This window comes from Streptomyces sp. NPDC059169, from assembly GCF_042755225.1.
GTDB lineage: Bacteria > Actinomycetota > Actinomycetes > Streptomycetales > Streptomycetaceae > Streptomyces.
The window spans coordinates 1-115,343 of sequence record NZ_JBHZCF010000019.1 but is presented as its reverse complement, the minus strand read 5'-3'; the positions used below and the strand labels follow the sequence as shown (position 1 = coordinate 115,343).

The following is a 115,343-nucleotide window of genomic DNA, read 5'->3' as shown; positions in this document are numbered from 1 at the left end:
CCCTGGTCGAGCTCAACCTGGCCCTGGTCAAGTTCGCCGCTTCCCGGTTCCGCTCCCGCAGTGAGCCGATGGAGGACATCATCCAGGTGGGCACGATCGGCCTCATCAAGGCCATCGACCGTTTCGAGCTCAGCAGGGGCGTCGAGTTCCCCACCTTCGCGATGCCGACCATCATCGGCGAGATCAAGCGCTTCTTCCGCGACACCTCCTGGTCCGTCCGCGTCCCGCGCCGTCTCCAGGAACTGCGCCTGGACCTCGCGAAGGCCGGCGACGAACTCGCACAGAAGCTCGACCGCGCCCCCACGGTCGGCGAGCTGGCCGAGCGCCTCGGGATCAGCAACGACCAGGTCGTCGAGGGCATGGCGGCGAGCAACGCCTACACCGCGAGCTCGCTGGACGCCCAGCCCGAGGAGGACGAGACCGAGGGCGCCCTCGCGGACCGCATCGGCTACGAGGACCACGGCCTCGAAGGCATCGAGTACATCGAGTCGCTGAAGCCCCTCATCGCCTCCCTGGCACCGCGCGACCGCCAGATCCTGTCCCTGCGCTTCGTCGCGGGAATGACCCAGTCGGAGATCGGGGAGGAGCTCGGCATCTCGCAGATGCACGTGTCGAGGCTGCTCGCGCGGACCCTGAACAGGCTCAGAAAGGGCCTCACGGTCGAGGAGTGACCGCCCCCGCCGAAAGGCACCGCCCGAAGGGCCCGTTCCGTCAAGGGATGGGCCCTTCCGCCGTATTGACGGTGCGGTCCGGAATGGTCCACATTGAGCCCGGGCTCAGGGGGGACGTATGGCTATTGGGGAGGGCCGCCCGGCGGCCTGGACCGCACTGGAAACGCACATGCGGGACCGCGTCGGCAGGGAGTGCCTCTACATGCCGTCCTGCCGCCTCGGGCTCTACGTGGCCCTGCGCCACTGGTGCAGGCCCGGCGGCCGGGTGCTGATGTCCCCCGTCAACGACGACGTCATCTTCTTCGTGGTGCTGGCCGCGGGACTGCGTCCCGTCCAGGCCCCCCTCGACCCGCGGGACGGATCCCTCGACACGGCCGCCGTCCCCGCCGCGCTCTGGCCCCGGTTGTCCGCGGTCATCACGACGAACCTCTACGGGAACCCCGACCCGGCACCCGAACTGCGCACCCGCTGCGACGCCCTGGGCATTCCCCTGCTGGAGGACGCGGCGCACGCCATCGGGTCGCACGTCGGCGGACGGCCCGTCGGGACGTACGGGGACGCGTCCGTGTTCAGCCTCTCCAAGCACACCGCCGCCAAGACCGGCGGCTTCCTCACCGTCGCCGACCCGGGCCAGCGACCAGCCCTGCAGGAAGCCAGGGACGACCTCCTGGCCCCGGCCCGACTGTCCGCGGAACTCGCCTACGCCCTAAGGCCGTACGCGGAGGCGGGGGTGCGGGGGCTGCGCCTCGTTCGGGCAGCGCACGCCGTGGTGCGCCTGCTCGGCAAGGAGGAGCGGAAGGGAATCCGGATGCCGCTGCGGGCAGGGGATCTGGAGCGTGCACTGACCCAGGCCCCCGCGCTCGCACCGTTGCACTCCTGGGTGCGGGTCGACATGCACGACTACCGCACCGCACCGGGACCGATGCGGCTCAGACGGACGGCGCGGCTGCTGGACCGCCTCGACACCCGCCTCGACGCCCATCTCGCCGGCACCCGGCGGTTGCTGGACAGCCCCTGGGGCTCCCCGGCCGGCGGTCCCGTGCAGCCGTTGTTCCGCGTCCCGCTGCTCGTAGCCGACCGCGACGCCGCGATCGCCGCCCTCGCCGCGCACCGCATCACGACGGGGTACCTCTACGACCCGCCCTTGGACGACTACGCTTCCCAACCGTTCACCGACCCGTCCCCGTCCCCCGAACCGGCGCGCTGGTTCGCTCGCCACGCCCTTCCGGCGGACCCGCTCAAGGCGGACCGGATCCTCGGCGTGCTGCGGGACGCCCGGGTGCGGCCGGCCGGTGTTCCAGCCGACCTCGGTACGGGGCGTCCCCGTGGCGGACGTACCGGAAGCGCGGGCGACGGCGTTGACCATGCCGCCGACCACCCGGCCGTGGACCGAGCGGGTGAGCCGCCCCGGGGCGGGAGCGGTGGCTGACACCGCCCGGCTGCGCGGAGCCGACACGGCCGGCGCCGACGGGGGCGGCGCGGCCGGACGGCGCGGGACCGGCCGGCCCCCGGCCCCCCGGCAGCCGCCCGGCGGGGACTCCCTGTTCCGCAACGCCTACGCCCTGATGTTGTCCACCGGTGTGTCCGCTGCCCTGGGGCTCGGGTTCTGGCTGGTCGCCGCGCGCTACTACACGGAGGAGGCTGTCGGGCAGGGTTCCGCGGCCATCGCCGCGATGCGGCTGCTGGCATCCGTCACCGCGACGACCATGATCGGGGCGGTGGTGCGCTACGTGCCCCGGGCCGGCAGGACCACCGGGCCCCTGGTGTGGCGTGCGTACGCGGTCAGTTCGCTCGTGGTGTGCGTCGCATGCGCCGCTTTCCTGCTCACCCTGGACTTCTGGGGCCCTTCCTACGCGCCGCTCCGCGGCCTCACCGCGGGGCTGGTCTTCACCGCGTCCTGCGTCGCATGGGCCCTGCTCACCCTCCAGGACGGCGTGCTGACCGGTCTGCGCAAGGCGGTCTGGGTACCCGTCGGCAACGCCGTGTTCTCCGTGGGCAAGCTGCTGCTGCTCGTCGGGTGCGCCACCGCCCTGCCCGTCCTGGGCGTCTTCGTCTCCTGGGCGGCGGCCACCGCCCTGTCCGTACTGCCGCTCGGCTGGCTGGTCTTCCGGAAACTGATTCCCCGTCAGGCTGCCTTGGACCGCGACCGCGTCCCACCGAGGATGCGCGAGATCGGACGGTTCCTCGCCGGCGACTCCGTGGGGGCGCTGTTCTCCCTGGCGATGATCAACCTGCTCCCGGTGATGGTCGCCGTACGCTTCGACGCCGCACACAACGGGTTCTTCTACATCGCCTACACCGTCGGCGGAACCATGGAGTTCATGGCCATCAACATGGCCTCCTCGCTCACCGCGCACGCCTCGCACAGCCCGGAGAGCCTCGCCGGCGGGGTGCGCGGCGCGCTGCGCAGGATGGCCGTGCTGCTCGTCCCGGTCGTCGGCGTCCTCGTCGTCTTCGCCCCGCAGATCCTCGCACCCTTCGGCCCCGACTACGCCGAGCACGGGACGACCGTGCTGCGGCTGCTGGCCGCCGCAGCACTGCCCCGGGTGGCAGTCGAGCTCTACATCGGGGTGCTCCGGGTTCAAGGGCGCACCGGTGTCCTGGCGGTGCTGCAGGGCTCGATGTGCGTCCTCGTGCTGGGCGGTGCCGCCGTGCTGCTCGGTCCCACCGGGATCTCCGGGGCCGGCCTCGCCGTGCTGCTGTCCATGTCGCTGGTGGCCGTCGTCTCGGTGCCGGGCCTGCGGGCGGCGCTGGCGGGACGGGACCCGCGACCGGGTCGACCCTCCCCGCTGCCGGGCCGCCGCCGGGCCTCCGAGGAGGACTACGGCACGAGCTGGGCCCGCCGGGCGGCGGAACGGCGGGCCGCCGCGGCCGAGGAGCACGACGCGGACTGGACGCGGCAGACCGTGTATCTCCGGGGCGTCCACGAGGCGGCGACGCCCGCCTTCGGGATGCCGGTGTACGCACCCCCGCAGGACGGGAACGCGCAGGACGGCGGACCCTGGCCGTCCGGCTGGCTGTGGCCGGTGCTCGGCGTCACCGCCGCGTCGTTCTGGATCCCGCTCGCCCGCGCCCGGGACGTCCCCGCCGACCGGCTGTCCGGCGTCGAGCTGGTGCGTGCGCTGCCCCCGCTCACGCTGACCGCGGGCATCCTGCTGATCGTCGTGTGCAGTGCCGCGGTGTCGCTGGAACGGCTGCGACCGGTGCTGCTCGCCACCTCACTGCTGACGACAGTCGCGGCCCTGCACACGGCGCCGCTGTTGCTGGGGGTACGGCCCGTTCCGGCATCCGGCCCCGGTCACCGGGCGCTCGCCACGTTCCTGGCAGAGGCCGCCGGCCCGGACGGCACGACAGCCGTACTGGCCGCGCTGCCCGCCGCACTGCAAGTGCTCTGCCTGGCCCTGGCGGCCGTGGCGCTGCGCGCGTTCGGTGCTCCGGTGCGCGCCACCGCGGTCGTCGTGTGGGTTCTCGCGGTGGTGGGCTGGGCCGCGCAGGACCTCTTCGCTGCGGCGGCGCTCGTGGTGTTCGCCGCCTTCCTCGCCATCGCGGTCGCGGCCCTCGCCCACCGCCGTGTCAGCGTGGCGGGAGCTGCTGGTTGACGTAGGGGTCCTGGCCGGCTCGTCGGTAACCATCGAGGCCCGGGCCGTCGTTGACCGTCAGATCGCACCCCTTGCCCGGCACGGCCCGGTTCCAGTGCACCATCGCCTTCACCTTGGGTAGGGTCCTGGCCACCTCGGGGATCGCGGTGTACCAGGCGCGTTGCCGGTCGGGATCCGTCGGGTCGGGAACCGTCGAGAACTCCGCGAGCATCAGCGGCTTCTTCGCGGAGATGTTCGCCACCAGCCAGTCGTAACTCGGCCGTTGGCTCTCGTCGAAGTCCTTCCAGTCGGTGGTGCCGTGGCAGAGGAAGTAGTTGTACTGGTCCATGGCCAGCCAGTCGACGTAGGCGTCACCCGGGTACAGCTGCTTCATCAGGTCGGAGCTGCCGAGGTAGCCGGAGACCGTCCACACCCACACCACGTTGTCCGCTCCCAGCTTCCGGAAGCGGTCCCGCAGGTGGCGGTAGGCCGCGACGTACTCGGCCGGAGTGCCCGCTCCCTCCTTGATCCGGGCGTCCGTCTCCTGGTCGAAGGAGAGGAAGACCCGCTTGCCGTAAGCCTTGATCCGTCGGATCTGCGGGTCGATGGTCGTGCCGTCGTACTTCCCCGAGGCGATGTTCTTCCAGCCCAGTTGGGTCTCGGTGTAGTCGGCGTGGTGCGGCTTGCTCCACACCGTGGACTCCCAGGCGAGCATCAGCAGCCGGTCCCGCCCGAGCTCCTGCTCGTCCGGGGTGAGCAGTTGGCCGTCCGACGCGCTCCCCGACATGTCGTGGTACGTGTACACCAGGTCGAGCTTGCGGCCGATCTTCTTCTCGAACGCGTGGACCGGTGCGGTGAGCGAGCCCTTCCCGTCGTACGGGACGTACGCCCCCCACCAGGCTCCGCACCTCGGCACCAGCTTGGCGTCCGGAGCACACGGGCCGGTGGGCAGCTCCCCTGACGCGGCGTTGTCCGGTAGGCCCGCACCGGTGGGGCCGACGTCCGCGACGGCCCAGATCCCGAGGCCGGCGGCAACGGCGGCGAACACGGCGACGACGGCCGCGGAGAAGGCCCCGCGCCGGGACCCTGCCCAGGGGCGGCTCATCGGCCGCCGCCGGGTTTGGCACGTCCGACCGCACCGCGGGTGGCCGCGGGCAGCGGTAGTCCCGGCAGGGCGGAGACGAACGTGGTGAACGCGGCGAGCGACACCAGGAAAGCGGTCACGGAGAAACCCTCCACCAGGAACAGCGACGTCGCCGTGAGGACGCCGAGAGCGAGGCTGATCGGTGCGGCCAGCGCGAACGCCTCCAGACGGGCAGCGGGCCGCAGTCCGTCCGGGAGTGGATGGAGCAGCGCGAGTCCGGGACCGAAGGAGACGAACAGGAGGACCGGTATCCAACGCAGCGGGGAGCCGCCGGGCAGGAGGGTCGCGGCGAGCGCCAGCCAGCCGGAGGCCGCGGCACCTGCTCTCAGGTGGCCCCGCCTAGGGAACGCGGTCGTGCTCATCGGGATTCGCCTCGCGATCGGTACTCGAGTACGACGCCGTAGCGATGCTCCTCGACGACCTTGAACAGCGGTGAAGCGGACAGCCGGGCGCGCAGGACCGCGAAGCCCCCTGGAGGCAGGAGACCCTCACCCGCCGTGTAGACGTCCTGGGTGCGGGTGAGGACGACGTACGCCGTGGCGCCCGGTGGAATGCCGTCCGCCAGGTAGCCGGCCGGGTCGGCCAGCATCTTCTCGTTCTCCGGGAGCTCCTGCTCGGCGAAGAACCAGTGTTCCAGCTCGTCGTAGCGGTGCAGCGCCTGAGGGAACGAGCCGGTGGCCGCCAGGACGAGCGCCCCGGCGGGGGCACGGTCGAGGGTCCTGGTGACCATGGCCGTCTCCGCGGGAGGGGTGTAGTACATCTTCTCCTTGCCGTAGTACGACGGCAGGAACCCGGCGACCAGTGCGAGCAGGGCCACGGGCAGTGCGACCGCTGCGACGCCCTTCCGCACGGCTCTGGCCCGGGCGGACGATCCACGGGCGCCGCCGGCCGCCGGTACGAGCGCGGCGGCCGCGAAGAAGGCCGCGCCCGGCAGCCCGAACAAGTAGACGCGGAACAGCATCTCGCCGCCGTAGTCGTTGACGGCGAACAGCGGCAGCGGCGCGGCCGACACCAGCAGCAGCGGCAGCGCGCTCCGGGTGAGCCGGCGGCGCACGACCACGGCGCCCCCGGCCAGCACGGCGATCACGAGCACCATCAGCACGTTGGCCCGGCCCGCGAGCTCGGGTCCGGGTCCGGTGAGCTGCCCCGCGTAGCCGGCCCTGGAGTTGCGGGTCAGCTCACCGATCGAGTCGGACAGGGTGCCGAGCGTCTCGACGAAAAGCGGCCGCCCCATCGTCACGTCCCATGCCAGCATCAGCAGCCCCGTCACGGCGAGGAGACCGTAGTTGCGGTAGCGACGGGTCAGTGCCAGGGCGAGCAGACAGACGCACAGCATGACGGGGGTGAGCTGGTGCGAGGCGTTGATGGCGGCGATCAGCGGGGCGAGGATCAGGATGCAGACGGCGCGCTGGCGGGTACTGGTGGACGGCGGCGGCGTGGTCGCGGCCGGGTCGAGCCGGGTGCGGTCGCGCAGCGTTCCCGCCGAGCCGGGGCGGACGAAGTGGCGGAGCACCACGGCCAGTACGGTCAGGTGCAGGACGTAGGCGAAGCCCTGCGGCGCCAGGTAGTCCTGACCGACCCAGTTGGCGAGTTGGAAGACCCAGACGGCGCTCCACACCAGCCGCCAGTCGTCGGTGAACGTGCGGTAGACGAGCACCAGCACCGGCATCAGCAGCAGGCCGAGTGCGATCGGGGCCCAGTTGAGGTACGCGGCGGCGCTCTCCACCCCGAAGGCCCTGACCAGTGCGGCGTTGAGGCTGAAGAAGCCGGGCCACTGGTCGTAGGCCGACATGTTGCCCGACAGTGCGGCTCCCGGCCGCAGCTCCCCGTGGGTGAGGAACATGGTGATCACGGCATCGTGCTTGGAGGCCCAGGGGTAGCGCACGGAGTCGTACAGCACGGCCGGCGGGGCCTTGAGGGCGAACAGCATCGCGACGCAGTGGGCGGCGGGCCACCAGGGGGCGGTGCCGGCACGCCGCAGGCTCAGCAGGAAACCCCCGGTCAGCAGCAGCAGGGAACACCAGAAGGCGACGGGCAGCCGATCGAGCAGGCCGTAGTCCCCCATGGTCCGGAAGCCGATGCGCGGCAGGGCGTACCCCCACACGCCCAGGCCGAGGACCAACGGCAGCCAGGTGAGGTCGGGCGGAGTGCGCCCCACCCGGGGGGTGCGCCTCGCGGGCGGTTCGGGCGCCGGGGCGTCCTCGGGCGGCAGCACGCTGCTCCCGGTGACCGGTGTGGGCACGCGTTGCTGCACGGTGCGACTCCCCCCACGGATGTGGTCGCGGCCGTCACGCCGCTGTCCCCTTCAGCGAAGTATAGGAACCTGGGTCGGTTTTGGGTGGCTCTCGTACATCTTCGCCCTCGGGTTCCCGGGCTGCCCGGGGTCGCCGCAGGGTTCACTCCCACGAGGTCCGCCTGCCGGGTGCGGGTCCCGCTCCGTGCCACTGACGCGGTTCGCCCCGCCGCACCCCAAGGACGCGGTTCGCCCCGCCGCCCCGGCTCACCCGGCGAACTCCGGCCCCTTCACGGCAGCCCGCGCCCTGCGGTACAGCCGCCACCCCACCGTCGGGAGCGAGTCCGGGTACGGCGCGACGCGGGCCCCCGTACCCTCCATCCACGCCTCGACGTCGGCGACCGTGTGGCTGCGGCGCAGGATGAGCCGGGCGATGCGGTACGCCTCGTCCGCCCGGGAGCTGAGCGCGTGGCGCACGGCAACGGCCGACTCGTACCCGGCGGCGTGGGCGGCGCGGCGCACGGCACGACTGTTGTAGCCGTGCGGATAGGCGAGGTGCCGCACCTCGTGGCCGAGTACGTCCTCCAGGACGGCCTTGGAGTGGCGCAGTTCGTACCGCAGCCTCGGGGCACTGACCGTGTCCAGCTGCGGATGCGTCACGGTGTGCCCGCCGACCTCCACACCGCGCTGCTCCAGCAGCGGGACCTGCGCGAGGGTCATCATCGGGGCGGGCGGCAGCAGACTGCGCAGCCCGGGGGTGATGGCCCCGGTGGTGAGGTACGCGGTGGCCGGCAGCCCGCGGGAGGCGAGTGCGTCGGCGGTCGGGCCCGGCAGATCGGCGAACCCGTCGTCGAAGGTGAGGACGACGGGCCGGGGCGGCAGTCCGCCACGTCCCGCAAGGTGGTCGGAGAGGGCGCTGATGCGCACGGGGGTGCGACCGCTCGCGACGATGGCGTCGAGATGGGCTGTGAACTCCCTTGGCTTGACGGTGAATTCGGCGATCCAGTCCGGCGGGTCGTCCATGACTGCGTGGTAGAGCAGTACGGGAATCCGGGGCACCGTCCCACCGCCTCTCATCGCTCCTCCCGGCTCTCCCAGGGCAGCGGCAGTCCGCGTACCCGGTGCCGAGCCCTGGCATAGCCGAGGGGACCGGCCAGCATTCCGCGGCGCTCCAGCCGGGAGAGGGCACGCGGCCAGGGATGACCACCGCCGCCGTGCTCACCGGGCAGCCCGTCGCCCCCGTCCCGGTGGGCCGTCATCGCGCGGGCGTGGGCGAGTCCCCGCGGAACGCAGGCGAGCAGCACCGGCAGCAGGGCGGGCCGCCGGACGACGAGCGCGGTCAGATACGCGGTCAGCCCGGCGCCGTATCCGTACGCCTGGTTGCGCAGGTCCTGCAGGCCCTCCCGGTGGTGGTGCCACACGAGGGCGTCCGGCGTGTACCGCAGCCGGTGCCCGTCGGCGAGGACCGCCGCGAACGCATAGAGGTCGTCGCCGCCGCGTGCCGGCGTCCCGGTACCCGTCGCCGGGTCGAATCCGCCGGCCGCCCTGAGCGTGTCGGCACGGAAGGCCATGTTGGCGCCGGAGCCGAAGCGGCCCGCGGTGAAGGGGAACAGCGGCTCGTCCTCGGGCGGGCGGGCCGGGTCGTAGGTGCGCGGCGAGAAGCCCTTGGCGAAGCCGCCGTGGCTCTCCAGCAGCACCTGCGCGGGTGTGGTGAGCCGGGCGGGCAGGATGAGGCCGGTGACGCAGCCGATCCGGGGGTCCTCGACGAACGGCGTGCTGAGGGCGGTGAGCCACTGCGGGTCCGCGATCACGTCGTCGTCGGTGAACGCCAGCACCTCGCCCCGGGCCGCGGCCACCCCGCGGTTGTGGGCGATGGCCAGTCCGGGCACCGGCTCGCGGACGTAGCGGACGCGGTCCGGGTACGTGAGCGCGAGCAGGTCCCGGGTGGCGTCGGTGACGGGCGCGTTGTCGACGACGACGACCTCGAAATCCGGATGGTCCTGGGCGAGCAGCGAGTCGAGGGTGCGGGCGAGCCGGTCGGCGCCCTCGCGGGTGCCGACGACCACGCTGGTGCGGGGCGGTGGAGCCGCGGCGGGCTGGGCACTCGGGGCCGACCGCGGGGTGCAACGGGCACGGGCGTGGGCGGCGAGGGCTTCGGCAGGGTCGGCTCCTTCGGGAACCGTGGCCGTCATGGTGCCGACGGGCCGCCCTCGGACACGGACCAGGACGAACACCTCGCCCGCGGTGACGGCCGGTCCGCCGGGCCCCGGCCGAAGCGCGAGGACACCGGGGCCGGGCGTCGCGTCGTCATCGAGGTCGTCGAGATCGAGCTCGGCGACCTGCATGCTGCGGATTCCGTGCGGGTCGTAGGGGCTGTGCGATGCGTGCGGGCCGTGCGGCATGGGGTCCCCCGATGCTGTGGTGGACGGGCGCCGAAGCGAATGCGGCCGCATCCGTCAGTCGCCCCTCAGCCGGCCGATCCGCTTGAGCGTCCGCTGCGCGCGGCCGGCGAGGCGCGGCCGGTTGCGCACGAAGCTGTGCGCGCGCCGGGCGGGCTCCCGGCTGACCCGGTACAGCGCCGCCCGCACCCCCGGCTGCGTCGACGAACCCTCGTGGACCTCGATCTCACCGGTCTTCAGCGAGTCCTTGTACTCGGCGTCCCCACGGCCGAGGTCGAGCATGCCGATGCCCTCGGCCGCGGCGGCCTCGGCCATCCGGAGATGGAGGACCAGTCCCGGCGAGTACTTGGCGAACCCGGTGTCGTACGAAGGGAACCAACACGACAGCACGGTGCGCGAGCGCAGGCCGAAGTGCGCAGCGACGGGACGGTCCGCGGCGTACAGCACGGACAGCACCCCCGAGCACCCGGGCGCGCGGACGCCGTGCAGGTGGTGCACCAGCGCAGTGATCCACTGGCGGGCGAAGCGGTCGCGCCGGCCGGTCCTGCGGTACTGCGCGGACTTCCAGCCCATGAGCGTGCGAAGCGCTGCCGGGTCCCGCTCGTCGAAGACGAACCGCACGTCGCCGACCTGGCGGCCCAACCTGCGCTCCTTCGCCTTCGTGGTCCTGAGGAACTTGGGCGACCATAGGCGCAAGCGCTCCTCGTACGCCGCGTAGCCCTCGCCGACGTCGATCACCGGCGAGCCGAACTCCTCCGCGCTGTCCGGGACGAACAGGCTCTGCCCCGCCTCCAGGTTGTCGAACTCCCAGGCGGACAGGGAACAGGCACCGAGCAACGCGCGCGAGCCCAGCGGCAGCCCGGGACGCAGCACCGCGCCCTGGCAGTCCGACACCCCGAGCCCGATGGCCCGCCCGTGACCGAGGGGGCCTTTCTCGTACGGGAAGAATCCGGCCGGGACGCCGTCCTCCTCGATGACCGCGACCCTGGCGCCCGGCCGCACCCCGGCGACGGCGAGCGTGAACTCCGGCTCCATGAAGGGATTGGCGGGCGCGGTGGACTTGGCGCGCAGCTCGCGCCAGGAGTCAGCCGCCGCCTCGTCCAGCTCCCCGGGCTTCACGACGCGAATGTGCAGACCGCTCAACTCGACCCCCCGGTGCTCCCCTCGAGCTTGCCGGGACAGGACGGTACCGGCCGAAATCACCCCGGGACAGGGTGGGGAGGTCAAGGTGTGACAAACCCGTGGAGGAACGGAAAGCCCGAGTGAAATGCGGGGCAGGTGGTGCGAATGGGAGATCAAGCCGGGGTTTCCGCAACGGATCACCACGAGCGGGGGCCGGGCACGCCGGGGACGGGGACGACCCACCACGGCAACGGGCGGTGACCTTGCCACGGCCTCGGCCGCCACCGGCGGCGGACATCGGCGCGGACGCGGCGGCACGTCGCCATCGCCGGCCGCCGGCAGCGGATCAGAGCCGGAAGGCGGCCCGCACCGCTGCCTCCGCATGCAGCCGGGTCGTCGCGAAGACCGGCACGGGACTGTCTTCCGACCCGATCAGCAGCTCGATCTCGGTACAGCCGAGGACGACACCTTCAGCGCCCCGCCCCACGAGCTCCCGGATGACCCGCTGATAGCCCTGGCGCGACTCCTCCCGTACGACGCCGAGGCACAACTCCTCGTAGATCACCCGGTGCACTTCGGCCCGTCCGGCGGCATCGGGGACGAGCACGTCCAGCCCGTGCCCCGCGAGTCGGTCGCGGTAGAAGTCCTGCTCCATCGTGAACGCGGTACCGAGCAGACCGACCCGGCCGATCCCGGCGGCCCGCACGGCCTCGGCCGTGGCGTCACCGAGGTGCAGCAGGGGCACGTCCACGGCGTCCGCAACCTGATCGGCGACCTTGTGCATGGTGTTGGTACAGATGAGCAGGAAGTCCGCACCGGCGGCGGCCAGCCCGCGGGCGGCACCGGCGAGGATCTCGCCGGCCCGCTCCCACTCACCCGCGACCTGGAACTCCTCGATCTCGGCGAAGTCGACGGAGTGCAGGATCCAGCGCGCGGAGTGCAGCCCCCCGGCACGCTCGCGTACCAGCTCGTTGAGCAACCGGTAGTACTGAGCACTGGACTCCCAGCTCATTCCGCCGATCAACCCGATGGTCCTCATCCCGGCACGCTCTCACGACGAGGACCTGACGTGCTCCTGGTTTTCCCTCCGGGGATGTCGGCGCGAACGGTTTCCGGGCGGTCGTAGCAGCTCGCGTGAGGACGTCATCGGGGGAAACGGGACGAAAGTTCGTCGGCTCCGTCATACATGGATCGTCCTGTTGGCGGAGTGAGATCCACAGGGACGGAACGTCCTACTTCACGCCCTTAGCCGGTGATCCCCAGGAACTCCGCGAGCGTGCGCAACCCCGGCGGGTGCGACGGCCCGTTCCACAGGTCGGTGACGATCGCCACGGCCAAAGTGTGGTGACGCATCCACCCCGGGGCCACCTGCCGCAGTCTCTCCAACGCCCGCACAGCCCCGGCAGCGTCCCCCACGTCGGTATGGGCACGGGCCACGTCCAGGAGCAGCCACGTACGCCAGGAAGGGGGGGGGTGTCCTTGCTAGACAGCCCCTCCTGCGTCAGGTCAGCCAGTCGGCGGAGTCTGGCCATGCGGTCGCCCAAGTGCTCGGTAGCCATGACTCAGAAGCTACGCCGGAGCAACGGTTTCGTTTGACCGACGCCAACTCCCGTGCAGGGAGCGGCCTGCCACGACGTTGCGGTCCCCGAACAGGGTTGCGTCCAGGCACGTGGTGTACGGGTTCGACCTGGTCAAGGCGTTCTCCGGCATCGGGTTGGTGCCCGCATGGACGAACGCGCGTAAATGTCCGTCCGGGCCGCGCCGAACAGAAGACCGAGACCTGGAAGGCCAAGTACGCCCTGCGCGCAGGGGTGGAGGGCGCCATCAACCAGGCCCTGGACCTCACCGGCATGCGTCGGGCCCGCTACCGCGGACTGCCGAAAGTCCGCCTCCAGCACGCCTTCTCCGGCGCCGCACTCAACGTGATCCGACTCGACGCGTACTGGACCGGACACGACCGGCACCACACCCGCAGCAGCCGCCTCGAACACCTCGCCTACCGACTCACGGCCTGACCCAGGAATTGCGCAGCAGAGTCTCGGGGGTCTTCAAAGGCGGCGATCACTCACGCGTTGCACTTCCCGACATCCCTCGCTTCGAGGTCGGTCACATGTGCATCGTGCCCTCATTCGCTACCGGTTGAGGAGGAATGCGACAAGCACGAATACGGCCACGACCACGGCTATGCATACAGCAGCGGACAGGCTCACCGCCACGAGCACGATCTTCCACGCGTTCCGGTTGCGCCATGCGATGGCCTCGGGGTTGTAGCCCATGGCCCGGACCGCTGCCAGCACATCCTGTTGGGCTCTGTCGGAGCTCCCTCTGTCATCACCCGGGGCCCGGTCTTCGTCTCCCACCGTGGTACCTCCATAGCACTTCGCCCGGCAAGCGCGGGAACAATTGCCGCAGGGCGCAGCCACGAGGATCACGGCAAGACGCCCACTCTGTAACAGTCCGTTGACCGACGCCACGTCCCCATGGAACGTGCCCGCCTCCAGCCTCTGACCGTAGGCGGTAGCCCGTGTCTCCGCAGGGGGGCACGTTACGTTTCTCCGGCGCACAGGGACAAGCCCCACAGCTGGGTGAACACGACCAGCACCAAACCCGCAGCAGCACCGAGAACACCTCGCCTCCCGACTCACGGCCTGACCCAGGAATTGCGCAGCAGAGTCCCGACGTGGTTCACAGTCGCCGGTGGCACTGACGGCAGGTCAGCCGTGCCGGACCCGGGAACCGTCCCGCCCCGGGTGGCCGACGCGCGCCGGAACGCATCGAGCAAGACCGCTTGCACCACGGGGCGGGACAGGACATCGAGGCGCGGCCATCGGTCAGCTCGGGGCGCCGAACGCCTGTACCCACCAGGGGCCGTTGGAGCTGAGGTTCACGCCGACACCGAGGTCCTTGAAGCCGCAGTCGAGGATGTTGTCGCGGTGCCCGGGGCTGTCCATCCAGTCCTGCATCGCGGTCCTGGCACTCTTTGGCCCCTTGTGGATGTTCTCGCCCCATTTCCGCCAGTCGTAGCCCGCTGCTTCGATCCGGTCACCGGCGTCCCTCCCCTCCGGGCTGTCGTGCTCGTAGTAGTTGCGGGCCGCCATGTCATCGGCGTGGCCCTGGGCGGCGGCTTGGAGACGGCTGTTGGTACGCAGCGGAGCACAGCCTGCCTTGGCGCGCTCCTCGTTGGCGAGTCGCACCACTTCCCGGGCGAGGTCGGCGGCCGCGCCGGAGACCGGTTCCCCGGGACGGACGGTGCCGGCGGTGCGCCCGGGGCGCGGCGTCGTGGTCCGCTGCGCCGGTCGGGACCGGCTCGTAGGCGCGGATTGGGCGGTGCCGGCGCCGGAACCGGGACGGACTGAGGGCCTCCCGCTCCCGGACGGTTTCGCCGTGGCCGCGGTGGACGCAGACGCCGAAGCCGTACGGGAAGGTGATATTTGGGGATCAGATATCACGGAAGACTCAGGATGAGGCCTTTCAGGTTCGTACTCCAGGACTTCCTCCCGGTTCGAAGCCTTGGTGCGCGCACCCTCCCCGTGACCGCTCAGGACGTAGCCCGCACCCACGGTGACCGCGAAGCCGGCCACAGCGGCGACGACGAGCGTTCGGGCCCGCGCGCGGTGGCGCTGCCCCCTTCTGGATGCGCGTGACCCCGGGCCGCCCTCAGGGCGGGGATCACCTGGCATCTCCGTCAGGCCGTACGTCTCCGTGAGGAATTGCCGGCTCTCGCCCGTCTCGCCCGTCCTGCTCGCGTGACGAGGGTCACGGTGGTGCATGGTGGCTCCGCTCTGTCGACTCCCAGGCCGGTCGTTCCGGCGCACAGGAGAGCGGTCCGCGCAGCCCGTGTAACAGGTTTTGCGAAAGAGAATCCGGGAGGCCGGCGCCGGTCGCGTGAGCGACCCGAGCGAGCCTCCTTCCCGCTCGGGCCCGGCACCCGACGCACCGGAGGGCCCTCGGGCGGTCCGGCAGGCGCCGCCACACCTCCGGAGCGGGGACGCGCCGGGGCGAGGTGCGCGGATGCCCGGCGGCCCCCGCGTAGGGGCCGACCGGACCGGCAGGCCCCTGAACGTGTGTGCGGTACTGTCCCTGACCCGGGCCGCAGGGCGTGCGCGCGGACATCTCAGCTGGTTGCTGCGGCGCGCCCCGACAACCGGCTTCGAGGATGGGGGGAAAGGGGAGAGAAACGAATGAAGAGGGAAAATCTGCACGGAATCGACGTCGTCACCGCGGCGCGGGACGGGGACCAACATGCTCGGGAACAGCTGGTTGCGGACTACCTGCCGCTGATCTACAACATCGTGGGACGCGCGCTGGACGGCCACGCCGACGTGGACGACGTCGTCCAGGACACGATGCTCCGGGTGCTCCACGGCATCGGCGGACTGCGGGAGCCGTCGCGCTTCCGCTCCTGGATGGTCGCCATAGCCGTGAACGAGATACGTCACCGCTGGCACAACAGGCAGCGTGTCGCTGCGACCTCGCTCGAGTCCGTCCCCGAGGGCGTCGACCGCGGACCCGACTTCGTCGACTTGACCATTCTTCAGCTCGAGCTCTCGGGACAGCGCCGGGAGGTAGCCGAAGCGACCCGATGGCTCGACGGGAACGACCGGGAGGTCCTTGCCCTGTGGTGGGAGGAAGCCGCTGGTCGACTCACCCGGGACGAGCTGGCAACGGCTCTGGACGTGACTCCCCAACACGCCGGCGTGCGCGTGCAGCGGATGAAGGAGCGGCTGGAGGTGAGCCGGGTCGTCGTTCGCGCCGTCGGCTCCCGTCCCCGCTGCGTGGAACTGGGAGAGATCACCGCGGGCTGGGACGGTACGCCGTCGTCCGTATGGCGCAAGAGGATCGCCAGGCACGCACGTACCTGCCCCGCGTGCTCCACGCACTGGGCGGACCTCGTGCCGCCGCAGGGACTGCTGGCGGGTACCGCCATGGTGGTACCCCTGTACGGCTACCCCGCCGTTCCGCCCTCTTCGTACGGCCCGGACGGCCATCCCGATCCCGTCGGCAGCACCACCGACCCCTCGGGCGCCGCAAGCGGGGTGAACGACCCACCGGGCACGGTGCCGGGAGGAGAGGCGACAGGAGGGGCCGGAGGGGGATGGCCCGTCGTCGGCGCCGCGGGCGGCGGAGCGGTGGCCGGTGCGCTGCTGCTCGCTCTGCTGTGGCCCGGCTCGGAACAGGCGCCCGAGCCCAGGGCCGTCCGCACGACGATCATGTCCCCGACTCCGTCAGCATCCCCGTCCACACCCACGCGGACGCCCACTCCAACGCCCACGCCGCCTCCCACGCTCAAACCCAGCCCCACCCCCGCAGCGGTGGAACCCGAACAACGGCTCACCGAACTCGTCAACGTCCGCCGGGCTCGGGCCGGCTGCGCACCCCTGAGGATCGACCCGCGGCTCAGTGAGGCTGCCCGCAAGCACGCCCAGGACATGGTGGCCCGCGGCTACTTCGATCACGCGAACCCGGAGGGGCTGCACGCAGACGAGCGGATCAGCGCCGCCGGGTACGACTGGGGTTCATGGGGCGAGAACCTGGACCAGGGCACTTCGGACCCGTCGGTCGTGGTGGAGGACTGGATGGACGGTTCGATCCATCAGGAGAACATGCTCGACTGCGAGTACCGCGACGTGGGCGTGGGAACGGCGAAGGGTCCCGACGGGACCGTATGGGTGCAGAATCTCGCGCGCCCCGCCTGACCCGGTCGGTGGCACGCGGCCCCTCCTCCCCGGCACGGAAGTCGTACCCGGCCTGCCGCCCCCCTGGATCGCTGACCGTGAGGGGCCATGCGGGTGGACGGCCGCCGTCGAAGGCCATCAGCACGTGACATGTACCACTCCCGCAGGGGGCCGCTTTCCGTTACAGGAGCCTCCCGCGACTCTCTCCTGTGCCGGCGCGTGAGTCACACGCGCCCGCACGATCTTCGCGCGCGGACGGGCCGACCAGATCCCGTCGCCAAGTGCAGCCCTGCCGGCGCGGATCGAGCGAGGCACGAGCAGATAGGCACGGGATTCATCGTGGTGTCCGAGCAGGAGCCGGCGGAGGTCGCGTTCGTCTTCGACCAGCGGGAATACGCAGAGCAGACCGATACACAACTCGCCGAGCACATGCGCGAGAGAGCGCCGGCCTCACTCCCGGCCGCAGAGGAGTTCCGGCGGCGTCACCTGCCCGCGGTGCTGTCGTACGCCTGGCTGTTCGCCCGGAACAGGGATGCCAGGGACCGGCTCGCCGCTACGGCGTTCGACCTCGCCGTCGAGGAGGCGAGCCGCGGAGTCGATCCGCCGGGAACATGGCGCCACCACCTGTTGACGCTCGTGCAGCGGACCGCGGAGGAATGGGCAGGCGGGGAACGGCGGCGCCTGCTCGACGTGGACTTCCTCCGGTGGTGGGACGACGAGCGGCGGCGGGACGACGAGGTCCCGACTCTGTTCAGGGCCTTCTGCCGACTGCCGGAACGCACCCGCGTCACCCTGTGGTACTGCGTCGTCGAGCAGGAGTCGGAAGCCTCGACGTCCGTGTACGCGGGAATCGATCGGGACCACATGGAGGATGCGAGGGAAAAAGCGCTCGCCTCCCTCCGGCAGGCCTTCGTCGAGGCCCACTTCGAGCGCGGGAGTCCCGCCTGCGAGGCCTACGGGCGCCTCGTCGACGCTGCGGCGCAGCCCCGTGCAGCGCGCCGCAGCCGCGACCTCGGCCGGCATCTCGACACATGCCCTTCCTGCGCCCAGGCGCTCGCGGAACTGACCCGCTTCTCCGAGCGTCCCCGGACCGCCCTGGCACAGGGGCTGCTCCGCTGGGGCGGTGCCGCCTATGTGGCCGCGGGTCCGGTGCCCGTCGCCACCGAGTCCCCAACGGGCTCAGGAGAACCGCAGGCTGCCGCGTCGGGCGCCGGACCGGCGCCGGACCCCCCGGTCTCCTCCACCGACACGGACGCCGACGCCCCGGGGGGAAAGGCAGGACGATGGAGGGTGCCACCCGGCTACGTGGTGCCGGCGGTGATCGCGTTTACGGTCCTGGGGATCGTCGCCCTCATCCTGAGCGCGCTGACCACCGGCTCCGCGGACTCGGAGCAAGCCGGCCACGCCACTGCAACCCCACCGACCCTGCCGCTCCCGCAGCCTACGCACCCGCAGTCGACGGTCACCGCCACCGTCACCGCGTCGTCGCCGTCCACCCACCCACCGAGACCGGCGATGTCCCCCAAACGGCAACACCCCATGCCCCCAACGACGACCGGACCACGGCCAAGCCCGACGCACACCGCCGAGGCTCCGCCCAGACCGCCCGCGCCGAAGCTCCCCGGTGCAGATCCCGCACCCGTCGTCAATGTGTCCTCGGGGCTGTGCCTGGACATCGACGGGTTTGGCTTCGACGTCCAGATGGCTCGCTGCTCGGGTTCCAGGACCCAGCTCTGGTACGTGGACCGGCTGGGACAGCTACGCAACGGCGGCGACCCCTCGGACTGCCTGGATGCCCAGGGCGGCGTGAACTTCGCGCTCGGCACCTGGCCTTGCGCCGACGCGGGTGGTCTGACCAGGTCCGACCTACTCTTCGACATCGACGGGAACGGAGCCATCCGTCCCGTGAATGCACCGGATCTCGCCGTCACGCCGGACCACGGCCGGCCGGGCAGCGAGCTGCATCTTCAGCGCCTCCAGGGCAGAGCCGAACAGCGCTGGACCGCGGGGCCGGCGCAGTAGCTCCGCCCTCCGCCCGCCACCTGCCGCTCCGGCAACCCGGGCATCCGGTGCCGGGCGGCCGCCCAGGGGGCGGACGTTCCTGAACGCCTGGCGGGCCCCGGCGGGGGCGAACCAGCCCGAACTGCCGGATCCCGGCCACGGGTGTCGCCCACAGCAGGTCCCGCGTCCCCGCCGGCCGTCCACACGGCCATCAGCCGCTCGCGCAGGCCCCGGCCGAGGCGGGGGACACATCTCGTGCGGCGACGTCCGGCCGCTACCGCCGTCACCTGCCGGCGGCGCACGAATCCAGGTTCTCAGGACGGGTCCTGGCGCGCCCTCAGCCGGCTGGAATCCAACCGCCGGCATCGTTCCGGTTCAGACAGCGGTCCCGCTGGAGCACTGGCCGGGTCACACCCGGCCCCAGACCACGTGGACATTCCCATGATGCGCCACCGGCTTCCATTCGGAGGAGCATCGTTTGCGTGGTCAGATCCGGCTGACCAGACTTCTCACCGGAGATGACGAGCCGCCCCTCACAGTCAAGGAGCACCCCATGCACGGGTCCGTTTTCTGGAAGAAATACAGGTCCCGGCAGGGGCTGCTGACTGCGAGTGTGCTCACATCGCTCGCCTTGGTCCTGCCTGCCGCGGGCGTCGCCCATGCGACCGGAGCGGACCAGGAAATCACCAGTCGCATGAAGCTCTCAGAGCAAACCGCACGGCCGGATCGCGGATGCGATCGCGACAAGCACAAAGACTGCCAGCAGATTCTCGACGTCGGCGCAAGCATCTACGCCGACGACAACCAGCAGATTCCCTCCACAAGCACCACGCAGATCAACTTCTCCGAGGCCGTCTACGACACGGACTCGATGTTCGATTCGGCGAACTCGACTCTCGTCGTTCGGACGCCCGGACGATATCTCCTGAAATCGCGAGTCCGCTGGATGCAAGTCACCCCCACGGCCGGCACGTCCCTGAATCTCTCTATCCTCGTCAACGGTAATGCCTACGCCACAGACGTGAAGCCCGCGTCCACCGGAGATCAGACACAAGAGGTGTCGACCATCGTTCCACTGAACGCCGGTGATGTGATTTCCCTCAACGTGTTCCAAACCACCGGAAGCACCGCCACCTCCGTCGCAGCCTCAGGTAGCTCGGGCGTTCGCACGGCCCCGCAGCTGCAAGCGGAACTTCTGGTGCCTGCGTGTTCCGACCCATGGCGCGGATGCAATCCTTGATGACGCTTGCGTCCGTCATGAGACGTGCCGCCGTCGTATCCGCGGCTGTCCTCGCCGACGGTTTCGCAGGCGCCCACCGACTGACCGTCGATGACCCCCGCACTGGGCTCGGCGTTGGCCTCTGAGCGTTCCTCGCCGTGCGGCGCAGGGCGTTCGTGCAGTTCACACACGTAGTCACCGGCCCGCCAGCGGCGGAAGAAGTCCCCCGCCAGTACGGGAAGTCGACCGGCATGGCCATCCACTTCACGCCGTTGTCGACGAGGTAGCGCACAGCGTCGGGACAGCGAGGAGACCACCACCGCGTCCACAGGCCCCGCCGCGTACGGCAGCCATCATCTCTTCGGACCCCGGACGGTGGATGCCTGGGTCCCATCCGGGCCTTGCCGACGTCTTCGAAGTGGCCCGCGTCGTTCCACCTTTGGAGCCGATGAGTGACGCGCGCCTGTCGCGCTGCGCCACGGGTGACGCCTGCGCATCGTCCTCACGACGCTTTGACTGACGGATGTAGGAGACTGCTCGCACGTGGTCAAGGCTAGGTACAGTGCCCGGCCTGTGATTTCTGAGAGGTGTCATGTGCCTAGCGTGGTAAAAATCAACGTACTCACGGTCCCCGAAGAGCAGCGCGAGGTGTTGGAGAAGCGGTTCGCCTCCCGTGCGGGCGTCGTGGAGAGCTCGGACGGCTTCGAGTGGTTCGAGCTCCTGCGCCCGGTCGAAGGCACCGACAACTACCTCGTCTACACCCGCTGGCGCGACGAGGCGTCCTTCAACGCGTGGATGGAGGGCCCGATGAAGGCCGCGCACCAGGGTGGCGGGCAAGGAGGCGGCCAGGCCGGCGAACACCCGAAGCCCGCGGCCAGCGGCTCCACCGTGTGGTCCTTCGAGGTCGTCCAGCAGGCGGCCCCCAAGCAGGGCTGACGCCCACGGTCTCACGCGTCTCCGGCCGGACGCCGGGGACGCGTTTCCGTGCGCCTCGCGGGTGGGGACGGAACCGCACGGGGGCGCGGGACCTCCCCCGTTCCGCATGCCCGATGCACCCCCGTCGCGCCCTCCGTGCACCAAGTGGCCACGTCTCAGGCGACCTTGACCCCCTGCCGCCACACTCCCGAGACCAGGGGCACGCCCGGCCGGTACGCCAGGTGGACGTGTGACGGAGCGTCCAGGAGGGCCAGGTCGGCGCGGGAACCGGGACCGAGACGGCCGACGTCGGTGCGGCGCAGGGCCGCCGCGCCGCCCGCCGTGGCGGACCACAGCGCCTCGTCCGGTGTCATCCCCATGTCCCGTACCGCCAGCGCGATGCAGAACGGCACGGAGGAGGTGAACGACGAGCCCGGGTTGCAGTCCGTGGAGAGTGCCACGGTCACGCCCGCGTCCAGCAGCCGCCGGGCGTCGGGCCACTGGGCACGCGTGGAGAACTCGGCACCGGGCAGCAGCGTGGCGACCGTGTTGCCGCTCGCGAGGGCGTCGACGTCCTCCTGGGTCAGATGGGTGCAGTGGTCGGCGCTGGCCGCGTCCAACTCGACGGCCAGCTGCACGCCGGGGCCGTAGGTCAGCTGGTTGGCGTGCACGCGCGGGAGGAGCCCCTTGGCCATGCCCGCGGTGAGGACCGCGCGGGCCTGGTCCCCGTCGAAGGCGCCCTTCTCGCAGAAGACGTCGACCCAGCGGGCGTGCGGGGCGCAGGCGTCGAGCATCTCGCCGGTGACGAGCTCGACGTAGGCCGCCGGATCGTCGGCGTAGTCCGGGGAGACGACGTGAGCTCCGAGGTAGGTCACCTCGTCGGTGTGCTGCGCGGCGATCCGCAGGGCACGGGCCTCGTCATCGACGGTCAGACCGTACCCGGACTTGGTCTCGAAGGTCGTCGTGCCCTGCCGGAGGGCCTCGTCGAGGTAGCGGGTGAGGTTCGCCTCGAGTGCGGCGTCACTCGCTGCGCGGGTCGCGGCGACGGTGGTGCGGATGCCGCCGGCGGAGTAGGCACGGCCGGACATGCGTGCGTTGAACTCCGCGGTGCGGTCACCGGCGAAGACGAGGTGTGAGTGGGAGTCCACGAACCCGGGGATCACGGCGCGGCCACCAGCGTCATGGGCCTCGTCGGCCGCGGGTGCCTCTGCCGCCCGGCCGACCCAGACGACGTTCGAGCCGTCGAGGACCAGCGCGGCGTCCTCGATCAGTCCCAGCGGGGTCGCGTCCCCGAGAGCGGGGTCGTTGGTGACGAGTGCGCCGATGTTGGTGATCAGAGTGCTGCTCATGGTTCTTCTCCGTGGGGATCCATCGGGTTCCGTCCCCCTACGGCCAGGGGCAGACCTTGACGCCCCCATGCTTCCACAGGCCGCTCCCGCCACTGCCGCCCAGGCCCTGGTGACCCCGCCGGTAGGGTCGGACCCATGTCGGGGACTCGATCACCAGTGCGTCCGTCGTCGGTGCGATCACGCCGGGCGGTACGAGGGGCGTTCCGACTGTTCGCCGCGCTCGTCGGTCTCTGTGCGCTCACGGGCATGGCGCGCCTGGTCGTACCCGCCACCGCCGGGACGAACAGTGCACCGCCCGGAGTGCAGCGGCAGTTGGCGTTCCTGCGCGCCGCCCTGGACGACGGTGCGGGTGACGAGGCGCAGCGGCTGTTCCCGGAGGGCTACTTCTTCCTGCACGCGCTGTACGGCCTGAGCTGGGTCGAGATCGGCATGCGCGAAGAGCGGGGCGCACGGTCCGAGGCCTTGCGGGAGGCGCGGTGGGCGCTGGAACGGCTGGACTCCCCGTCGGGCCGTGCGCCGTTCAGCGCGGGCCTCGTCCCCTCGTACGGCGTCTTCTACCGCGGCTGGAGCAACTGGCTGCGCGGCGGGGTGCTGGGACTGCAACCCGCGGCGGACCGTGGTCCGGAGGAGCTGCGCCGGTTCGCGGACGACTCCGAAGCGCTCGGCGCCGCGTTCGACGCGGCGAAGACACCGTTCCTGTCGGCCTACCCCGGCCAGGCCTGGCCGGTGGACTCCACGGTGGCCATGGCGTCGCTACGGCTGCACGACAAGCTGCTCGCCCCGCACTTCGCCGGGACCGTCGACCGCTGGGTCCGTGCGGTGCGCGACCGTCTCGATCCGCGCACCGGGCTGCTCCCGCACCGCGTGGACCCGGCGACCGGAGCTCCGACCGAGGTCGCCAGGGCCACTTCGCAGAGCGTGATCCAGCGCTTCCTCGTCGATGTCGACCCGGCCTTCGCCGGCGAGCAGTACCTGCGCTTCCGCGACCGTTACGTCGCCTTCCCGCTCGGTCTCGGCCCGGCGGTGCGGGAGTACCCGGACGGCACGGACGGCCCGGCTGACGTGGACTCCGGCCCGCTGCCCCTGGGGGTCAGCGCGTCGGCGTCGGTGGTCACCGCGGGCGCGGCCCAGGTCCACGGCGACACGGCGCTCGCCGAGGGACTGACGAACCACAGCGAGCTGCTGGGGCTGCCGCTCGACACGCCGTGGACCAAGCGCTACGCCTTCGGTCTGCTCCCGATCGGAGACGCCTTCCTGGCGTGGTCGAAGACCGCGCGGCCGTGGGTGTCGCAGCCGGCGGCGGCACCGCCGGCGAGCCTGACGTGGTGGTGGCGGCTGCCGTGGCTCTGCCTGCTGGCCTTCCTCGGCGCGGCACCGTGGATACCGGCTCTGGTACGGCGCAGCCGGGGCTGGCGCGCTTCGAAGGCCCCGGAGGCGTGCGACGACGCGAAGCGGGATCGCTCCGCCCGGCGTCAACGCCGGTGAGCGGCCCGGAGCATCGGCCCCGAGCCGCCCCCGCGCCTCAACCGCGCAGCGCCCCGATCGTCTCCGCCAGCGCCGACGCCACGTCGGGCACCAGGGTGTGGACACCGTCCCGGACCACCTGGCGGCCCGCCACCACGGTGTGGCGTACGTCCGCGGACGTCGCTGCGAAGACGGCCGTCTCCGCGCCGAGTCGGGGCACCGGCCCCGCGGTCCGCACCGTGTCCAGTGCGATGGTCGTGAAGTCGGCGAGTGCGCCCGCCTCCAGACGTCCCGCCCCGTCCCAGCCGAGGGCCGCGTGGCCGTCCTCCGACGCGGCCCGCAGCAGCGCCGCAGCCGTGAAGTGGCCGCGTGTGCGGGCGCGGAGGCGCTCGTTCAGCTCCATCGCCCGGGCCTCCTCCAGGAGGTCGATCACCGCGTGGCTGTCGCTGCCGAGCGAGAGCGGGGAGCCCGCGTCCTGGAGGGCGGGCGCCGGCCCGATGCCGTCGGCCAGATCACGCTCGGTCGTCGGGCACATGCAGGTGCCGGTGCCCGTGCCGCCGAGCAGGGCGATGTCCTCGTCCGTCAGATGGGTGTTGTGGACGCCCGTGGTGCGGCGGCCGAGCACGCCGTGGTCGGCGAGCAGCCGGGTGGGCGTGCAGCCGTGCGCCGCGAGGCAGGCCTCGTTCTCCGCGGTCTGCTCCGAGAGGTGCACGTGCAGGGGCGCGTCGCGCTCCTGCGCCCAGGCGGCCACCGTCGAGAGTTGTGCGGCCGGAACGGCACGGACGGAGTGGATCGCCGCGCCGATGCGCACCGTGTCCCCGTCCTTGAGTTGCGCGACGCGCGCGGCCCACGCGTCGGCGGTGCCGTCGGAGAAGCGGAGCTGGTGCTCGTTCGGTGGCTCTCCGAAACCGGCGGACAGGTAGGCCGTGTCGAGCAGCGTGATCCGGATGCCGGCCTCCGACGCGGCGGCGATCAGCGCCTCCCCCATCGCGTTGGGGTCGGCGTAGGGCGTCCCGTCCGGCGCGTGGTGCACGTAGTGGAACTCACCGACGGAGGTGATCCCGGCCAGCGCCATCTCCGCGTACACGGCTCGCGCCAGCGCGTGGTAGGACTCCGGCGTCAGCCGCGTCGCGATCCGGTACATGTATTCGCGCCAGGTCCAGAAGGTTCCCGACCCGACCTGAACGAGCCCGCGCAGCGCACGGTGGAAGGCGTGCGAATGGGCGTTCGCGAGGCCGGGCAGGGTGAGGCCGCGCAGCACCACCGCACCCGGCTCCGGCGCCTCCGCCGTGGTTCGTGCGGCGGTGATCCGGCCGTCGGCCACGTCCAGGGCGACGCCCGGCTCGACACGGGTGCCGAGCCAGGCGTGCTCCAGCCAGTACGTCACCTGCACGCGAGGCCCTCCAGTACGTCGGCGAGTGCGAGGACCCCGGCGACGCAGTCGTCCTCGGCCGCCGATTCGGCCGGGGAGTGCGAGACTCCCGTCGGGTTCCGTACGAACAGCATGGCGGTCGGGATGGAGCCGGAGAGGATGCCCGCGTCGTGTCCCGCCCCCGTGCCGAGCAGGGGCACCCGCCCGCCCAGCAGGTCGCGGATCTCGTCGCGCAGCGCGTGGCCGAACTCGACGACGGGCGTGAACGACTCCCGTGCCACGGCGAGGTCGACGCCGTCCGCCTGGGCGCGGTCCTTGGCGGCCTGCTCGATCGCGGCGACGACGGTGTCCAGGGTGGCCTGGTCGGCGGCGCGCGAGTCCAGCCAGCCGCGGACCAGCGACGGGATGGCGTTGACGCCGTTCGGCTCGACCGAGATCTTGCCGAAGGTGGCGACGGCGCCGGCGAGTTCCGCCTCGCGCCGGGCCGCGAGGACGGTCTCGGCGTACGTCAGCATCGGGTCGCGGCGGTCCACCAGGCGGGTGGTGCCCGCGTGGTTGGCCTCCCCGCGGAAGTCGAACCGCCAGCGGCCGTGCGGCCAGATGGCGGACGCGATGCCGACGGCATCGCCCGTCAGGTCCAGGGCGCGACCCTGCTCGACGTGCAGTTCGACGAAGGCGCCGATGCCGGCGAGCCGTGCGGGGTCCGGGCCGATGACGGCCGGATCGTAGCCGGCCGCCTCCATGGCGGCGGGCAGCGACACCCCGTTGCCGTCCCGCAGCTCGTACGCCTGTTCCTTGGTCAGCTGCCCGGCGGCGAGCCGGGAGCCGACACAGGCGAGGCCGAACCGGGCACCTTCCTCATCACCGAAATTGGCGATGGCGAACGGCTTGGTGAAGGTCGCTCCCCTGCGGCGGAGTTCGTCGAGCGCCGCGAAGGCGGACACCACGCCCAGCGGGCCGTCGAAGGCGCCGCCGTCGGGCACGGAGTCGAGGTGCGACCCGGTGACGACGGCGTCCCCGGCGGCGGGGTCGCCGAGCCAGGCCCACTGGTTGCCGTTGCGGTCGGTCTCGTGGCGCAGACCGCGCGCCTCGGCCTGCTCCTGGAACCAGGTCCGGCAGTCGGCGTCGGCGCCGGTCCAGGCGTAGCGGCGGTAGCCGCCGGTGCCGCCGTCGCGACCGACGGGTGCGAGCTGGGCCCACATCTCCCGGAAGGAGGGCGTACCCGCTGCCCTGTCCGCCGGACGGTCCGCACCGGGGGGCTGGGCCACGGGGCCCTGGCGGGGGTTGGTCACTGACCCTCCCGCATCGGGACGCGGACGTCCTTGGCGTCGGCCACCGACTCGGCGATGTCGTAGCCCGCGTCCACGTGGCGGATGACGCCCATGCCCGGGTCGTTCGTCAGGACGCGGCGGATCTTCTCCCCGGCGAGCTTCGTACCGTCCGCGACCGTCACCTGTCCGGCGTGGATGGAGCGGCCCATGCCGACGCCGCCGCCATGGTGGATGGACACCCAGGAGGCGCCGGAGGCCACGTTGACCATGGCGTTGAGCAGCGGCCAGTCGGCGATGGCGTCGGAGCCGTCGAGCATCGCCTCGGTCTCCCGGTACGGGGAGGCCACGGATCCGCAGTCGAGGTGGTCGCGGCCGATGGCCAGCGGGGCCTGCAGCTCACCGCTCGCGACCATGTCGTTGAAGCGCTCGCCCGCGCGGTCACGCTCGCCGTAGCCGAGCCAGCAGATGCGTGCCGGGAGGCCCTGGAAGTGGACGCGCTCGCCGGCCATCTTGATCCAGCGGGCCAGGGACTCGTTCTCCGGGAAGAGATCGAGCATCGCCCGGTCGGTCTTGGCGATGTCGGAGGCCTCGCCGGACAGTGCGGCCCAGCGGAACGGGCCCTTGCCCTCGCAGAACAGCGGGCGGATGTAGGCGGGCACGAAGCCGGGGAACGCGAAGGCCCGGTCGTACCCGGCGAGCTGTGCCTCGCCGCGGATCGAGTTGCCGTAGTCGAAGACCTCGGCGCCCGCGTCCATGAAGCCGACCATGGCTTGGACGTGCTTGGCCATCGCCTCGCGCGCCCGCTGGGTGAAGTCCGCGGGCTTCTCGGCCGCGTACGACGCCATGTCGTCGAAGTCGACGCCGATCGGCAGGTAGGACAGCGGGTCGTGGGCCGACGTCTGGTCGGTGACGATGTCGATCGGCGCGTTCCTCGCCAGCAGCTGCGGCACCAGCTCGGCGGCGTTGCCCAGGACGCCGATGGAGAGCGGCCGGCGGGCGTCGCGGGCTTCGACGGCGAGCTGCAGGGCGTGGTCGAGCGAGTCGGCGCGCACGTCCAGGTAGCGGTGTTCGATGCGCCGATCGATCGCGCGGGGGTCACAGTCGATGCAGATCGCGACACCGTCGTTCATGGTGACGGCGAGCGGCTGGGCGCCGCCCATCCCACCGAGGCCGGCGGTCAGGGTGATGGTGCCGGCGAGGGTGCCGTTGAACTTCTTCGCGGCCACCGCGGCGAAGGTCTCGTAGGTGCCCTGGAGGATGCCCTGGGTGCCGATGTAGATCCAGGAGCCGGCGGTCATCTGGCCGTACATGGTGAGGCCGAGGGCCTCCAGGCGGCGGAACTCCTCCCAGTTCGCCCAGTCGCCGACCAGGTTGGAATTGGCGATCAGCACGCGCGGGGCCCACTCGTGGGTCTGCATGACGCCGACGGGTCGGCCGGACTGGACGAGCATCGTCTCGTCCTGCTTCAGCGTCCGCAGGGTGCGCACCATCGCGTCGAAGGAGCGCCAGTCACGGGCGGCCTTGCCGGTGCCGCCGTAGACCACGAGCTTGTCGGGGTGCTCGGCGACCTCCGGGTCGAGGTTGTTCTGGAGCATGCGCAGCGCGGCTTCCTGCTGCCACCCAAGGGCGCTCAGTTCCGTACCACGCGGTGCCCGTACGGGGCGGGGTCCAGACATGCCGATGCCTCCTCGCGACGTTGACTGTTCTATTCACATCCTGACGTCCTGAATAATTTCAGTCAACAGGGTGGGCGGGAGGCCACCGGTGATTGACTGGCGGACATGGCTTCACACCGTCGCGACCACGCCGTACGCGCTGCCGTGGAACAGGGCCTGATCACCGCGGACGAACCCGTCACCGCCCTGTACGACATCGCCGGAATCCGCGCCTCCGCCGCCGCACTCACGACAGCGTTCCAGCAGGTCACCAAGGGGTCCGTCCTACACGCCTTCGCCGTGAAGGCCGCGCCACTGGTACCGGTGCTGCGACTGCTGCACACCGAGGGCGTCGGAGCCGAGGTCGCCAGTCCCGGGGAACTGGCGCTGGCCCGCGCTGCCGGAGTACGGCCGGAACGGATCGTCCTCGACTCCCCCGCCAAGACCGCGGCCGAACTGCGCGAGGCACTCGCCCTCGGCATCGCCATCAACGCCGACAACCCTCAGGAGCTGGCCCGGATCGACGCCCTGGCCGGCGCAGGTCCCCTGCGTTCGCCGGTAGGGATCCGGGTGAACGCGCAGATCGGCGCGGGCGCGATCGGCGCGCTCTCGACGGCCACGCCGACCTCGAAGTTCGGTGTGGCACTGCGTGACGACGGCGCCCGCGCCTGGGTGGTGCGGGCCTACCTCGACCGCCCCTGGCTGACCCGACTGCACACGCACTCCGGATCTCAGGGCCTCACCCTCCGGCAGATGGCCGAGGGCGTGCGGACCGCGTACGACCTCGCCGAGGAGATCAACGCCGCCGCGGGACGACGGCAGGTCGACGCACTGGACATCGGCGGCGGACTGCCGGTCAACTTCTCCACGGACGAGGAGACCCCCACGTTCGCGGAGTACGCCCGTCTGTTGCGCGACGAGATCCCCGGACTCTTCGACGGGCGCTACGGCCTGGTCACCGAGTTCGGCCGGTCCCTGCTGGCGAAACACGGCACCGTCCTCGCCCGCGTCGAGTACACCAAGACGGCGGGCGCCCGACCCATCGCGGTCACCCACGCGGGCGTGCAGCTCGCCACCCGCACGGTCTACGACCCCGCCTCGTGGCCGCTGCGGATCGTCGCGTACGACGCGAAGGGGCTGCCCAGGAACGGTGCGAGCGTGGAGCAGGACGTGGCGGGCCCCGCCTGCTTCGCCGGCGACCTGCTGGCCGAGGCCCGGCAGCTGCCGCTGCTGGAGCCCGGCGACCTGGTCGCGGTCCTGGACACCGGCGCGTACTACTTCACCAACCACTACGCCTACAACAGCCTCGTCCGGCCCGCCGTGCACGGCTTCCACACGGGCCCCGACGGGGTGCGCTTCGTGACCGCCCGGCCCGCGCAGACCCTGGACGAGATGGTGGCCGAGTCCGGCGGCGGGTCGGTGGACGCACTGCTCTGACGAGCCCCTCCCCTATATCTCCCTCGCCTCCTTCCCCGCGCCTGTGCGTCGGGCCGCGCCAACGCGCTCCGACGGACGTGGCGGACCGACGGTGGCGGGCATCACGCACCGGTGCTTCCGTGGAGGCATGACCAGCAGCAGCGTCGTCGTGGAACGCCGGATCGCCGCGCCTTCGGCGCGGGTGTGGGAGGCCCTGACCGATCTCCGCGGCACGGAGCGAGTGCTCAGCGGGGTGCAGAAGATCGAGGTGCTCACCGAGGGAGCCTTCGGGGTCGGCACCCGGTGGCGCGAGACCCGCCGCATGTTCGGCAAGGAGGCCACCGAGGAGCTGTACGTGACGGCGTGCGAACCACCAGAACGCTTCGTGGTCGAGGCGGACGGCCACGGCACGCACTACGTGTCGCAGTTCGCCCTGCGAGCGGACGGACCGGAGACGACGACCGTGCGCATGACGTTCTCCGCCGTGCCGCCCGGCGGGATGCAGGGTCTGCTCGCCAGGGTGTTCGGCCGCCTCGGCAAGAAGGCCGTGGTCAAGGCGATCGAGCGGGACCTCGCCGACGTGGCGTCCGCCGTGGAGGACCGCGGCTGACCCGTTACGGTCGAAGTGCCCGCTCGGCAGGAATCACCCGTCGAGGCGCGAGCAGGGACCTCTCGGTGTCCCGTCAACGAGGAGTTGGTCTCCTCGTCATCGTGCGCTTGCTGCGGGTCCTTCCATCGGGTGGTCCCGGGTCCGTCTCGGCCGCTCCTGCCGGGGATTTCCGGCCGGGACGGAGGTAGTGATCCCGCCCACTGCCCAAGCCGCCGCAATGGCAGCAGGCGGGAGTGTTAATGGCCGCGCGGCTTGCCGGGGCAAACGACGTGTACGTGCACGACGCAGCCGGGACCGGACGCGGAGTGGATGTCGCGCGTCTCGTAGCGCTGGCCCGGGCGGATAACCTGGTCGCACTTCGCGCAGATCACGGGCGGCCGCCCTTCGGGCAGTCGCGGCAGCGGCGCGGGAACCAGCGGGTGCGCGTATCGAGGCGACAAATGTAGTGCTCGCCGTCGATGTCGACCGCGATGGCGGGTGTGAGGACGACACAGCAGAACACGCAGTCCATGCCGCGCTGTTGTCTGGCGGTGAGGCTGCCGATCGCCGGTAGGACCGGCGCCGGACTCTGCACATTGGCATTCACGATGTAAGTCCCTCGACTACGCTGAGTTGCTCGCTGTCACTGACTACGACGGTAGAAGGACGAGTTCTCTGGAAGTAGTGACTGCGGGTACGGGTATCCCTCCGCTACTCCCGGCCAAGGGGACAGCCATGGGCAGCAGTAAGCGATCCACCCCGACCACCAGTCAGGGAACCGGTGTGCGCCACCGCAGCGGCATCGTGTCCGGCTACGTATTACGCCTGGCCCGCGAGCAACTCGGTTTCACTCAGGAAACGCTCGCTGAGCGTATGCGCGTCGTCGCCGACACGCTCGCCGGGTGGGAATCCGGCCGACGGCCCCTCACCGCTGTTCCCGTAGGGCAGATGCTCGTACACCGCCACCGGCTGCTCCAGCTCGGCGCCGCACCCCCGCTCCTCCTCGCCCTCGAGCGGGCAATGGAAGCCGACGTGCTGCTGTCGAGCGCACTGGGTGAGGAGACACCAGCCGATCAGGATCCGCTCGGCGCGTGGGTGATGCAGCGCGATCTCGTCGAAGTACTCACCTGGCCCCTCAACGGTGTGGCCCCCACTCCGCTGCGGGACCTGCCGGAGCCACCCCGCCCACGCCGGGGCCCCGTGCCCAAGGGGCCCGAGCTCGCCGCGGACGACCGGAGACGGTTCTTCTCCCGCATGCGGCGGACCGCCGAGACCGCCCGAGGCGCCCACCACTTCCTGCTCCGCCGCCAAGCCCTCTACCTGGCCGGCTACGACTCGACCCCGGACACCGGCGAGGGGCTCGCCCACCAGCAGAGTGCGGGCCGGCCCGACGACTGGCTGACCCGGTGGCTCAACGAACGTTCCGTGGCCGCCGTCGCAGCGCGGCAGGGCGACCGCGACCGCATGACCCACTTCATCACCGCCCTGGACGGTGACACCACTAACGAGGCGGCGAACCTCAACTACTGGGCGTACTGGATCGGCGAGGCGCCTCACGCTCAGCTCTCGGATGAGTTCATCGCGACCGAGGACCCGCGCAACTGGCCGGGAGACAAACTGCTGCAGCACCTGGTGCGCGGGCTCAACCCCGCCCACGGATTCTTTGACCTCAACGTCCACACGCTGTGGACTCTTCTCGCGGCTCGGCCGAACCTTCTCCGTTCGAGCGGAGCAGGGCGCGCCTTACGTGATCGACTCCCCGTGATGTTGGATAACGGCGAACTGTCGGCGAGGGCTCGCCGCGAGCTCGAGAACATCCGGTACGCGATCCGCCTCTCCGAGGCGTGAGAGGAGACCAGCTGTGGCTGACGACCTATCCGCGGTGGCGCACTTCCTGTACGAGGCAGGCACTCTCAAGCACACGCGCCGCACGGGCTGGTGGATGGCCGGAGTACGTGACCCCGAGAGCGTCGCCGAGCATGCCTGGCGGACGTCCCTGATCGCTTCGATCATCGCCAAGCTGGAAGGCGCCGATCCCGCTCAAGCCGCCTTCCTTGCCGTGTGGCATGACACCCAGGAGACGCGCACGGGCGACGTGAACTACCTGGGCAAGAAGTACTCGACCGAGGCGGACCCCGAAGCCGTTACCGCGGACCAGGTGGCTGGCATGCCGGAGCAGCTGGCTGAGACGGTGCTGGAGCTGATCGCGGAGTACGAGGCCAAGGAGTCTCCAGAAGCCGTCTGCGCCCGGGACGCGGACAAGCTGGAGTGCATGCTGCAGGGCATCGAGTACAAAGCACAGGGCTACGAGAACGCCCAGCGCTGGATCGACAATAGCCGAGGCCGTCTCGTCACAAAGACGGGTCAGCGGCTCGCGGACGAGTTGCTGAGCCAGGGGTCATTGGACTGGCTGCGTTCAACCCTTGGCGAAAGGGCTAACGAGAAAACGCGCAAGCGCCCCTTGCCCAACCCGTGAGGATCAGGAAAGAGGCGCGTCGATCTCAGCGGGCGAACAGGCTTACGGCGCCGGTTGCTACGCCTGCTACACCGGCGAGAACGCCGATAGTGGGCAGAGGCCACCGGCCCTTCTCCAGTGTTCGGATCCGTGGTTCGTGGTCGGGGACGGGGAGATCGGTGCACATGTCGTCACCTCGGCCGCCGTGCTGGTCGAGGTGATCCACCCAAGGATCAATAGGGCCGCGCTGAAGTGGACGCTGTCGCGACATCAGGTGGAACCCGTCGCCCGGGCTCTGACAGAGTCCACCACCGCTCTGCTGCCGGGTGCGAGCCTGCACAGCTCACCGGAGTCCTGACGCAGGATGTTACACCTCCACCGAGCAGGCAACTCCTCTTCTTCGTAGGCGAGTTGCCAGCAGGCAGAGTAGGCGCGCCTCGCCGCAGAGCTCAACTGGCCTGCTCAGGAACGGGACTCCAAGATTCGACACTCGAAGAACTCGGCGACCGTCTGATGCTTGCGGCTTGCGTCGCTCCTGCAGTCGCGCACGAAACCTTCCCCTGGCTTGAAGTTTCCCTACTTCAGCCCAGATGCGAAGCATCGCCTCGCTCTCATTGCGGAGTGCTGGCAGGACCTTGTTGCCGGCCTCAAGATTTTGCCCAGGTTCCAGCCCTGGTGAGCCCACTGGCGGACCGGGCCGGGGCGGGCCGGGGCGCTGGTACTGCTCGGCATCGCGCTCCGGGCCGTCAACAGGATGGGGATGAGGGTCCGGCACGTGGGCCCTCCGACCTCTCGGCCGGCACGAGGGCGGCGGACTTTATCGAACCGCGAGCACGTTCCGTTGGGAATTGCCGGAACTCCCACCAGGAGCCTGCACGGTGCGTAACCTCCCGGCTACGGACTTACGTCCGAGCCGATCGCACACGTGCTGGAGGGGGAATTCCGCGTGCCCGGAATTGACGAGTGTCTGCTGCACGCCATGCGGCTACCCGGAGTGCGCGGCGCCGCCCTCGTCGACTGGACGAGCGGCCTAGCCCTGGGGACGGTCGGCGACGCGGCCGGTGAGGGCCACGAGACGGCGGCGGCCGAGACTGCCGAGCTCGCCCGCATGGCGGCGGAGCACCCCACCTTCTCCCCGGTGCGGACCGCCGACGACCTCGGCGCGGACCCCGAGAAGTATCCACCGGTCGAGGACGTCGTCGTCACCACCCGCACGTGTTACCACGTCCTGCGCTTCGTCGAGACGAGTTTCGACAGCAGCGTCCTGCTGCACTTATGGCTCGACCGCGGCGAGGGGAACCTCGCCCTGGCCCGCCTGAGAATGCGGGACCTGACCGAGCGGCTGGTGCTGGAGTGACCCTCTCGCCGATGCTCCTCAGGCTCGCCGCCGAGCGGGCCACCGGCGCACTGTTGCGCGACCGCGGAACGCTCTACCTCGTCGACGGCCAAGTGGTGCATGCCGAAAGTCCCGCGGCTCCTGGCATCGACGTCCTGCTGACCGCCGCCGGCCGACTGCGCGCCGACGGCTGGACGGAGGCCCTGCGCGAGGCCGGGGCCCTCGGCAAGGTCGCCCGGTACCTCGTCGACAGTGGCCGCGTCTCCGGCGGAGAACTGGAAATCTGCCACCTCGGTGCGCTGTTCGACGCCGCGTTCTTCGCGCTCGCACCCAACGGCGGTCCGTCCAGGTTCCGGTACGGGGTGGCCCACTGGCTCGGCTCGGTGCGGCCCGTCCCCGCCGAAACCATCGAGCGGGAGACCGTGCGCCGCCGGGCCCTGCTCGACCGTCTCTGGGCGTACCCGGAGACCGACACCGCGCCGGTGGTGCGCGCCGCACAACCCGGCTGCGTCCACGCCGCCCCGCGCCAGCGAGCCGTGCTCGACCTGGCAGACGGCGTGCGGACCCCGGGCGACATCGCCCGAGCCCTGGGCCGTCCCGCCTTCCACACGCTGATCGACGTGCGACGACTGGCCGCGGCGGGGCTCGTGGAGACCCCCCGTCCCGTCGCCGCGCCCTTACCGCCCCCCGATGTCGCCCGGGTCATGGAGACCTCCGTCGATCCGGACGTCGCCCTGCTCCGCCGACTCCGTGACGCCCTGGAGGCAACGCTGTGATGCGCGCGATGAGGCAGCGCGCCGAGAGGAGACAGCTGATGACTGCGAGCACCGGAGTCCTCGACGAACTCCACCGTCTGAGGACCCGGTTACCGCAGCTCACGGGTGCCCTCGCGGCCAGTGTGGACGGGCTGGTGCTGGCCCGTGACACACCCGACGCGCATGCCGAGACCGTCGCCGCGTTGACCGCAGCCGCCCTCGGCGTGGCGGTGCGGCTCACCGAGGCGACCGGTCAGGGCGGCTTCCGGGAACTACTGGTCCGCGGTGAGAACGGCTATGTGGCGACGTACGCGGCGGGTGCGGCTGCCGTCCTCACGGTCACGGCCGAGCCGCGAGTCAATGTCGGTCGGTTGCACCTGGAAGCCCGCAGGACCGGTGCGCGCATAGGCGACCTCGTCAACGGCGCCCTCGACCGACTCGACCCGAACGCCCCATCCCCCAGATGAGTTCAACCACAAGGAAAGGCATCACCATGACGAACACCGAGACCTGCCTCAAGGAAGCGATGACCGCGATCGAGGGCGCCGTGGGCGTCGCCCTTGTCGACTACACCAGCGGGATGGCGCTCGGCACCATCGGCGGCGGGAAGCACCTGGACCTGAACGTGGCGGCCGCGGGCAACACCGACGTGGTCCGCGCGAAGTTGCGCGCGATGGAGATGCTCGGCCTGCAGGACGAGATCGAGGACATCCTGATCTCGCTCGGCACGCAGTACCACCTGATCAGGCTGCTCAAGACCCGGGGCAGCAACGGCCTCTTCCTCTACCTGGCGCTGGACGTCAAGCGAGCCAACCTGGCCATGGCCCGCCACCAGTTGCGGAAGATCGAGGCACAACTGGAGGTCTGACCCCCCGGGCAGCGCTGCACTACACACCGACGGCGGACCGGAGCGCCGGAGCGGGGCTACTCGGCGAAGAGACCCCGCTCCGCCGCCCGGGCATCGAATTCCTCGAGCCGCATCTGCGCGTCCGGAAGGTCGTCGCACATCGCTTCCAGCAGCACCCGGCCCAGCAGCATCGGCGCGCAGGCGGTGTCGAACGCCAGGCCCGTACCGACCGCCGCCGGGATCAGCAGATCGCTGTGGGCCGCGACGGGGGCGAAGGCCGAGTCGGCCACCGTCACGACGGACAACCCGGTGGTGCGGGCGTAGGCGAGTGCATCCACGACCTCTTTGGGATGGCGCGGCAGCGCGAAGCAGAGCAGTGCGCTCGCGCCCGCACGCCGCGCCGCGTCGATGCGGTCGGCCAGCATCGTCCCGCCCTCGTCGAGCAGGCGCACGTCCGGATGGACCTTGGCCGCGAAGTACGCGAATCCGCGAGCCTGCGACGAGGCGGCGCGCAGGCCGAGGACGGGAAGCGGGCGGGAAGCGGCGAGCAGTCGGCCGGCGCGTTCCACCGGGGCGGGGTCGGCGAGCATGTCGGCGAGGTGGCGCAAGTTCTCGATCTCGGCGTGCACCGCCTGCTGGTACTCGGTGTACGGCTCCTTCTCGACCGCCGGCTCGGCCGGTGCGACCTCCCGCAGGTGCTTGCGCAGCGCGGGATAGCCGTCGAAGCCGAGCGCCACGGCGAAGCGCGTCACGGAGGGCTGGCTGACCCCGGCGAGCTCGGCGAGCTCGACGCTGGAGAGGAACGGCACGTCGGCGGCGCGACGCACCATGCAGTGGGCGATGCGGCGCTGGGTGGGCGTGAGCCGGTGCCCTTCGAACAGCTGCTGCAGTCGCGCGGCAGGGCTGTTGTCGCTCATGCCGTCCCCCTTGTCGTCTCACCGATCAACGAATGCGCCGGACAACCTATTCAGCCCCGATCAACTCTGCATGACCATATACAGGACGGGCAAGACGGCAATACGGGGGACAGCCCCACTGACGCAACGCTCGCCGCTTCCTACGCTGACGGCATGGAGTCCCGTGACCCCGAGCTCGCCAAGGAGCTCGACGCCACCCTCCGGGCCCGCCGCGAGCTGGGCACGGAGTACGAGCAGGCGCTCATCGAGTCGTTCCTGGAGAAGGCCGGGCAGCGCATGGACGCCGCCGTCGACACCCAGGTCCGGCGTCGGCTGGCCGAGCAGCAGGTCCGCGCGGTCCGCGGGACGCACGGCTCCGGCCGGCCCGCGGGGAACGTCGGTGAACGCTTCGGGCTCGCGATCGCCACCCTTGTCCTGGCGATACCACTGTCGGCGATCGGTGCGGCGCACGCCGGACTCGAGGGGCTGCTCGTGTCCTGGGCGGGCATCGTCGGCGTCAACGCCGTGCACGTCCTGCGTGACAGCAGGTGGCCCCGGCGCGGGCCGACGGCGGACCGGGAGGGGTGAGGGCCCCGAGGGCACCGGGGCGCGGCGTCCCGTCCCCGGCCTGCCGGGACCCCGGACCCGGGGGCGTACCCCCGTGCCGCGGCGCCCCGGGCTGCCGCAACGGCCGGGCGAGAGCTTCGCAAAAGTGGTACGAGGGCGACACGTTGGCGCAGCACGCGCTTAACACGGGGGCGGCACAGTGAACTTGTCGGCGTCAAGGACTTCCGGAGCGGCTCCCGGACCTCCACGGACGCCCGGACGCGGAGCCGGACCTGACCCGGACCGCGTCCCCGCGGGGACCGCCGTCGTCCCGCCCCCCGGCAGCCGGGGGTGCGGCGGTCCCCGCGCACCGCTCCGTTACCTGCCCTCGCCCCGCGCCAGGAACGACAGCAGGTCCTGCCTGCTCACCACACCGGTGGGCTTGCCCTCCACGAGCACGATCGCGGCGTCCGCGGCACCGAGCACGGCCATCAGGTCGCCCACCGGCTCACCGGAGCCGACCTGCGGCAGCGGAGCGCTCATGTGCTTCTCCAGCGGGTCGTTGAGCGAGGCCCGCTGGGCGAACAGCGCGTCGAGGAGCTCGCGTTCCACGACCGATCCGATGACCTCGGCGGCCATGACGTCCGGGTGCCCGGCGCCCGGCTTGACGATCGGCATCTGGGAGACGCCGTACTCGCGGAGAACCTCGATGGCCTGGCCGACGGTCTCCTCGGGGTGCATGTGCACCAGAGACGGCAGACCGCCCTCCTTGTGCTGCAGGACGTCGCCGACCCGGGGCTCGTCGCCGGCCTGGTCGAGGAAACCGTAGTCGTTCATCCACTCGTCGTTGAAGATCTTCGAGAGGTAGCCCCTGCCGCTGTCGGGCAGCAGCACGACCACGACGTCGTCCGGGCCGAGGCTCTCGGCCACGCGCAGCGCCGCCACGACGGCCATGCCGCAGGACCCGCCGACCAGCAGGCCCTCCTCCTTGGCGAGGCGGCGGGTCATCTGGAAGGCGTCCTTGTCGGACACCGCGACGATCTCGTCGGTGACGTCGGGGTCGTAGGCGGTCGGCCAGAAGTCCTCACCGACGCCCTCGATGAGGTACGGACGGCCGGAGCCCCCGGAGTAGACGGAGCCCTCCGGGTCCGCGCCCACGATCCGCACGGCGCCGCCACTGACTTCCTTCAGGTAGCGGCCGGTGCCGGAGATGGTGCCGCCGGTGCCGACGCCCGCGACGAAGTGAGTGATTTTCCCCTCGGTCTGTTCCCACAGTTCGGGACCGGTCGTCTCGTAGTGCGAGCGGGGGTTGTTCGGGTTGGAATACTGGTCGGGCTTCCAGGCACCCGGGGTCTCCCGTACGAGGCGGTCCGAGACGTTGTAGTACGAGTCGGGGTGCTCGGGGTCGACCGCCGTCGGGCAGACGACGACCTCCGCGCCGTAGGCCCGCAGCACGTTGATCTTGTCCGTGGACACCTTGTCAGGGCAGACGAAGATGCACTTGTAACCCTTCTGCTGGGCCACGATGGCCAGGCCGACACCGGTATTTCCGCTGGTCGGCTCGACGATCGTGCCGCCCGACTTGAGCTCGCCGCTCTGCTCGGCGGCTTCGATCATGCGCAGCGCGATGCGGTCCTTCACCGAACCGCCGGGGTTGAAGTACTCGACCTTGGCGAGGACCGTCGCCTGAATGCCCGCGGTCACGCTGTTGAGCTTCACCAGCGGGGTATTGCCAACCAGACTGATCATCGAGTCGTGGAATTGCACCGTAAGTCTCCGGGATCTCCGTAGTAGTCCCGCCAGCGTATGCGTACGGGACCGAGATTGGGCGACAGTCGTTACGGGGCAGTTAGCTCTTGTACGGGGGCACGGCTACGGAAGGTGGCTGGGACTGTGTCGAGGGCGAGAGTTGCACGCCGGATCGCTGCAGGCGCGGCCTACGGCGGCGGCGGGATCGGGCTGCTCGGCGCCGCGGCGGTGACGGTGCTGCTGGCCGAGGTGCAGCTGGCGAAAAGATCGGTGGGGGGCGGCACCGCGCCGTTCCCCCCAGGCGCCGACGGACTGTACGGGACGGCCTACGGGTTGTCGGACCCGCTGCGCCTGGTCCTGCTGGGCGACTCGACGGCTGCGGGCCAAGGAGTGCGCAGGGCGGGACAGACTCCGGGCGCGCTGTTGGCCTCAGGGCTGGCCGCCGTGGCGGAGCGTCCCGTGGAGCTGCAGAACGTGGCCGTCCCCGGAGCCAGGTCGGACGACCTGGAGCGGCAGGTCACCCTGACGCTCCGGGATCCGGCCCGGTTGCCGGACGTCTGCGTGATCATGATCGGGGCGAACGACGTGACGCGTCGGATGCCCCCGACCGAGTCCGTGCGGTACCTGTCGGCCGCGGTGCGCCGACTGCGTACGGCTGGCGCGGAGGTGGTGGTGGGCACCTGCCCGGACCTCGGCACCATCGAGCCGGTGTACCAGCCGCTGCGCTGGCTGGCCCGTCGCGTCTCGCGCCAGCTCGCAGCCGCGCAGACGATCGTGGTGGTCGAGCAGGGCGGCCGTACGGTCTCGCTGGGCGATCTCCTGGGTCCCGAGTTCGCGGCGAACCCGCGGGAGCTGTTCGGCCCCGACAACTACCACCCGTCGGCGGAGGGGTACGCGACCGCGGCCATGGCAGTGCTCCCCACGCTGTGCGCCGTCCTGGGGCTGTGGCCGGGGTCGGACCGGCTGGACGCCGACCGCCACGAGGACATGTTGCCGGTCGCCAAGGCGGCCGCAGAGGCGGCGAGCGAGGCCGGTACGGAGGTCACCGGGGCCCGGGCCCCGTGGGCGCTGCTCAAGCACCGCAGGCGGCGGCGCCTGCCGGTCCCGTCGGATCCCGCGCGTTCGGACACCCGCCCGGCACAGGTGCACGGACAGGAGTGAGCGCGGTCGAACCGGCCGGGGGCGTCCGGCTGCGGTTCCCCCACGGGGCCGGCCGCGCCGCCGCACGCGCGGCTCACCGCGGGCTCCGGCGCCCCGCCCGGCCGCCGCCGTCACCGCCACCGCCGCACCTGGGGATGCGGCCCACCGCACTGCTGCTCGGGACGTCCGTAGGCCCCCGGCCGCCGCCGTCGCCGGGACAGAGCGAGACCCCCGCCGCGTAAGCGACCGCTTAGAAAAGAGGCCCTCATCACATGCTCCGCACGGTGACCCGAGGGATACGTGAGGGTAACTTCCCCATCAGACTTCCGTGACTGCCGTACATCCCTCTGGAGCCGTGATGCCCGAAGCCGTGATCGTCTCTGCCGCCCGCTCGCCGATCGGCCGCGCCTTCAAGGGGTCGCTGAAGGACCTGCGCCCCGACGACCTGACGGCGACCATCATCCAGGCCGCACTGGCCAAGGTCCCCGAGCTGGACCCGAGGGACATCGACGACCTGATGCTCGGCTGCGGCCTCCCCGGCGGCGAGCAGGGCCACAATCTGGGTCGCATCGTCGCCGTCCAGATGGGGATGGACCACCTCCCGGGCTGCACGATCACCCGCTACTGCTCCTCGTCGCTGCAGACGTCCCGGATGGCACTGCACGCCATCAAGGCGGGCGAGGGCGACGTCTTCGTCTCGGCCGGTGTCGAGATGGTCTCCCGCTCGGTCAAGGGCACCTCCGACGGCCTGCCCGACACCCACAACCCGCTGTTCGCCGATGCCGAGGCCCGCACCGCCGCCGTCGCCGCGAGCGAGGGCGCGGACTGGCACGACCCGCGCGAGGACGGCCTGCTCCCGGACGCCTACATCGCGATGGGTCAGACCGCGGAGAACCTCGCCCGCCTCAAGGGCGTGACCCGCGAGGACATGGACGAGTTCGGCGTCCGCTCCCAGAACCTCGCCGAGGAAGCCATCAAGAAGGGCTTCTGGGAGCGCGAGATCACCCCCGTCACCCTTCCCGACGGCACCGTGGTCAGCAAGGACGACGGCCCCCGCGCCGGCGTCACGCTGGAGGGCGTCCAGGGCCTGAAGCCGGTCTTCCGACCCGACGGCCTGGTCACCGCCGGCAACTGCTGCCCGCTGAACGACGGCGCCGCAGCCCTCGTGATCATGTCCGACACCAAGGCGCGCGAGCTGGGCCTGACCCCGCTGGCCCGGATCGTCTCCACCGGCGTCTCCGGGCTCTCCCCCGAGATCATGGGCTACGGCCCGGTCGAGGCCTCGAAGCAGGCCCTGGTGCGCGCCGGGCTGACCATCGGCGACATCGACCTGGTCGAGATCAACGAGGCGTTCGCCGCACAGGTCATCCCGTCCTACCGGGACCTGGACATCCCGCTGGACAAACTGAACGTGAACGGCGGCGCGATCGCCGTGGGCCACCCCTTCGGCATGACCGGTGCCCGGATCACCGGCACCCTGATCAACTCCCTGCAGTTCCACGACAAGCAGTTCGGCCTCGAGACCATGTGCGTCGGCGGCGGCCAGGGCATGGCCATGGTGATCGAGCGCCTCAGCTAGGACCCGGACCGGGCCCCGGCGCGTCTCCGCAGGGCCGCCGGGGCCGTGGAAGGGCCCTTGAACAGGGCTTTTCCGGGTGGATGGGAACCTGCGCCCCTCCCGCAGAAAGGGCTTTCCCAACCGCAGCGCATCCCAGCCGTGACCGAATCTCCCCCAGGATGTGACCTTTCCCCTAAGGGAGGAACGTTTCTGCAGCTCAGCGGGGTCCGTGCGTTAAACATCCACCCCAAAGTCCTGTCCATTTCGTGACGTAATGCACTGACACCGGGCGTCGCCCCACGCCAAGCTGATGTAGTAAGTCGGGAAAGCCAGCGAAACCGGGAGTACGTCAGTGAGCGCCATGTCCCTCGCCCTGCTGCTGACCACGACCGCCGCGACGGTCGTGGGGGCCGCTGCCCTGCACACGACACGCGGGCTGCGCAAGCAGGTCACCGCCCTGCGTGCGGAGCTGTCCGAAACGAGCCGCCAGGACAGCGGCCCCTTCGGTTCCGTCCCGCACGCCCGCACCGCACCGGCCAGTGAGATACGCGCCGCCGTGGCCGAGGCCCTGGCGGAGGAGCGCGAGCGCGAGCTGGCCGAAGCTCGCGCCTTCTGGGCGGCGCAGGAGGCACGCGACGCTGCCGACGCCCCACACTTGGCCGCGGACCCGTCGATCTCGCTGCTGGGCGGCCTGGCGGGCCCGATCGAGGACCACCCGCTCTACTTTCCCCGCCAAGCCGACTTCGCCGGCCTGGAGGCGCTGAACCTGGAGGCGGCCGAGGCTGCCGAGGCGCTCGACGAGCTGGCGGAGCTCGCCGATCCCCCCACCGAGTTCGCCGAAGACTCCCCCGAGCTGGCCGCGGCGCGCCGCCGCCACCCCTCGCACCCCGACTTCGTCCCGGTCCAGACGCCGGTCGTCACCGACCACGAGCGCACCGTGTCCCGTCTGGAGGAGCTCGCGGAGAACGCCGTCGCCCTGACCGACGTACGTCCGGGCCCGCTCGGCACTCTCGACGTGTACGTCTTCGCGGACGGCACGACGCTCTGCATGACGCCCGGCCACCGGGAGACCGCCGAGCGGCTCGCCGAGTCGCTGCGCGGCGGTGAGGCACCCGTCCTGATGGGCGGCTCGGGAGTCTCCGGGGCGTACGCCCTGACGTTCTCCTGCGGCAGCGAGAACGTCTACATCCTCGCGGACCGCGTCATCGCATCCCTCTGAGGTCACAAGCGGGCGCGTCGCGCCGCGCCCTCGACGAGTGCCACGGCCTCGCCCAGCAGCTCGGGCGGGGCCGATTCCGCGCGCCGCAGGGCTTCGGCCAAGTCCCTGCCCGCGACCCCCAATTGGTCCGCGACCGCGAACACGCCCGCGTCCGGCATGATCCTCGGCTCCTCGCCAGGGGCCTCGATCCGCTGGGCGCGTACCGCCAACTCCCTGGCCAGCGCGAGTCCTTCGGCCGCCGCTCCGCGCTGGAGCCGGCTCTGCGGGGCGGCCCGCAGCCGGTCGGCGAAGCGTTCGACGGCCACCGTCAGAGGTGTCGTATCAAGCACACCGCGACCCTATGCGCCGGTACGGGACTGTTGCCAATACGCGAACACTCAGGCACCGTGACGTGAAGGACCACACGCGCAATGCGTCCGGAGGCGCCGATGTCCCACGTCTTCTCCGAAGAGACCCACCGCAATCTGCTCTCCCGCATCCCTCACTGCACCGGTCGCGAAGTGGCCGACTGGCTGCGCACCGTAGATGAAGGCCCCTCCCTCTTCCGCTTCGAGGAGAAGGTCAGCTGGCTCCGCAGCGAGCACAACCTCGCGTACGGACACGCGAAGGCGATCATTCATGAGTACGACCTGAGGCGGGCTGCGCGGAAGCTCCTCTGACACGTCGTGCACGTCGAGAACCAACGGCGAAGGGCCCGTCCGGCGAAGCCGGACGGGCCCTTCGTGCGTTCTGCACCGCTACTGCGGTCAGTCGTCGCCCTGCAGGATCGACAGCAGACGCAGCATCTCCAGGTAGATCCACACCAGGGTCATGGTGAGGCCGAAGGCCGCCAGCCAGGACTCCTCACGCGGAGCACCGTAGGTGATGCCGTCCTCGACCTGCTTGAAGTCCAAGGCGAGGAAGCAGGCACCCAGGATGATGCCGATGATGCCGAAGACGATGCCGAGCCCGCCACTGCGGAAGCCGAGGCCGTCACCGCCGCCGAAGACCATGAACAGCAGGTTCACGGCCATCAGCAGCATGAAGCCGATCGCGGCCGCCATCACGAAGCCGTAGAAGCGACGCGTGACGCGGATCCAGCCCATCTTGTACGCGAACAGCACGCCGGCGAACACCGCCATCGTGCCGAGCACGGCTTGGGCCACCACGCCGTCCGCGATGTACGTGGAGACGACGCTGGAGATGACGCCGAGGAAGACACCCTCGAACGCGGCGTAGGCGAGGATCAGCGCGGGGGACGGCTTGCGCTTGAACGACTGGACGAGTCCGAGCACCATCGCCACCAGGGCAGCGCCGATGCCGATGCCGTACGACTTGCCGAGGTTGGCCGGGTCGACGGGCAGCAGGACCCACGACAGGATCGCGGTGAACACGACCGTGCCGAGCGTCATGGCGGTGCGCGCCACGACGTCGTCCATCGTCATCACGTTGCCGCGTGCCGGGGCCTGCGGCGGGGCGCCCAGGGAGCCGTCCGCGGGGGCGTAGGGGTTGGTCGCGTAGGGGTTGCCGGTGCCTTGGGCGTACGGGTTGGTTCCGACCCCCGGGCCCCCGGCCTGCTGCGCCGCGTTGAAGCCCGCGTAGCCGTTGTCGCGGCTGAACCCCCGTCGCGAGAAGACCGGGTTACTGCTCCTCATCTCACTCCTCCATGGCCGCCCTGCGCAGCCTTGGGGTTAAGAGTAATGCGAGGGCAAAGAGAACCGCCTAGTGCTGAGGGAGGATCTTTCCTGGATCGTGACAGGGAACACGCCCGCTCGGGCGGGCCGATGCCCACCGGGAACCGACCCCGTCCCGCGGACGGGGCGTGAGCCACCCGGGCGGGTCGGGCACCGGACGCCCGGCTGCGGAGGCAGGCGCCGCCGAACGACCGCCGAACGACCGAGCAGCGCGTGACCGCAGTCACAGCGCACCGGCCCGCCGCCGGTGCGCGTTCGGCCCGGCGGGGTCGATGGCCTCGACCCGGACGACAGGGAGGTCAGCGCGGCGCATGTGTGAGCCCGCCGGCCTCGGGAGTTGCGACGCACTGCGGCGGGGACGGCGTCGCGCCGGCCTCCTCGTCCCCTACGGGTGAGCGCCCCGGCCCCGGCGTGCGGTACGGCGGCTCCCGTGCGGTCGAGGTCGAGCAGCCGTACGGAGGAGTCGGCGCTGCGGGCCACGCGGGCCGCAGGATGTCCGCGGGTCCGGCCCGGCGCCCGGGAGGGAGCACGCAGTCCGGCGTCGTCGGGCCCGTCGGCGGTGGTGAACCGGGTGCCCCAACGGAATATCTCGACGATGACGGCGGGGAGGTCCGGACCGCGGAGAGGAGACATGTCGGCCAAGTCCGTTCCGCGAGAGTGCATTCCGGTGCTTCTCTGAAATCAATCACCGCCGAACCCAGAGAAAATATGAGGGGAACAGGCGTTCAAGCATTCAACGATTTGCGCCGGTGTCGGGATCCGTACGTGTGCCCGGAGCCGGACTCGAACCGGCACGGCCCGAAGGCCAGCGAGGTTTAAGCTCGCCGTGTCTGCATTCCACCATCCGGGCTGGGTACGCGGCTCCGCGTTTCGCCCATGAGCCTATCGGTGCAGCTCCCCCGAACAGCCGAACGGCAGCGCGATGTTGTCTTATTTTATTGACATCTGAGGGTGCATCAGCACGCCTAAAGGGCAGTTTGCACAAGTCCTGACTCGCCCCACGGCCACCCCGACCCGCGCTCCGGAATGACGGAAAGTCGCCGTCCGTGTACGCGACGGCCCCCCGGGGGAGGACTGAGCTCCCCGCGAGGAACGGCGAGGGACGGCCTGCCGCTGATCCCCCGGGGACGGCGTCATACCAGAGGAGGACGGCCGGGCCCGCCCGTCAGACCAAAGAGGGCCTCAGGAACGGGCACCGGGACGGACGATCGGGCACGGGAACGAGCGACACGATGGTGTGGTCCCCGAACGAACGCTGCGACAGGAGAGTCGTCACCGTGACCACCATGCCCACCGCCACCCGGACCACCGCGGTGGCCGCCCGCGCCACGGACCTGTCGAAGGTCTACGGAGTGGGTGAGACCCAGGTGGTCGCCCTCGACCGCGTCTCCGTCAACTTCCAGCAGGGCGAATTCACCGCCATCATGGGTCCCTCCGGCTCCGGCAAGTCGACGCTCATGCATTGCGTCGCCGGCCTGGACAGCTTCAGCAGCGGCTCCGTGCAGATCGGGGACACCGAGCTCGGCTCGCTCAAGGACAAGCAGCTCACACAGCTGCGCAGGGACAAGATCGGCTTCATCTTCCAGGCGTTCAACCTGCTGCCGACGCTCACGGCGCTGGAAAACATCACCCTCCCGATGGACATCGCCGGACGCAGGCCCGACAAGCAGTGGCTGCAGCAGGTCATCGACATGGTGGGGCTGTCCGGTCGGCTCGGCCACCGGCCGGCCCAGCTGTCCGGCGGTCAGCAGCAGCGCGTGGCCGTCGCCCGCGCGCTCGCCTCACAGCCCGCGATCATCTTCGGTGACGAACCGACCGGGAACCTCGACTCGCGCTCGGGCGCCGAGGTCCTCGGTTTCCTGCGCAACTCGGTGCGGGAACTGGGCCAGACGGTGGTCATGGTGACCCACGACCCGGTGGCGGCGTCGTACGCGGACCGCGTCATCTTCCTCGCCGACGGCCGGATCGTCGACGAGATGCTCAGCCCGACCGCCGACGGCGTGCTGGACCGCATGAAGGCCTTCGACGCCAAGGGCCGCACCAGCTGACCGCATCGGGCAGCTGACCCCGCCCCGAGGCCGGACACCCGAAGCCCGGCCCCGACCGCCCTCCCGGCCCCACTCCACAGGACTGACACCCACCATGTTCCGAACCGCCTTGCGCAACGTGCTCGCGCACAAGGCCAGGCTGCTGATGACCGTGCTCGCCGTGATGCTCGGCGTGGCGTTCGTCTCCGGCACCCTGGTCTTCTCCGACACCCTTTCGAACGCCTTCCGCAACCAGACCGCCAAGGGCTACGACAAGATCGCCGTCGCCGTCACGACGTACGGCGCGATGGACGGCAGCAGCAAGCAGGACCCCGGCATCTCGGCCCAGACGGTCGAGAGGATCGGCAAGCTCGACGGGGTCGCTTCCGTCGGCGCCCGCGTGGACGGCTTCGCGGGGGTCGCCGACCCGAACGGCAAGCTCATCGGCAACGGCTGGTCCAACAAGGGCTCCAACTACTACCCGGGCGAGAACGGCAAGGACGACCGCTACACCCTCGTCACCGGTTCGGGCCCGACAGAGAACGACGAGATCGCGCTCGACAAGGACACGGCGGCCAAGGGCAAGTACGAGGTCGGTGACACCGTGCGCGTCGCCACCAACGGCCCGGTGAAGAAGTACACCCTCTCCGGCGTCTTCACCACCGACGACGGCTCTGTCAGCGCGGGCGGCAGCCTCGTCCTGTTCGACACCGAGGTCGCCCAGAAGCTCTACCTCAAGCCGGGCTTCTTCACCGACGTCACCATCGCCGCCAAGCCGGGCGCCTCCGCCGAGAAGATCCTCGACCAGGTCAAGCCGCTCGTCCCCAAGGACGCCGAGGCCAAGACCGGCGCGGTCCTCGCTGAGGAAGAGGCCAAGCAGATCGACGCAGGTCTCAGCGGACTCAAGCAGTTGCTGCTCTACGCCGCCGGGGTCGCGCTCTTCGTCGGGGTCTTCCTGATTTCCAACACCTTCTCGATGCTGGTCGCGCAGCGCACCAAGGAGCTCGCGCTCATGCGCGCCGTCGGTGCCTCGCGCCGCCAGATCACCCGCTCGGTGCTGCTCGAGGCCCTGGTGGTCGGCGCCATCGCCTCAGCGATCGGCCTCGCGCTGGGCCTCGGCCTCGCCGTCGGGCTGCGCTCGGGCATGAACGCCTTCGACCTGAAGATCCCCGGCGGGCCGCTGGTCGTCTCCCCGACCGCGATCCTCTCGGGCCTGGTCGTGGGCGTGGTGGTCACCGTGGTCGCCGCTTACTTGCCGGGCCGTCGTGCGGCGAAGATCCCGCCGGTCGCCGCGATGAGCAGCGTGCACGCGGTGGCGACGACCAAGTCACTGGTCGTGCGCAACACCGTCGGTGCGGCCATCGCCCTCGCCGGCTCGGCGGGGATCCTCTGGGGCGCTGCCGTCGGCAAGGACGGCAAGATGATCATCGCGGGCGGTGCCTTCCTCGCGCTGGTCGGCCTGATCGTCCTGATCCCGCTGCTGTCCCGGCCGGTCATCGCCCTCGTACGGCCGCTGCTCGTCGGAGGGTTCGGGGTGGCGGGCAAGCTCGCCGGCCAGAACGCCGTCCGCAACCCGCGCCGCACCGGTGCCACCGCCTCGGCACTCGCCATCGGCCTGACCCTGGTCACCGGGATGTCGGTGCTCGGCATCTCGGTCGGCCAGGCACTCGACCGGACGATCACGGACAACGTCAAGGCCGACTACATGGTCCAGATGGCGGCCCAGGGCATGAGCCTGGACCAGTCCGCGCTGGCAGCGGTGAAGAAGGCCAAGGGAGCCACCGCCGTCTCGCCGCAGCAGTCGTCGTACTTCGAGCTGGGCGGCGTGGACCGGTCGGTCTCCGGTGTGGTTCCCGGTGACGTCGAGCGCGTGCTGAACCTCAAGGTGCTCGACGGTTCGCTGTCCACGCTCGGCCAGGGCCGGATCGCCGTCGACCAGGACACGGCCAAGGACAAGGGGTGGAAGACCGGCGACACCCTGCCGGTGAAGTTCAGCGACGGCAAGACGGGCAAGCTCACCATCGGTGCGACGTACGAACCGAACGATGTGGTCTCCACCGTCGTGGCTCCCGTCTCACTGCTGAACGCCCACGAGACCCGCGCCTACATCCCACAGATCTACGTCAAGATGGACGGCGGTGAGAGCACCGCCAACGAGCAGGCCCTGGTCGACGCCCTCGGCCAGAACCCGGCCATTCGAGTGATGGACAAGAAGGACATCCAGGACGAGTTCGGCGGGATGATCAATGTGCTGCTGAACATCGCGTACGGCCTGCTGGCCATGGCTCTGATCATCGCGGTGCTCGGCGTGGTCAACACGCTCGCCATGTCGGTCTTCGAGCGCCAGCAGGAGATCGGGATGCTGCGAGCAATCGGTCTGGACCGCCGCCGCGTCAAGCGCATGATCCGCCTGGAGGCCGTGGTCATCTCGGTCTTCGGCGCCGTGGTCGGCGCGGCCATGGGCACGTTCCTCGGGTGGGCGGTCAGCCAGACGGTGAAGGACTCGATCCCCGGCTACTCGATGGTCGTCCCGTGGGACCGGATCGGCCTCTTCCTGCTGCTCGCCGGCATCGTCGGTGTGCTGGCCGCCCTCTGGCCGGCCCGCAGCGCGGCCAAGCTGAACATGCTCAACGCCATCAAGGCCGAGTGACCGCCCCCAGGACGCACTGACGACGAGAGGGCAGGGCCCCCGCTCCCGGGGCCCTGCCCTCTCGCCTGCGTCCGCGCGCGGCGCTGGCGCCGCGTCAGCTACCCGCGCAGTAGCTCATCAGCGTCACGTGGTTGGCCTTGAACTGGTCGTAGACGGCCGCGTTGTCGATCTTCAGCAGCGTCTCGTCGTTGGCACGCAGCGCCTGCCACGAGTAGTTGTGGCTGCCGGTCCAGACGATCTTCTTGCCCGCGGCGCCGTTGTACGTGCCGTTCACGAGCAGGTACTTGGAGTGGAGCCCGATCTTCGCCGTACGACCGGCGGGAGGGTTCTCCCAGCACTCCACCCGCTGGGTGAGCTTGCCGGAGACGATGCCTTCCACGGTCTTGCCCATCGACGGAGTACCGGTGCCCCCGCCGTTCGGATTGCCGTCCGCCGCCAGGATGACGGAGCAGCCCGCGTTCACCATCGAAACCAGCTTGCTCGCGATCTGGTCACGGTAGAAGAGGTTGGCTGCCATCCGCACCTCGGAGTGCGCCTTGCAGTCGACCTTGTCGAGGATCAGCTTGACCGTGTCCGTCGCCGGGTCGGTCTTGTAGGTGGTGCCGGCGGTCTCCCTGCGGGGGAAGAAGTACGCCTTGTACGCCGGGTCGGTCGCGCTGATCGGGGTCTTGTAGTAGTGGTCCAGGCCCGAGGCGGAGGCGCCGTACTTCACGAGATCGGCGAAGTACGCCTGGTAGTTGTCGTACAGTCCGGCGTCGGGGATCGTCACGGCGTTGTTGAACAGGTCGGTGCGCTGGAGGTTCGTCATGTTGGCCGAGGCCTGGACGACGACGTCGTCCGTCCCGCCGGTCGACGAGAACAGGAAGAACTTGTTGTGGTTGATCGCGCCGTCGTCGCCCGGCAGCACCCGCGTGCCGAGGCAGCCGCGGCCCGCCGGGCAGAGCAGGACCCAGGACGACTGGGTGCGGTCGGTGCCGAGCCCGGCGGCCAGCCGGGTGTACTCGCCTCCCGTCATCGTCGAGGAGGTGTGGTCGATGACGACCCTGACGTGGACGCCACGGCTCTTGGCTGCCACCAGGGCGTCGGTGACCGGGTTCTCGGTGAACGAGTACATCGACACCGAGATGGTGCTGCCGGGGGCCGCGCCGTCGATGAGGCCGATGATGTGGTCGCGGATCCGACTCTGGGCGGCGGTGTCACCGGCCGGGTCGTTGAACGTGGCGGTCGGCCCCGCGACGGGCGCCGACTGTGCCTGCGAGGCGGTGCCGGCAACGGCTCCGGTGGGCAGCAGCGCGGTCAGCAGACCGGCTGCGGCGGTGGCGCCGAGCAGCCACGAGGTACGGCGGTGCACGTGTGGGTCCCCCCTTGGACTGGCAGATCCATGACAATCGAAAACATCGGAGGGGGCGGAATGCGCAGGTGCACATTCCGCCCGCCCGGGTTCCGTCCGAAGGTATCAACGCCGTGGCTGCTCACTCCACTTGCGGGCCCGCAGGGGCATCCCCGAGTCGCCCGACTGACGGGGCTTCACGGCGAGGACCTGGTTGACACCGATCCGGTTGCGCTCGAAGGCCAGGGCAGACGCAGCCATGTAGAGCCGCCACACACGGGCACGACCAGGTGAGGTGCGCCGCACCGCCTCCCCCCAGTCCGCCTCCAGGTTCGCCACCCAGGCACGCAGGGTGCGCGCGTAGTGCTCGCGGATGGACTCGACGTCCCTGACCTCGAATCCCGCCTCCTCCAGGATCGACACCGTCCTGCCGAGCGGCGCCAGCTCCCCGTCCGGGAACACGTAGGCGTCGATGAAGTCGTCCACGTGGTAGGCCGCTTCGTCCTCCTCGGGGCGGCGGGCGATCTGGTGGTTCAGCAGCCGGCCGCCCGGCACCAGCAGGGCGTGCAGGTCATCGGCGTACTCCCGGTAGCGGACGGAGCCGACGTGCTCGGCCATGCCGATGGACGAAATCGCGTCGAACGGGCCGTCCCTGACGTCCCGGTAGTCCTGGACGCGGATCTCGATGCGGTCGGTCAGCCCCTCCTCGGCGATCCGCTTGCGGGCGTACGCGGCCTGCTCGCGGGACAGGGTGATGCCGGTGACCTGGGCGCCGAACTCCCGGGCCGCGTGCATCGCCATGGAACCCCAGCCGCATCCCACGTCCAGCAGCCGGTCGCCCTCCCCCAGTGCGAGCTTGCGGCACACCAGATCGAGCTTGTCCCGCTGGGCGTCCTCCAGGGTTCCGCCGTCCGTCCAGTAAGCGCACGAGTAGACCATGGACGGACCGAGCACCTGCGCGTAGAAGTCGTTGCCCACGTCGTAGTGGTGGCTGATGGCCTGCCGGTCCCGCTGCCTGGTGTGCAGCGGGCCACGGCGCCTGCGGACCTCCTCGACCGGCGGGGGCGGCGGCAGCCAGACCCTGGGGCCGGCGAGCTCCAGCAGCGCACGGGCTGCGGCGCGCAGTCCCGGGTCGAGCAGCGAACGCCCACCGGTACCGGCCGCCGGCTTCTCCCAGATCAACCCGGCGAGCCGGTCGAGGGCCTCGTAGAGATCGCCGTCGACGTCGATCTCCCCGGCCACCCAGCTCCGGGCCAGGCCGAGTTCACCCGGCTTCCAGAGCACCCTGCGCAGGGCGCGCCGGTGCCGGACGACGAGGACCGGGGCGTCGGCAGGTCCCGACTCGCTACCGTCCCAGGCTCGGATGCGGATGGGGGGCGGCGCCCCCAGCAGTTCTTCGGCGAGAGTGGTGAGCCGCGAAGCGGCATCGGCCATGGCGCACACCTCCGTGATGTCCGTTTCCGGAAATGCCCAACACCACGTAAACACCCTCGGCGTCCCGAAGCAGTCCCCTGAGCGTGCAAATGGACGGCAATTTAGATGTTCTGACCACCTTTCGGCTCGATCAGCCACACCGGCCCGACCGGGCACGCCGAAGGGGCCGCCCGCACCACGGATGGCGGGCGACCCCTTCGGGTCTCACGGCTGAGGGCTAGGAAGCCTTGGCCTTCTCCGGCGCGGCGGCGGCGGCCGGAGCGGGGGCCGGCTTGGCGGCCTCGTAGAACTCCTCGCGGGGCGACTCGATCGCACCGAGGGACACGACCTCGCGCTTGAGGAACATGGCCAGGGTCCAGTCGGCGAAGACGCGGATCTTGCGGTTCCAGGTCGGCATGGCCAGACCGTGGTAGCTACGGTGCATGTACCAGGCCAGCCGGCCCTTGAGCTTGATCTTCATCTTGCCCATGACGATCATCGCAACGCCCTTGTGCAGGCCGAGACCGGCGACCGCACCCTTGTTGGCGTGGCTGTACTCCTTCTGCGGGAAGCCCCGCAGGCTGGAGATGACGTTGTCGCCGAGGACCCGGGACTGGCGCAGCGCGTGCTGGGCGTTCGGCGGGCACCAGGCGTTCTCGACACCGGCCTTGCGCGAGGCGATGTCCGGCACCTGGGCGTTGTCGCCGGCGGCCCAGATGTAGTCGGTGCCCTGGACCTGGAGGGTCGGCTGGGTGTCCACGTGACCGCGCGGGCCGAGCGGCAGGCCGAAACGGGCAAGCGCCGGGTTCGGCTTCACGCCCGCGGTCCACACGATGGTGTTGGAGTCGACCTCGAGGCCGTTCTTCAGCACCACGTGGCCGTCGACGCAGGAGTCCATCGAGGTGTTGAGGTAGATCTCGATGCCCCGACCCTCGAGGTGCTCCTTGCCGTACTGGCCGAGCTTCGGTCCGACCTCGGGGAGGATCTTGTCCGCGGCGTCGACGAGGACGAAGCGCATGTCCTCGCGCTTGACGCTCTTGTAGTACTTGGCCGCGTCGCGCGCCAGGTCCTCGACCTCGCCGATGGTCTCCGCACCGGCGAATCCGCCGCCCACGAAGACGAAGGTCAGCGCCTTCCGGCGGACCTCCTCGTCCGTCGTCGAGTCGGCCTTGTCCAACTGCTCGAGGACGTGGTTGCGCAGACCTATGGCCTCCTCGATGCCCTTCATGCCGATGCCCTGCTCGGCGAGGCCGGGGATCGGGAAGGTGCGCGAGACGGCGCCGAGCGCGATGACCAGGTAGTCGAACGGCAGCTCGTAGGCCTCGCCGACGAGCGGCGCGATCGTGGCGACCTTGCGGTCCTGGTCGATGGTGGTGACACGGCCGGTGAGCACCTCGGCCTTGGGCAGCACGCGTCGCAGTGGGACGACGACGTGCCGCGGCGAGATGCTGCCGGCAGCTGCTTCGGGAAGGAAGGGCTGGTAGGTCATGTACGACCGCGGGTCGACGACCGTGACGGTCGCCTCGCCGTACCGCATCTTCTTGAGGATGCGACGAGCTGCGTACAGGCCTACGTACCCACCGCCTACTACGAGGATCCTGGGACGCTCCGTGGTGCTCATGCCATCGAGTATCCACCCCCCTAGTTGGGGTCGCTCGTGAGCCCCTTCACAAGCACGTGGGAACCCTCTGCTACACTCCGCCGCCCACGTGACCGAGGTCATGGCGCACGCCGGGAACCGCCATGTAACGGAGAACGTTGTCAAGGCCTCCTGAGCAGGCCCCACGGCCCTATCCGGAACGGTGGAGGGCGGTCGCCTTCACGCCCCGGAAACACGCCGGATACCTGGCAGTGTGGGGGTGCGGAAGCCATCCCGGGCAGAAAATGAGGCCTCAAGGGGCCCCAGGGGGCACTTTCGACGGCCGACCGGACCTTTTTCCTTGTGAAGAACTTCACGAAGTTTCCTCCGCGGGGCCGCTCCGAACGGCTGGAAACGGCCCCCGGAGCGCGTCAGACGATGGACCACGCGATCCCGTCGAGGATGTCGTGCTCCGATACGACCACCTCGGGAATCCCCGTGCGGTCCATGATCTCCAGCAGCACCAGCGCGCCAGCGCCGATGACGTCCACCCGGCCCGGGTGGATCACCGGGATCGCGGCCCGCCCGTCGTGCGTCGAGCGGAGCAGCCGCTCGGTGACCTGCGCGACCTGGTCGCGGGAGATCCGGCACTGGTGGATGGCATCGGAATCGTACGCATCGAGCCCCAGCGCGATAGCGGCCACCGTGGTCACCGATCCGGCCAGCCCCACGAGGGTGTTCGCCTCCCGGATCGGCACGGTCTGCTCGGCGAGGTCCAGTGCCGCCGCGACGTCGGCCCGTATCGCGGCCACCTCCTGCGGAGCCGGCGGATCGCTGCGGACGTGGCGCTCCGTCAGCCGGACGCAGCCGATGTCCACGGACCGGGCCGACTCCACGTGCGCACGTCCGATGACGAACTCGGTCGAACCGCCCCCGATGTCCACGACGAGGCGCTCCTCGTACCCGGGCAGTTCCTTGGTGGCACCGGTGAAGGAGAACTCGGCCTCCTGGTCCCCGCTGATCACCTCCGGCTCCACACCGAGGATGTCGACGACGCCGCGCACGAAGTCGTCGCGGTTCTCCGCGTCGCGCGAGGCGGACGTGGCCACGAAGCGGATCTTCTCGGCACCGTGCGCCGCGATGACCTCCGCGTAGCGGCGACACGCGGCGAAGGTCCGCTCCAGCGCCTCGGGGGCGAGCCGGCCCGTGCGGTCGACCCCCTGACCGAGCCGCACGATGGTCATCAGCCGGTCCAGCTCGGTCAGTTTGCCGGTCGCCGGGTCGACGTCCGCGACGAGCAGACGGATCGAGTTCGTGCCGCAGTCGACGGCGGCGACGCGCGTCATCCGGCGGCCTCCGTACCGCGGTCCGTGCAGGGCTCCGGGCTCACGCAGGGTCCCTTCGCCCACCACTCGGGGAGCATCGCGATCGCTTCGTCGCCGAGGGGGTTCACGCCGGGGCCCGCCGCCAGCGAGTGGCCGACCAGGACGTGCAGGCACTTCACCCGGTCCGGCATGCCGCCCGCGCTGGGGAAGCCCTTCAGCTCCTCGACGGCATCCCTCCGGGCGATGTAGTCCTCGTGCGCGGCGCGGTAGGCAGCGGCCAGCTCGGGATCGGCCGCCAGTCGCTCGCTCATCTCCTTCATGACGCCGTTCGCCTCCAGCGTGCCGATGGCCGAGGCGGCACGGGGGCAGGTCAGGTAGTACAGCGTCGGGAAGGGCGTACCGTCGTCCAGCCGGGGGGCCGTCTCGACCACGTCCGGCTGTCCGCACGGGCACCGGTGGGCGATCGCCCGCAGACCGCGCGGCGGGCGGCCGAGCTGCTGCTGGAACGCGGCGACGTCCGCCTCGGTGGGCGGAGTGTGCTCGGTGGTCGGAGGGGGCGTGTCCATGTATGCGTACGTCTCTTCGTCTGTCTCGTCGTTGGTTCGTGGGCTGGTGCGGCCGGCTCAGCGGCGTGCGTCGGCGTGATCCACGCCGTACCAGACGTTCGTGTACCAGGGGCGGCCCTTGATGCTGTCGTCGACGTGGCGTTCCCCGGCCGTGCGGGGGCCGACCACGGTGTAGCCGGTCTCGCCCGGCATGACCATGTGCAGGTGCTCGCGGGCCAACCGCATGACGTACGCGTCGTCCTGGAGCCGCGCCTTCTCGTCGCGCAGCCGCTCCACGCGCTCGCGGGCCGCCGCCGCGAGCCGCTGCTGCTCGGCGATCTCGTTGCGCTGCGACACGTACTGCCGCATCGGGTACGCGAGTGCGACGATCATCGAGCAGACCACCAGGGCGAGGAAGGCCGCCCGCCCGGTGAGCCGGGAGCGGCGGACCTGCCGGCGTGCCTGCGAGCGGTAGACGCGGGCGGCGGTCTGTTCGCCGAGCAGCCGCAGCCTGGTCGCGGTGGAGAACCGGTCGCGGTCCTTGCCGGCCATGGTCCGCCTCCCCTCTTCCTACGCTTCCTACGCGCGGACGTCCCCGGACACGGTACGGGACCGCGGCCGGGGACGTCCGCAACTGCGGCGCAGCGCCCGATCAGCTACCGGGTGGCGGCTCAGCCCTCGAAGCGGAACCGCGGGAACGCGGAGCGGCCCGCGTACACCGCGGCGTCGTCGAGGATCTCCTCGATGCGCAGCAGCTGGTTGTACTTGGCGACGCGCTCGGAGCGGGCCGGGGCGCCGGTCTTGATCTGGCCGCAGTTGGTGGCGACGGCCAGGTCGGCGATGGTGACGTCCTCCGTCTCACCGGAACGGTGGGACATCATGCACTTGAAGCCGTTGCGCTGGGCCAGCTCGACGGCGTCCAGGGTCTCGGTCAGCGAACCGATCTGGTTGACCTTGACGAGCAGTGCGTTGGCCGCACCGTCGTCGATGCCCCGGGCGAGGCGCTCCGGGTTGGTGACGAACAGGTCGTCGCCGACCAGCTGCACCTTGGTGCCCAGCTTCTCGGTGATGGTCTTCCAACCGTCCCAGTCGTCCTCGAAGAGCGGGTCCTCGATGGAGACGAGCGGGTAGGCGGCGACCAGCTCCTCGTAGTACTCGGTCATCTCGGTGGCCGAGCGGGACTTGCCCTCGAACTCGTAGGAGCCGTCCTTGTAGAACTCCGAGGCGGCGACGTCGAGCGCCAGGGCGATGTCCTTGCCCGGCGCGTAGCCGGCCTGCTTGACGGCTTCGAGGATGAGGTCGAGGGCCTCGCGGTTGGAGCCCAGGTTCGGGGCGAAGCCGCCCTCGTCGCCGAGGCCCGTCGACAGGCCCTTGTCCTTCAGGACCTTCTTCAGGGTGTGGTAGACCTCGGTGCCCCAGCGCAGCGCCTCGGAGAAGGACTCCGCGCCGATGGGAGCGATCATGAACTCCTGGATGTCCACGTTGGAGTCGGCGTGCGAGCCGCCGTTCAGGATGTTCATCATCGGAACGGGCAGGAGGTGCGCGTTCGGGCCGCCCAAGTAGCGGAAGAGCGGGAGGTCGGAGGCCTCGGAGGCGGCGTGCGCGACGGCCAGGGAGACGCCGAGGATCGCGTTGGCGCCGAGGGAGGACTTGTCCGGGGTCGCGTCCAGGTCGAACATCGCCTGGTCGATCAGGCGCTGCTCGGTGGCGTCGTACCCGACGAGCTCCGGGCCGATCTGCTCGATGACGGCGAGGACGGCCTTCTCGACACCCTTGCCCTGGTAGCGGTTCTGGTCACCGTCGCGGAGCTCGAGGGCTTCGAACGCGCCGGTGGACGCACCGGACGGAACGGCAGCACGGCCGGTGCTGCCGTCGTCGAGGCCAACCTCGACCTCGACCGTGGGGTTGCCTCGGGAGTCCAGGATTTCCCGGGCTACGACGACGTCGATGGACGGCACGAGCATCTCCTTCTGGGATGTGTCGCTGATGGTGACGCCAGCGGGGCGGCGTCAGCGCAGGGTCGCTTGGGCCTTGCGACATGAGCCTATCCGGACCGGCCGCGTCAGCCAGCCGGTGCCCGCCCCCTGGGACGAAAAAGCGGACGGAACAGGAAGAAGCCCCGGCCCGGCGTGTACGGGGGAAAACACGCCGGGCCGGGGCGATCGGGGGACCGGGCCGGGGCCGGGCGGCCCGGCTCGGTCGGCGCGGGTCAGCTCAGGTGCAGCAGCTGGCCCGGGAAGATGATGTTCGCGTCGTCCAGGATGTTCTTGTTCAGGTCGAAGAGCTTCTTCCAGCCGCCCTCGACCTTCTCCGCCTTAGCGATCTTGCTCAGGGTGTCGCCGGCCTTGACCTCGTACTCACCGTCGCCCTTCTTCACGACCTTGGTCGGGGCGGCGGGCTTGGCCGCCTTCACCGGGGCGGCGGGACGCACGGAGCGGGTCGTGGGGGCCTCGGCACGCTTCGGGGCCGGGGCGGCGGCCGCGTACGGGGCGCTGGACAGGCCCACGCCGCAGTTCGGCCAGGCCCCCTTGCCCTGCCCGGCCAGCACCTTCTCGGCGACCGCGATCTGCTGCGCCTTCGACGCCTTGTCGGCGGTCGGGGCGTAGGCCGTACCGCCGTACGCGGCCCAGGTGGAGGCGGAGAACTGCAGGCCCCCGTAGAAACCGTTGCCGGTGTTGATCGACCAGTTGCCGCCGGACTCGCACTGGGCGACGGCGTCCCACTCGGAGGCGGTGGCGGCGCTGGCGGTGCCGGCCACCACGAGCGGCGCGGCGATGGCGGCACCGGTGACACCGGCCATCGCGGCGATTCGGGCGGTGGTCCGGTGGATGGCGGACGGGCGGCGGTGCGTGCCCTTGCCGGAAAGCAGCATGGAACTTCTCCTCACCGACGCCTGCGAGGTGAGCTGTCGGGTTCGGGCGTGGGAGCTGCCCGGCCTCGCGTCCCCGGACGCGCGGCTTCACCCCGAGCCGTCCCCGACCTCCGACGGCGGAGCCCCCTGGACTCCCGTCAACGGCCGGGCCCGGCACTTACCTTGGGTCCCCCGCTCCTGCCTACGGCGCTTGCGCGACGACTGTTCCCGGCGGCCGCCGGCAGGATTCGGCGTGCGGTCGTCGGGGCCCGCAGTGGCGAGCGGTTCAGACCGTAGACACAGCTCTCCCCGATGTTCAAAGAAGAACATCGGGGAGAAATCACCCATATCTGACGGAGTGAGATGTCCGTTTTCGCAGGTGAGAGGGCTGTTGGCCGGACTTGACTGCTTAGAGGCGCCAGTTGACCGGAAGAGACTCTTGTCTCACTTGCACAGAACGGACATAACCCCGCGAACTACTTCGCCAACTGGTCGTCGCCCGTGGCCAGATCGAGACTCTGGCCAGGCAGGATGAGATCGGGGTCAGCCCCGACGACCTCTTCGTTGGCGCTGTACAGGGCCGACCAGCCGCCGGGCACGTGGTGCGCGTCCGCAATGTTCGAGAGGCTGTCACCGGGACGGACGGTGTACTCACCTTCGGTCGTGACGGCGTCCCGTGTCGGTACGTCATCCCGTGAGGCATGACGACCGGAATCTCGCTCATTGCCCGAATTGACCGCCTCGTCTTCCTCGGCGGGAGTACCTCGATGCTTGCCGGCACCACCCTCGGCGGCAGCCCCCGCACCGGAGTCCACACCGGGGCCGCCCTCGTCGTCCGCGTCCGACACCCCGTCGGAGTCGCTCGCGGAACCTCCCGCGGCGGATGGTGCGGAGGAAGGGCTCGCCGGCTTCTGTGACGACTCGGCCGAGGCACCCGACCCGGACGGGGCGGAGGACGGCGACGAGGCGTCGGCACCCGTCTCCGGGGCCTCGTCCGCACCGTCACCGAACGACGGACTCTCTGCAGCGCCCTGCGCGGCGGAGGCGGAACCGCTCCCCGCCATGGAGGCGGAGGACCCGAGTCCGGTGATCACCGCACAGTTCGACCAGGCCGAGGGCCCCTGCGCCGCGAGCACCATCTCGGCGACCGCGATCTGCTGCGCCCGGCTGGCGAGGTCGGGACGCGGGGCGTACGCCGTACCGCCGTAGACCTCCCACGTCTCCTGCGTGAGCTGCAGGCCGCCGTAGTAGCCGTTGCCGAAGTCGGCGCTCCACTCCCCGCCGCTCTCGCAGTCGGCCACACGGTCCCAGGTGGCGGAGTCGGCGGCGGAGGCCGCACCCGCACCCAGCAACGGGATGGCGATGGCCGATCCGGTCACCCCTGCCGCGACGACGAGAGCGGGAGCCTGACGGGGGCGGCGGTGTCGACCGTTCCCGGAGAGCATGCGGTGCGCCTTCCGTGTGACAACAGAGAACCCGCAGCCCCTCAGATTCGATCGGATCTACGAGGGCCGCGAGTGGGGGTGAACGTAGCCGCATTCGCCGTTCAGTCACAAGTCGGTGCAGTAAAGATCACGTCAAAGTCACGATCTTGATGGTGCGTCAGCTGTCGACGGGGGTGAACTCAACGGGCAGAGTGCGCAATCCACGCATGATGAGCCCCCCACGCCACCGCAATTCGGAAGGATCGACCGCAAGCCGCAAGTCGGGCATACGTGCCAGTAGGGTCGCCAACGCCGTCTGCCCCTCCAGTCGTGCGAGGGGCGCGCCGAGGCAGTAGTGGATGCCGTGCCCGTAGCCCAGGTGCTGGTTGTCCCGACGGGAGAGGTCGAGCACGTCGGGATCAGGGAAGCGCTCCGGATCGCGGTCGGCGGCGGCGAGGACGACGAGCACCGGGTCACCGGGGGCGATCTCCTGCCCGCCGAGGGTGAGCGGCTCGGTCGCGAAGCGCCAGGTGGCGAGCTCGACCGGTCCGTCGTAGCGGAGCAGCTCCTCGACGCCCGTGGCGAGCAGCCCGGTCTCGCCGGCCGCGACCGACGCCTGCAACCGCGCCCGCTGCTCCGGGTTGCGCAGCAGCGCGTACGTACCGTTCCCGATCAGATTGACCGTCGTCTCGAACCCGGCGAAGAGGAGGATGAAGGCCATGGCCGCGGCCTCGTTCTCGGTGAGGTGCTCGCCGTGGTCGGACGCCTTGATGAGACCCGAGATGAGGTCGTCCCCCGGGGCCTCGCGCTTACGGTGGATCAACTCCGCCAGATAGCCGCGCATCTTCTTCACCGACCGGGCCACCCCGCCCCGCGGCCCCCCACCGTGACGGATCATCATCCCCGCCCAGTCACGGAAGTCGTCCTGGTCCTCGCGCGGTACGCCGAGCATGTCGCAGATGGCGTAGATGGGGAGCGGGAAGGCGAACTCGTGGATGAGGTCCGCGCTCCCCTTCTTTGCGAAGCCGTCGATGAGACGATCCGTCAGCTGCTGTACGCGCGGCGCGAATTCGGCAACCCGGCGGGGAGTGAACGCCTTGGACACGAGACGGCGCAGCCGCGTGTGGTCGGGCGGGTCGATGTTCAACAGGTGCGTCATCAACTCGGCCTTGCGCTCACCCGGGATCCCCGTCTTGCCCTTCGCGTGCGCGGGCTCGTCGTGGTGCGCCGGGTTCTTGCTCAGCCGCTGGTCCGCGAGCGCCTGCCGCGCATCCGCGTACCGCGTCACGAGCCACGCCTCGACGCCGCTGGGGAGCTTCGTCCGGTGCACCGGGGAGTGCTCGCGGAGCCAGGCGTACGCGGGGTACGGGTCGGTGGCGAACTCCCAGGTGAAGAGTTCGGGAGCCTCGGGGACGGCGGGCGGCTGGGCGTGCATGGGTCGACGGTATCCCGCGGACCGGAGGCTCACCCGATGGGCGGACGTCGGAGCGTTCCTGCTGGGTACGCTGACGGTACGCGCCGGACTCCGTCGCATGGGAGCGCTGATGAGTGCCGCAGCCGAAGACCGGTGGGGGAACCAGGACGAGCGGGGAGAGCAGTACGTCTTTCCGGTGCCGCCGGCCGGTGGGTGGACGGCGGACGACCTCGACCGGATTCCGGGACTCCCGCCGCACACCGAGCTGATCGACGGAGGACTGTTCTTCGTGAGTCCGCAGACCTTCTTCCATATGGCCGCGCTGCGCCTGCTGGAGAACGCACTGGTGCAGCAGGCGCCGGACCATGTCTTCGTCATCCGGGAGATGACGACCAAGCTCGGCGAGCGTGACCGGCCGGAGCCCGATCTCATGATCGTTCGTGAAGATGCCCTCAACGGCGCGGAGCAGACCTGGTACGACCCGGGCGACGTCCTGCTCGCCGTCGAGATCATTTCCGACGAATCCCTGCAGCGCGTCCGCGAGGTCAAGCCCCGCAAGTACGCCGCGGCCGGCATCCGCCATTTCTGGCGGGTGGAGAAGAGCGACCATCTGCCCGTCGTGTACGTCTCCGAGCTCGACCCCGCCACCGGCAGCTACGCCGTCACGGGCATCCACCACCACCGGCTGAAGGTGGACGTCCCCTTCCCCGTCGAAATCGACCTGACCGCGGTCGACCGGCGGCGGGACGCCCGGGACTGACGTACCCCGCCTGTCAGCCGGCGGCCTCCGCGTCGCGGATCGCATCGCGGTAGGCGCGGGCAGCGGCCCGCAGGGCGGCTTCCGGGTCATGCCCCTCGGCCTCCGCCCGCACGGCCAGGGCGAGCAGCTCCTCACCGATGCCGCCGCCTTCGGGCACCGCCACCTCCAACCCCGCCGTGCGCACCCGGCTCGCCAGCTTGGCGGCGAGTGCCAGACCGGGCTGCCCCAGCGGAACGCCGTCCGTCACCGAATCACGCTGTTTCTCCACCGCCTTGGTGCGCAGCCAGTGGGCCCTGACGTCCTCCGGGGTCTCGGCGTGCTCGTCGCCGAAGACGTGCGGATGGCGGTGGATGAGCTTGTCGACGATCGTGCCGGCGACGTCGTCGATCGAGAACGGCTCCTCACCGTCCTCCGCACGGCCCTCCTGCGCGATGCGCGCGTGGAAGACCACTTGAAGCAGCACGTCCCCGAGCTCCTCGCGCAGCTCGTCCCGGTCTCCGTCCTCGATGGCCTCGACGAGTTCGTACGCCTCCTCGATGCCGTACTTGGCGAGGCCCTTGTGGGTCTGCCGGGAGGACCAGGGGCACTCCCGGCGGATCCGGTCCATGACCTGCACGAGGTCGAGCAGGCGCGCACCGGGCAGGTCGTACGCGCCGGGGAGCAGCTCCAGGTCGGGCATCTGCACCCGGCCGGAGCCGGCCATGCGGGCCAGCCCGTCGGTGAGCGCCCGGTCGCCCTCACCGCCCGCCAGGACCACCACGGTCCTCGCCCCGGCGGTCGCGTCGACGAGTTCCTGCGCGGTGGGGGACGCGATCTCGACGCCCACGCCCGCCTCGCGCAGGTAGGGCAGCTGCGGATGGGTGCCGTCGGCGCACAGCACCCGGTCCGCGGCGTGCAACGTCTGCCACGCGGGCCAGGACAGCAGGCCCGGCGCCACGCGGTGGCTCGCGGTGAGCAGGACGATGCGGCCGGGCTCGACGGGTGCTTCAGCGTTCACGCCTCGACCTTACGTCCCCCGGCGCGACGGTCAGGCTCCGCCCTGGACGGCCCCGGGCTCCTCGGTGACCTGGGTGATCCACGGCGCCTGGTAGGCGCCGAGCTGGATCTTCTTGTCGTCCCAGGTGCCGTAGCGCGGGTTCACGTCGATGTGGAGGTCCTTCGCCGCGGCCCTCAGCGCGGCGCCGACCTTCTCCTGGCCCTGCGGCGTGCCGAGGTCCGCGCCGAGCGACGTCGACAGCTTCGTCAGCAGGACGTCCGCGTGGACCGCCTGGTCGATCTGGTCCGGGGCGATGCCCCGCTGCTGGAGGAGCATCGCGGCGAGCTGCTCCTCTCCTCCCGCCTGCTGTACGGCGGCCTTGCGGGCGTCCTGGACCTCCGCCCGGGACGCGCTGACACCGGCGTCCTCCGCGGCCCGCTCCAGAATCCGGTCGAAGATCATTCCGTGCAGCTTGGCCCGGGTCAGCTGGCCGGTGTTCTTGATCAGCTGGGCGGACTCGGGGGACGCCGCTTGGGCCGCGCGGACGTCCTTCACCTGGGACTGGACCGAGGACACCTCGATCCGCTCGCCGCCGACGACGGCCGCCGCGCCCGGGTGGGCGTCGCTGCCGCAGGCGGCAAGCAGGGGGGCCGCGGCGACGAGCGCGGCGGAGAGGACGAGCGCGGTACGACGGCGGCGGTGCAAAGGGGCCTCCCGGCGTGCGGTGGTGAGATCAGTTGTGCGGCACGCACCGCCTCGACCGGGGCTGGCGGTCGGGTGACGGGCGGGCGCACACAGACCTTGCGGTGATCGATGGTAGGCAGTCGGTGCGGCCGGGGCCACTCCTTCCGTGCCACTGATTCGGTCAACGATCGGGGGCACCTGAGGTGCTGCCCTTCTGCGCCGATGCAGCGAGGGATGCTCACGGACGGACGGTGACCGGGTCGGCCCGCTCGCGTTCCGGCCGCAGCGGCTCCGGGCGCAGCATGATCGTGCGGGAGAGCGCGAAGGTGATCGGGACGGCCGCCGCGGCCGCCACGAGCGGCGCGTACCGGCTGCCGAAGCGAAGGACGTCCACCAGCACGTAGACACCGCAGGTGGTGATCACGAAGTTCGCGGCGTTGGTGAGCGGGAAGAGCAGGAACTTCCGCCAGGTCGGGCGGGTCCGGTAGGTGAAGTACGAGTTGAGGAAGAACGACCCGGTCATGCTGAGCAGGAACGCGACGACGTGCGCCGCGACATACGGCATCCGGGGCAGGAGCAGCAGGTAACAGCCGTAGTACGTCGCGGTGTTCACCACGCCGACCAGAGCGAAGCGCGCCATCTGCACCCGAACGGTCATCCTCGGACGAGCTCCCCCCTGGCCTCCTCCCCCGCGCCGTCGTCGCCGGCCCGGTCCGTGCGGCGGCAGTCGACCACCGGGTACGTACGGGCGGCCCCATCTCGCCGCGGCGGCGACCTTGTGCCCGTCGCCGTGCCCGGCCCCGTCCGCGTCCCGGCGAAGGCGACCGCCGTCACGAGGAGTGTGGCACAGCCCGGAGTTGCCACTCCGTGAACCGGGTGGCTCCGGGCCGGGTTGCGCGTTCCATCACGGGGAGCGAACGGTGACGGGGGCGAACCGTGATGGGAGCCAACCGTGATGGGAGCGAACGGTGAATCGGAGGCGAACGACGCCGCCGCAGGGCGTCGCGGGTGGCAGGCGAGAAGCCTCTTCGCGGTCGTCGCCGCACCGGGCGGACGGGCAGTCGCGACCGCGCGACACGGCGCAACCCGGCACGTCAACGGAAGGACACCCAGACTTCACCCCGGCAGCACCTCTCCGTAGTCCCGCGACCACGCTCCGCGGCGTAGTCTCCGGACATGCCTTCCCTCCTGAGCAACCGGCTGGCGAAGCGGGTGCTGCGCCCGGCGTTCACCCTGGTGGAGCAGCGTCTGGAGCGCGCCACGAACGCCCTCCAGGCCGATCTGGACGCCCTGCACCACGAAGTGGCCGATCTGCGGCGGCAGAGCTACGGGCTCGGACTGCTGCTCGACCACGCGGGGCGGGACGGCCACCGGATGCCCACCGCGACCCAGCTGGACACACTGGTGCGCGAGGTGAGCGCCGTGACGGGCGACGACGAGGGGACGGCGCGGCGGGACCTCACCGTCGCGTACCGGACGGTGGTCGCCCTGGAGGCCCTCGGCGTCGGCCGGATCGCGGGTTCCACGTCGGACGTGTGCGGCAAGCTCGCCGCGATCCCGCAGCTCGCCGGGCCGGTCGAGGACGTCCTGGAGATCGGCACGGTGCACGGGCTGTTCGCGGCCGCTCTGCTGCGCATACTGCACCGTGTCGGTACCCAGGCGCGGTTGACGGTCGTCGACCCGCTGACGGGCGCGCCGCTGCGGCCCGCGCCGGCAGGCGCCGAAACCGCGGCGGAAACTCCGGTGCGCGAGGACGTCGTACGGGCCAACCTGGTGCTGGCGGGCGGCCGTACGGGCACCGAGGCCCGGATCCAGCACGGCGCGTCCACCGACCTCGAGGTGCGGTCGGCGGTCTCCGACCGTCGCTACGGGGTCGTCGTCGTGTCAGGGGACCCTTCCCCAGCGGCAGTGCTCGCGGATCTGGAATGGGCGGAGGAACTCCTCGCGCCCGGCGGTGTGGTCGTCCTCGACGACTACGGCGACGAGGGCAGGCCGGGCGTGAAGGAGGCACTGGGCACACGCCTCGCGGGCGGGTCCCGTCTGACGCTCGTGGGCCAGGTGGCCCGCACGGCGTTCCTGCGCGCGGGCTGAGCCCTTCTCCGGTCGCGGGCCGGGCCGCTGTGGCCTCCGGCCGGCCCGGCCCTGCCGCGAACCAGGGGGTCCTCCACGATCGCCAGGTCCGCACCGGTCCTCCCTATTCGACCGGAGTGCCATCAAATTCGCATGTGTAGGAGTAGTCAGGATCACCCGACTCCCAGAGCAGCTTGCGGCTCTCTTTGTTCCCACCGAGCGTCAACTCATAGATTCTTCCCCGCAGACGGAGTTCCAGCACCTGCGGCCGGACGTCCCTGACGGCGCGGATGAGCACCCATTCACCCGATCCCGTGACCGGATTCGGCTTGGCGCCTACCCCCTTGAAGTCGACGGGAAAATCCTTGACTGCGAACGTGTGATCCTCACTCAGATCAATCGTCGCCCCGCAATTGCCATGCCAACGGCCGACCGGTTGTGCCTCACTGACTTCAGGCGGTGGGGTGTACCCGCCGCAAGCCGCCGTGGCCAGCAGAGTCACCGTTGCGCCGACAGCACCGAACCATCGCCTGCTGATGTTCACGATCAAACCTCGATGTTCCACTACTTCGCGAAATGGGCGGCTTCGCATCCGGCCGGGGCGGCAGGAAGGGCCGAACAACTCGGGATGATCCTTGCGCAGCTTGGGCCCACTCACGACGACCACATCGCCAAGGCTGTCTAAGGCCGTGTGGACACCCATGGTCCAAGGTTTGGCGGCCAGGTCGCCTGCGACCTCCTTCACCGTCGAGCCCGCTTTTCCGTCTTCAGCCGCCCGGGGACCGAGACGCGCATCCTGCGGGGCACCTGCGCCGACCCGACGATCCGCGATGAGGTCGCCGGTCGCAGCTGCGGGGTGGTCTTGCTCGCCGGTGATCCGTCCGTCCGGGCGGTCCTCGCGGATCTGGAGTGGGCCGAGGACGGCGCTGCGGACGGTGCGGTCGTCGGCCTCGACGGACACGGCGACGAGACCCGGCCCGGGGTGAGCGAGGCCCTGACCGAGCGCTTCGCGAACGGGTCGCGGCTGAGGCTCATGGGGCAGGTCGGCACGGCGGCCTGCCTGCGGGCGTCGGCGACCTGATCGCACCAGGTTCGCCGTCCTGCCGAAAGGACCACGGGCGGGGCCTTGGCCGCCTCCGGTCCCCGTTCATCTCGGCCGTCCGGTCCGCCGTGGGGCTTGGGCTCCGCCCGGTGTAATGCCCGCCGCCACCTACCCGCCCTCCGTGACCCCGGCCATGCTCAGCCGCTGGCGGACCACGAACGGTCCTTGCGGAACAGGGAGAACCCCCGCCGTGCGGCGGGGGTTCTCCTTTGTTGCAGCAGACACGACCTTCAGAGGGGTTACCAGGCCGTCACGGACTTTACGGGGTCGGCGATGAATCCAGGCCCTTCGATAACCGAGCCATCCTGGCTGCGGACATCGACGAGCACACGGTCGACGCCCGCGCTTCTCAGGAGATCCGCGACCTCGCCCTCATCACCACCCCAGACGTACAGGAAGGCAGGGTGGTCGAAGTACGTCCGGTTCCCGTCGTCCATACGCCCCGGATAGATGGAGCTGTCGAACCTTGCCTTGCGGCCAGCCGCCCCCCATCGCTCGATGAGCGGCTCGAAACTGCCTTTGGACCCGTCATCGAGGATCAGGACGAAGTCGGCCGTTGCCGCGTCCGACAAGGCGCACGAGAGTGCGTCAGTGTACTCACCCGCGACTTCACGGGAGAAGGCGGCAAGTGCCTCGTACACCGCGTCCTCTGCCCCCGAGAGCCGAGTATGGCGCCGCCATAGATCCTTCTCCCGGTTCTGGAACCAGTCGACCGTCTCGGTGGGGATGCGACTATTCGTCAACTGCCAGTCAACATGCCTCGCATATCGCTGTGCATCCTCCCAAAGGCGGCTGAGGAATTTCGCATGACCGCGCCCTTCCCCGAGCCCCCAGCAGGAATGGCTGATCACCGCAGCAGCCTGGTACGGGTAGTACAGCCCACCCGTGGGCGTCTCATCCATCAGCTCCAAGGCTTCATCGACAAGACTTTCCAGCCGAACGACAGCCCGGGTTGACGGTGCGACCTGGTCCCACTGGGTCGCATCCTCCACGGCCTCATGGAAGCCATGAGGCAAAGCCTCTGCCCACCAGGAGGTACCGGGGAGGAGAGCCAACCGAGCGTACCGGGAGATCGCCAGTCGAGCCACGAGGTCGGATTCCGACTCACTCAGCGAAGCGAGAGCCTCAATCACCACAGCCACATCCCCCTTCCCTGAAGGTGAACAATCGATGCCCCTTCGGATATCTCTGACGTATTGCACCGTTCAAGAGGAAGACTATCCTCTGTCGGTTCAATGTGGGCCCAGTCAACCTACCGCCGACATCCCTGATGGCGTTCTCGCAGAACGGACAGACATTCCGGCTAACGCCGCCGTCGACCTTGGTCCAGCCGTTCTTCTTGATGTGCTCCATCGCGTTGACCTCTGCGTGAGCATCCGGGATGTTATCGGCCGCGATCTCGGGGATGTCACCGTCCGCTTTCAGCTTGGCCATCTGAGAAGCCTGGAGACCGTCCCCGTTCGCCGCAACGACATCGACGTAGTCGGGGTTCTTCTTCGTCCCGCGGTTGGCTCGAACGATCGCCACGGTTCCGTTCTTCGCAGCGATCTTGCCACTCTTCGACCCGTCGTCCAGGGCGTTGTTGATCTCGATGGCCCTGTCGCGGAGTCGAGGGTTGCAGTTGTGCACCAGTAGCGCGACATCCCCGGCCGACACGAAGTATGTGTGAAGGCCGTCAACAGTCAGATCATAGGTGATCTCGTTGTCCTCGTAACCACGCGTGCCCACGACCTTCGCAGAGTTTCCGTCAGCGGTCTGGAGACGGTCACCGGACTTGAGGTCCATGGCTCGCGTCCACGACTGCGTCGTGGAGTTGTAGATCTGGTGCAGAGCAGTGGTCTCGATCTTCTTTGGACCGTCCTTCGTCGCGACGGTCACGGTCACATAGTCACGGTCATGCGTGGTTACGTGAACCTTGGTGACCTTGTGGGCCTCCTTCGTCTTCTTGCCGGGCTCGGCGGTGAGGACATAGTCCCCGGGCTTCACCTTGGCGATCGCCTTGGTGGCACCACTGGCCAGAACAACGGAGGTGGAACCGGTGAAACTGTGACAGCCCTTGCTGAGCTTGCCGGCTGCCGCGCCGAACACACCTCCGGTGCCGGCTCCGATGGCAGCCGCCTTGGCCGCTCCGCTAGCGCTGCACCCTTCTTCGCTGGTGGCACATGTAACGCCGTAGCTGACGGCTCCCTCTGCGGCGCCGCCAACGGCACCCTGGATGCCGCCGCGTACGGCGTTGCTCGCCAAGCCGCTCAGGAGTCGACCTGCGGCGCCGGCGGCGAGGCCGCCAGCAGCTCCGCCCACGACGCCGGTGACCGCGCCGAGGACGCCCGCTCCGATGAATCCTCCGAGGGTCTTGGGGCCGTCGCTCAGCGCATAGCCGACCATATTGCCTGCCGCACCGGCGAGGGCCGCGCAGCCGATCGCGCCCGCACCCGCTGTGGCTGCAGTACAGCCGGCGAAGACCGCGACACCCACGGCCACTGAGGCAATGGTCGAGGCGTGTTGCTTTACGAAGTTGGCTGTGGCCTTAGCTGCCTTCTTGACGGCTCTACCGACCTTCTTGGCTGCCTTGACCACCTTCTTAGCCACGTGCTTGACGGCCTTGGCGACCTTTCGCACGGTCTTCTTGACATGCCTGACGACCTTGTGGGCGTAGCGCTTGACCCGTTTGTACGTGCGCTTGACGTATCTCTTGACTTTTCTGACACTGTCGCGCACGTAGTGCACGGTCTTGCGGACCGCCCGATAGGCCTTGCGAGCCACCTTCTTGACCGCATGCTTGATCTTTTTCGCCGCCTTGCGGACGGTCTTGGCAACCTTCTTGACCGCACGCTTGGTCTTCTTATAGGCCGACTTTGCGACCTTCTTGACCTTCTTGGCGACCTTTTTGACGGCCTTCTTGATGAAGCCGAACCAGTGGCCAGTCGGGTCCATCCCCGTCATCGGGTTCTGGTTCGCGTACGCGTACTGATTCCCGTTTACCGACTCCGGCAACGGGTCGTTGCTCACCGTGTCACGGCTGTTGAACTGGCCCGTCTGCGGCGAGTACCAGCGTGCGGCCATGTTGACCTTGGCTGTCTGCGGGTCGGTCCAGCCCGACTGGTAACCCAGCTGTCCCGTCATTCCCTGCGAAGCGGTGACCTTGCCGAACGGCGAGTAGGTCGTCGAGCCCGTCAGTGCCTCACCGGAGGCAGTGAACTGCCCGATCACGTCCGTGTGCAGGTCCGTTAGAGCAAGCACCGCAGAACTCGCGGTCTTCACACCCAGCAGAGAACCGTCCGCATCACGACTGTATGTCGAGAGTCCGTCCGAGGCCACGTCGTTCCCCGCGCCGCTGTAGTTGAAGACGTACAGCTCCGCACCGGTCTCGTCCTTGGCGTTCAGAACCCGATCCAGACCGTCGTACGTATACGTACGATCGCCTTCGTTGATCACACGGTTGAAGGCGTCGGCCTTAACCGCAACGGCGGCCCCAGCCTCGTCCGTAGTCTGGCTCATCGTGCCACGAGACGTGTACATGTACGTGCTGTGCCCATCGGACGTGAGCCGGTTACGGGCGTCGTAGGTGTAGGTGTCACCGCCCACGCGAGTCCTATTACCGGACGCATCGTAGGCGTATGCCTCGGTGGTGGTGCCGTTGTTCCAGGACGTCAGACGGTTTGCCCAGTCGTACGTGTACGTGTTCGTGGACGCACCTGCGACGCCGGTGGTCGCCTTCGACGTCTCGTTGCCATTGACATCCCAGGCATAGTCGATCTTGGCGAGTATCGAGCCAGACGGCGAGGTGAGCTTGTCCTCGGTCAGCTGCTCCAGCGCGTCGTACTGGAACGTCCGCTTGGACTTCCCGGCGCCGTAGTCGATCGACGTGACCTTGCTGTTGACGTCGTAGCCGTAGGTCAGCGAGGAACCGGTGGCTCCGTCGTCGACCGTCTTCAGTCGGCCTGCAGTGTCGTACCCGTAGGTCGACGTGCCGGAGGCGTCGGTCCGCGAGGTCATCGCCCCGTCACCGTTCCAGGCGAAGGACGAGGAACCCGAGGGGCCGGACGTGGACAGCAGCATGCCGCGGTCGTCGTAGGTGAAGGTGTCCTTGTCCTCACCCGCACCGGCCACTGCCGTGATCCGGTCGTCCGAGTCGTAGTCGTAGGTGTGGTCGTTCGTGGCGACCTCGCCGCCCGTACCCGACTGACGGATCAGGCGGCCCCTGACGTCGTACTCGTTGGTGACGACCACACCACCCGGGGAGCGCTGCTCCTTCACCTGGCCGTTGGCGTCGTACACCGTGGTGAAGGTGCGGTCGGCCACGTTCGGATGGGCTGGTGTCGACGGCTCGATCAGTGACTCGGGCAACCCCCAGGTGTTGTAGGTGGTGATGAACGGATTGCCGCGGCCGTCGGTGAAACGCGTCCGGTTGCCCGCCGCGTCGTAGCCGAAGGTCGTGGTGATCGACTCGGTCGCCGAGACAGGCTGCACCGCCTTGGTGACCAGGCCCGTCGGGTCCACGGTGAACGTCGTGGTGTGGCCGCGGTAGTCGGTCACCGACACCGGGTTGCCCCCACGGTCGTACCTGGCACTCATGGTGCGCAGCGTCGCGCCGTTCGCGTCCAGATCACTGGTGGAGACCAGTTGGCCGAAGCCGTCGTATCCGTTCTTTGTCATGGTGCCGTCCGGATCCGTCGAGGTGAGGACCTGGCCGTCCATGTCGTAGGTGACTGTGGACTTCTGACCGGCGCTGTCGGTGACCTCGATGGTCTCCCCGATCGCGTTGTACTTGTACGACTCCGAGACGCCCGTCGGGCTCACGGTCCGGGACAGCTCGCCGCCCGGGCCGTTGTACTCGTTGATCGCCGTGTACGCCCGCTGCGTCGGCTGCCGGACGATGTCCGTGCTGGTGAGCTGGTTGCCCAGGTAGTCCCAGGTGCTCTCCTGACGCGCCCCGTTGGGCCGCGTCGCCGACAGCTGGTCGCCGTTGGTGTCGTACGTGTACGTCGTGGTGCCGCCGCCCGGATCCGTGACCGAAGCCAGGTCGCCGAGTTGCGTGTACGTATAGGTGGTGCGGTTTCCGAGCGGATCGACCTCCGCCGTCACCTGGCCGAGCTTGTTGTACTCGTTCCAGGCCTTGGCCGTGATCGGCGTCGAGGACCCCGGCGCGGTGTAGTTCGGCATCGTCGTCGAGGACTCCTGGCCCTCGCCGTCGTACGCCGTGACCGTGACGTTGCCCAGCGGGTCGGACGTCTCGGTCTGCTCGCCGAAAGTGTTGTAGCCGACCATGGACACCGGCCGGACGGAGACCGGAGTCCCGCCACTCTGCTCGGCGCTGACCGCGGGGGCAGTGGAGGTGGTCTGCTGGGCAGCCTCGTCGTAGCCGTAGTCGGTGGTGTTGCCGTTGGCGTCGGTCATCGACTGCGGCAGTCCGCGCTGGTCCAGCTTCCACGTGGCACTGCGGACGGAGCTGCCCGCCGCCGGAAGCGTGCCGCCGTACACGGCGGACACCTGGGAAGCGCTCAGCGCCTCCCCGTAGACCTGGACGTCGGCGATCGAACCGTTGGTGTTCTCGCCGTAGGTGCCGTTGGCGAGCCTGCGGCCGATCTGTAGCGGTCCGGTGGCCGCCCACGGGGAGGTGAATGCGGCCGGGGTGCCGGACGCGGCGCCGTTGACGTACAGCCTCACCTGTCCGGCGTCCTTGTCGTACACACCCGTGAGGTGCGTCCAGGTGCCGGTGGTGACCGCGGCGGTGCCGGAATTCGCCCGGGCGATGACCGGGTTCATGGTGTCCGTGGCGTGCCGGTTGAAGGTCCAGCCGTACCCCGTGGAGTAGTACAGCTGGAAGCCACTGCCGATCTCGCCGTCCTGGGCGACGAAAGTGCTGTTGGCTGCCGTCGAGCCGAGCTTGACCCACGCGGAGACGGTGAAGCTGCCCGCGGTGTTGACCACGGAGCCGTCCGTCGCGCCGTAGGCGTTCGCCGTGCCGTTGAAGACCGCCGAACCCCCCTTCTCGACGGAGCGGGTGACCGCGCTGCCGAGGGTGGCCTTGCGGGTGCCGCCGGAGGAGTCGTCGGCCGTCAGGCCGCTGGTCTCCGAGAGCTTCCAGCGGCCCACCGGGGCGGTGGTGCCGTCGTGGATCGTGTTGCCGGTGACGTTGCCGAGGTTGTCGTACGTCGTCTCCGTGGTGCTGACGTCACCGGTCGCCGGGTCCGTCTCCGTCTCCGAGACCACGTTGTCGTCCGGGTCGTAGGAGACCTTCGTGGTGCGGTTGACACCGGTCGGGTCGAGCACGGACGACGTGATGTGGTCGGCCGCGTCCACCGCGAAGGTGGTCGTGGTCTGGCCGTCGTTGGTCACCTGCTCGATCAGGTTCCCGGCCAGGTCGTACGTGTTGGCCTGTTCGACGAACTGCTTGCCGTTCGCCGGGTCCTTGCGCACGACCGAGGCGGACAGACCGTCGTCGGTGTAGGTGTACGCGATCACCCAACCCATCGCGTCGGTGATCGACGCGAGCCGGCCCGCCGGGTCGTACGCCCGGGACTCCTGGACCAGCGTCGTCGGCGCCGACGGGTTGTTCGGGTCGCCGGTGTAGTTCAGCAGGTTGGTGGTGAGCGGACGGCCCTCGCCGTCGAAGGTGTAGGTGTTGACGTTCCCCGCGGGGTCGGTCTCCTTCACCTTGTTCCCGTAGACGTCGTACTCGAACGACGTGGTGTCGCCGCCCGGGTCCGTCCTCGTCGCCACGCGGTTGTACGCGTCGTACGTCAACGACGTGACGCGCGGGGCGTCACCGCCGGTGAGGTCGGCGACGGTCTGCGAGGTGACGTTGCCGTCCGGGTCGAACGTCGTCGTCGCCTTCGCCTGGTGCACCGCACCCGTCACGCGGTTGGTGACCGCGGGGCTGGTCTCGGTGGCGACCTGGTCGTTCTTGTCGTACGTGAAGGTGGTCGTCAGCCCGCTGGGCTGGGAGTCCGATACCTCCGTCTCGGTGATCTTCCGGCCGAGCTTGTCGTACGTGTACTTCACCTTGGCACCGTTGGCGTCGGTGATCTCGGCGAGGTCACCGCCTGTGAAGTAGACGTACCTCGTGGTCTTGCCGCCCGGTGTGGTCACCGTGTCCACCAGACCGGCCGGCGCCTTGGCAGTGCCGCCCTCCGCCGCCGCGGTGGCGGTGGTGGTGTAGGTGGTGGTGGCGGTCCTGCCGTTGGGGTGACCAGCCACCGGCGGGGTGGTCACCGACAGCAGTTTGCCGCCGGTGTCATAGCTGTAGCTGGTCAGGTACGTGTTGTCCGTCGGGCCGGAGGAACGGGCGTCCCGCTCGGTGAGGAGCAGGTCGTTCCTGGGGTCCATGGCCGGGAACGCCGTGGTGGCGTCCGGGTAGTACGTGTAGTAGTCGGTGGCGCACTTGCCGGCTGCGGTGTCCTGGCAGTCGGTCTGGGAGACCGTGTTGCCCCGGATGTCGTGGCCGGTGGTGCTTCGGTTGCCGTTGGCGTCGGTCACGGTGTGCAGGAAGCCCGCCGTGTCGTAGCCGTAGGTCGTCCGCTTCCCGTTGGTGTCGATCGTGGCGAGCAGGCGGTTGCCCATCTCCGCGTCGTACACGTACTTCAGCGTCTTGTCGGTCGGGTCGGTGAGCGTGACCGTGCGCACCGGGGCGACACCGGAGGACGCCTTGTAGGCGGACCAGTGCTGCTCGACCTGGTCCTGGCTGAGCGGGTGGTCGTAGGCCGCGACCTCGGCGATGGAGCCCTTGAAGAAGCTCACGTCACCGGGCGAGCTGTACCAGTACTTGCCGAAGCCCGCGCCGACGAAGGTACGGGTGTTGGACTGGTCCTTGGCCGCGCCGCTGTAGTCGGCCTGCTTGACGCCGTCGACGTAGAGGGTCTGGGTGCTGCCCGACGCCGACAGGACCGCGTGGTGCCACGTGTTGTCGTTGACCGTCGCCGTGGAACCGAAGTTGGTACTGCCGGAGCCCGAAACGCTCCACCAGTGACCGTGGAGCTTTCCGTCGGCACCCACGTACAGCACGGGGTTCCAGGAAACGGTCGGTGTCGCCTCGGTCGGCAGCTTCGCCTGGTCGGAGAGGATCACACCCGGGGTGGCGGTCTTGAACCACAGCTCGACGGCGCGCTCGCCCGAGGCGTGCCAGGGGGAGAACGGGACCTCGGCGTACGAGGACGTGCCGTTGAAGGATGCGGCGGTCACGTCGCCCGTCCCGAACGGTCCCGCCACACCCTGCGTCACGGTGTTGTACGTGCCGAAGCCGGTGTGCAGTTCGTTGGCCGCCTCCGGGGCGCCCAGGGTGTCGTCCAGGCGCCAGTATCCGCTCGGTGCGGAGCCCATGACGGCTGATCGGTAGACCTGCGAGGAGCCGGTGACGGTCGGCGGGTTGAGCTTCCAGGTGCCGCCGTCGCCGTCCGTGGCCTGCAGGACCAGGTCGTCGGTGGTGCCGTAGACGACGGAGGACTGCGTCTTGCCGCCCGGCGTGGTGATCTTGTTGAGCAGGCCCGCGGCGCGCTTGGCGGCCTGGTACTGCGCGGTGATCACCGAGGGATCGAGCGGCTCGGCGTAGACGGCCACCTCGGCCATCTGGCCCGTGTAGTGCCCGAGCTTGTCGTTCGGGTTCATCGAGGGCCAGCCGTCGATGTTCACACCGGCGCCGAGCGTGAGGTACGGCTGTTCCCAGTCGTTGATGGTGCCCGCGAGGGTGCCCTGCTTGACGCCGTCCAGGTACAGGGTCTGGCTGTTGGCCACACCCGTGAGGGTGGCGTTGTGCCACTGGCCGTCGATGACGGTCGCCGTGGACGTGATCGTCGTCATGCAGCCGGGCGACATGGCCAGGCAGCCGCGCAGCTTTCCGTCCGTGCCGACGTACACCGCGGGGGTGTTCTTCGTCGTGTGGGCGACGGGGTCGGAGTCACTGAGCGGCTTGTCCCCGTAGTAGAAGAGCACACCGCCGGCCGTGGTTGTCTTGAACCACAGAGACACCGACATGTACGAGGGCGTGGCGCCGGGGGCGCTCGGCATCTCGACGTAGGAGGTGGTGCCGTTGAAGGTGGCCGTCTTCTGCGTGGAGCCCGCGAGGACGGACGAGCTGCCCAGGGTCACGTTGCGGTACGTGCCGTTGTACTTGCCCTGGTTGGTGTCGACCGCGTCCTTGGCGAGCGTCCCGGAGGTCTCGCCGAGGCGCCAGTAGGCGAACGGGTCGGCGTCCAGGACCGTGGTGCGGTAGTGGTTGCCGGTGGCGTACGCGTACGTGGTGCACTTGGTCGGGTCGCCCGGCGGACAGACCGAGGTGAGCTGGTCGCTCGAGTAGCCGTACTGCCAGGTCTGGACCGTGGAGGCATCACCCGTGGTGGCCGCGTCGGTGGCGACCGTCGCGACGTGCCAGGCAGTTGCTCCCGACGGCTGCGACCAGGTCAGGGACAGCGAGCGCTTGGACGTGTCGTTCGTGATCTTCGTCAGCCGCTTGTTCGCGTCGTAGGCGAACGTCTCCGTGCGGCCCGCGTAGTCCTTGATGCTCGATATCGCATAGGTCCCGGTCTTCGCGGTGGCCTGCTTGAAGGCGTATTCCGTGAAGTCCTTGTCCGTCAGGGTGTAGCCGCCGGACACGGCCTGGAGCCTGGCGTAGCGGCCCAGCGGCGGCTGGAACGTTCCGTCACTGTTGCGGCCGAACGCGACCTGCTCACCGCCCGGGTACGTGATCTCCACACTGGCGATGGCGCCGGCGCCGTCCTTGACCTCGGCCGCCTTCATGTCGACGATCGTCGACCAGCCGGCGCCGAAGGCGTTGTCGATCCGCGGGTCGAGGCTGTTGTAGGAGCGGTCGATCTCCAGCGAGGGGCCGACCACCTCCACGTCGGCGTCGGTGTCCTCGGTGGTGTAGTTGCCGTCGCTGGGGTCGAACTCGTGGCCGTCGTTGTTCATGGCCAGGCCCGAGGTGATCGGCGGCTGCGGCACGGCGGTGGTGAAGCGGCTGGAGTAGGTCACTTCCTCGTACCCGTCGCTGACACCGACGTACCAGAGGTAGTTCTTGCTCCACTTGAGCTTGCCCGTGGGTATCTTCCAGTTCCCCTTGCTGAGGGCCCCGGAGGTGGCGACGGGCGTGGTGGACCCGCTGTCGGCGTCGTATACCTCGTAGGTGTACGTCAGGGTCGCCTGTGGCCACTTGTCGGCGTCGCTGGCGTAGACGAGCAGTTCCGGCTGGAGGGTGTTGGCCTGGAAGTTCTCCGGCGGGTACTGGGCGTTGACCTGCGGCTTGGTGTTGGGCGCGTAGGTCAGGTCCAGCGACGGGCGCCAGGCGGCGGTCGCGGAGTTGTCCGAGTGGAACTTCTTCCAGTGCAGTGCGTCCGAGGTCGGCGCGGTGAGCGCGAGGCCGTAGTTGGCCCCGCCGGTGGCGACCTGGGTGAACCAGCTGGTGCTGAGGGTCACCGGCATCTTCACACCGACGTCGGTGCTGCCGCCGGTGTTGGTGCAGGAGGCGCCGGGCGACGGAGTGGTCGAGCCGATGGCCGAGCCGTACGACGGACCGGGGTAGCTCGTCACGCCGGACGGCGTCCAGGACTGGGTGACCGGGTGGACCGAGAACGACTCGGGGGTGCAGGTCGAGGACCAGAGCGCGTAGACGTTCAGCTTCGCTGCGGAGACCTTCTGCCCGGCGAGCGTGGTGCCCAGCGAGGAGAACTGCAGGAACGATTTGGTCTTGTTGGTGCCCGAGTCGTACGAGCCGACCTTGATCTGGCTCTCGGTGGAGTGGTTGCCGGAGATCGTGTTCTGCGTGTACGTGGAGTTGCTCGCCACCACGGTCGGGTCGATGGTGACCGGGTAGACGCGCGCGGGATCGTCCAGCCAGTCCCGGTCCGCGGTCATCCGCAGTGCCGGCTTGCCGTCCACGGTGGTCAGCTCGTAGGCGACCGCCCTGGACTGCGCGGCGTCACCGGAACGCGGGTCGATCTTGGAGTCCTCCATGTAGGCATGGGGGACGGTGGCCGTCACCTTGCCATCGGCGTCGGTGAACTCCACGTCGCCGTCGTCGGCGATGCGCGGGGTCAGACCCTTGACGTCGAGCGGGAAGACCCAGGAGTTGCCGGCGTCCTTGCTGCGCAGGACAACGTTCTCCTTGAGCCCCTCGGCGAGCGGCACGAGCTGCACGTCGGTGCCGGGCAGCACTCCGGAGTACGTCACGGTGCCGTTCGCGGCGACGGTGGGTGCAGCCTTCGCGGAGCCGCGCAGCGCGTACGCGAGGCTGCGGCCCCCGCCGAAGTCGACGGACACGAGCTGTTGGTCGGCGGCGTCGGGCGCGAACTCGACGTCGAGCGAGTTGGCGCGCTCCTGGAGCCTGCCGTCCTCGTCCCGGACCAGCGCGGTGTCGATCGGCTTCCACGAGCCGTCATCGCCCTTGAAGTTGGTGCGGCCGGAGTGGTGGCGGATCGTCGTGGAGCCGTCTGCGTTGACGAAGTAGTCCGACGTGGCCGTGGACTTCTTTGCGTCGCGCTTGCTGGTCCGCGCGTCGAAGCTGCTCGCCGTGCCGGGGGCCTTCCCGGTCGTGACCGCCGCGGTCCGGTCCTCGGGGCGCTCGTAAGCGTCGAGCTCGCCCTTGCCCTTGCCGGGCTTGCGACCGACGCCACCGTCGGCGCTGGTGGCGTCCGTGGAGGCGCTGTGGCTCTTGTTCTTGGCGGTGCCGTTCTGTTGGTCGGGTGTGTCGAGCGGGGATTTGTTGGCCCACTCCCACAGGCCGGAGAGGGACAGCTCCGGCATGCTCAGCGGCGGCAGGGTGGCCCCACTGGCCGCCGCGCTCTCCGTCGTGAGCATGAAGGAGAAGGAAACAAGGACAGACAGAGCCGTAGCCCTCGCTCTGCGCCTGCCGGTGCGATCCGGCGGGAACAGGCGAGGGCTACGGACCCAGCGAACGCGCATGGGCAAGCCTTTACTTACACGAAGCCTACAAAAGCTTCGTGAGCCTGCCCGATATCCGCACACGAGTTCCACTCGAGGCAGTTCAATTTACTGGATCTTTATCTTCCAGAGGGAACCAACTGCGCGATCAGCGCGAATCGGACTCCTCGACGGCACCTTTGATCACGTCGGCCACCGAACTCCCCAGCTCTGCGCCGGACTTCGCGACCGTCAGGTTCTCGGCCCTCCGGTCACCACCCGGGGAGGCATCACCGATCACCACGAAACGGACGTCGGGGTGCTGCTTCGCCGCGGACTCGACGACCCCGACCTGGGGCGCACCCACGGCCAACACGACGGCGCAACGCCGCTGGATCAGGCTGTTGAGGTACGGCTGGGCGTTCTCCACCGTCTGCGGCCCCATGACCGGCACGTAGTTGACGCGGGCTCGCGTCTCCAGGGATGCCTTCTGCATCTCCGCCCACACGGGCGCCGCGGGCGTGCCCGCCGCGACGCCCTTCTCCCCCGTCAGCAGGCAAGCGTCGACGTCCTTGTACTGCCGCGCCCTGGGGTCGGGCGGCCCCGACTCCCCACCGGGGACGAACCGCCAGACCCCGAGCAACCCGAGGACGATGACCGCGACACTACCCACCGCCCAGCCCCGGCGGCCGCGCAGCGAGCCCGCCGTGACGGCCAACCAACGGCCGACGCGCTCCCCCTGCCCGGAAGGCTGCGGATTCACCGGACTTCGCCAGGTACGTCTGGTCTTCACGCTGCTTCACCGGCCCGGAACCCGGTGAACAGGCAGTGGAGGGAGGCTCCGACGGTCGCGACGCCCAGCAGCACCAGATCCAGGGCGAACTGCGCGCCGTGCGTCTCCACCGGCGTGAGCGCGGCCTGGAACAGCCAGCCGACGGTGGCTGCCGTGAAGACGATCGCTGCGACCCAGTCGGCGCGCTCACCACGGCGGGCGGCGATGACGTACGAAGGGACCGCGCCGAGCATCCCGAGGCTCAGCACGGGAACAGCCGCCAGCAGCGCCCTGGACACCAGGCCGGGCACCTCACCTCTCATCGGCGGGGCCGCAAGCACGGCGGAGACTTCGGACTTCACGTTCGACTACCTCTCGGGGAACCCGTGTCCGACGCGGACACGTATGTGCGACGTGGGGGACGCCGTACGGTACATCCCGATCCGTCGCCCGTCAGCCCCGGGGCGGCACACCCCGGCACAGATCACACCCCGCGTGGTGGCGCCGCACGGCAGCAGGCAGGGAGCCGGGGGAGGCCGGTCGCCGACAGCCGTGGAACGGCAGCCGACGCGCCCTCGTCGGGTGACCCTTCCTACTCGTCAGCCGCCGCACTGGCGCAACATCATCTGCTTGTCCGGTGCAGTGACCGGCAAGTCGTACTTGACGGCGACCTGGGCGAAGCGGACCGCGTACGCGCACCTGATCCGTTTGTCGGGCGGCAGCCAGGACGCGGGGCCGGAGTCGCCCTTGGCCGCGTTGGCCCGCCCCTCGACCGGGATCAGGTTGAGCACGTCGTTCGCGAACTGCCTGCGCTTGGTCCCCGGCCACCGCGAGGAGCCCATCTGCCAGCTGTAGGACAACGGCACCACGTGGTCTATCTGCACCTCGGCGGCCTTCTGCTTGCGCCACTCGATGGTCGTCCCGGTGTACGGGTCGTGCAACGTCATGGCGATGACCACGCAGTCGGAGCCCTCTCGGAAGCGAAGGTCCTGACCGTCACGACGGATAAGATCGTTCCGAGTGTCGCAGCCGTTCCTCGCGAGGGGCACCCCGTCTGCCGTGTCCATCCACGCGTAGCCGAACCGGTCCCGCGTGTAGCCCGTCTTCGGCCCGCGCCCCTTCGTCGCCACCTGCCCGATCAGCGTCCTGGCCCTCGCGGTGTCCGCCGTCGAGGTGATCGCCGCCAGCCCGGGCTTCGTTCCGTCCGGGTTGTCCAACGGGCTGACGCCGGGCCCGGATGCCGGAGCCGAATCGGCCTGCGCCCCGTCCACCGGCGCCTCCACGCCCTTGCAGCCGCTGAGCAGCACCACCGCGCCGAGCAGCGCAGCTATGCCCGCAGGGGGCCGGCGAAGGGCGCGCCCCGGACGGGGGCGCCCCCGGACGTGGACGGCCGGGCCCGCTTCCCGTGCGCCACAGGCGACCGCGGCGACCGCCCGGGGCGCCCCGGAGCCGTCCACGCCCGCCAAGGCCGGGCCTGCCGTGTCGCACCGCCAACCCGGTTGCGGCGCGTCCCCGTCAGGAACGAGACAGCCGTCGCCCGCCGGGCCTGCGGGCGCCCGGCCGCAACCGCCCGTGTCCGGCACGGGTCCCGGGTGCGGCGACGGGGCGACGGGGAGCGCGTTCCACTGTGGTCCAGGAGGTCGGTTCACGAGCCGTCATCCTAGGGCGAGCACGCGCACCCGGACCCTCCCGGTGCCCGAAGCCGTCCGCTCGGCAGGATTCCCCATCTGATCCGCCTGCCGCGACGACCCGGCGGGCACGCGGCGCAGCCGAGCACCGGGACGGCCGGCGGCGGCACCGGCCGCGCCGGAGGTCCGTCCGGCACGGAGGAGCGGCCGCACCCGCGGGGCGGTCACTCGTTCCGCGGTAGGCCGGGCACCTTCCGCGGTGCGGTGCCGAGCAGCCGCTACGAGCCGAGGATCGAGGTCAGGAACTCGCCCGTCCACACGAGCAGTTCGCGCCCCACCACCGGCTTCCCGCCGATCTTGCCCGTCGTCGGGCGGGGCACCAGCACCTGCTGGACCGCCGGCTTGATGACCGATCGCGGGTACAGCCGCTTCAGCCGCAGCTCCTGGGACTCGCGCAACTCCACGGGCGCGAAGCGGACGTTCGCCCCCTGGAGCACGATCTCCCCGACCCCGCAGGCCCGGGCCAGCATCCGCAGCCCGGCCACCAGCAGCAGGTTCTCCACCGGCTCGGGCAACTTGCCGTAGCGGTCGGTGAGTTCCTCCCGCACCGCCTTGATGTCCTCCTCGGTGTTGGCGGAGGCGATGGAACGGTACGCCTGCAGCCGCAGGCGCTCACCCGGCGCGTAGTCGTGCGGGACGTGCGCGTCGACCGGCAGCTCGATCTTGACCTCGAGCGGGGGCTCCTCCTCCACGCCTCCCTCCAGGGAGGCCCGGTAATCGGCGACCGCCTCGCCCACCATGCGCACGTACAGGTCGAAGCCCACGCCGGCGATGTGTCCGGACTGCTCGCCGCCGAGGAGGTTGCCCGCCCCACGGATCTCCAGGTCCTTCATCGCGACGTACATGCCCGCGCCCATCTCGGTGTGCTGGGCGATGGTCGCGAGCCGCTCGTGCGCGGTCTCGGTGAGCGGCTTCTCCGGCGGGTAGAGGAAGTAGGCGTAGCCCCGCTCGCGACCGCGGCCCACCCGGCCGCGCAGCTGGTGCAGCTGCGAGAGGCCGAAGTTGTCACCACGTTCCACGATCAGGGTGTTGGCGTTGGAGATGTCGATGCCGGACTCGACGATCGTCGTCGACACGAGCACGTCGTACTTCTTCTCCCAGAAGTCCACGACGACCTGCTCCAGGGTGCTCTCGCCCATCTGCCCGTGCGCGGTGGCGATCCGGGCCTCCGGCACAATCTCCCGGAGTCGTGCCGCGGCCCGGTCGATCGACTCGACGCGGTTGTGGATGTAGAAGACCTGTCCCTCGCGCAGCAGCTCACGGCGGATGGCCGCGCCGATCTGCTTCTCCTCGTAAGGACCGACGAACGTCAACACCGGGTGGCGCTCTTCCGGAGGCGTGGTGATCGTCGACATCTCGCGGATGCCGGTGACCGCCATCTCCAGGGTTCGGGGAATCGGCGTCGCGGACATCGTCAGCACGTCAACGTTGGCGCGGAGCTTCTTCAGCTGTTCCTTGTGCTCGACGCCGAAGCGCTGCTCCTCGTCGACGATGACCAGACCCAGGTCCTTGAACGTGGTCTCGGACGAGAAGAGACGGTGCGTGCCGATGACGATGTCGACCGAGCCCTCCCGGAGTCCTTCCAACGTGGCCTTCGCCTCGGCGTCGGACTGGAAACGTGACAACGCCCTGGTGACGACCGGGAATTGGGAGTAGCGCTCGGAGAACGTTCCGAAGTGCTGCTGCACCAGGAGCGTCGTGGGCACCAGGACCGCGACCTGCTTGCCGTCCTGGACGGCCTTGAAGGCGGCCCGCACGGCGATCTCGGTCTTGCCGTAACCGACGTCGCCGCAGATCAGCCGGTCCATGGGAACCGACTTCTCCATGTCCTCCTTCACCTCGGCGATGGTGGACAGCTGGTCGGGCGTCTCGGCGTACGGGAAGGCGTCCTCCAGCTCGCGCTGCCAGGGCGAGTCCGTGCCGAAGGCATGGCCGGGCGCAGCCATCCGCGCGCTGTACAGCTTGATGAGGTCGGCAGCGATCTCCTTGACCGCCTTCTTCGCGCGTGCCTTGGTCTTCGTCCAGTCCGCGCCACCGAGTCGGTGCAGGGTCGGTGCCTCGCCGCCGACGTACTTGGTGACCTGCTCCAGCTGATCGGTCGGGATGTAGAGGCGGTCGCCGGGCTGACCGCGCTTGGCCGGTGCGTATTCCACGAGCAGGTACTCGCGCGTCGCACCCTGCACGGTGCGCTGCACCATCTCCAGGTAGCGACCGACGCCGTGCTGCTCGTGGACGATGTAGTCGCCGGCCTCCAGGGTGAGTGGGTCGATCTGCTTGCGGCGGCGGGTCGGCATCCGGGCGCCGTCCTTGCCCGCGGCCTTCTGGCCGGACAGGTCCGTCTCGGTCAGTACGGCGATCCGGAGACCGGGGTCGACGAAACCGTGGTCGATCGAGCCGCAGGCCACGTGCACCACCGCCGGGGAGAGGTCCCCGAGGTCGGCGTCGAGGCGGGCGGCGATGCCCTCGCCACCGAGGACCTCGGCGGTACGGGCCGCCGGACCGTGCCCCTCGGTCACGAACACCGTGCGCCAGCCCTCGGCGAGCCAGCCCTTGGTGTCGGCGAGCGCCCGCGCGGTGTCACCGCGGTACCGCTCCGGCGCGTGCATCCCGAGCTTCAGGGTGTCGCCCGTCGCGTCGTCGGCGAGCTCCGCCAGCTCCTCGTCCGCGGCGAACGGCGACACCGACCACCACATCATCCCGAGCTCGCGCGCCCGGTCCCGGACGTCCGCGATGCCCCACAGGGAGGCCGCGCCGACGTCGATCGGGGCCTGGCCGCCGCCCGCCGACGCCGCCCAGGACGCCTGGAGGAACTCCTGCGACGTCGTCACCAGGTCGGCGGCCCGCGTCCGCACCCGCTCCGGATCGCACACCACGGCCATCGCCCCCGCCGGGAGGACGTCGAGCAGCAGCTCCATGTCGTCGACGAGGACCGGGGCGAGCGACTCCATGCCCTCGACGGCGATGCCTTCGGCGATCTTGCCGAGCAGCTCGCCGAGCTCGGGGTGGGCCTCGGCGAGCGCGGCCGCCCGCTCCCGCACCTCGTCCGTCAGCAGCAGCTCCCGGCACGGCGGCGCCCACAGCCCGTGCTCCGCGACCTCCAGGGATCGCTGGTCGGCGACCTTGAAGTAGCGGATCTCCTCGACGTCGTCGCCCCAGAACTCGATCCGCAGCGGGTGCTCCTCGGTCGGCGGGAACACGTCGAGGATGCCGCCGCGCACCGCGAACTCTCCGCGCTTCTCGACCAGCTCCACGCGGGAGTAAGCGGCAGCGGCGAGACCGTCCACCACCGCTTCGAGGTCGGCGGTCCGACCGGTGCGCAGGGCTACCGGCTCCACGTCCCCGAGGCCCTTGACCTGCGGCTGCAGCACGGACCGCACGGGGGCGACGACGACGCTCACGGGGCCCGCGGCCGGATCGTCCTGTGCGGGGTGCGCGAGGCGGCGCAGCACCGCGAGTCGTCGGCCCACGGTGTCGGAGCGGGGCGAGAGACGCTCGTGCGGCAGGGTCTCCCAGGACGGGTACTCGACCACGGTGTCCGGGTCGAGGAGCGAGCGGAGCGCGGCGGCGAGGTCTTCGGTCTCCCGGCCGGTGGCGGTCACGGCCAGCACGGGCCGGCCCGTCTCCCGGGCCAGCGCCGCCACGGCGAAGGCCCGCGCGGCGGGCGGCCCGACCAGGTCGATGTGGGGCCGGTGGCCATCGGTGGCGGCCGAGACCGCTTCGACGAGGGCGGGGTCCTTGACGACGGCGTCGAGCAGACCTTTCAGGCTCATGAAGGGTTCCGTCCGGGGTCCGAGAGGGGGGTGGGCAACGCGAACCGCCCGACACGTCGTGTGTCCCCCTCGTCGAAGACTGGGGGCGTGTCGGGGGTCTCCAGGGTAAACCGCCGGGATTTCCGGTGCGCGGGTAAACCGGGGACCGCCTCCGGTGCGTATACGCCGCGAGATCTCGCCCCCGACCAGCCCCACGGAGCCGCACGTGACCACAGAGGAGTTCGAGGAGTTCTACGAGGCCTGTGTGAAACGGCTGGTCGGGCAGGTGTACCTGATGATCGGGGACCTCCACGAGGCGCAGGACGTCGTCCAGGAGGCGTTCGTGCGCGCCTGGGGGCGGCGGTCCCAGCTGCGGCGCGACGGCGGGCCCGAGGCGTGGATCAGGACGGTCGCCTGGCGGCTGGCAGTCAGTCGGTGGCGCCGGCGCGGCCGGACCGCGGACGCCTGGCGGCGGCACCACGAGGGCCGGGCGCCGACCGTGCCGGAGCCGGATCCGGGCACGGTGGCGCTGGTGGCGGCTTTGCGGAAGCTGTCCGAGCGGCAGCGGCGCGCGGCGGTCCTGTACTACGTGTGCGACCTGTCCGTGGAGCAGGTGGCGGCCGAGACCGGAGCGGCCTCCGGAACCGTGAAGTCCCATCTGTCCCGTGCGAGGGCCGCCCTCGCACCCCATCTCGACGACTCGATCGAAGCGATCATGCCGGAGGAGCACGGTGTCTGATGTTCACGAGCGGGGCGACGGGGCGCCCGGGCAGGACGACGAGGCGCTGGCCGGGGCTCTCAAGCGGGCCGCCGAAGCCGGCGGGGCCCTGGCCGCGCCCGCTGCTGCGGCCCGGGTGTCGGTCCTGGGAGCGCGCCGCCGGACCCGCAGGCTGGCGGTGACGGCGGCAGCCGCGGTGTGCGTGCTGGCGGGTGGCGCGACGATCGCTGCCGTCGGGCTGACGTCGGCCGGTCCGGCCGTGCCCGCTGCACCTCCGGTGTCCGTGGACTCGGGCGGCGGGCGCTCCGCGTCGCCCTCGCCGGGAGACTCCGCCACGCCTTCCGTGCCGCCGTCGGCTTCCCCGACCGGACCTCCGCCGTCCTCCGCGCCCGGACTTCCGCCGGATTCCACGTGGTCGCCGACCCCGCCCGCGACTCCGACCGCGACCGACTCCGGTGCTCGGGACAGTACGCGGCTGCCGTCGACGTCTCCCGCGCCCGGACCCGACGGGTCGGTGCGACCGAGCGCGCTGCCTGCGTACACCCCGACGGGCCTGACCCCGGGGGCCGGCTGACCTCGCCGTCGGGGCCCTCCTTGTACGCCGGCCCCGGGCCGCACGCGCGAGCGGCCCCGGGGCGCGGGAGGAACACCCCGGGGCCGGTTCCCTCACCGCAGGCGTCCGGCCCCGGTACGGAGGCGGACGTCTGCGGAACCTAGTTGCGGAGTTCGCCGAACGTCCGCACGGCCTGGTAGTACTTCTTCGCCACCTTCCGGCAGGCAGCACGCTGCGTCTCGGTGTACGGCCCCCACTGGGTGTTGCACTGGCGGGTCATGTCGGAAAGGAATGTCTTGTCGACCCGCAGCTTGTTCGCCGCGCTGAAAGCCCGCAACTTCTTGTAGTTGCGGTAGCCGAAATCATGCCGGGCGCACGCAGACCAGAAATAGAATCCCAGCGGTTTGTCCGACACGTGCGAGCAACCGTCGGTGTCCCAGGTGAAGCGATAGTAGTTGGAGCCCTTCCTATTGAGCTCCTGGTATCGGAACCATTCATTCCGAGAGGTGGTGTCGGAGCCGGTCAGGGCCCGGAGCTTATTGAGCCTGACCTGGTGGCCGACCATGGCCGTGACCTCACCCTTCGGCGTTGCAGACGAGCCGGTACCGGCCGTGGTCTCCACCGGTGCCGCCGTCGCGGGAACCGCCGCGGTGCCGGTGAGGACACCCGTCAGCAATAACCCGCCGAAGGCGGCCTTGAGCTTGTTCATGCGTGTACCTTTCCCCGTTTCCAAATCTGTCCGGCGACCTGGTCAACCCGCCGGCACCGTGACGAAATTAGCGCAGGAGGACCCCCCGGGGGAGGGCGCGTCGAAAGTCGGAGAAGGCAGCCTCAAAGGAACCTCAAGTTCCATCTGGCACAGGAATTCAACACACTCTGCGATCAGTGGACATGTCTTGATATGACCCCGCGCCAAGTCACCACAAAACCCCTCACGGGATCATTCGGTGATATGTGTCACAGGAACCTTTCCGTCCTCTTTCTCGGCGGGTGGCAGGACGACCGACGGCTCCGGCGCACGCGTGCACCGGAGCCGCACCCACCAGAGGTCACTCCGCGGCGATGGCGTTCAACACGTTCATCCGGCCCGCCCGGAAGGCCGGGACCAGCGCTGCGAACAAACCCACGAACGCCGACCCCACGAAAACCGTCAGGATGGTGGACCACGGGATGTCCAGGACGCCCAGCCCCTCCAGCGCCAGCAGCTTCTGGGCCGCCGTGCCCCAACCCATGCCCAGGGCGAGGCCGAGCAGTGCACCGAACAGGGCGATGACGACCGACTCCAGACGGACCATGCGGCGCAGCTGGCGTCGGGACAGCCCGATTGCGCGCAGCAGACCGATCTCCCGGGTCCGCTCCACCACGGACAGGGCCAGCGTGTTCACCACACCGAGCACCGCCACGATGATCGCGAGCGCGAGCAGGCCGTAGACGATGTTCAACAGCTGGCCGACCTGGTCCTCGAGGTCCTGTTTGAAGTCGGTCTGGTCCAGGACCTGGTACTGCGGGTACGAGGCGAGGGCCTTCTTGAGCGCCGCGTACGCCTGCTTCTCCTTCCCGTCCTGCGCGGAGGCGAACATCATGAAGTTCTGCGGCAGTTTGCCCGCCGGCAGGTGGCGCGCGGCGGTCGGGATGCCGATGTACATCGCGCCCTTGTCGACGCTCGCGTCGTCGGACGTGATCGCCGCGACACGCAGTTCCGCCGTCGTACCGCCCTCGAAGGCGACCGTCATCGTGTCGCCGACCGTGATCCGGTGCCGCTCCGCGTAGCCGTTCCCGACGGACATGGCGTCCTTGCCGTACGCGGCGGCCAGTTCCCCGGCGACGACCTCACGCCGCAGGTCCTGGGCGTACGTCGGATCGGCGGCGGACAGCACCTGCCCCTCGTCCGTGGCGCCGTCGGGCGCCGTCAGGGCGGCCTTCACCAGCTTGTACCGGGTCGTGTGCGCCACTCCGGGCGCCTCCTCGACCTGCGCCTGCGCCTGCGGAGTGATCGGCTGCCGATTGTTCGACCGGATCACGAAGTCGGCGCCGACCGACCTGTCCAGTTCCCGGGTCGCCGAGGCCACCATCGACGAACCGACGACCGACAGGCCCGCCACCAGAGCGAGCCCGATCATCAGCGCGGCCCCGGTGGCGCCGGTGCGCCGAGGGTTGCGCAGCGCGTTGCGCTCCGCCATCCGACCCACCGGGCCGAAGACCCGCAGGACGAGCAGGCTGATGACCCGGACCACACCGGCCGCGAGCAGCGGGCCGACCACGATGAAGCCGAGCAGGCTGAGCAGGACGCCGACGCCGAGCCACACCGATCCGTCACCGGCCTCCCCGGCCCGCGTCGCGGTCCACAGCGCGACCGCGCCGGCGCCCGTGAGCAGCACGCCGAGGGCGCCACGGACGCGCCCGGTCCCGGCCTCGGCGGGTGTGCCCGTCTCGCGCAGCGCGGCCATCGGCGAGACCTTCCCGGCCCGCCGGGCCGGGACGTACGCGGCGAGCACGGTGACGACGACCCCAAGCACCATGCCGGCCGCGGGGGTGGTCCACTTCAGGGTGAGGTCGTCGGTGGACAGGTGCATCCCCATCGCGGCCATGAGCTCCATCAGGCCGACGGCAAGACCGACGCCGGCGCCCACGCCGGCCGCTGAGCCGACGACTCCGAGCAGGAGGGCCTCGACGAGCACCGAGCGGTTGACCTGCCCGCGGCTCGATCCGACGGCCCGCATCAGGCCGATCTCCCGGGTGCGCTGGGCGACCAGCATGGAGAAGGTGTTGACGATGAGGAAGACGCCGACGAGGACGGCGATCCCGGCGAAGCCGAGCATCGCGTACTTCATGACGTCGAGGAACCCGCCGACGTTCTCGCGGCCCGCGTCAGCCGCTTCGTCCTGGGTCTGGAACCGGTACGCGGCGGCGTCGACCGCCGCGCTCACGTTCCCCTTCAGCTGCTCGTCACTGACCCCAGGCTCAGCCGCGACCACGACATGGGTGAACACTCCGGTCGTGCCCAGGAGTTGGCGCTGGGCGGTGGCGGTGTCGAAGTAGACGACGGCCGCGCCGGGATTGGTGACCTTGAACGACACGATGCCGGTGATCCTGGCGGTGAAGTCCCCGGTCACGGCGATGGTGCGCAGGGCGTCCCCGATCTTCAGCCCGTGCTTCTCCGCGGTGTCGGCGTCGACCATCAGCTCCGTGGGGCCGCGGGGGACGCGACCGGAGGTGATCTCCATCGAACGACGCTCGTCCTGCGTCCAGTTGCCCGCGATCGTGGGAGCGCCCGTGGTCGATCCCATGTTCTCGTTGGCCGCGTTGACGACGGTCACGCTCGTGGAGACGACCTTCCCCTCCGCGGAACGTACGCCGTCGGCCTTCTCCACCTGCGGCAGGAGGGAGGCCGGCAGGGTCTCGGGCTTGCCCGTGCCCGGGATCTCGTCGTCCGCGGCGGCGTTCCCGGGGCTGACCGTGACGTCCGCGGCGGTGGCCGCGAAGAGCTTGTCGAACGTGGCGTTCATCGTGTCGGAGAAGACGAGCGTCCCGCACACGAAGGCCACGGACAGCACGACGGCTACGGCGGACAGCGCCATGCGGCCCTTGTGGGCCAGGACGTTGCGCAGCGAGGTCTTGAGGAAGGTCACGACGTCCGCCCCCGGGCGTCGAAGTCCTTCATGCGGTCCAGGACCTGCTCGGCCGTCGGGTCGACCATCTCGTCGACGATGCGGCCGTCGGCGAGGTACAGGACGCGGTCGGCGTAGGCGGCGGCGACCGGGTCGTGCGTGACCATGACGATGGTCTGGCCGAGTTCGTCCACGGACGCGCGCAGGAAGCCGAGGACCTCGGCACCGGCCCGCGAGTCGAGGTTCCCGGTCGGCTCGTCACCGAAGATGATCTCGGGCCGCGAGGCCAGGGCCCGGGCCACGGCGACGCGCTGTTGCTGCCCGCCGGAGAGCTGTGCGGGCCGGTGCTTCAACCGCCCCGCGAGACCCACGGTCTCCACCACCCGGTTCAGCCAGGCGGTGTCGGGATTCCGGCCCGCGATGTCCATCGGCAGCGTGATGTTCTCGAGGGCGCTGAGCGTCGGCAGCAGGTTGAACGCCTGGAAGACGAAGCCGATCCGGTCCCGGCGCAGCTGCGTGAGCTTCTTGTCCTTCAGGCCGGTGATCTCGGTGTCGTCGACGTGGATGGTGCCCGAGGTCACGGTGTCGAGCCCGGCCAGACAGTGCATCAGCGTGGACTTCCCGGAGCCCGAGGGGCCCATGATCGCGGTGAACTGCCCCCGCATGATGTCCACGTCGACGTGGTCGAGCGCGACGACCTGCGTTTCGCCCGATCCGTACGCCTTCAGGACCTGCCGGGCTCGCGCGGCAACGGCCGTACGCCCCCCGGTGTCCCCCGGCCGGTGTGTGGTCAGGGCCGTCGTCACGGTACGTCTCCTCGTTCGGCGGTGATGACGCCCGGCGGTGCGTCGCACGCGCGCCGGGCCGGTTCGAGTCTGGTGGCACGACGGCCGGCGCGCGCTGGTGCGCGGCGCAGTCCCGACCGGGGGTTCTCCCCACCCTCCCCCGGTCGTTCGGTGCTCCTGGACCCGGTGGGAACAAGCTAGGGAGGAGGCGCGGGTTCCCTCGTCCTCCAGGGGGACGAGCGGCCCCCGGCGATCGCTCCGGAGTCGCCCTTAGGGGGCGCCGTCCCCCTACCCGCAGGGCACGCCCTCTCCCGCGCCGGGAAGTCCACGTGGCAGGCTGGTCGCCGGAGAAATACGTGCATAGGGAAAGGGTCTTGATGGGCGGGGGCCGTACGCGCGGGGACGGGGACGGTTCGGGACCGGGCACGGGAGCCGCCGGTGACGGCGCGGGAACAGGCGCGGACGGCGCGGGAGCAGGTGCGGACGGCGCGGGAACAGGCGCGGACGGCGCGGGAGCGGCCATCGGGCCCCGGCCCACGGCGGCCGCCGTGGCGCGGCGCCGCGGACCGGTGGTCGCGGCCCTCATGCTCGGCATGGCGCTCGCCGCACTCGACGGCACGGTCGTCTCGACGGCCGTGCCGCAGATCGTCGGCGACCTCGGCGGCTTCTCGGTGTTCTCCTGGCTCTTCTCCGGCTACCTGCTCGCCGTGACCGTCACGCTGCCCGTCTACGGGAAGCTCAGCGACACCTTCGGCCGCAAGCCCGTCCTGATCGCGGGCATCTCCCTCTTCCTGCTCGGCTCCCTGCTGTGCGCGACCGCCTGGAGCATGGGATCGCTCATCGCCTTCCGCGTGGTGCAGGGCCTCGGCGGCGGGGCCCTGCAGGGCACGGTCCAGACCATCGCGGCCGATCTGTACCCGCTGGAGGAACGCCCGAAGATCCAGGCCAAGCTCTCCACCGTGTGGGCCGTGTCGGCCGTCGCCGGCCCCGCGGTGGGCGGTCTGCTCGCCAGTCACGCCGACTGGCGTTGGATCTTCCTCGTCAACCTCCCGGTCGGCACGCTCGCCCTGCTGCTGGTCGCCCGCCACCTGCGGGAGCCGGTACGGGAAGGGGGCTCCCGGCCCCGGATCGACTGGCCCGGCGCACTCGCCGTCTTCACCACCGGCACCCTGCTGCTGACCGCCCTGGTGCAGGGCGGGGTGGCCTGGCCCTGGCTGTCCACCCCGTCCCTCGGACTGTTCGCGGGCAGCGCGGTGGCGGCAGCCGCGACCGTGCTGGTCGAACGCCGGGCGGCCGAACCGGTCATCCCCGGCTGGGTGTGGCGGCGCCGCACCATCGCGGCGGTGAACCTGGCGCTCGGCGCCCTCGGCCTGCTGATGGTCGCCCCCACCGTGTTCCTCCCCACGTACGCCCAGTCGGTCCTCGGACTCGGCCCGGTCGCCGCCGGGTTCGTCCTGTCCGTGATGATGCTGAGCTGGCCGGTCAGCGCCGCGCTCTCCAACCGCGTGTACAGCCGCATCGGCTTCCGCCGCACCGCCATGATCGGGGCGACCGCCGCCATGCTGGTGCTGCTGGCGTTCCCCCTCCTGCTGCCCTATCCGGGCGAGCCCTGGCAGCCGGCCCTGCTCATGCTGCTGCTGGGCGCGTCGCTCGGCTTCTTCCAACTGCCGCTGATCGTCGGTGTCCAGTCGACCGTGCCCTGGGCCGAGCGCGGCACGACGACCGCGTCCGTGCTGTTCTGCCGCCAGGTCGGCCAGAGCGTCGGGGCGGCACTGTTCGGGGCGCTCGCCAATGCGGTCCTCGCCGCCCGGCTCGGCGGCTCCGGCGACCTGGACTCGGTCTCCCGCGTCCTGGCCGACGGCGCGCCGCAGGACCATCTGCGCCGGGCCGTCGCAGCGGCGGTGGACTGGGTCCACGCCGGGGCGGCGGGCGCCGCGGGACTGGCCCTGCTCGTCCTGGTGTTCGTGGCGCCGCGACGGTTCCCGGTCATCGCGGAGCAAAAGCACGACCTCTGACCAGGCGCGCGACCCCGTCGATCGCTGGTGCACCGGTGTGACCCGACCGTTGCGGAACTGACATACCGTTTAGTCGGTCGAGCCCCTTACGCGACCCCACTACCGCCAAGTAACGTTCGCGCTCCACCGCGACACCGCCCCCCCGTGCCGGCGGGCGCGGTGGCCCCCCGTGGGACCGCTAGGAGCCGCACCATGCCGAATCCGTACGAGCAGCACCTCCCCGACCCAGCGGGCAGCGGGCAGCCGTGGCACACGCCCGACCAGCCCGGGCTCCGCTCACAGCACGCCGACGACCTGTCGAGACTCCGCTCGGGATACCGCAGGCTGCGCCGCGTAGCGACCCTCACCGCACTCGGCTACTTCACGCTCTTCCTCATCTTCTCCGCCTACGCGCCCGACCTCATGGCCGGCGAGATCGGCGGCCTCACCACCGGGCTGCTGCTGGGACTCCTCCAACTGCCGGTGACCCTCGCAGCCATCGCCCTGTACGAGCGGATCGCACGCCGCCGCGTCGACCCTCTCGCGGCGACGATCCGCGAACACGCCGAGCAGGAAGCGGAGGCACACCGCGTCGCGCGGGCCGCCCACACCGCCCGCGGTTCCCGGCCGCACCGGCAGGGCGCGGCCGGCTGGCAGCGCCCCGGTGGATCCGCAGGAGGTGCCTGGTGAACGGGTTCGGCTCCGACTTCCAAACGATGTCGCTGGTCGCCTTCATCGCCGTCACCACCGTGACGCTGCTGCTGTGCGTGATGACCGGTCCCGACCGTGACGACCTGGGCGAGTTCTACACCGGCTACCGCTCGCTCTCCCCCATGCAGAGCGGCCTCGCCATCTCCGGCGACTACATCTCCGCGGCCACCGTGCTCGGCACCATCGGCGTCGTGTCCCTCGTCGGGTACGACGGGGTCGTGCTCGCCCTGAGCACGGTGCTCTCCCTCGTCCTGATGATGTTCCTGCTGGCCGAACCGGTGCGCAACGCCGGCCGCTTCACCATGGGTGACGTCCTCACCCGCCGCACGCCGGGCCCCGCCGTCCGGATCACCGCCTGCGCGGTCACCCTCGCCGCACTGCTGCCGCTGGTGATCTTCCAGCTCTCCGGCGCCGGCGACCTGCTGGCCGTCGTCCTCGGCTTCCACTCGGACGGCTTCAAGACCGGCTCCGTCGTGCTCCTCGGCGGCCTGATGATCGTGTACGCGGCGATCGGCGGGATGAAGGGCACCGCCTTCATCCAGATCGTCAAGACCGTCGTCCTGCTCGGGGCGGCCGCCGCCGTCTCCGTACTCGTCCTCGACCGCTACGACTTCAACCTCCCCGCCCTGCTCGACGCCGCCAAACACGGCAGTCGGACCGGAGAGGCATACGTCGCCTCCGGCCTGCAGTTCGGCGGAAGCGGCGTCGACATGATCAGCTCCCAACTGACCGTCGTCCTCGGCGCCGGCGTCCTGCCCCACATCACCATGCGCATGTTCAGCTCCCGCAGTGCGGCCGGGGTGCGGCGCTCGATGTCCTGGGCGGTCTCCGTCGTCGTGGTCATGTGCGTGCTGATCTCCGTCATCGGCTTCGGCGCCGCCGCCCTCGTCGGGCACGACCGGCTCGTCGCAGCCGACCCCCAGGGCGAGACCGCCTTCCTGATGGTCAGCCAGGCCGTCCTGGGAACCGACGCATCCACGCTCGAAACCCTGCTGTTCACCACCGTGACCACGGCCATCTTCCTCACCCTGCTGGCGTCCGTCGCCGGAATCACGCTCGCCTGCGCCAACACCCTGGCCCACGACCTGATCGCCCACGGGCTGCGCCGGTCCGCCCTGCGGGACTCCACCGAAATGGGAATCGCCCGGGCCGCCGCATTCGGCGTCGGACTCACGGCGATCGCCATCGCCGCCTTCGGCCGGCACTGGAACGGCCAGCTCATGGTCACCCTGTCCTTCAGCATCGGCGCGTCCGCGGTCGCCCCGGCACTCGTCTACAGCCTCTTCTGGCGCCGCTACAGCCGCACGGGACTGCTCGCCACCCTCATCGCGGGCACCGCCGCCGTGCTCGTCCTGATGACCGGCAGCGACCTCGTCTCCGGCACACCACAGGCCGTCTTCCCCGACGAGGACTTCAGCTGGTACCCGTTCACCACCACCGGCCTGGTGTCCGTCCCGGTGGGCTTCCTCGCAGGCTGGCTGGGCACCGTCCTGTCCGTCCGCGACACCACGGCGCAGGCGCGGTACGAAGCAGTGGAACCGACGATCCTGGCGGGCGCCGCCCCCGCCCGCAACGCATAGCCGTGACGGCCGGGTACGCGGGCCCGGCCGTGAACCCCACAGCGGTGCCTGACGCCCCCCACGCCGGCCCGCTTCCGCGCGGTACCGCCCGTCAGCCCCGCGCCGGCGGGCGGTACGTCAGCTTCGCGAGACTGCTCCGAATATGCGCCATGTGCGCATGGATCTCCTCCGCCTGCTGCACGTGCCCGCGCAGCACGCGGTCGGTCTCCTCAGCGATCCGCGCCGCACCGCCCTCGGCCTCCGCGACGAGCCGGGCCGCCAGCACCTCCGCGTCCTCCTGACCGCGACGCGCCGCCTCCTCCGCCGCCGCATAGGCCCACCGCGCCTCCGCGAGCCGTGCCTCCACATAGGCGGTCGACTCCCCGAGGTGCTCCGTCAACACCGCTTCCTGCACCACCCGTTCACGCTCGGCCTCGCCCTCCCTGGCCGCGTGCTCCCGCTCCTGCTCGTGCAGCATCTCCGCCGCACGGCGAGCCGTTTCCACCAGCACGTCGCCAGCCTCCCTGCGCGCCGCTTCCGCGTCCGCGCACGCCGCCCCCAGAAGCTGCTCCGCCGTGCGCTGAGCACCCGCCAGGGCCCGCCTGGCGTACACGTCCGCCTCCGCGCAAACCTCCTCCGCCTGCTCCCGCGCACCGTCCCGGACGCACGCGGCCGCGGACCGCGCCGAAGCGTGCAGCGGCTGGACCTCCTCGCGCGCCACGCCGAGGAGCGTCGAAGCCTCCTCCCCCGCGAGCGCCAGGATCCTCTGCGCTCCGCGGCCGAGCGAGGCGTAGTCCTGCGGAACGACGGCGGACACGAGCTGACGCAACCGCTCCAGCTCCGACTCCATCTCCCTGGCCAGCACGGTCAGCCGCGCCGCCCGCTCCCACGCGTCATCGCGGTCCCGGGAGAGCAAGGCGACGTACCGGTCCACCTGATCCGGACGGTAACCGCGGCCACGCACACAGGTGAAGGAACGAGCAGGTTCCGCAGGCATCCCTGAACCCCCCTCGGAGCGGTATACGCGGCACATCCTGCTCTACCGGGGTGAAATGACCATAGGCGACACTCCGCCCCGTACGAGCGGGCCGGGTGCCCGGCCCCTGACGCGGGGGACCGGGCACCCGGCCCGTTCGGTGGATCGACCACGCGCCGCGAGACCCTTGCGGCACGGCGGGCACTGACGCGGATCAGGAGGCCGTGCGTTCAGAGGTTCAGCGATCTCGCCGTTCAGCGGTTCAGCGGTTCAGCGGTTCAGCGGTTCAGAGCAGACCGTCCCACAACTGCTCCAACAGCACCGACCACCAACTCTCCGCCGACGACAGCGCCGCCGGATCGAGCGCCGCGAGCTGCGCCTGGAAATCGACGGTCCAGCGGCCCGCCTGCTCCGGGTTCAACCCGAACCGAAGCCGCCACATCCGACCCAGCAGGGCGAGACTGCGAGTGAACTCCGGCAGCCCGCTGTTCACGAACTGCGGCCCCACCGGCTGCCCACCCGGACCGCCCTCGACCGGCACCGCCACGATGTGTGCCGTGCCGTACTGCACACAGATCGCGCGACCGAAGTCGGTGCCCACCACCAGGTAGGAACCGGCGTCCGAAGCCGGCTGCACCTGGCGCTGCGCCGCCAGTTCGGCCAGCGTCGGCACCACCGGCTGCGCCGGCTGCGCCCAGAAGAACGGTCCGAAGTCCGCCGGCAGACCAGCCCACACCAGAGTGCGCGCCACGACGTCCGGCACGCCCTGGCGCGACACCGCCCGCTGGTCGAAACGGCAGATGCCCTGCGGCCCGAACGCCGCCACGAGCTCCTGGGCCAGCGCCTCCGGCGGAACCGGGGGAACCGGCTGCACCTGCGGCAGCGGTGCGCGCACCGGCGCCGGGCGCGCCGGGCCGTCCGCGACCTGGTGCAACTCGCCCTGGTGCGTGAGAAGTTGCTGCATGCCTCCACGACGGCCCGCATGGTCCTTGCCGTACGGGGCAATGCTGGTGATCCGCGCCTGCGGCCACGTCTCCCGGATCATCCGGGCGCAGTAACCACCGGGCAGTTCGCAGGACTCCAGCTCGGTGTGGAGCTCCAGCACCTGGTCGGGCGGGATGTTCATGCCGCGCAGCTCGTGGAAGATCTGCCACTCGGGGTGCGGCGTGCCGGGCGCCGAGCGGCGGATCAATTGCTGCTCGGAGCCATCGGGCGCACGGTAGCGCAGCACCGCCTGGTAGCCGGGGCCGACCATGGGCACACCGGCGGGCGGCTGCTGCGGATAGCCGTACGCAGGCGGCGGACCCGCCTGCGGCGCGGCCGCCACGGGGCCCGGAGCGGCCGGCGGCTGCGGCCCGTTCGGCACGCCGGGCGGACCCGGAGGCCGCGGCCCACCCGACGCCGGAACCTGCCCCGGACCGGCCAACACCGTCGCCGCATGATGCACACCACCCGGAGGAGTACCAGGCGACTGCGGCCCGTTCGGCACACCAGGCGGACCCGGAGGCCGCGGCCCACCCGACGCCGGAACCTGCCCCGGACCGGCCAACACCGTCGCCGCATGATGCACACCACCCGGAGGAGTACCAGGCGACTGCGGCCCGTTCGGCACACCAGGCGGACCCGGAGGCCGCGGCGCGGCCGAGCCCGGCTGCTGCGGCCCGTCAGGACCGAGCTGCGAGACCAACTGCGTGGGGACGTACCCGCCCGCCGGCGCCCCCGGAGCCGCCGCACCGGAAGGCCCAGCCGCGCCGGGCCGGACGCCCGGGACGCCGGGCGCGCCCGGCGGGGGCGGAGGCGCGACCCCGCCACCCCGCGCCGCACGCGGCGGCGGAGTGGCCTTGCTGGTCGCGGCATCGGCGATGTCCCCGGCCGACGGACGCTCGGGCGCCGGAGCCTCGGGGCCCTCCTGCCCCACCCGGGGAGCAACGCTGGTGCGCGGCAGCTGGCTACCGCCCGACATCAACGCGGTCGGCGCGTCCGCACCCACCGACGGCGGCGGGGTGTCATCGTCGTCCGCTCCCGACAACGGCGGGGCGAACACCGTCGCCGGCAACGGCACGGAACCGTCCCCCGGCCCGGCGTTCGTGTCCGTACCGGCCCACGGAGTGGCGTCGCCCGCACCGGCCGGGTCCCCCGGAGCAGCTGGCCGTTGACCCGTACCGCCGCTCCCCGCAGCAGGCCAGTCCGCACCCACGCCCGATGACCCGGGCACCTGCGGAGCGCCCCCAGGGACAGCCGGCGCAGCCGGAACTGCCCCGCCACCCGCGTGTGCTCCGGCAGGAGCCCCATCCGCAGAAGCCGACCCCCCGTCACCACCCACGTACGAGTCCCGCCCACCGGACGACCCGGACGGCCCGTCCTGCGGTTCACCGGCCCCGGCGGGCTGCGCCCGCACGGCGCCCGTAGCGGAACGCCGGTCAGGAACGCCCGACTTGTCCGCCGCGTCCTGCAACCACTCCGGCGGACTCAGCAGGAACGACGTCTGATTCAGATCGACACGCTCCGACTGCGGCGCAACAGGGGCCGCCCCCACCTCAGGAGCCCCGTACTCCTCCTCGTAGCGACGGATCACCTCACCGACCGGCAGCCCCGGCCACAACGTGGCCTCCCCGCTGTCCCGGGCGATCACCAGCCGCTGACGGCCGCCGTCGGACGTCGGGCCGTCCGCACGGTCCTCCGCCCACACCACGAAACCGAGCTCGAACTCCCGCACCCGCACCTCACGGTGCTGGTACGCGGGCACGTCCCCGTTGACCCACTCCTCCGCGCGCTCCTGCGCCTGCGCGAACGTCACCATCGAAGCTCACTCCCCCACCGGAACGGCACGCACGAAGCCACCGTCCACCATCAGGTTCGCCACGGTCTCCAGCTCCGGCGGACGGCCCGCCAGCCGCGACAAGAACGCATCGAAGTCGTCGCCGCACGGCAGCAGCAACCGCTCCACGCGCTCCGCCACCGTCCAGCCGTCCCGGTCCCGGGCGTCGTCAAAAGCGCAGAACCACACCGACCCCGCACCGCCACCGCGGACCTTCACCGCCAGCAACCCGCCCTGGACGAACGCGACACCCAGATAGTCCTTCGTCACATGGTCGCGCAGGCACTTGTTGACGTACACCAGATCGTTGACCGCAGCCTCCTCACGCACCGTGAAGAACGGCTGGTCGACCAACAACCCCAGCTCCGGATCGAGCGCAGCACCCACGGGTGCGCAACCACCCGCAGCCTTCAGGAACGAACGGTAGGCACCCGGCAGGCGGTACCCCAGGTCCTCTTCCACACCCTGCAGTTGCTGCTCGCTCACGGACACGGACCGCTTCGGCAGACCGAAATGGGTCGGCCGGGTCTCCTGCAACGGACGCGTACCACGCTTCGCATGGTCCACGGAAGCCGTCGCCATCCCACCGTGGTGCCGCAACAACGCCTTGACCTCGGTCGGCACCAACTCCAACCGGCGCGAACCCGCCACGTGATGCCACGTCCAGCCGTGCGGCGTCGCCACCGCCGGAACCGTGTCCCACAGTTCGTGGCCCGCGGCGTGCAACGCGGCGTTCGCCGACACGTAATCGGTGAGCCGCAGCTCATCAACGCCGAACCCCCCCGGCGGCTCGGCGATCTCCACGGCCGCCCGCGCATACGGCGAGAAGTCCGGATAGCCCCTCTCGTCCACCCACACACCCATCGGGTGACGGGCGGCCCGCACCGGATCCGGGAAGTGCACGACCTGCCCGGCGTAGGCCTTGTTCGGCGGCGCGGCAGCCCCCTGAGGGCCGGGGGATGCCCCCAGCCCGGTCGGACCTGTCGTCATGGCGGTTTGCCCCCTGCTGCATCTGGCTGGTTCACCACAGCCTATGCGGTGGGGCAACAGGGCCCACCCCCGCTCCACTTCCGTAACGAACCGTCACGATCACGTGACCCTCAGCCCGGAACGCCACGACACGGCACATGATTCAGCAACCCCGCTTCCTTACCGGCCACCCCATTTGGCAGGCTGTTCACGCAACTCGGGGGATTGCAGGGAGGGACAACAGCACCATGTACACGGCACCACACACCGCACCGGCCGCCACAGCGGGTGACCCCAGACTCAGCTGGAGCAGTGCGGAAGAGGCCGCCCGACCACCCGTACTCCGCTTCCGCCGCGACGGCATCCTGCCCACCGTGGCTGCCGCACTCTCCGTCCGCGGCGAGACCCTCACCTGCACCGCCGGCAAGGGCGAGCAGGCCCCCGCGCTCCACCCGCTCGTCAAGGACTTCCTCGACACCCTCACCAGCAAACAGCGCGAGCGCTTCACCGGCCGCTGCCCGGAGGCGATACTGCTCTCCCGCCACCTCACCGCAGCCGACGCCGCACGCTCCAAACGCGCCCAGCGCAAGCCCCTCAGCCACGGCGAAGCACGGCGCTCCCTCAAACACGCCAAACTCACCGCCCGCCACATCCGCGAGGACGGCGACCCCCTCCACGGCAGCTACGCCGCACCCTGCCGCAGCTGCACGGCCATGCTGTCCCACTTCGGCGTCCGCACCGTCGACCCGACCCGCACCGAGAACGGCTGAACGCGCACACATGCCCGACCGACCCTTCAGCACCACCCGCTTCCCCGTCGCCGTCGACGCCGCACTCCGCGACGCCGGCTGGCAACCGGGCCGCTGGAACATCAAACAGGCCGAACAATGGGCCGACACCCTCCGCGAACACGTCTCCCCCGGAGGCCACCGCCACGCCGTCTTCCCCGCGGCGATCGAAGCCTGGGCCGAATTCGGCACCCTCCTCATCGCACCACCCGGCCCCGGCCGCCACACCGCACCCACCACCGTGCGCTTCGACCCCCTCGCCGGACTCCACCTCGCCCGCACCCTGAAGGACCTCGGCCGCGCCCTCGACACCGACGTCGCCCCCCTCGGCGAAGAAGCCGACGCACGAGCCGTCCTCGCCATCGACACCGAAGGTCGCGTCTACAGCCTCGACCACACCGGGGACTGGTACCTCGGCCCGGACCTCGACCAAGCCCTCGGCGCCCTGGTCGCCGGCGTCCTGCCCGCCCGCCTGAGCACGTCCTGACGACGCCCTCTCCTCCCACAGACCACCGCACGCCCCGGGCACGCCCCGCACCACGCGGCCGCCGGACACAACGCACACCCCGCACCGCCCCACACACCGCGAACTCAGACCCCCGCACCCGGCGCCCGAGCCCGCGCACGGCAGCGCGCCGCCCCGTGCACCCCACGACCACCACGCCCAGCCCACAAGCTCTACACCGCCGAAACCCCCATCGGCAGCACCGCCGACACCCGGAACCCGCCCGCCTCCGTAGGCCCCGACACGAACACACCGCCCAACGCCGACACCCGCTCCCGCATCCCCACCAGGCCGTTCCCACCACTCGGCAGACCCGCGTCCGCCACACCCCGCTCCGACGGACCGTTCTCCACCTGCATCGCGATCTCCGCCTCACGATGGGCCACGCGCACCCACGTCCGGGCACCCGCCGCATGCTTGTGCACGTTGGTCAGGGCCTCCTGCACCACCCGGTACGCCGTCTGCTCCACCTCCGGCCGGTACTCCCGCAGTTCCCCCTGCACCACCAGCTCCACCGACATCCCGGCCTGCCGGGACTCCTCCACCAACCGCTCGAGATCCGCCAAGGCCGGGCCGTCCGCCCCCGGAACCCCCGCGGCTGCGGCCGCAGCCGCGGCGGCCGCAGCACCCACCGCCGCCAACGGCACCGGCTCGACCGCCCTGACCGGAACCCCCTCACCCGACCGCAGCACCCCGAGCATCTCCCGCAACTCCGTCAACGCCTGCCGGCCCATGTCCCCCACCAGCGCAGCGTTCTTCACCGCCTTCTGCGGATCCTTCAACGCGACCGCCTGCAAGGCCGCCGCATGCACCACCATCAGACTCACCCGGTGCGCCACCACGTCGTGCATCTCCCGGGCGATCCGCGTGCGCTCCTCGGTACGCGCCCACTGCGCCCGCTGCTCCGCCCGGTCCGCCAGCAACGACAGCTCCTGCTCCAGGCTGTCGGCCCGCTCCCGAAGACTCTCCATCAGCCGGCGCCGCGCGCCCACGTACAGACCGAGCAGCACCGGCGGCGCGGTCATCCCGACCGACATCACGGCCGACACCACCGGCACGTACCAGGACCCCGGGTCGAAGTCCGCAGAGGCGATGTCCTGCCTGGTCCGCACGAACGTCACGATCAACGTCCCCACCAGCGACATCCCGGCCAACGCGACGATGATCCGGCGGGGCGCCTCCGACGCGGCCAGGGTGTAGAGACCGACGATCCCCATCAGGAAGCCCATCTCGGCCGGAGTGATCGCGATCGACACGAGCACCACACCGACGGGCCACCGGCGCCGCAGCACCAGCACCGAACCGGCGATCAGCCCGAAGACGACCCCGAACGCCACCGGCAGCCCGGAGGTCTCCGCGAACGGAACACCCTCCAGCGCGCACTCGAGCGCCGACACCAGCGCAAGCGTGACGTCCAGGACCGCACTGCGCCGCCGCCCCCACCACAACCAAGCGCGGGCGTCGGCGCCCGCAGCGTCCTGCTGTGCCCCCGTTGTGGTCATGTCTCCCAGACTACGGAAGCACGCGAATGGTTTTCCGGGCACCCGACCGGCACCGATGGTGACAGCGCACATACGGAACGCACATCCACCACTCGAACTGGTGAATCATCTCTGCTTTCGATCCACGGGTGCTGAGCCCGGAGGAACCTGGTCGCCATGACGAGAACCGACACCCCGCGCACCGACGTCGAAGACCTCCGCGGGCAGGCCGTCGCCCTCCGGAGACAGGGCCTCAGCCTCCGCCAGATCCGCGACCGACTCCACATCGGGAACAACGACATCCTCAACAGACTCGTACAGGGCGAGCCGCCCCCGGATTGGACGAAGCGCCCGAACGCGAAGGACGACCTGCGCGAGCAGGCGCGGGAGCTGCGACTGCAGGGGATGACGTACGACCAGATCCAGCTGGAGCTCGGCTGCTCGAAGAGCTCGATCTCGCTGTGGGTGCGGGACTTGCCGAAGCCGCAAGGTCTGGACCCGGCGGAGCAGGCGCGATTGGCCGCACACAAGCGCTGGGCGCACGAGCGCCCACTCCGGGAAGCCGAGCGGCAGCAGACGAAGGAGGCGGCCCGGCAGGAGATCGGCGAACTGACCGAGCGGGAATTGTTCCTGGTCGGAGTGGGCCTCTACTGGGCGGAGGGCACCAAGGACAAACCCCATGCGCGCAGGGAAAGAGCCACCTTCGTCAATAGCGACCCTGGGATGATCGCGCTATTCCTGGCGTGGCTCGACCTGGTCGGGGTCGAGCGAGCACGCCTGAAGTTTCACGTGATGATCCACGAGTCGGCCGACGTGCGCGCGGCGGAGCAGTACTGGGCTGACGTCGTCGGGGCTGACCACACGGCATTCGGCAGGACCACGCTTAAACGGCACAACCCGAAGACCGTTCGAAAGAACGTGGGCGAGGGCTACCGGGGCTGCCTCGTCATCCACGTGAGACAAAGTGCCGACCTGTACCGTCGCATCGAAGGCTGGTGGTACGGCATAGTAGGGGCTGCATCCGCAGCCGATCTAGAAAATCGGACATAGCGGTAATCCCGGGTCGTCTAAGGGCAAGACGTCAGATTTTGGTTCTGATCATGGGGGTTCGAGTCCTCCCCCGGGAGCACGGACGCTGTGTTCGGGTCCTGACCTCCTAGGTCAGGACCCGCGGTCATTTCGCCCCTGAAACCCCCCGGTATCCTTCGGTTGTCCACCACCCGAAGCCGAAGGGCAATCCCGTGAGCGCCAACCGCCCGGCCGCCGTCGTCGTCCTCGCAGCGGGTGAGGGCACCCGCATGAAGTCGAAGACCCCCAAGGTCCTGCACGACATCGCCGGGCGTTCGCTCGTCGGGCACGTCGTGTCCGCCGCGAGGGAGCTCGATCCCGAGCACCTCGTCGTGGTCGTCGGCCACGCCAGCGAGCAGGTCGAGGAGCACCTCGGTACGCACTACGCCGGCACTCGCACCGCCTACCAGGCCGAGCAGAACGGCACGGGCCACGCCGTCCGGATGGCGCTGGAGGAGCTGGGGCCGGCCTGGGGGTCCCTCCAGGCGGGAGGTTCCGGCGCTGGGACCGTGGTCGTGGTCTGCGGAGACACTCCCCTCTTGTCCGGCGAGACGCTGACGGCGCTGGCTTCGACCCACGCGGCCGACGGCAACGCGGTGACGGTGCTGACCGCCGAGGTACCGGATTCGACGGGATACGGCCGGATCGTGCGCGATGCGGCCACGGGCGCGGTGACCGCGATCGTCGAGCACAAGGACGCGACCGAGGCCGAGCGGGCGATCCGGGAGATCAACTCGGGGGTGTTCGCGTTCGACGGCCAGCTGCTGGCGGACGCGCTGGGCAAGGTGCGTACGGACAACAGCCAGGGCGAGGAGTACCTGACGGACGTCCTCGGCATCCTGCGCGAGGCCGGGCACCGCGTGGGTGCGTCCGTCGCGGGTGACCATCGGGAGATCCTCGGCATCAACAACCGCGTGCAGCTCGCCGAGGCCCGGAGGCTGTTGAACGAGCGGCTGCTGGAGCGGGCGATGATGGCCGGCGTGACGGTTGTCGATCCGTCGTCGGTCCAGGTCGACGTGACGGTGACGTTCGAGCGTGACGCGGTCGTGCATCCGGGGACCCAGCTGCTGGGTGCCACGCACATCGGCGAGGACGCCGAGGTGGGCCCGAACACGCGGCTGCGGAACACGACGGTGGGTCGTGGTGCGCGGGTGGACAACGCGGTGGCGGACGACGCGGTGATCGGCGAGTCGGCTTCCGTGGGTCCGTACGCGTACCTGCGCCCGGGGACGAAGCTGGGACCGAAGGCCAAGGCCGGTACGTACGTCGAGATGAAGAACGCCACGATCGGCGAGGGGACGAAGGTCCCGCACCTGTCCTACGTCGGTGACGCGACGATCGGCGAGTACTCGAACATCGGCGCCTCGAGCGTGTTCGTGAACTACGACGGCGAGGCCAAGCACCACACGACGATCGGGTCCCACTGCAAGACGGGCTCGGACAACATGTTTGTTGCTCCTGTCACAGTCGGGGACGGCGCGTACACCGCGGCGGGCTCCGTCATCACCAAGGACGTGCCGCCCGGTTCACTGGCCGTCGCCCGTGGCCAGCAGCGGAATATCGAGGGTTGGGTGGCTCGCAAGCGCCCGGGGAGCGCAGCCGCGCAGGCGGCTCAGGCGGCGGCAGAGGTCGTCGAGCAAGAAGGCTGACCGGAAACAGGTGCGTCGATCTCGGCGTACCGTGATACGTGCACACCGAGGGTCCGGGGAAGTCCCCCGCTGGAACGCCGTGGCTGGCTCGTCGCACCAGGGACGGGCTGATCGTCAGCTGAGAAACACGTCTGAGGAGACAGTGCTGTGACCGGGATCAAGACGACCGGCGAGAAGAAGTTGATGCTCTTCTCCGGCCGCGCCCACCCCGAGCTGGCCGAGGAGGTCGCCCATCAGCTGGGGGTCGGTCTTGTGCCGACCAAGGCGTTCGATTTCGCCAATGGTGAGATCTACGTTCGCTTCCAGGAGTCGGCCCGTGGTGCCGACTGCTTCCTGATGCAGAGCCACACGGCTCCCATCAATAAGTGGATCATGGAGCAGTTGATCATGATCGATGCTCTGAAGCGGGCCTCGGCCCGGAGCATCACCGTGATCCTCCCGTTCTACGGATACGCCCGTCAGGACAAGAAGCACCGCGGTCGTGAGCCGATCTCGGCCCGCCTCATCGCGGACCTGATGAAAACCGCGGGTGCGGACCGGATCCTCACGGTGGACCTGCACACGGACCAGATCCAGGGCTTCTTCGACGGTCCGGTGGACCACTTGTTCGCGCTGCCGCTGCTGGCGGATTACGTGGGTGCGAAGGTCGACCGTTCGAAGCTGACGGTGGTGTCTCCGGACGCGGGTCGCGTGCGTGTGGCGGACCGTTGGTGCGACCGCCTGGACGCGCCGCTGGCGATCGTCCACAAGCGTCGTGACAAGGACGTGGCGAACCAGGTGACGGTCCACGAGGTCGTGGGCAACGTCGAGGGTCGGGTGTGCGTCCTGGTCGACGACATGATCGACACCGGTGGCACGATCTGCGCCGCGGCGGAGGCGCTGTTCGCGCACGGCGCGGAGGACGTCATCGTGACGGCGACGCACGGTGTGCTGTCCGGTCCGGCTGCGGACCGTCTGAAGAACTCGAAGGTGAGCGAGTTCGTGTTCACGAACACGCTGCCCGACCCGAGCAACCTGGAGCTGGACAAGATCACGGTGCTGTCGATCGCCCCGACGATCGCGCGCGCGGTGCGCGAGGTGTTCGAGGACGGTTCGGTGACGAGCCTCTTCGAGGAGCAGTGAGCCCGGTCTGATCGGGCGCTGAGCGAGATCGATTTCTGGGGCGGCCTCCCCGCCGAGTAGACTGCACGGGTTGCTCGGCGAGGGAGGCCGTACTCGTGTACGGCGGTCCGTTATCGACGCGCTCTTCGTAGCAGGCCAGTCGTGGCCGGGTGACCGTTGTTGTTCGTCACCACATTACGAGGAGTGCCGATGTCCGAGGTGAAGATCTCCGCGTCGATCCGTACCGAGTTCGGCAAGGGCGCCGCCCGTCGCATCCGCCGCGCGGACCAGGTTCCGGGCGTTCTGTACGGTCACGGTTCCGACCCGATCCACCTGACCCTGCCGGGCCACGAGCTGCTGCTGGCCCTGCGCACCCCGAACGTCCTGCTGGCGCTGGACGTCGAGGGCAAGAAGGAGCTCGCGATCCCGAAGGCCTCGCAGCGCGACCCGCTGAAGGGCTTCCTGGAGCACGTCGACCTGCTGCTGGTGAAGCGCGGCGAGAAGGTCACCGTCGAGGTTCCGGTCGCGACCGAGGGCGAGCTGGCCCCGGGCGGCAACCTGCTGGAGCACGTTCTGAACGCGCTTCCGGTCGAGGCTGAGGCCACGCACATCCCGGAGTCCTTCACCGTGTCCGTCGAGGGCCTGGAGGCCGGTGCGTCGGTGCTGGCGAAGGACGTCGCCCTGCCGAACGGCGTGACCCTGGCCGTCGAGGAGGACGCGGTCGTGCTGCAGGTCCTGGCCGCGCAGGCCGAGGAGCCGGCTGCCGAGGGTGAAGAAGAGGGCGAGGCCGTCGAGGGCGCCGAGGGTGCCGAGGCCTGAGTCGTACGCTCTGCTTGACGGGGTGGGGGGGGACGCGGACCCCCCCCCCCCCTCCCCCTCCCTTCCCCCCCAGGGTCGGGTCAGCGGCAGAGCTGCGGGGCCAGGGAGATCAGGAAGTCCGCGCCGATGCCGTGGAGGTCGACGGACGCCGGGGTCGTGTCGTGTGCGCGGGACTGGGCGTCGGCGGCCGGGGTGGCGTACCCGTACGGGCCGGGGCCGGGGCCGGGGCCGGTGCCGGTGCTGAACGCGAGTCCGCCCTGGTCGGTCTGCTCGACCTGCCCGTGCCGGGCGAGGACGGCGGCCAGGCGGCGCTGCAGACGGCCGCGGACGCGGGGGATCTCGGGGCGCCCGTCGGCGGCCGGGGGCAGGAAGGAGGTCACGGCCTTCTCGACGGCGCGCACCGGGCCCTGTATCTGGACGTCGGCCACGGGGTTCGTGCCGTGCAGGGTGACGGAGTACCGGGCGCCGGACGGCGCGGCCCACGCGAGGGTGGACGTGTTCGGCAGGAGACCGATCCGGTTGTACGTCGCCGCGCCCTGCAGGCGCATCGCGTGCCCGATCTCGTTCAGCAGCTCCAGGCGCCCCATCACGCGGGGGCCGTCCTTCGCGGCGCGTCCGGCGGCCTCGTCGTCGAGGACGGGAAGGACCAGGCGCAGCACGTCACGCGCGATGACGGCCGGGCTCACGCTCTCGAGGTGGAGGTTGGGGCGGGTCGGCTCGCGGTCGGGGAGCTGCCAACCGATCTGCGTGTCCCAGGTGCGGGCGACCAGGACCAGGGCGCGGCCGCCCTGCACAAGCCGGGCGGCGGGGTACCTGACGGTCCACCACGCGGTGTGGGGCTCGACGGTCCAGGGGAGACCGGCGCGCTCCGGGAGGAGGGCGGCGACGCGTCCGGCGAGGGTCTGGGCGGGGCAGACGGGGCGGGCGGGGGCGGTGGCGGTCGGGGTCATGGCGAGGGCCTTTCGAGGGGGCCGCCCCCGGGAGCAGTCCGGGGGCGCGGCCTGGCGGGCGGGTCAGATCAGGTGCGTGGTGGTGGCGAGCAGCAGGTCGACACCGAGGGCGCCGATCTCGGCGACCACGCGCCGGGTGTCGTCGGCGTGGTCGGCGGGCTCGTCCGTCGACGGGAGCGCGACGAAGCCGGAGGGGAAGCGGCGGGCGCCGAACGTGACCTCGTGGTCGTCGACCGGACTGAGCCAGGTGAAGCGGTCCGTCAGGAGCCGCGTGAAGGCGCTTCCGGCGCGCTCCTCGTGCCGGCGTACGGGGTCCCGACGATCGACAGGAAGGCGTACAGGCCGCTCACGGGCCCGTCGTAGGTCAGGGTGATGTTCCGGTCCTGGCCGTGCACCCTCAGCTCCCACGTGCCGCCCGTGGCGGACTTCCACGTCAGGCCGGGGCCGTTCATGCCCGTGGTGGGGGTGACGATGGCGCCGAGGTCCAGCAGGGCGTACCCGACTTCCGACAGCTCCGCCCATCGGTCGGTGAGGACCTGGTCCCATCCCTTGGCGCGGCCGGTCTCGTGCGCCTGGTCGCGGTCGAGGTCGGGGAGGACGGACAACATCACGCGAGCTGCGAGCGTCACGACGGCGCCCGGGTCGGTCGCGTCGACCACCACGTCGGGGTGGACGGGGAACATGCCGGGCCGGTCGGCGAAGACTTCGATGCGGCCCGCTTCCTCGGCCACGATCAGGGCGTGACGGCCGTTCGTGAGCCGGGACGTGGGGACGTTGTTGCGGATGCTGTACGGGGCGGGGCCGACGGTCCAGCGGGCGCTCTGGCGGGCGGGCAGGAACGCGGCGAGCGGCGCGGCGGTCTCGGCGGGGGTGATGGCGGACACGGTCACTGCGGTCTTCCTTCGTTCGGGACATCCGGCGCGGTGCTCTCCGGCCGGGTGATGTGGTCATGCGGGTGGTGCTTGCGTCGCGCCCGGGGGCGGCTCGTACGTCCGGCCCCGGGGCGCGGCGGGCTGTGTGGCCGTCGGCCAGTGGGCCGGGCGGGTGCGGCTTGTGTCGCGTCCCGCCCGGCGGGGCTGGTCAGTTGAGGGAGTCGTACAGCTCCCGCGCGGCGACGGCGGCGGCGTTGCGGTGGCTGTCGTCGTCGCAGGTGGCGATGGTGGCGCCGAGGTGGGAGACCATGCGGACGGCGGGGTGCGTGACGCCCTGGTCGCTGACGTGGCACGGCAGGCGGCGGTCGTTGAGGCCGTAGGTCACGGTCGGGCCGTAGGCGTCGTGGGCGCGGCGCAGCGCCATGGGGGTGCCCGGGGTCGGGATCTCGACGGCGGCCGGGACGGCGGGCCGGTTGCTGCGGTGCTCGGTGTCGGCGGCGATGGACTGCGCCAGGAGGGCGTGCTTCCAGTGCAGGGTGAACGCGGCTTCGAGGGCGGCCTTGATGCTCTCCTGGTCCTCCGGGCCGTTGGGGGCGGCGAGGTAGTGGCCGTGGAGGGCGAGCAGGCGGGCGAACAGGTCGCCTTCCTTGGCGATCAGCACGGGGCCTCCGGGGAGCAGCGACGGGGGCAGGTCGACCTCGTTGCCGAACACGGGGGCGGTGACGTACTGGCTGAACCGGGGCGGGAAGCCGATGGCCGGGTGAGCGGCGGCGATCTCGTCGGCGGTGCGAAGGGCGTGCGAGGCGTCCCAGTCGATCGTGTTCGTGATCACGATGCCGTCCCAGGTGCCGGGTTCCTCGGTCTCCAGCGAGTGAGCGGCGGTGTCCAGCAGGGTGGCAATGTCCAGCAGGGCGGTGCGGTCCTCAGCGTTCGGCACGGGCGCGGAGTTCTCAGCGCGATTGCGGGCGATGGCGGCGATGGTGCGAGCGCGGTGGGCGGCGGCGATGGCGCTGGGCGTGGCGGGCATGGGTGTCTCCGTCTCCGGGGTGTGCTGGGTGAAGGTGGGGGGCCGGGGCACGGCGGGGGGAGGGCCGCGCCCCGGCGGTCAGGGGCCGGTCAGGCGGCGATCAGCGCGGCGCGGACGGCCTTGTACTCGGCCTTGCGCGGCTTGTACTGCGCGGCGATCTGGGCGACCTGGGCGCGGGTGTACCGGTAGACGGTCTTGACGATGTTCCGGGCGCCGTTGAAGGAGCGGCGGATGCGGGCGCGGCGGCCCTTGACGCCCTTCTTCTTCGCGACGGTGCGCAGGGCGTCAGCAACGCCTTCGACGGTCTTGCGGTCGGCGCCGGTGGCGATGATGTGGGTGACCAGGGAGCGGGCGCCGGTGCGGACACGGCGGGCGGCCTGGGCGACGGTGCGGCGCTGGGCGGAGGCGGCGCGGTTGGCGCGGACGCGGTCGCGGAGTACGCGGCGGGCGGCGACAGAAGCCATGGGGTGATCGTTCGTTCGGGACTTGTTGGCGGTGCTCTCCGCCAACCCCTTGATAGTACAGCAATGAGACTCGCGGGCGCCACAAGATCCCGGGAAGATTCGAAGGTTTCGCAGTTAGAACGGCGAGCATCGCGGTTCGCGATGTGCGCCGGAAGTCTCACGGCTGCACTGTCCTCGCGGCCTAGAACAGGGTGTCAGCTTGCTCGGGGAACGTCCCGGCCGGCCTACGGGCATCGGGGGTGCGCACGGCCGTCGACTCCTCCCCGAACAGCGGCACGGTGCCGCACTCGTCGGGCACGGCGGGGACGGGGCGGTCGGCCGCGTCCGGGGCGGCCGGGGCGTCGCGGTCGAAGTCGGCGGGCACCATGCGCAGCCAGTTGCGCCCGGGGAGCTTGGCGGCGGTCACTGCGGTCTCCTGTCCGGGGGCCAGCCGGGGGCGCGAGCAGTGCGCCCCCGGTTGGGGTCAACGGGCGGTCAGTCCTCGTTGTGCTGTGCCCACAGGGTGTCCAGGGCGAACAGCGCGGCGGCGAACTCCTCGGTGCCCGGGACGGCGTCGAGCCGGGCGAGCAGCTTCCGCCCGGCCGCCACGGCGTGCGGGGTGCCGTCGGCGTCCGTCCAGGCGTACGCCGGGCGTCCGGCTACCGTCGCGCACAGGTCGGCGTACTCGGTCTCCCCCTTGCACTGCGGCGGGACCCCGGGGCCGCACTGACGGTTGCCCATCGTGGCGCAGTCCCAACCGGACTCGTCCTCGTCGACGTAGCCGTCCCGGTTGTCGTCGCCCATCAGGTCGGCGTGTCCGTCGGTCCAGCCGTCGTTGTACGCCTCCACCACGTCGGCCTGCGTGACGGTGGGGGCGGTCGCGAAGTCGGCCGGGGTGGCGTCGGAGGCGCCGAGGGTCCCCAGGACGCCGAGGGCGATCACGGCGGCTCCAGCGGCCAGGAGCGCGGCGGGGTTCGAGCGGCGGGCGTTGCGGCGCGGCATGCGCATGGTGGTGATCCTTCGTTCGGGACTCCCGGGGTTGCTCGACCCCGGGCCGCCGGGTGGCGGGGCTCCAGAACGTACACAGCCGACCCGGAAAAGTACAGCCATGAGATCGGCATGGAGGCGGCCATGTCGCTTCACCTGCACGTTTACAGATTCTTACGCGACTCCTGTTGCTCTAGAGTCGCATTGCTGTACTGTTCTCTCAGTGGTTCACACCGCGCCCCGGCAGAGCAACCGGGGCAAGTCCCGAACGAAGGAAGTCACCATGCCCGTGTCCCTCGACAAGACCCCCGCACCCCTCCCGGAAGACATGGACAGCGCCCCCGCCTACCGCGTCGAACTCCGCAAGCTCACCGCCCTCTGGTTCGTCATCGCCGACGACGAGGGCCAGTGGACCCGCCAGGACCGCGGCCCCGCCCGCGACGTCCTTCACGTCGAGCGCGCCGCCGACCACGACGTTGAGCGCGCCATGCAGCGCGACGACATCCGCGCCGAACTCTCCGCCGCCCCCGGCCACACCCTCACCGAGGTCTACGCCGTCAGCGCCGCGCACGCCGCCGGACTCGCCCGCCGGGAGTTCTACGGCGCCCAAGCGATCGAGGCCGCCGAGACCATCACCTTCGGCCAGTTCGACGCCTGACAGACCCGCATCGCCCGCCGCCACCCCCCGGCGGGCGGTGCGCCCCGCCCTCGTGGCCGGCACACGCCGGGTACGGGCGCAGGGCGCACCGCCCCACCCCACCAGTCCCGGAGAGCAACCGGGACGTCCCGAACGAAGGAACACCCGGTGATCACTGCCACGGAGCGCGCCGACTGGATGGCGCTGCAGATCTTCATCGCTGCCAGGGAGCACAACGGCCGCGTCGTCACCCACGACCTTGTCGACGCCGTCATGAGCCGCGACGCCGACAAGGAGCAGGGCAAGGCGAACAAGGAGATGGTGCGCCGCATCATCCGCAAGCGCGCCGAGTCCGAGGGCGTACGGGTCATCTTCACCGAGGATGAGCGGTACTGGGCCATCCGCGAACAGCTCCACCACATGACCACCGACGCGGTTCACGCGCTGCGCGACGAGATCACCGAGGGCGGCGACGACGACCCGCGCGGCTGGGACAAGGCCCTGACGAACGCCATCTCCGTCCGCCTCTCCCACCGTCAGCAGACGCGCCGCCTACAGGGCTGCAAGCCGGTCTCGATCCGCCTGTGGCGCATGCCCCGCCCGGCCGCCGTGGAGGAGCGCCCCGCCCCCGCCGAGGAGACCGCCCTGGCCGCGCCCGACACCACCACCCTGTACGCCGCCCTGGCCGCGTACGAGTCCACCGTGCACGCCTCCCTCGGCGGTGCGCCCCGCGACCTCGCCAACCTCGACCGCCACCTGCTCACCCTGGGGAAGATCTCCGCCCCGGAGCACCACCTCGAGATCCTCGAGACCCGCGCGGACGTCGAGGAGGCGTGGGAGGCCCTGCGCACCGCCGGGAACCTTCGGGCCCGCAACGCCGCCCACGACCAGGCGCGCGCCGCCGTCGAGCGGGCCCGCGCGGTGATCCTGGCCGTAGCTCCCCGTGCGCACCGGATGCACGGCACGGACATGCCCGGCACCGCCGAGGAGATCCGCGTCGCGGCCTTGGCGTACAACGCCGTCGACGCCACTCCCGAGGAGCTGTCCGCCGTCGCCACCGGCACGCCCACCGTGCGCGTGCACTGCCGTAGCGACTCCGGCCTCGGATGGACCGTCACCGCGACGATCACGGCCGGACTGGACTCGCCCATCGGGTACGCCCCCGCGCACCCGCCGATCGTCGTGAAGTTCCGCAAGCGGGACGGCCGCGAGGACGCCGCCGAGAACACCCGCCGCGTGCTCGGCAGCCGGTTCAGCGTCGCCGTCCCCGTCGAGTACATCCGCGACCGCCGTCCCTGACCCGCCCCGGCGCCGCCCGGCCGAAGGGGTCGGGCGGCGCCCCACGGGCCCATACGCGCCCGCGCGCGTGTGGACGGTCCCAGAAGTCCCATAACCCCGCCTGTCTGCCCTGTTGCCCCTGTCTTGGCGTCCGGGCCCGCCGTGGTCCGTTCGCCGCTCCGAGGAAGGTTCCTGCCCATGACTGCGCTGCCGTCCTGGCTCCGCTCCCACCTGCACGCCGTCGAGTCGCCGAGGTGGACGTTCGAGTCGTTCGCCGACGAGGTGGCCCGCCTGTTGGGTCTGCCGCCGACCATGCGCACCGGGGAGTTCGAGCGCAGTTCCGAGACGGACCACGTCTGGCTGCTGTGGAAGTCCGACCGGTACGGGGCGGTGCTGCTGATGGACCGTCCGGCGGGGGAGCTGCGTCAGGCCATGGTCGTCAAGGTGATCTGGCACAACTCGCCGGACCCGGCCGACGTCGCCGCGATGATCCGGGCGTACGAGCGGCGCGGGCGTGTCCAGTCCCTTCGGTCCCGACTGGCCCGGGTGCTGCGCAGCCGCTGAGCCCTTGAGTGTGCCGGTCGCAGTCCCGCGGCCGGCCTCCCCGCGGCGGAGAGCTACCGCCGTACCCCGAGGAAGGAATGAGCGCGTGAGCGCGTACGTAGAGATCCCCCGCCCGTACGAGTCGGCCCCTGGACGGTTCACCGTCGACCTGGTGTTCCCCGCCGCGTCGAAGCGCAGGGCGAAGCAGCACCATGACGTGGCGTGGACCCTGGCCGACGTCCACGGCGTGGAGGCGTCCACCCCGTTCGCCCTGAACCCTCGCTGGTCGTACTACAAGGAGATCTGCGGGACCGACGAGCGGTATGGCGGGCTCGACGACCGGCGCCTGACGGTGCAGGGCAGCGCGCGGGCTCTGGCCCGGTACCTGGCCGCCCTGACGCGGGTGTTGGACGCCGTGGAAGGTCTCGCCACCCGCGCGGTCCGGGCGTTCGGGGCGTGGAAGCGCTCTGTGGCCGCTGAGCCGCACTTGGAGTACGAGGACGCGTCGACCATGCGCGTACGGTCCCGGGAGTTCCGTGCGGACGCCCTGAGCGCCCTGGTGCGCGGTCTGCGCGGGGGCGTGCTGGACTCCCCGGGGCGTGACAGCTCCCGGCCGCTGTGGGAGCAGCATGGGGCCGTGGCCGCCGAGGTGTGGGCGCACGTCGGTGGCGTCGACCTGACGGAGGCCCCTGAAGAGGACGTCGCCGCGTACCTGGCCCGGATGATGCCGGAGGAGCCGGAGCAGGGCGAGTTGTTCGCGGTCCAGGAGGTCACCGTGCGGTCTGTGCCGGCCCCGGCGTCGAGCGGCCCCACGACGGCCGTGCCCGTGCCCGTTGTTCTCCTCCTGGCGGGCGTACGGCGGGAGGGCCCCGGGCGGTACGGCACCGCAGCCTGACCGGCCCCGAGTTCGACAGCTCCCCCGCGAGTCTCGAATGGCGCAGCAAGGAGACTCGCGGGGGCGTACTGCGCCCGTTCCCATGGGGTACTACACATGAGAGTCTCATTGCTGTACTGTCTTCCGTGTTGGCGGAGAGCACCGCCAACGTCCCGAAGGAAGGAACACCGCAGATGAACGCTGTCCTGGCTATCAAGCCCCTGGCACAGCTCACCGCGCAGTACGGGCCGATGCGCACCGTGCTGAACTCCAGCGCCCCCACCGACGTCCCCCGCGAACAGGCCGACGTCTACCGCTTCAACATCCTGGGCGGGAAGGGCAAGCGAGAATCCGTCGTAAACGGCGCGGACGGTAAGCCGATCCTGATCATTCGGTTCGTCGAGTACATCGACCCGGTGACTCAGCGGACCCGGTACGGCGTCGACTACTGGTCGGTCCTGCGGTACTGGGCCAGCGACCACGAGACGGGCGCCATGGCGGAGCTGTCGTACGAGAAGGCCGTGCGAGACGAAGTCCGGCACACGCGGCTCCAGCTCGCCCCGGAGCGGTTCACGCGAGGCGTGGCCAGCTTCTACGACGTCACCGACGTGATCTGACCGGTCCGGTCTCCTCGCCGGGGCGTGGCACCTGCCGCGTCCCGGCCCCACCCCCACTCGCCACACGCTTCCCGAGGAGCCCCATGTCCATCACCGCCACCGCCGTCGTCGCCGCTACCGCCGAGCGCCCCACCTACCCGGAGTGCCGCCGCTCCTGGATGCAGGAGCCCGAAGCCCCCACCTGCTTCGCGTGGATCACCGCGCGGGCCATCTACCGCGCCGAGCAGGCCGAGTTGCGCGCCGACAACGCGCTGCGCTCGATGACCGGCAACCGCTCCGAGGTTCGCTACTGGGCCGCCCACCCGGAGGAGCGCAACGCCCGGCACAAGGCCCTCACGAGCGAGCGTGACAACGCCTGGACGGAGATACGCACGTTGCTCGCCCGCCGCGCGGAGTGCACGTGCATCGGGCCGGACATGCCGCGGTGACCGCGTAGCCACCCCCACCGGCCGGGGGGGGGGGGGGGGCGGGGCCGAGCGGGGACGCCCCCCCCCCCCCCCCCCCACCCCCACCCGCACCCCCCCACCCCCCCCCCCACACCAACCACCCACCCCCCA

At 70.5% G+C, this 115,343-nt stretch carries 95 protein-coding genes, 2 tRNA genes, 2 pseudogenes and 1 riboswitch (1 of these 100 running past the window's edge); of the genes and pseudogenes, 46 read left to right on the top strand and 53 right to left on the bottom strand.

The annotated features are described in order from the left end of the window. The 3 genes from ACFXOM_RS29445 to ACFXOM_RS29435 all read left to right on the top strand — a co-directional run. On the top strand, positions 1-671 hold the 3' portion of the coding sequence (locus tag ACFXOM_RS29445; RefSeq protein ID WP_385040309.1) for an RNA polymerase sigma factor SigF. It extends 265 nt beyond the left edge of the window; only the last 671 of its 936 coding nucleotides appear in the window; its start codon lies off the left edge, out of view; it ends in the stop codon at positions 669-671. A gap of 169 nt (positions 672-840) precedes the next feature. Next, a complete protein-coding gene (locus ACFXOM_RS29440; RefSeq protein WP_384940190.1) occupies positions 841-2,100 on the top strand; it encodes a DegT/DnrJ/EryC1/StrS family aminotransferase in 1,260 nt (419 codons plus the stop codon). Next, on the top strand, positions 2,093-4,270 hold the full coding sequence (locus tag ACFXOM_RS29435) for a lipopolysaccharide biosynthesis protein (RefSeq protein ID WP_384945602.1): 2,178 nt from the start codon (positions 2,093-2,095) through the stop codon (positions 4,268-4,270). The genes ACFXOM_RS29440 and ACFXOM_RS29435 overlap by 8 nt, the downstream gene beginning before the upstream one ends. On the opposite strand, the gene ACFXOM_RS29430 is transcribed toward ACFXOM_RS29435, so the two are convergent. From ACFXOM_RS29430 to ACFXOM_RS29395, 8 genes and pseudogenes are all read right to left on the bottom strand, one after another. Beyond that, positions 4,245-5,354 carry a glycoside hydrolase family 26 protein gene (locus tag ACFXOM_RS29430; protein WP_384945599.1) on the bottom strand — a complete coding sequence of 370 codons (1,110 nt, stop codon included), beginning with the start codon at positions 5,352-5,354 and terminating at the stop codon, positions 4,245-4,247. The two genes, ACFXOM_RS29435 and ACFXOM_RS29430, sit on opposite strands and share 26 nt — an antisense overlap. After that, complete coding sequence (locus ACFXOM_RS29425; RefSeq protein WP_384940049.1) at positions 5,351-5,755, bottom strand: hypothetical protein; 405 nt, start codon at positions 5,753-5,755, stop codon at positions 5,351-5,353. The genes ACFXOM_RS29430 and ACFXOM_RS29425 overlap by 4 nt, the downstream gene beginning before the upstream one ends. Then, a complete protein-coding gene (locus tag ACFXOM_RS29420; RefSeq protein WP_384940051.1) occupies positions 5,752-7,647 on the bottom strand; it encodes a hypothetical protein in 1,896 nt (631 codons plus the stop codon). The genes ACFXOM_RS29425 and ACFXOM_RS29420 overlap by 4 nt, the downstream gene beginning before the upstream one ends. 246 nt (positions 7,648-7,893) lie before the next feature. Further along, positions 7,894-8,649 carry a polysaccharide deacetylase family protein gene (locus ACFXOM_RS29415; protein ID WP_384940052.1) on the bottom strand — a complete coding sequence of 252 codons (756 nt, stop codon included), beginning with the start codon at positions 8,647-8,649 and terminating at the stop codon, positions 7,894-7,896. A gap of 50 nt (positions 8,650-8,699) precedes the next feature. Then, positions 8,700-9,971, bottom strand: coding sequence for a glycosyltransferase (locus ACFXOM_RS29410; protein ID WP_384945597.1), 1,272 nt, complete (start codon positions 9,969-9,971; stop codon positions 8,700-8,702). A gap of 111 nt (positions 9,972-10,082) precedes the next feature. Further along, positions 10,083-11,159, bottom strand: a complete 1,077-nt coding sequence (locus ACFXOM_RS29405; RefSeq protein ID WP_385040307.1) for a GNAT family N-acetyltransferase — start codon at positions 11,157-11,159, stop codon at positions 10,083-10,085. Between the two features lie 334 nt (positions 11,160-11,493). Continuing rightward, on the bottom strand, positions 11,494-12,186 hold the full coding sequence (locus ACFXOM_RS29400; protein WP_385040288.1) for an aspartate/glutamate racemase family protein: 693 nt from the start codon (positions 12,184-12,186) through the stop codon (positions 11,494-11,496). 206 nt (positions 12,187-12,392) lie between these two features. Continuing rightward, a pseudogene (locus tag ACFXOM_RS29395) lies at positions 12,393-12,617 on the bottom strand (transcriptional regulator); the annotation flags it as partial. 74 nt (positions 12,618-12,691) lie between these two features. On the opposite strand from ACFXOM_RS29395, the gene ACFXOM_RS29390 reads away from it, so the two are divergent. Further along, the gene (locus ACFXOM_RS29390; RefSeq protein WP_384945594.1) at positions 12,692-13,162 is read left to right on the top strand and encodes a transposase; all 471 of its coding nucleotides are present in this window, start codon (positions 12,692-12,694) and stop codon (positions 13,160-13,162) included. A 117-nt stretch (positions 13,163-13,279) separates the two neighbouring features. Here ACFXOM_RS29390 and ACFXOM_RS29385 read toward each other — a convergent pair whose 3' ends face one another. Together ACFXOM_RS29385 and ACFXOM_RS29380 are read right to left on the bottom strand one after the other, a co-directional pair. Next, entirely contained in the window at positions 13,280-13,507 is a 228-nt protein-coding gene (locus ACFXOM_RS29385) for a hypothetical protein (protein ID WP_384940060.1), read from the bottom strand. A gap of 471 nt (positions 13,508-13,978) precedes the next feature. Beyond that, on the bottom strand, positions 13,979-14,341 hold the full coding sequence (locus ACFXOM_RS29380) for a CAP domain-containing protein (protein WP_384940062.1): 363 nt from the start codon (positions 14,339-14,341) through the stop codon (positions 13,979-13,981). A 987-nt stretch (positions 14,342-15,328) separates the two neighbouring features. Between ACFXOM_RS29380 and ACFXOM_RS29375 the strand changes: the two genes are divergently transcribed. The 4 genes from ACFXOM_RS29375 (at position 15,329) to ACFXOM_RS29360 (ending at position 20,978) form a co-directional block, all read left to right on the top strand. Then, positions 15,329-16,843 carry a sigma-70 family RNA polymerase sigma factor gene (locus tag ACFXOM_RS29375; protein ID WP_385040285.1) on the top strand — a complete coding sequence of 505 codons (1,515 nt, stop codon included), beginning with the start codon at positions 15,329-15,331 and terminating at the stop codon, positions 16,841-16,843. A gap of 318 nt (positions 16,844-17,161) precedes the next feature. Next, the gene (locus ACFXOM_RS29370; RefSeq protein ID WP_385040282.1) at positions 17,162-18,844 is read left to right on the top strand and encodes a ricin-type beta-trefoil lectin domain protein; all 1,683 of its coding nucleotides are present in this window, start codon (positions 17,162-17,164) and stop codon (positions 18,842-18,844) included. 532 nt (positions 18,845-19,376) lie between these two features. After that, positions 19,377-20,063, top strand: coding sequence for a hypothetical protein (locus ACFXOM_RS29365; protein WP_384940068.1), 687 nt, complete (start codon positions 19,377-19,379; stop codon positions 20,061-20,063). A 573-nt stretch (positions 20,064-20,636) separates the two neighbouring features. Then, complete coding sequence (locus ACFXOM_RS29360) at positions 20,637-20,978, top strand: antibiotic biosynthesis monooxygenase family protein (RefSeq protein ID WP_384945587.1); 342 nt, start codon at positions 20,637-20,639, stop codon at positions 20,976-20,978. Positions 20,979-21,133: 155 nt separating this feature from the next. On the opposite strand, the gene hutI is transcribed toward ACFXOM_RS29360, so the two are convergent. Beyond that, positions 21,134-22,306, bottom strand: a complete 1,173-nt coding sequence (gene hutI, locus ACFXOM_RS29355) for an imidazolonepropionase (RefSeq protein ID WP_385040279.1) — start codon at positions 22,304-22,306, stop codon at positions 21,134-21,136. Between the two features lie 135 nt (positions 22,307-22,441). On the opposite strand from hutI, the gene ACFXOM_RS29350 reads away from it, so the two are divergent. Then, positions 22,442-23,791 carry a hypothetical protein gene (locus ACFXOM_RS29350; protein ID WP_384945584.1) on the top strand — a complete coding sequence of 450 codons (1,350 nt, stop codon included), beginning with the start codon at positions 22,442-22,444 and terminating at the stop codon, positions 23,789-23,791. Positions 23,792-23,828: 37 nt separating this feature from the next. On the opposite strand, the gene ACFXOM_RS29345 is transcribed toward ACFXOM_RS29350, so the two are convergent. The 3 genes from ACFXOM_RS29345 to hutU form a co-directional block, all read right to left on the bottom strand. Continuing rightward, complete coding sequence (locus ACFXOM_RS29345; RefSeq protein ID WP_384940076.1) at positions 23,829-25,163, bottom strand: formimidoylglutamate deiminase; 1,335 nt, start codon at positions 25,161-25,163, stop codon at positions 23,829-23,831. Next, positions 25,154-26,344 (bottom strand): allantoate amidohydrolase, encoded by a 1,191-nt coding sequence (locus tag ACFXOM_RS29340; RefSeq protein WP_384940193.1) that lies wholly within the window; start codon positions 26,342-26,344, stop codon positions 25,154-25,156. The genes ACFXOM_RS29345 and ACFXOM_RS29340 overlap by 10 nt, the downstream gene beginning before the upstream one ends. 86 nt (positions 26,345-26,430) lie before the next feature. Then, positions 26,431-28,089 carry a urocanate hydratase gene (gene hutU / locus ACFXOM_RS29335; RefSeq protein WP_384940078.1) on the bottom strand — a complete coding sequence of 553 codons (1,659 nt, stop codon included), beginning with the start codon at positions 28,087-28,089 and terminating at the stop codon, positions 26,431-26,433. Between the two features lie 105 nt (positions 28,090-28,194). Between hutU and ACFXOM_RS29330 the strand changes: the two genes are divergently transcribed. Next, positions 28,195-29,505, top strand: coding sequence for a diaminopimelate decarboxylase (locus ACFXOM_RS29330; protein ID WP_384945582.1), 1,311 nt, complete (start codon positions 28,195-28,197; stop codon positions 29,503-29,505). A 127-nt stretch (positions 29,506-29,632) separates the two neighbouring features. Continuing rightward, positions 29,633-30,094, top strand: a complete 462-nt coding sequence (locus ACFXOM_RS29325) for an SRPBCC family protein (protein ID WP_385040276.1) — start codon at positions 29,633-29,635, stop codon at positions 30,092-30,094. A 367-nt stretch (positions 30,095-30,461) separates the two neighbouring features. On the opposite strand, the gene ACFXOM_RS29320 is transcribed toward ACFXOM_RS29325, so the two are convergent. Then, the gene (locus ACFXOM_RS29320) at positions 30,462-30,680 is read right to left on the bottom strand and encodes a hypothetical protein (RefSeq protein ID WP_384940084.1); all 219 of its coding nucleotides are present in this window, start codon (positions 30,678-30,680) and stop codon (positions 30,462-30,464) included. Positions 30,681-30,808: 128 nt separating this feature from the next. Between ACFXOM_RS29320 and ACFXOM_RS29315 the strand changes: the two genes are divergently transcribed. From ACFXOM_RS29315 to ACFXOM_RS29285, 7 genes and pseudogenes are all read left to right on the top strand, one after another. Then, entirely contained in the window at positions 30,809-31,921 is a 1,113-nt protein-coding gene (locus ACFXOM_RS29315) for a multiprotein-bridging factor 1 family protein (protein WP_385040273.1), read from the top strand. 13 nt (positions 31,922-31,934) lie between these two features. After that, the gene (locus tag ACFXOM_RS29310; protein WP_384940088.1) at positions 31,935-32,549 is read left to right on the top strand and encodes an HD family hydrolase; all 615 of its coding nucleotides are present in this window, start codon (positions 31,935-31,937) and stop codon (positions 32,547-32,549) included. Positions 32,550-32,715: 166 nt separating this feature from the next. Continuing rightward, a pseudogene (locus ACFXOM_RS29305) lies at positions 32,716-32,868 on the top strand (DNA-binding protein); the annotation flags it as partial. Between the two features lie 606 nt (positions 32,869-33,474). After that, entirely contained in the window at positions 33,475-33,885 is a 411-nt protein-coding gene (locus tag ACFXOM_RS29300; protein WP_384940090.1) for a hypothetical protein, read from the top strand. Positions 33,886-33,896: 11 nt separating this feature from the next. Then, entirely contained in the window at positions 33,897-34,640 is a 744-nt protein-coding gene (locus tag ACFXOM_RS29295; RefSeq protein ID WP_384940092.1) for a transcriptional regulator, read from the top strand. 38 nt (positions 34,641-34,678) lie between these two features. Continuing rightward, the gene (locus ACFXOM_RS29290; protein WP_384940094.1) at positions 34,679-35,086 is read left to right on the top strand and encodes a roadblock/LC7 domain-containing protein; all 408 of its coding nucleotides are present in this window, start codon (positions 34,679-34,681) and stop codon (positions 35,084-35,086) included. A gap of 26 nt (positions 35,087-35,112) precedes the next feature. Continuing rightward, positions 35,113-35,487 carry a hypothetical protein gene (locus ACFXOM_RS29285; RefSeq protein WP_384940096.1) on the top strand — a complete coding sequence of 125 codons (375 nt, stop codon included), beginning with the start codon at positions 35,113-35,115 and terminating at the stop codon, positions 35,485-35,487. Positions 35,488-35,543: 56 nt separating this feature from the next. Here ACFXOM_RS29285 and ACFXOM_RS29280 read toward each other — a convergent pair whose 3' ends face one another. Continuing rightward, a complete protein-coding gene (locus ACFXOM_RS29280; RefSeq protein WP_384940098.1) occupies positions 35,544-36,383 on the bottom strand; it encodes a MurR/RpiR family transcriptional regulator in 840 nt (279 codons plus the stop codon). A gap of 153 nt (positions 36,384-36,536) precedes the next feature. Here ACFXOM_RS29280 and ACFXOM_RS29275 point away from each other — a divergent pair, with 153 nt between their 5' ends. Next, positions 36,537-36,950 carry a hypothetical protein gene (locus tag ACFXOM_RS29275; protein WP_384940100.1) on the top strand — a complete coding sequence of 138 codons (414 nt, stop codon included), beginning with the start codon at positions 36,537-36,539 and terminating at the stop codon, positions 36,948-36,950. Between the two features lie 336 nt (positions 36,951-37,286). Here ACFXOM_RS29275 and ACFXOM_RS29270 read toward each other — a convergent pair whose 3' ends face one another. Next, positions 37,287-38,675: a cystathionine beta-synthase gene (locus ACFXOM_RS29270; protein ID WP_385040270.1), complete on the bottom strand. Its 1,389-nt coding sequence runs from the start codon at positions 38,673-38,675 to the stop codon at positions 37,287-37,289. A gap of 126 nt (positions 38,676-38,801) precedes the next feature. Here ACFXOM_RS29270 and ACFXOM_RS29265 point away from each other — a divergent pair, with 126 nt between their 5' ends. The 3 genes from ACFXOM_RS29265 to ACFXOM_RS29255 all read left to right on the top strand — a co-directional run bounded on the left by ACFXOM_RS29265 (position 38,802) and on the right by ACFXOM_RS29255 (position 42,574). Then, positions 38,802-39,818 carry an SGNH/GDSL hydrolase family protein gene (locus tag ACFXOM_RS29265; protein WP_384940104.1) on the top strand — a complete coding sequence of 339 codons (1,017 nt, stop codon included), beginning with the start codon at positions 38,802-38,804 and terminating at the stop codon, positions 39,816-39,818. Between the two features lie 337 nt (positions 39,819-40,155). After that, complete coding sequence (locus ACFXOM_RS29260; RefSeq protein WP_384940106.1) at positions 40,156-41,376, top strand: acetyl-CoA C-acetyltransferase; 1,221 nt, start codon at positions 40,156-40,158, stop codon at positions 41,374-41,376. Positions 41,377-41,707: 331 nt separating this feature from the next. Further along, the gene (locus tag ACFXOM_RS29255) at positions 41,708-42,574 is read left to right on the top strand and encodes a hypothetical protein (RefSeq protein WP_385040268.1); all 867 of its coding nucleotides are present in this window, start codon (positions 41,708-41,710) and stop codon (positions 42,572-42,574) included. 2 nt (positions 42,575-42,576) lie between these two features. Here the strand turns inward: ACFXOM_RS29255 and ACFXOM_RS29250 are convergent, their stop codons facing one another. Continuing rightward, positions 42,577-42,903: a hypothetical protein gene (locus ACFXOM_RS29250; RefSeq protein WP_384940110.1), complete on the bottom strand. Its 327-nt coding sequence runs from the start codon at positions 42,901-42,903 to the stop codon at positions 42,577-42,579. A 99-nt stretch (positions 42,904-43,002) separates the two neighbouring features. Here ACFXOM_RS29250 and ACFXOM_RS29245 point away from each other — a divergent pair, with 99 nt between their 5' ends. Then, positions 43,003-43,233, top strand: a complete 231-nt coding sequence (locus ACFXOM_RS29245) for a DUF4287 domain-containing protein (RefSeq protein WP_384940112.1) — start codon at positions 43,003-43,005, stop codon at positions 43,231-43,233. Positions 43,234-43,320: 87 nt separating this feature from the next. Here the strand turns inward: ACFXOM_RS29245 and ACFXOM_RS29240 are convergent, their stop codons facing one another. Beyond that, entirely contained in the window at positions 43,321-44,208 is an 888-nt protein-coding gene (locus ACFXOM_RS29240) for a Bax inhibitor-1/YccA family protein (protein WP_384940114.1), read from the bottom strand. Between the two features lie 807 nt (positions 44,209-45,015). Next, positions 45,016-45,097: transfer RNA gene (locus tag ACFXOM_RS29235), tRNA-Leu, on the bottom strand. A 427-nt stretch (positions 45,098-45,524) separates the two neighbouring features. On the opposite strand from ACFXOM_RS29235, the gene ACFXOM_RS29230 reads away from it, so the two are divergent. Together ACFXOM_RS29230 and ACFXOM_RS29225 are read left to right on the top strand one after the other, a co-directional pair. Beyond that, positions 45,525-46,295: an ABC transporter ATP-binding protein gene (locus ACFXOM_RS29230; RefSeq protein ID WP_384940115.1), complete on the top strand. Its 771-nt coding sequence runs from the start codon at positions 45,525-45,527 to the stop codon at positions 46,293-46,295. Positions 46,296-46,389: 94 nt separating this feature from the next. Beyond that, positions 46,390-48,924: an ABC transporter permease gene (locus ACFXOM_RS29225; protein WP_385040265.1), complete on the top strand. Its 2,535-nt coding sequence runs from the start codon at positions 46,390-46,392 to the stop codon at positions 48,922-48,924. A gap of 94 nt (positions 48,925-49,018) precedes the next feature. On the opposite strand, the gene ACFXOM_RS29220 is transcribed toward ACFXOM_RS29225, so the two are convergent. From ACFXOM_RS29220 to ACFXOM_RS29175, 10 genes are all read right to left on the bottom strand, one after another. Next, positions 49,019-50,275, bottom strand: a complete 1,257-nt coding sequence (locus tag ACFXOM_RS29220; RefSeq protein WP_384945571.1) for a phospholipase D-like domain-containing protein — start codon at positions 50,273-50,275, stop codon at positions 49,019-49,021. A 105-nt stretch (positions 50,276-50,380) separates the two neighbouring features. Then, complete coding sequence (locus ACFXOM_RS29215; RefSeq protein WP_384940121.1) at positions 50,381-51,688, bottom strand: class I SAM-dependent methyltransferase; 1,308 nt, start codon at positions 51,686-51,688, stop codon at positions 50,381-50,383. Between the two features lie 217 nt (positions 51,689-51,905). Then, positions 51,906-53,288 (bottom strand): NAD(P)/FAD-dependent oxidoreductase, encoded by a 1,383-nt coding sequence (locus ACFXOM_RS29210; RefSeq protein ID WP_384940123.1) that lies wholly within the window; start codon positions 53,286-53,288, stop codon positions 51,906-51,908. Between the two features lie 389 nt (positions 53,289-53,677). Continuing rightward, positions 53,678-54,592 (bottom strand): exopolyphosphatase, encoded by a 915-nt coding sequence (locus ACFXOM_RS29205; RefSeq protein ID WP_384940125.1) that lies wholly within the window; start codon positions 54,590-54,592, stop codon positions 53,678-53,680. Beyond that, positions 54,589-55,137: a DUF501 domain-containing protein gene (locus tag ACFXOM_RS29200; protein ID WP_384940127.1), complete on the bottom strand. Its 549-nt coding sequence runs from the start codon at positions 55,135-55,137 to the stop codon at positions 54,589-54,591. The genes ACFXOM_RS29205 and ACFXOM_RS29200 overlap by 4 nt, the downstream gene beginning before the upstream one ends. Positions 55,138-55,194: 57 nt before the next feature. Continuing rightward, on the bottom strand, positions 55,195-55,668 hold the full coding sequence (locus ACFXOM_RS29195; RefSeq protein ID WP_384940129.1) for a septum formation initiator family protein: 474 nt from the start codon (positions 55,666-55,668) through the stop codon (positions 55,195-55,197). A gap of 119 nt (positions 55,669-55,787) precedes the next feature. Beyond that, positions 55,788-57,074 (bottom strand): phosphopyruvate hydratase, encoded by a 1,287-nt coding sequence (gene eno, locus ACFXOM_RS29190; RefSeq protein WP_384940131.1) that lies wholly within the window; start codon positions 57,072-57,074, stop codon positions 55,788-55,790. 251 nt (positions 57,075-57,325) lie between these two features. Continuing rightward, positions 57,326-57,988, bottom strand: a complete 663-nt coding sequence (locus tag ACFXOM_RS29185) for a transglycosylase family protein (protein ID WP_384940133.1) — start codon at positions 57,986-57,988, stop codon at positions 57,326-57,328. 3 nt (positions 57,989-57,991) lie between these two features. Continuing rightward, positions 57,992-58,187, bottom strand: a riboswitch (cyclic di-AMP (ydaO/yuaA leader). 256 nt (positions 58,188-58,443) lie between these two features. After that, the gene (locus tag ACFXOM_RS29180) at positions 58,444-59,412 is read right to left on the bottom strand and encodes a transglycosylase family protein (protein WP_384940135.1); all 969 of its coding nucleotides are present in this window, start codon (positions 59,410-59,412) and stop codon (positions 58,444-58,446) included. A gap of 157 nt (positions 59,413-59,569) precedes the next feature. Continuing rightward, complete coding sequence (locus ACFXOM_RS29175; RefSeq protein WP_385040262.1) at positions 59,570-60,826, bottom strand: cytochrome P450; 1,257 nt, start codon at positions 60,824-60,826, stop codon at positions 59,570-59,572. A 109-nt stretch (positions 60,827-60,935) separates the two neighbouring features. Between ACFXOM_RS29175 and ACFXOM_RS29170 the strand changes: the two genes are divergently transcribed. Further along, positions 60,936-61,565, top strand: a complete 630-nt coding sequence (locus tag ACFXOM_RS29170) for a Uma2 family endonuclease (RefSeq protein ID WP_385040259.1) — start codon at positions 60,936-60,938, stop codon at positions 61,563-61,565. 13 nt (positions 61,566-61,578) lie between these two features. Here ACFXOM_RS29170 and ACFXOM_RS29165 read toward each other — a convergent pair whose 3' ends face one another. The 3 genes from ACFXOM_RS29165 to ACFXOM_RS29155 all read right to left on the bottom strand — a co-directional run bounded on the left by ACFXOM_RS29165 (position 61,579) and on the right by ACFXOM_RS29155 (position 63,883). Then, positions 61,579-62,562 carry a nucleoside triphosphate pyrophosphohydrolase gene (locus tag ACFXOM_RS29165; RefSeq protein WP_385040257.1) on the bottom strand — a complete coding sequence of 328 codons (984 nt, stop codon included), beginning with the start codon at positions 62,560-62,562 and terminating at the stop codon, positions 61,579-61,581. Between the two features lie 30 nt (positions 62,563-62,592). Then, positions 62,593-63,246 (bottom strand): SurA N-terminal domain-containing protein, encoded by a 654-nt coding sequence (locus ACFXOM_RS29160; RefSeq protein WP_384940143.1) that lies wholly within the window; start codon positions 63,244-63,246, stop codon positions 62,593-62,595. 217 nt (positions 63,247-63,463) lie between these two features. Then, positions 63,464-63,883 (bottom strand): GtrA family protein, encoded by a 420-nt coding sequence (locus ACFXOM_RS29155; RefSeq protein WP_384940144.1) that lies wholly within the window; start codon positions 63,881-63,883, stop codon positions 63,464-63,466. A gap of 518 nt (positions 63,884-64,401) precedes the next feature. Here ACFXOM_RS29155 and ACFXOM_RS29150 point away from each other — a divergent pair. Continuing rightward, a complete protein-coding gene (locus ACFXOM_RS29150; RefSeq protein WP_385040254.1) occupies positions 64,402-65,316 on the top strand; it encodes a class I SAM-dependent methyltransferase in 915 nt (304 codons plus the stop codon). Between the two features lie 103 nt (positions 65,317-65,419). Here the strand turns inward: ACFXOM_RS29150 and ACFXOM_RS29145 are convergent, their stop codons facing one another. Further along, entirely contained in the window at positions 65,420-65,998 is a 579-nt protein-coding gene (locus tag ACFXOM_RS29145; RefSeq protein ID WP_385040251.1) for a hypothetical protein, read from the bottom strand. 159 nt (positions 65,999-66,157) lie between these two features. On the opposite strand from ACFXOM_RS29145, the gene ACFXOM_RS29140 reads away from it, so the two are divergent. Beyond that, the gene (locus ACFXOM_RS29140) at positions 66,158-66,376 is read left to right on the top strand and encodes a hypothetical protein (RefSeq protein ID WP_385040248.1); all 219 of its coding nucleotides are present in this window, start codon (positions 66,158-66,160) and stop codon (positions 66,374-66,376) included. A 260-nt stretch (positions 66,377-66,636) separates the two neighbouring features. Here the strand turns inward: ACFXOM_RS29140 and ACFXOM_RS29135 are convergent, their stop codons facing one another. From ACFXOM_RS29135 to mfd, 6 genes are all read right to left on the bottom strand, one after another. After that, entirely contained in the window at positions 66,637-67,539 is a 903-nt protein-coding gene (locus tag ACFXOM_RS29135; protein WP_384945560.1) for a hypothetical protein, read from the bottom strand. Next, a complete protein-coding gene (locus ACFXOM_RS29130; protein WP_385040246.1) occupies positions 67,523-78,184 on the bottom strand; it encodes a LamG-like jellyroll fold domain-containing protein in 10,662 nt (3,553 codons plus the stop codon). Before ACFXOM_RS29130 ends, ACFXOM_RS29135 begins: the two co-directional genes overlap by 17 nt. A gap of 232 nt (positions 78,185-78,416) precedes the next feature. Then, on the bottom strand, positions 78,417-79,040 hold the full coding sequence (locus ACFXOM_RS29125) for a BMP family ABC transporter substrate-binding protein (protein WP_385040243.1): 624 nt from the start codon (positions 79,038-79,040) through the stop codon (positions 78,417-78,419). Beyond that, entirely contained in the window at positions 79,037-79,381 is a 345-nt protein-coding gene (locus ACFXOM_RS29120; RefSeq protein ID WP_384940160.1) for a hypothetical protein, read from the bottom strand. The genes ACFXOM_RS29125 and ACFXOM_RS29120 overlap by 4 nt, the downstream gene beginning before the upstream one ends. 237 nt (positions 79,382-79,618) lie before the next feature. Beyond that, on the bottom strand, positions 79,619-80,341 hold the full coding sequence (locus ACFXOM_RS29115) for an HNH endonuclease family protein (protein ID WP_384945626.1): 723 nt from the start codon (positions 80,339-80,341) through the stop codon (positions 79,619-79,621). Positions 80,342-80,925: 584 nt separating this feature from the next. Further along, a complete protein-coding gene (gene mfd, locus ACFXOM_RS29110; protein WP_384945548.1) occupies positions 80,926-84,477 on the bottom strand; it encodes a transcription-repair coupling factor in 3,552 nt (1,183 codons plus the stop codon). Positions 84,478-84,682: 205 nt separating this feature from the next. Here mfd and ACFXOM_RS29105 point away from each other — a divergent pair, with 205 nt between their 5' ends. Further along, entirely contained in the window at positions 84,683-85,195 is a 513-nt protein-coding gene (locus tag ACFXOM_RS29105) for a SigE family RNA polymerase sigma factor (RefSeq protein WP_384945546.1), read from the top strand. Beyond that, positions 85,188-85,748 (top strand): hypothetical protein, encoded by a 561-nt coding sequence (locus ACFXOM_RS29100; RefSeq protein WP_384940175.1) that lies wholly within the window; start codon positions 85,188-85,190, stop codon positions 85,746-85,748. Before ACFXOM_RS29105 ends, ACFXOM_RS29100 begins: the two co-directional genes overlap by 8 nt. A gap of 139 nt (positions 85,749-85,887) precedes the next feature. Here the strand turns inward: ACFXOM_RS29100 and ACFXOM_RS29095 are convergent, their stop codons facing one another. From ACFXOM_RS29095 to ACFXOM_RS29085, 3 genes are all read right to left on the bottom strand, one after another. Continuing rightward, the gene (locus ACFXOM_RS29095; RefSeq protein ID WP_384945543.1) at positions 85,888-86,436 is read right to left on the bottom strand and encodes a phospholipase; all 549 of its coding nucleotides are present in this window, start codon (positions 86,434-86,436) and stop codon (positions 85,888-85,890) included. Between the two features lie 340 nt (positions 86,437-86,776). Beyond that, the gene (locus ACFXOM_RS29090) at positions 86,777-89,356 is read right to left on the bottom strand and encodes an ABC transporter permease (RefSeq protein WP_384945541.1); all 2,580 of its coding nucleotides are present in this window, start codon (positions 89,354-89,356) and stop codon (positions 86,777-86,779) included. Then, the gene (locus ACFXOM_RS29085) at positions 89,353-90,141 is read right to left on the bottom strand and encodes an ABC transporter ATP-binding protein (RefSeq protein ID WP_384945538.1); all 789 of its coding nucleotides are present in this window, start codon (positions 90,139-90,141) and stop codon (positions 89,353-89,355) included. The genes ACFXOM_RS29090 and ACFXOM_RS29085 overlap by 4 nt, the downstream gene beginning before the upstream one ends. Positions 90,142-90,497: 356 nt before the next feature. On the opposite strand from ACFXOM_RS29085, the gene ACFXOM_RS29080 reads away from it, so the two are divergent. The 3 genes from ACFXOM_RS29080 to ACFXOM_RS29070 all read left to right on the top strand — a co-directional run bounded on the left by ACFXOM_RS29080 (position 90,498) and on the right by ACFXOM_RS29070 (position 94,405). Continuing rightward, the gene (locus tag ACFXOM_RS29080; protein ID WP_385040240.1) at positions 90,498-92,135 is read left to right on the top strand and encodes an MFS transporter; all 1,638 of its coding nucleotides are present in this window, start codon (positions 90,498-90,500) and stop codon (positions 92,133-92,135) included. A gap of 192 nt (positions 92,136-92,327) precedes the next feature. Next, positions 92,328-92,804 (top strand): DUF485 domain-containing protein, encoded by a 477-nt coding sequence (locus ACFXOM_RS29075; RefSeq protein WP_384945533.1) that lies wholly within the window; start codon positions 92,328-92,330, stop codon positions 92,802-92,804. A gap of 26 nt (positions 92,805-92,830) precedes the next feature. Then, on the top strand, positions 92,831-94,405 hold the full coding sequence (locus ACFXOM_RS29070; RefSeq protein ID WP_384939084.1) for a cation acetate symporter: 1,575 nt from the start codon (positions 92,831-92,833) through the stop codon (positions 94,403-94,405). Positions 94,406-94,496: 91 nt separating this feature from the next. On the opposite strand, the gene ACFXOM_RS29065 is transcribed toward ACFXOM_RS29070, so the two are convergent. The 3 genes from ACFXOM_RS29065 to ACFXOM_RS29055 all read right to left on the bottom strand — a co-directional run bounded on the left by ACFXOM_RS29065 (position 94,497) and on the right by ACFXOM_RS29055 (position 99,168). After that, positions 94,497-95,318, bottom strand: a complete 822-nt coding sequence (locus tag ACFXOM_RS29065) for a hypothetical protein (protein WP_384939056.1) — start codon at positions 95,316-95,318, stop codon at positions 94,497-94,499. Positions 95,319-95,646: 328 nt separating this feature from the next. Continuing rightward, positions 95,647-98,160, bottom strand: coding sequence for an SUKH-4 family immunity protein (locus tag ACFXOM_RS29060; protein WP_385040238.1), 2,514 nt, complete (start codon positions 98,158-98,160; stop codon positions 95,647-95,649). A gap of 6 nt (positions 98,161-98,166) precedes the next feature. Continuing rightward, on the bottom strand, positions 98,167-99,168 hold the full coding sequence (locus tag ACFXOM_RS29055; protein WP_384939052.1) for an SMI1/KNR4 family protein: 1,002 nt from the start codon (positions 99,166-99,168) through the stop codon (positions 98,167-98,169). Positions 99,169-99,395: 227 nt separating this feature from the next. On the opposite strand from ACFXOM_RS29055, the gene ACFXOM_RS29050 reads away from it, so the two are divergent. Together ACFXOM_RS29050 and ACFXOM_RS29045 are read left to right on the top strand one after the other, a co-directional pair. Continuing rightward, on the top strand, positions 99,396-99,917 hold the full coding sequence (locus ACFXOM_RS29050; RefSeq protein WP_384939050.1) for a YwqJ-related putative deaminase: 522 nt from the start codon (positions 99,396-99,398) through the stop codon (positions 99,915-99,917). Between the two features lie 10 nt (positions 99,918-99,927). Beyond that, positions 99,928-100,422: an SUKH-3 domain-containing protein gene (locus ACFXOM_RS29045; RefSeq protein ID WP_385040235.1), complete on the top strand. Its 495-nt coding sequence runs from the start codon at positions 99,928-99,930 to the stop codon at positions 100,420-100,422. A 191-nt stretch (positions 100,423-100,613) separates the two neighbouring features. Here ACFXOM_RS29045 and ACFXOM_RS29040 read toward each other — a convergent pair whose 3' ends face one another. Continuing rightward, complete coding sequence (locus tag ACFXOM_RS29040; RefSeq protein ID WP_384939046.1) at positions 100,614-101,942, bottom strand: sensor histidine kinase; 1,329 nt, start codon at positions 101,940-101,942, stop codon at positions 100,614-100,616. A gap of 156 nt (positions 101,943-102,098) precedes the next feature. On the opposite strand from ACFXOM_RS29040, the gene ACFXOM_RS29035 reads away from it, so the two are divergent. The 5 genes from ACFXOM_RS29035 to ACFXOM_RS29015 all read left to right on the top strand — a co-directional run bounded on the left by ACFXOM_RS29035 (position 102,099) and on the right by ACFXOM_RS29015 (position 106,558). Beyond that, positions 102,099-102,971, top strand: coding sequence for a hypothetical protein (locus ACFXOM_RS29035; RefSeq protein ID WP_384945523.1), 873 nt, complete (start codon positions 102,099-102,101; stop codon positions 102,969-102,971). Positions 102,972-102,977: 6 nt separating this feature from the next. Continuing rightward, a tRNA-Gln gene (locus ACFXOM_RS29030) sits at positions 102,978-103,048 on the top strand. Between the two features lie 114 nt (positions 103,049-103,162). Further along, complete coding sequence (glmU, locus tag ACFXOM_RS29025) at positions 103,163-104,638, top strand: bifunctional UDP-N-acetylglucosamine diphosphorylase/glucosamine-1-phosphate N-acetyltransferase GlmU (protein WP_385040232.1); 1,476 nt, start codon at positions 103,163-103,165, stop codon at positions 104,636-104,638. A 147-nt stretch (positions 104,639-104,785) separates the two neighbouring features. Next, positions 104,786-105,760 (top strand): ribose-phosphate diphosphokinase, encoded by a 975-nt coding sequence (locus ACFXOM_RS29020; protein ID WP_384939040.1) that lies wholly within the window; start codon positions 104,786-104,788, stop codon positions 105,758-105,760. A 189-nt stretch (positions 105,761-105,949) separates the two neighbouring features. Continuing rightward, positions 105,950-106,558 carry a 50S ribosomal protein L25/general stress protein Ctc gene (locus ACFXOM_RS29015; RefSeq protein WP_384939038.1) on the top strand — a complete coding sequence of 203 codons (609 nt, stop codon included), beginning with the start codon at positions 105,950-105,952 and terminating at the stop codon, positions 106,556-106,558. A gap of 80 nt (positions 106,559-106,638) precedes the next feature. Here the strand turns inward: ACFXOM_RS29015 and ACFXOM_RS29010 are convergent, their stop codons facing one another. The 6 genes from ACFXOM_RS29010 to ACFXOM_RS28985 form a co-directional block, all read right to left on the bottom strand. Continuing rightward, positions 106,639-107,508 carry a hypothetical protein gene (locus tag ACFXOM_RS29010; RefSeq protein WP_385040229.1) on the bottom strand — a complete coding sequence of 290 codons (870 nt, stop codon included), beginning with the start codon at positions 107,506-107,508 and terminating at the stop codon, positions 106,639-106,641. A 260-nt stretch (positions 107,509-107,768) separates the two neighbouring features. Then, the gene (locus ACFXOM_RS29005) at positions 107,769-108,398 is read right to left on the bottom strand and encodes a hypothetical protein (RefSeq protein WP_385040226.1); all 630 of its coding nucleotides are present in this window, start codon (positions 108,396-108,398) and stop codon (positions 107,769-107,771) included. Between the two features lie 190 nt (positions 108,399-108,588). Continuing rightward, entirely contained in the window at positions 108,589-109,407 is an 819-nt protein-coding gene (locus tag ACFXOM_RS29000; RefSeq protein WP_385040224.1) for a hypothetical protein, read from the bottom strand. An 89-nt stretch (positions 109,408-109,496) separates the two neighbouring features. Continuing rightward, complete coding sequence (locus tag ACFXOM_RS28995; protein WP_385040221.1) at positions 109,497-109,871, bottom strand: hypothetical protein; 375 nt, start codon at positions 109,869-109,871, stop codon at positions 109,497-109,499. 181 nt (positions 109,872-110,052) lie between these two features. Further along, entirely contained in the window at positions 110,053-110,277 is a 225-nt protein-coding gene (locus tag ACFXOM_RS28990; RefSeq protein WP_385040218.1) for a hypothetical protein, read from the bottom strand. 68 nt (positions 110,278-110,345) lie between these two features. Then, a complete protein-coding gene (locus ACFXOM_RS28985; RefSeq protein WP_385040216.1) occupies positions 110,346-110,858 on the bottom strand; it encodes a hypothetical protein in 513 nt (170 codons plus the stop codon). A 262-nt stretch (positions 110,859-111,120) separates the two neighbouring features. On the opposite strand from ACFXOM_RS28985, the gene ACFXOM_RS28980 reads away from it, so the two are divergent. From ACFXOM_RS28980 to ACFXOM_RS28955, 6 genes are all read left to right on the top strand, one after another. Continuing rightward, positions 111,121-111,495: a hypothetical protein gene (locus ACFXOM_RS28980; RefSeq protein ID WP_385040214.1), complete on the top strand. Its 375-nt coding sequence runs from the start codon at positions 111,121-111,123 to the stop codon at positions 111,493-111,495. A gap of 147 nt (positions 111,496-111,642) precedes the next feature. After that, complete coding sequence (locus ACFXOM_RS28975; RefSeq protein WP_385040211.1) at positions 111,643-112,773, top strand: hypothetical protein; 1,131 nt, start codon at positions 111,643-111,645, stop codon at positions 112,771-112,773. 177 nt (positions 112,774-112,950) lie between these two features. Further along, the gene (locus ACFXOM_RS28970) at positions 112,951-113,316 is read left to right on the top strand and encodes a hypothetical protein (protein ID WP_385040209.1); all 366 of its coding nucleotides are present in this window, start codon (positions 112,951-112,953) and stop codon (positions 113,314-113,316) included. An 85-nt stretch (positions 113,317-113,401) separates the two neighbouring features. Continuing rightward, positions 113,402-114,190, top strand: a complete 789-nt coding sequence (locus tag ACFXOM_RS28965) for a hypothetical protein (RefSeq protein ID WP_385040207.1) — start codon at positions 113,402-113,404, stop codon at positions 114,188-114,190. 173 nt (positions 114,191-114,363) lie between these two features. After that, entirely contained in the window at positions 114,364-114,786 is a 423-nt protein-coding gene (locus tag ACFXOM_RS28960) for a hypothetical protein (RefSeq protein WP_385040205.1), read from the top strand. 83 nt (positions 114,787-114,869) lie between these two features. Beyond that, on the top strand, positions 114,870-115,214 hold the full coding sequence (locus ACFXOM_RS28955; RefSeq protein ID WP_385040202.1) for a hypothetical protein: 345 nt from the start codon (positions 114,870-114,872) through the stop codon (positions 115,212-115,214). Positions 115,215-115,343: the final 129 nt, after the last annotated feature.

Bases quoted from the DNA above. Each gene is read 5' to 3' on its own strand.
- ACFXOM_RS29440 (WP_384940190.1), top strand. From the start codon at position 841: ATGCGGGACCGCGTCGGCAGGGAGTGCCTCTACATGCCGTCCTGCCGC.
- ACFXOM_RS29430 (WP_384945599.1), bottom strand. From the start codon at position 5,354: ATGAGCCGCCCCTGGGCAGGGTCCCGGCGCGGGGCCTTCTCCGCGGCC.
- ACFXOM_RS29425 (WP_384940049.1), bottom strand. From the start codon at position 5,755: ATGAGCACGACCGCGTTCCCTAGGCGGGGCCACCTGAGAGCAGGTGCC.
- ACFXOM_RS29415 (WP_384940052.1), bottom strand. From the start codon at position 8,649: ATGGACGACCCGCCGGACTGGATCGCCGAATTCACCGTCAAGCCAAGG.
- ACFXOM_RS29410 (WP_384945597.1), bottom strand. From the start codon at position 9,971: ATGCAGGTCGCCGAGCTCGATCTCGACGACCTCGATGACGACGCGACG.
- ACFXOM_RS29400 (WP_385040288.1), bottom strand. From the start codon at position 12,186: ATGAGGACCATCGGGTTGATCGGCGGAATGAGCTGGGAGTCCAGTGCT.
- ACFXOM_RS29375 (WP_385040285.1), top strand. From the start codon at position 15,329: ATGAAGAGGGAAAATCTGCACGGAATCGACGTCGTCACCGCGGCGCGG.
- ACFXOM_RS29365 (WP_384940068.1), top strand. From the start codon at position 19,377: ATGCACGGGTCCGTTTTCTGGAAGAAATACAGGTCCCGGCAGGGGCTG.
- hutI (WP_385040279.1), bottom strand. From the start codon at position 22,306: ATGAGCAGCACTCTGATCACCAACATCGGCGCACTCGTCACCAACGAC.
- ACFXOM_RS29350 (WP_384945584.1), top strand. From the start codon at position 22,442: ATGTCGGGGACTCGATCACCAGTGCGTCCGTCGTCGGTGCGATCACGC.
- ACFXOM_RS29340 (WP_384940193.1), bottom strand. From the start codon at position 26,344: ATGTGGGCCCAGCTCGCACCCGTCGGTCGCGACGGCGGCACCGGCGGC.
- hutU (WP_384940078.1), bottom strand. From the start codon at position 28,089: ATGTCTGGACCCCGCCCCGTACGGGCACCGCGTGGTACGGAACTGAGC.
- ACFXOM_RS29330 (WP_384945582.1), top strand. From the start codon at position 28,195: ATGGCTTCACACCGTCGCGACCACGCCGTACGCGCTGCCGTGGAACAG.
- ACFXOM_RS29325 (WP_385040276.1), top strand. From the start codon at position 29,633: ATGACCAGCAGCAGCGTCGTCGTGGAACGCCGGATCGCCGCGCCTTCG.
- ACFXOM_RS29315 (WP_385040273.1), top strand. From the start codon at position 30,809: ATGGGCAGCAGTAAGCGATCCACCCCGACCACCAGTCAGGGAACCGGT.
- ACFXOM_RS29295 (WP_384940092.1), top strand. From the start codon at position 33,897: ATGCTCCTCAGGCTCGCCGCCGAGCGGGCCACCGGCGCACTGTTGCGC.
- ACFXOM_RS29290 (WP_384940094.1), top strand. From the start codon at position 34,679: ATGACTGCGAGCACCGGAGTCCTCGACGAACTCCACCGTCTGAGGACC.
- ACFXOM_RS29285 (WP_384940096.1), top strand. From the start codon at position 35,113: ATGACGAACACCGAGACCTGCCTCAAGGAAGCGATGACCGCGATCGAG.
- ACFXOM_RS29280 (WP_384940098.1), bottom strand. From the start codon at position 36,383: ATGAGCGACAACAGCCCTGCCGCGCGACTGCAGCAGCTGTTCGAAGGG.
- ACFXOM_RS29275 (WP_384940100.1), top strand. From the start codon at position 36,537: ATGGAGTCCCGTGACCCCGAGCTCGCCAAGGAGCTCGACGCCACCCTC.
- ACFXOM_RS29260 (WP_384940106.1), top strand. From the start codon at position 40,156: ATGCCCGAAGCCGTGATCGTCTCTGCCGCCCGCTCGCCGATCGGCCGC.
- ACFXOM_RS29245 (WP_384940112.1), top strand. From the start codon at position 43,003: ATGTCCCACGTCTTCTCCGAAGAGACCCACCGCAATCTGCTCTCCCGC.
- ACFXOM_RS29240 (WP_384940114.1), bottom strand. From the start codon at position 44,208: ATGAGGAGCAGTAACCCGGTCTTCTCGCGACGGGGGTTCAGCCGCGAC.
- ACFXOM_RS29225 (WP_385040265.1), top strand. From the start codon at position 46,390: ATGTTCCGAACCGCCTTGCGCAACGTGCTCGCGCACAAGGCCAGGCTG.
- ACFXOM_RS29215 (WP_384940121.1), bottom strand. From the start codon at position 51,688: ATGGCCGATGCCGCTTCGCGGCTCACCACTCTCGCCGAAGAACTGCTG.
- ACFXOM_RS29210 (WP_384940123.1), bottom strand. From the start codon at position 53,288: ATGAGCACCACGGAGCGTCCCAGGATCCTCGTAGTAGGCGGTGGGTAC.
- ACFXOM_RS29205 (WP_384940125.1), bottom strand. From the start codon at position 54,592: ATGACGCGCGTCGCCGCCGTCGACTGCGGCACGAACTCGATCCGTCTG.
- ACFXOM_RS29200 (WP_384940127.1), bottom strand. From the start codon at position 55,137: ATGGACACGCCCCCTCCGACCACCGAGCACACTCCGCCCACCGAGGCG.
- ACFXOM_RS29195 (WP_384940129.1), bottom strand. From the start codon at position 55,668: ATGGCCGGCAAGGACCGCGACCGGTTCTCCACCGCGACCAGGCTGCGG.
- ACFXOM_RS29185 (WP_384940133.1), bottom strand. From the start codon at position 57,988: ATGCTGCTTTCCGGCAAGGGCACGCACCGCCGCCCGTCCGCCATCCAC.
- ACFXOM_RS29180 (WP_384940135.1), bottom strand. From the start codon at position 59,412: ATGCTCTCCGGGAACGGTCGACACCGCCGCCCCCGTCAGGCTCCCGCT.
- ACFXOM_RS29175 (WP_385040262.1), bottom strand. From the start codon at position 60,826: ATGCACGCCCAGCCGCCCGCCGTCCCCGAGGCTCCCGAACTCTTCACC.
- ACFXOM_RS29170 (WP_385040259.1), top strand. From the start codon at position 60,936: ATGAGTGCCGCAGCCGAAGACCGGTGGGGGAACCAGGACGAGCGGGGA.
- ACFXOM_RS29155 (WP_384940144.1), bottom strand. From the start codon at position 63,883: ATGACCGTTCGGGTGCAGATGGCGCGCTTCGCTCTGGTCGGCGTGGTG.
- ACFXOM_RS29150 (WP_385040254.1), top strand. From the start codon at position 64,402: ATGCCTTCCCTCCTGAGCAACCGGCTGGCGAAGCGGGTGCTGCGCCCG.
- ACFXOM_RS29145 (WP_385040251.1), bottom strand. From the start codon at position 65,998: ATGGGTGTCCACACGGCCTTAGACAGCCTTGGCGATGTGGTCGTCGTG.
- ACFXOM_RS29130 (WP_385040246.1), bottom strand. From the start codon at position 78,184: ATGCTCACGACGGAGAGCGCGGCGGCCAGTGGGGCCACCCTGCCGCCG.
- mfd (WP_384945548.1), bottom strand. From the start codon at position 84,477: ATGAGCCTGAAAGGTCTGCTCGACGCCGTCGTCAAGGACCCCGCCCTC.
- ACFXOM_RS29095 (WP_384945543.1), bottom strand. From the start codon at position 86,436: ATGAACAAGCTCAAGGCCGCCTTCGGCGGGTTATTGCTGACGGGTGTC.
- ACFXOM_RS29080 (WP_385040240.1), top strand. From the start codon at position 90,498: ATGGGCGGGGGCCGTACGCGCGGGGACGGGGACGGTTCGGGACCGGGC.
- ACFXOM_RS29075 (WP_384945533.1), top strand. From the start codon at position 92,328: ATGCCGAATCCGTACGAGCAGCACCTCCCCGACCCAGCGGGCAGCGGG.
- ACFXOM_RS29070 (WP_384939084.1), top strand. From the start codon at position 92,831: ATGTCGCTGGTCGCCTTCATCGCCGTCACCACCGTGACGCTGCTGCTG.
- ACFXOM_RS29060 (WP_385040238.1), bottom strand. From the start codon at position 98,160: ATGGTGACGTTCGCGCAGGCGCAGGAGCGCGCGGAGGAGTGGGTCAAC.
- ACFXOM_RS29055 (WP_384939052.1), bottom strand. From the start codon at position 99,168: ATGACGACAGGTCCGACCGGGCTGGGGGCATCCCCCGGCCCTCAGGGG.
- ACFXOM_RS29050 (WP_384939050.1), top strand. From the start codon at position 99,396: ATGTACACGGCACCACACACCGCACCGGCCGCCACAGCGGGTGACCCC.
- ACFXOM_RS29045 (WP_385040235.1), top strand. From the start codon at position 99,928: ATGCCCGACCGACCCTTCAGCACCACCCGCTTCCCCGTCGCCGTCGAC.
- ACFXOM_RS29040 (WP_384939046.1), bottom strand. From the start codon at position 101,942: ATGACCACAACGGGGGCACAGCAGGACGCTGCGGGCGCCGACGCCCGC.
- ACFXOM_RS29035 (WP_384945523.1), top strand. From the start codon at position 102,099: ATGACGAGAACCGACACCCCGCGCACCGACGTCGAAGACCTCCGCGGG.
- ACFXOM_RS29015 (WP_384939038.1), top strand. From the start codon at position 105,950: ATGTCCGAGGTGAAGATCTCCGCGTCGATCCGTACCGAGTTCGGCAAG.
- ACFXOM_RS29010 (WP_385040229.1), bottom strand. From the start codon at position 107,508: ATGACCCCGACCGCCACCGCCCCCGCCCGCCCCGTCTGCCCCGCCCAG.
- ACFXOM_RS29000 (WP_385040224.1), bottom strand. From the start codon at position 109,407: ATGCCCGCCACGCCCAGCGCCATCGCCGCCGCCCACCGCGCTCGCACC.
- ACFXOM_RS28995 (WP_385040221.1), bottom strand. From the start codon at position 109,871: ATGGCTTCTGTCGCCGCCCGCCGCGTACTCCGCGACCGCGTCCGCGCC.
- ACFXOM_RS28985 (WP_385040216.1), bottom strand. From the start codon at position 110,858: ATGCGCATGCCGCGCCGCAACGCCCGCCGCTCGAACCCCGCCGCGCTC.
- ACFXOM_RS28980 (WP_385040214.1), top strand. From the start codon at position 111,121: ATGCCCGTGTCCCTCGACAAGACCCCCGCACCCCTCCCGGAAGACATG.
- ACFXOM_RS28970 (WP_385040209.1), top strand. From the start codon at position 112,951: ATGACTGCGCTGCCGTCCTGGCTCCGCTCCCACCTGCACGCCGTCGAG.
- ACFXOM_RS28960 (WP_385040205.1), top strand. From the start codon at position 114,364: ATGAACGCTGTCCTGGCTATCAAGCCCCTGGCACAGCTCACCGCGCAG.
- ACFXOM_RS28955 (WP_385040202.1), top strand. From the start codon at position 114,870: ATGTCCATCACCGCCACCGCCGTCGTCGCCGCTACCGCCGAGCGCCCC.